Below are 114,057 nucleotides of genomic sequence, written 5' to 3' on the forward strand. Positions count from 1 at the left end.
AGGCCACGCTCATGATCACGACCTTCATGGTCCCGGCCACGATGATCCTCCTCGGCGCGGGCCTGATCCTGGGCTCGGGGACGGACTTCGGCACGCTCACGGGCGAGTAGAGGAGTGCGACTGCACATGAACAGAAGACGTCAACTACCGCCATCCAGAGACTCACTCGCCCTACTTCGCCGCAATACCTTTCGCACTTGCAATCAACTGTGGGACAGTCGTTGCCTGGTACTCCCGCCAGGCCGAGGTCCCCGAGCGCAAGGGAGGTGGAGATCGTGGACGCCATGACGTCCGGCACGACCGGCCGGCAGATCACCGCCACCCACCCGCGCGTCCCGCACGAGGAACGCGACGCCGCCCACCCTGGAGGGGAACACCATGACCAACTGGCTTCACACCGCCGCCGCCCACCTGCACACCCTCACCACCGCCCGCCGCAGGGACGAGGGTCAGACGGCGGTGGAGTACCTGGGGATCATCGCGGTGGTGGTGGCGATCGTGCTGGCGATCACGGGGACGGATATCGGCGAGACGATCTACAACGCAATCACGGACAAGATCGACGAGCTCATCGACTGACGCGTCACTTCGGCCGAATGGACGAAGGGCAGGCCTTCCCCATCTACATCACAGTGGTGGCAGGCCTGCTCTTTCTCGCGCTCGCATATCTGGCAGTCGGACAAGCTGCCACGAACCGAGGCGGGGTGCAAACAGCAGCCGACGCGGCCGCCCTCGCTGTAGCTCAGGAAACTCGCGACCAGCTCGCGGGAGAGTGGGTGGACAACATACGGGATCCGACCTCCTGGGAGCGCATTTTCGACGGTGTGGGAATGGCCCTCAACGACTCGTGCTGGCGTGCTGCTCAACTTGCGTCACGGAACGACGCCCATGTCGATGAATGTACGCCAGACGGTCCACTGGGGTACCGCGTCGAGGTCACGTCGGATGAGCCGGTCGGACAGTCGATCGTCCCCGGGACGGAGAATAAGTACGCGCACGCTTCTGCCTTCGCCGTCGTCGAACCCCGGTGTGACATCGAGCTTCCCGAAGGAGAGGGAAAGGCCGAATCAGTAGGCCTCACCTGCGGTGATCAAAAATGGGAACTCGATCTGGAGGATCTCCCAGAGTTGCCGAAGCCTCAAGATCTGTTTGACGTGCATTTGGCAGACAATTAGTCCGGAAGAGCGAGACGAGTGACGAAGGGAGCGGCGTGATGAGCACTCGACGGGCTGCGAAGATCCGCAGAGCCGTGACTGCGTTGACTGTAGCGTCCGGGTTGATGCTCGGCGTCGGCGGCTGCAGCGGTGGGGGCAGCGATGACGAGAAGCCTGAGGCATCGGTTTCCGCGACAGCGGAGGGTCAGCCGGATCCCAGCACACAAGAAGGGACCGATACGCCGTTGGCAGAACTGAAAGGTGAGGATGGGCTGCTGCTCTCCATCACATCCGCCGAACGTGACGAGGGGGGGTTCGTGACAGTGAGCGGAGAGATCAAGAACGATGGTGCCAAGGCGGCGCGCGTCCCGATTCAAACCAGAGGCGACGAAACAGAGATCATGCGCCATGGTGGATCACTAGGCGGTGCCACACTCGTGGACCCCGGAAAGAAGAAGCGCTATTACGTGCTGCGCGACACCGACGGCCGCCCGCTGACGACCACAGATATGCCGCGCATCAAGCCAGGAGCATCCATCCCTGTCTTCATGCAGTTCCCGGCGCCACCCACGGATACGAGCAAGGTCACGTTTCAACTTCCCACTTTCGCTTCCGGGCTCATTGAGATCTCTGGATGAGGCGAACAATGACCCGTATCCGTGTCACGGCGCTTCTCGCCACATCGGTCCTGATGGCTGCCAGCGTGGGCACGACCCAGTCCTACGCGGCTGATGATCCCCCGGGGACGGAGCCCTCCGCCTCCGCCCCCGTAAAGGTCGACCCCAACGACCCGGACCTGAAGCTGCCGGACGGCGCCACGCTCGCGCAGGCGAAGGTCCTGGACATCAAGTCGGTCGTCGAGGAACAGAGCGGTGACGAACGCCGCGAGGACACCAACACCAGCGTGACGCTCGCCCTCCAGGCCGAGGTCCTCTTCGGCAAGGACAGCTCGAAGCTCGGCGCCGAGGCGAAGTCCCGCATCAGGGGCATCGCCGAAGAGATCAAGAATCAGAACGCCACGAGAGTCCGCGTCTTCGGCTTCACCGACAACCTCGGCTCCTCCGCCCACGGCGACGTACTCTCCAAGCGCCGCGCCAACGCCGTGCACGACGTCCTGTCCCAGTCCCTCAACGACGCCGACATCACGTACGAGGTCCGCGGCTACGGCGAGCAGTACCCGATCGCCGACAACTCGACGGAAGCCGGCCGCAAGAAGAACCGCAGGGTGGAGGTCTCCTTCCCCCGCTCGGAGCCTTGACGCACATGAACAAACACCCGCGCTCACGCACCACCCCGGCGATCCTCGCGGCACTGACGGCGCTCACCACGGCCGCATGCAGCCCTGCCCACGAAACGACCGCGACAACTCCGGCACCGCCACCGTCCGCAGCCCACAGCACTGACGGCACCCCCGTCGACACCTGCACCGACGGCGACTGCGAGATCACGGTGACCACCCCCGTGACCATCGACTTCCCCGGCCCGGACGGCATCACGAGGGCAACGTTGTCGGTGACGGAAGTCGCCCCCAACAAGATCGAGTACGAGGTGACGTCGGGCAACAACCGCTCCGAAACCGGCGCGAACGGCCCCGGCCAAGGCTGTCTCACGTACCTCCGCGCACACGGCAGCGGAAACTCCTGCGGCGCCCTCGGCCCCGCCCGCCCGAGCCCGCAGCCCGGCGCCGTCGTGATCCAGGCGACGACCGGCACGGACGGCACGGCACTCCTCCACATCGTCCCGCCCCGAGAAAGCTGACGCCGACACGTCACGTCGCGGTGACGTCGATCAGAAGGCTCTTCCGCGCGGTCGCGAACAGGCGGGTCTGCTCGGCCAGGCGTTGCGCGGTCGCCGAAGTGTCGACCAGCAACTGGTACACGTAGCCCGCCCTCCCGGCGACGAAGACCTCCAGCCGCTTGCGGGGTTCGCTCTGCTTCACCCAGTGATAGTCGATCTCGATCCAGAGGGCGTCCCGGCCGTTCTGACGCGTCGTGTGGGTGGTGACCTCGAGGTCCGCCATGGACGACTCGGGCGAGTCCCGGTACCAGGCCAACTGACCCGCCGAGGCAGCCTGCGGAGTCGACCCGTACGACCTGTCCCGCTTGATGCTCAGGTCGTACTCGCCGTTCGGAGAACGCCAGGTGCTCTGCACCTCGCTGGCCGGCACCTCGCTCCATCCGCCCGGCCGGCCGAAGCAGGCGGTCAGAGCGGCCTCCTTGACCCGGTGCCAGTCCTCGGGCAGGGAGGGCGAGCACGACGAGGCGGACGCAGAAGCGGAAGCGGACGCAGCACCCGAACCCGAATCGGAACCGGAATCGGAAGCCGAACCCGAATCCGAACCCGAATCCGGGCCATTGGCAGCCCCGGACGCCGATGCCGACGCCGACACCGATACCGATGGGGACGCCGAAGCCGACGGGGCAGCGACCGATTCGGTGGTCGACGTCCCGTCGGCCGCGGCACCCCGGCCGAGCGGCGAAGAGCCCCCCACGAGTGGTACCCCGAAGACCGCCAGGAGCAGCCCCGCGACGGCCGTGATCGCCGAGACCACCGCCGCCACCTCCCCCATGCGCCGCGCCGGTGAGGCGCCGCCACTGGAACCGCTCAACTGCCCTACCACGCCTCTCCGCCACCGACCGGGCTCACCACTGTCCGGCACACCCGCGCCCTTGTCCTCGACCGAGCGCGCAGACTTTCTTGACGTTGGGCGCGCCCCGCACGAACTGACCGGTCGAGTGCTCCCGCGGCGCGGGACAGCGGCGGAGAATGGCGACAGAGGTGCGACTGCTGCGGGGGTGATGGGGCATGGAGCGGGGGACAGCGGTGGGGAGGACCGGGGCGGGGGCCTCGGTGTTCCTCTCCACGGACAGCGTCAGCGGACCCGAGGGGTTCGGCTGGTGGGGGGACATGGTGGGCAGGGCGGTGATGCCTGTGTCGTTGGCGAGTGAACACTCGCACGACTTCAAGGGCGAGGTGACCGCTCTGGAGCTCGTGGACACCGTGTTCTCGGCCTTCTCCTTCTCACCGATGTCGGCGCGACGGACACCGGAGCACATCCGCTCGTCCGACCCGGAGAACTACTTCCTCTTCCTCGTCCACGGCAGCCCCATCGGCCTGGAACAGCGCCGCAACAACGCCCTGCTCCGCGCGGGAGACGTGGCACTCTTCGACACGTCGCAGCCCCTGGCCTGCGAGTTCCAGGACCAGGGCCGCCACTCGCGGGTGAGCGTGCTGCGGTTGCCCCGAGCGGCGGTGCCGTTGCCCAGCCACAAAACGGACCGCCTGGTGGCCACCCCGCTGGCCGCCCGGACCGGCGTGGGCGCGCTGCTCACCTCCTACCTGGCGGGCCTGCGCGAGAACGCCGCGCACTGCGGTCCGGAGGAGCTGCGCCGCCTGGGAACCGTGGCCCTAGACCTCGCGGTCACCTTCCTCGCCGCACGACTCGACAGTGCTCCGACGCTGCCCGTCGAGAGCCGCCAACGGGTGCTCCTCGCCCGTATCAACGCCTTCATCGACCACAACCTGCACGAGCCGGACCTGGGCCCGGCGACGATAGCCGCACACCATCACATATCGGTACGCCTCCTGCACGCCCTCTTCGAGGAGGAGCCCGAAACGGTGAGCGCCACGATCCGTCGCCGCAGACTCGAACGCAGCCGGACGGACCTGGCCGATCCGCGCCTACGGCACCGCACGATCGGCGAGATCGCCGGCCGATGGGGCTTCCGTCACCCGGCCGCTTTCAGCCGCACCTTCCGCGCGGCGTACGGCATCACCCCCAGCGAAGCGCGCACTGCACCCCACGACAAACAAGCGTGCACTCCCCGCTGAGGACACGGACACCGACGCCCGGCACGGTGAATCGACGAAACGGCACCGTGCGGGGAGAGGGCCCAGGAGATGACACCGAACGGCATGGGGGAGCCCGAGGGCGGACGTCCCTGGGAGCGTTCACCGGCCCCGAGCGGACCACCGCCGGGAGGTTCCGGAGCCTTCGGACCGGCGCACGGCGACAGCTCGTGGCACAGGACGCGGAGCGTGCCCTCCCTCGTGGTCGTCGTCCTCGTCGTCCTCTGGACGGTCTTCGCCGTGCAGTGGAAGGAGAAGGACTGCACCTTCGTGCCGACCTCGTACCTGCTCGTGATCACGCACGGCACCCCGAGCGTCTTCGAGGGGTGCGGCGACTACCCCGTCGACGTCACGCACGACTAGAGCCTGTCTGACAAATGATCACCTGGCCGCTTCGCGGAGCCAGAGGATCAGGGAGGTCAGGATGACTCCTGCGCGGTAGCGGTCCGCGAGCTTGTGAAACCTGGTGGCGATTGCACGGAACTGCTTGAGGCGGGCGAAGCATCGTTCGACCACGTTGCGGTCGCGGTAGATCTCTGTGTCGAAGGCGGGTGGCCGGCCACCGCGGCGTCCCCGGCGTCGGCGGTTGGCTACCTGGTCACGGCGCTCGGGGATCGTGGCGGCGATGCCCCGATGCCGCAGCAGGTGACGGATGGCCCTGCTGGAATAGGCTTTGTCACCCAACACACGATCCGGTCTCGTGCGCGGCCGTCCTGTGCTCACCCGCGGGGTGCGGATGCCGTCAAGGACATCAGCGAACGCGGTGGCATCGTGGGCGTTTCCGGGGGTGAGCACAATCGACAGCGGCAGACCCCGGCCGTCGACGGCGAGGTGGATCTCGGTGGATAGCCCGCCGTGGGACCGGCCGAGGGCCTGGCGCCGCCTGCGAGTGGCCCGGATCATCCAGTTCGTCCCCGGCCGCGTCCCCCTTTTACGGGCGCCCGCGGCGTGCTGGTGGGCCCGGTTGACCGTGGAGTCAACGGCGACGGTCCACTGCACCCGGCCCACCGCGTCGTCACGGACCTGGACGTACTCCAGCAACTTCGCCCACGTGCCGTCGGCCTCCCAGCGGGCGAACCGCTCGTAGACGGTCTGCCACGGCCCGTACCGCTCCGGCAGGTCGCGCCGAGGAGCCCCGGTCCGCAGTCGCCACAGGACGCCGTTGACCACCTGCCGGTGATCACGCCACGGACGGCCGCGCCCGTCCAACTGCGGCAACAGGGGCTCAATTCGCTCCCACGCCGCATCTGCCAATTCACCTCGACCTGCCACAAGATCAATTATCAGACCGCCATAGAGTCCTGCCCGTGGCGAATCATCAGGACGAGACCAGGGCGGCCTACGACGGAGTCGTCGAGCTGTACGCATCGCTGTTCGCAAACCGGCTGGAGGAACAGCCATTCTCCCGGACCATGATCGGCACCTTCGCCGAGCTGGTGCGCGCTACGGGCAACCCGCGGGCAGCCGACGTCGGGTGTGGACCCGGACATCTGACAGCCATGCTGCACGAACTGGGCCTGGACGCCTTCGGACTAGACCTCGCCCCCGGCATGATCGACCACGCCCGGCAGGCCCATCCGACGCTGCGCTTCCAGGAGGCGCGGATGGAATCCCTGCCGATCGAGGACGCCTCGCTCGGCGGCGTGCTGGCCCATTACTCGATGATCCACACCCCTCCGGGAGAACTGCCGGAGCTGCTCGCCGAGCAGGCACGCGTCCTGGCGCCGGATGGTCTGCTCCTGGTCTCCTTCTTCGGGACCGACGGACAGGAACCGGTCCAGTTCGACCACAAGGTGGCGCCTGCCTACAGCTGGCCGACGGATCGCCTCGCTGAACTACTGGCCGATGCCGGGCTCGTTCCCTTCGCCCGGCTGCTCCACGATCCGGCCTCCGAGCGGGGCTTCCTCGACGCCCATCTGTTGGCCCGCCGCGCGTAGGTCCTGCCCGGAAATACCTGCCGGACTGCCAGCGCAACTCGGGACTGCCAACTCGGCAGAGGTTCGCTGATCTAACGCGAATTGTCAGACAGGCTCTAGTCCCGCCGACCGGTTCCGCCGACCGGGTCTGCCGGGCCCTGAAGGATCTCCACCCGCGCCCCCACACGTACTCCCCACGCGTGCATCGCCCCGGCCTCCGCCTCCAGGACATGCCGCGCACGCATCCGGGGCAGCCCCAGCCTGCCCGGCCGCATGGTGCGCACGGCGATGACGGTGAGCCGCCGGTCGAGGTACGCCACGTCGATGGCCATCCGCATCCGGAACGTGTGCACGCTGCTCGCAGGTGTCAGCAGCATCGCCCCGTCAACGGAGTCGCGGCCCAACAACCCCTTGGTCCGGGCGCGATAGGAACGCGCGACCTCCACCGGAACGCGAACGCTCCCGCCGCCGGCCCGCCCCTCCACGACCAGCACCCCTGCCCCGTCCGGCCAGCGCCGCCGCCCCATACCGGTACCTCCTCGACCTGGTTGGTCCCCCGGCCCCGCCTGCCCTGCCGAATGTATCCATCGGGAACGGACTGCATGGCGCGATCAACTGCGCCGCCCCCTCCTCCCGTTCACCACCGCCGGTGCGTTGCGCAACTGTTACGGCCCAAGAAGTCACACGTCCCACTGACTTCGCCCCACGCGACACGGCAGGGAGACCGGCGTCACCCTGGTGCCGCTCGACCCGGGTGGATAGCGTTACTTCGCTCGAGAGAAGCCTCGTCCCACCCAGGAGCTGACCGTGAATCGCCGCCGCCCCACCTTGCTCGCAGCGCTCACGCTGACCGCCGCTGCGGCCCTGACGCTGTCCGCGTGCGGAAGCGACGACAGTTCCGGCAAGGGAGCGGACGAGATCGCTGGGGCGGACACGGGTAGTTCCACCCCGTCGGCGTCACCGACCGCGACCGACTCGGCGGAGCCCGACCGGCCGAAGATCGACCTGCCTGCGGACCTCTCCTACACCTTCGACTGGCCCAAGACGGGTGACAAGGACAAGGACGCGGTCCTTGCCGACAGCGAGCAGTCCATCAAGGCCGTGGATCTGGCGATCGTCAACCAGGATCCGCTCGACAAGGCGTACCTCTACTACTACGAGGGCGAGGCCGCTGCCGGTACGCAGGAGTTCATCCAGGCCTACGTCAAGGAGAATGCACGAGTGACGGGGGCATACCGCTTCTACGACGCGGTGGTCAACATTCGTGGCAATGACAGTGCCTCGCTCGTGTACTGCGAAGACCAGGGCAAAGCGTATGACATGTACCTCAAGCCCAAGAAGATCAACAAAACGCCGGTGACCAAGAACAGCTACGTGCTGTATAACACCCAGTTGACCAAGAACGACAAGGGTGTCTGGGCTGTACAGAAGATGCTGTCCCAGAGGGGGAGTGACAAGTGCCAGCCCTGAATTCAGCCGCTCGTGTCCTCGCCGCATCAGTCGTGACCGCCGCTGTCTTCACCGGCGCGACAGCTCCCGCAGTCGCCGACAACGAAATCGGCGGGGGCGCGCAGTCGCCGAGTACGGGTGCCCACGGTGGCTCCGACGGGAAGGGGACCGTCTCGGCGACCGCTGGCGCAGTCGTCTACGACCGGTCCAAGAACGGCTCTGGAGCATCCGTCGGCCCCGTGGCCACTGCGACGAACTGGACGCCGCCCGCTTGCTACTACGCCCCCAGGTACACCCCGGAGCAGCTCAAGAAGGCCAAGGAGCCCGTCTGGGAAGCCGAGTCGACGGGCTATCAGTGGGATGCCCAGCAGCGCGACAAGTACGTGAACGGGCACCCGTACAAGGACTTCAACAAGGAGAAGGCCGGCAAGGGCTACTTCTGGGACTCCTACGTTACGCCCGGACGGGAGGGCGACCCGGGAGCGCTCGACTGTAACGAGGACGCCTTTTGGGTGGACACCGGTGATGACCCGCCGGCGGACATCCCACAGGCGATCACACCGGAGGTCCTCGCACAACTCGCCTATGCGGAGATCCGTGTTCCCACCACGGAGGTGGAGCTGAGGCCCGCGGGGGCGACGAAGGTGAACCTGCCGACGTGGGCGTGGCTCGACGCAACGGACTTCAAGCTTGTGTCGGTGACGGCTTCGGTGCCTCTACTGGGAGTCGAGGCGACTACCACGGCGGAGCCGGTGTCGGTGAAGATCGACCCGGGTACGGCGGACGCCCAGACCTTCCCGGCGTCGGGGGTCTGCGAGGCCGTGAACGGCACGATCGGTGAGCCCTACGCGAGAGGCAAGGCCGAGAAGACGCCGCCGTGTGGCGTCAAGTATCTGCGTGCGTCCGGCAACGGGTCGTACCAGCTCAAGGCGACGGTCACCTGGAAGATCCACTGGACCGGCACCGGTGTCGCCGGGGAGCAACCGCTGCCTGACGGTGACTTCGGAGGAGAGCAGGGCGTCGTCGTCCAGGAGATCCAGGCCGTCAACCGCTGAGCGGTCCTGCCAGTCGTCAGAGCGGCAGCGGTCGTCGGGGCGTCACGAAGAACGGATGCCGTCGTTCCTCTCATCGGTGCAGTGGACCGGTGAGAGGGGACGGGCGGGTGGCGGAGCGGCTTGCCGTGGACGGTGACGAACTCGGACGGTTCATGAAGTCGCTGAAGGAGTCGTCGACTTCGCTCAGGGGCGTTCGGAAGGCGTTGTCGGACGCGACGATCGTCGGGCTGGGCACGGACGATCTCGACTCGGCGTGCGAAGCCTTTCAGGACGACTGGAAGTACGGCTCCGAGGAGATCGGCAAGCAGACGGAGGACCTTGCCGACATCATCGGCAAGAGCAAGGACAGTTACCTCGAGGTCGACAAGGCGCTCGAGGCGGCGCTGCGGGAGTCGCGCGAGGCGGCCAAGGGCGGCGGCGAGAAGTGACCGTCCCAGCCGGCCAGGACACGTACGGTGCTGCCCTCGATCCGCAGTCGCGGTCGGACCTGGGCAAACCGCAGGGACTGAAGTCCGCGCCGTCCATTCCGAACCCGGAGTATCCGCACCTGGGCTTCAATCCGGTACCGGGGGACACGGAGACCGTGCGGGGGCTGGAGAAGAAGCTCAGCGGTTGCGCGAAGGTGCTGCAGGAGGCGTACGACCTCGTCACCAAACTGCTCGACGGCAGCTACTGGAAGGGTGACGCGGCCGTCGCGTTCCGCGAGCAGTTGGACGGCGGGCCGTTGCCGCTGAACCTGAAGAACGCGGCGCACTCGATTCGCAAGGCGGCCCGGCAACTGGATCGCTGGGAGGGCGAACTCGACGACTTCCAGCGGCGGGCCAGGAAGCTGGAGGGCGAGGCGAAGGACGCCCAGGCCGCGGTGGATCGGGCGCAGGGACGTGCGGACGCGGCGGGCCATGATCCCGGTCTGAAGAAGGACGGGGCTGAGGGTGACGCCGCGGAGAAGGCCCTCACGCGCGCGAACGGTGACCTCGACGATGCCCAGGCCGAGCTGAAGAAGATCATCGGCAAGGCGGAGAGGCTGGCCGAGGAGCATGAGGAGAAGGCGGGGTACCGGGCGCGGAAGATCCGGGACGCCACAAAGAAGTTGGTGCCGCATGAACCGGGTTGGTTCGACGAGGCACTCGACTGGCTGGGCGACAATCTGCCGGACATTCTGAGTTTCGTGGCGGGGCTGATCGGGGTTGCGGCGCTTCTTCTGTCGGGGCCGCTGGGGTGGAGCGTTGCGACGGTTGCCGCCTTGATGCTCACGGCTTCCGGGCTGAGCATCGTCGCGGTTGGCCTCCGGCTCGCGGACTCGGAGGTGCGTGCTTCTTTGTGGGACGGAATGACGAAGGGGGAGTTCGATGCCGATTTCTGGAGTAACGCCGTCTCGGTGGGAGCTGACGCGGCGGGTGCTCTGCCGGGTGTCGCGGCGGTGGCCAAGGGTACCTTCGCAGCTACGCGAACCGTTCGTCGCAGCGGACAAGTGCTGGATTTCTGGCAGCGAGCCGGAACCTATGGCTCCAAGGTTCTCGACGAGGCCGGGGCAATCGCGAACCTGGAGAATTCGATGGTCGCCCGTGCAGTGCGAGGGTTCAGTGACCCTGGTAGAGCGGCCAACGTCGTTGCCGGCACTTCGGGCATGGTCGGTGTTGGTACTGGAGGGTTCGGTTTGTACAACAAGGTCGTGGACGCGGAAGACGACGGAATCAAGGACGGCGCTGTTGCTGGCGTCGACGGCTCACGCCTCATTCTCGACGGCGGGGGCCTGGTAGAGATTGCACGATACGTGTTCTGTCGTTGAGCAGGAGGAAAGACTCGTGGACCCTGACGTCTGCACGACTGCATGGGATCACCGGCCCACCCGCCGAGCTTGGCTCCGTCACATGGCGATGAATGTTGTCGGGTTCTTTGGCTGGGTGGGCGGATGGGTGCTATTGCTGGGTGTCTCGGTGTACTCGGCCGACTGGCTGGTCTGGGTGTTTCTCCCATACTTTGTCTATGGCCCCTACCGTGCACTGACGCAGCTGCGTTACTTTCCGGCAGCTGTGTCGATGCTACGAATTTTACGTACCCATCGTTGGCAAGTTGTGCAACGGGCTCCTCATGGACTGACTGATAGGCCAGGGGTATCCAGTGAGCACTACGGCTGGTTTGAGTTGCCAGATTACTCTCGTCCAGGGCAGTCGCTGCCGCTGGTTTTTACCCGACACCTGCGCCTGAACTGGTGGTGTCGGCGTATGGCTCCTCGCGCCAAGCCACACCTGAAATCTCAGATTGAGGAAGTTTGGTTCGCGGGGGATGTTCGCCTGGCTGGAGTCATTGCCGCGCCCGCAAGGAGGGGAAGGGTACCTCGGCGTATGCACGTCATCGAACAGCGGATGAATCCCCAGGATGGTGAGCGGCTCCGCGGCTTGGGTTCCAGTCCTGATAGCAGTGCGCATGAAGCTCGTCCGGCTGATCACTCCATTTCCTCTGAGACGTGTAGGAAGCTGCTATGAGTACACCGCGCATCTACGTGGATGATGCTGTGACCGACGAGCAATCGGAACTGTGGTTCGCTGAGCCCTCCGGCTTTATTCCGCTGCCCCTCACTTCCCTGCTAGCCAAACCCGGCTCTCCAGAGGCCGAAGCGATGTGCGAGGCCGTTGCCCCGTTGCTCGAAGCGGCGCCCAGCGCATGGGTGCGCCAGCAGTTCGTCGCGCAACTCGCCCTGGGGCAGCAGATGCTCGGGGCCCTGTGCGGGTTCGGCACAGTCCACTGCTCCCTCGGCCTGCACCGTGACGACGTCGGCGGCGGTGGACAGCCCCTGCTCTCCCTCTTCACCATCACCTGGCAGGACACCCCCGTGGCTTCCCGGGCCGCGACCGCTGCTCGTGCCGTTACCGCCCCGGACGGGCACCGGCGGGTCGCGTACCTCGAGTTGCCCTGCGGTCCTGCCACCGTCAGTGAGACCCTGCGTCCGCCGATGACGGGCAGCCCGCTTCCCCGGCTTCCCCTGCTTCAGGTCCACGCCCACCTCCCCCACCCCGACTGCAAGCGGCTGGCCGTGTTGACGGTCAGCAGTACCGCGGCCACGCGCAGGGCGGAGTACCGGGCGGTGCTGGAGGGGATCGCCGACACCGTTCGCTTCACGGATCCGCTGGGGGCGCTGTCCTAATGTCCTAATGGTGTTGTCCGGGGGGCGCGGCCGAAGGTAGGAAGGGCGGATGACTGGACTCGGTGCCGTACTCCGTCCTCAGCTCGCCCCCGAGCGACTGCGTGCCGTGGCACGCGTTGCCGACGAGACGGGACTGGAGGAGCTGTGGCTGTGGGAGGACTGTTTCCGCGAGGGCGGGATCTCCTCGGCCGCCGCTGTCCTCGCGTGGACCGAGCGGGTGCGGGTCGGGGTCGGGCTGTTGCCCGTGCCGTTGCGGAACGTGGCCCTCACCGCGATGGAGGCCGCCACGCTGCACCGGATGTTCCCCGGCCGTGCCGTCCTCGGCGTGGGGCACGGGGTGCAGGACTGGATGGGGCAGGTCGGGGCGCGGGTCGAGTCGCCCCTCACTCTGCTGCGGGAGCACCTCCTCGCGCTGCGGGCGTTGTTGCGAGGGGAGAGGGTGACCGTGGAGGGGCGTTACGTCCGGCTCGACGACGTCGGCCTGGACTGGCCGCCGGAACAGGGGGCCGAGGTCTTCGCCGGTGCCACCGGGCCCCGGTCGCTGCGGCTGGCCGGTGAGGCCGCCGACGGGACCGTGCTCACCGCGAACACCCCGCCCGACGGAGTGCGCCGTGCCCGGCGTCTCGTCGACGAAGGACGGGAGGCCGGCGGACGCGGGGACGACGGGCACCGGGTCGTCGTGTATCTGCTCGCCGCCACGGGGAGCGATGCCCGTGAGCGGGTGCGCGCCGAGCTGGTCGCCGAGGGCGTCGGGGACGTGCCGGGGCTTGGGGTCGCGGGGGACGCGGAGGCCGTCGCCGACGCCGTACGGAGGCTGGCCGAGGCCGGGGCGGACACCGTGGTCCTGCAGCCGAACCGGGGACGAGCCCGACCCGGAGGGGTTCGTGCGGTTCGCCGCGGAGCGGGTCCGGCCCCTCGTGGAGGCACGGGCGTGACCGGCCCCCGTTCCTTCGACGAGCTCGTGGCCGAGGGGGCCTCCGTTCCCACCGAGGGGTGGGACTTCTCCTGGTTCGAGGGGCGGGCCACCGAGGCCCGGCCGTCCTGGGGGTACGCGCGGTCCCTGGCCGAGCGGCTGGCCGGGTCCGCCACCGCCGTACTGGACGTGCAGACCGGGGGAGGGGAGGTGCTGGACTTCGCCCTCCGGGCCGCCGGTCCGGACCGGGCCCCGCTCGTCGTCGCCACCGAGGGATGGGCGCCCAACGTCGCCGAGGCCACCCGGCTGCTGCGTCCGCGGGGCGTTCCGGTGGTCGCCTCGGCCGACGACGCGCCCCTGCCCTTCGCGGACGGCGCCTTCGACCTGGTCGTGAGCCGGCATCCCGTCGAGCCGCACTGGGACGAGATCGCCCGCGTGCTCGCGCCCGGCGGTGCCTACTTCGCCCAGCACGTCGGGCCCGCCAGCGTCTTCGAACTCATCGAGTACTTCCTCGGGCCGCTGCCGGAGGCGACGCGCCGGCACCGTGATCCCGAGCGCGAGCGTGCCGACGCCGAGGCGGCCGGGCTGGAGGTCGTGGAGCTGCGGTCGGAGCGGCTGCGGATGGAGTTCTTCGACGTCGGGGCCGTCGTCCACTTCCTGCGCAAGGTGGTGTGGATGGTCCCCGGGTTCACCGTCGAGGCGTACCGCGACCGGCTGCGCGACCTGCACGAGCGCATCCGGGCCGACGGCCCCTTCGTCGCCCACAGCTCCCGTCATCTCTTCGAGGCGCGCAAGCGCTGAGGCTCTTGCCGGCGGCCCCGGCGGCCCCGGCGGCCCCGGCGGCCCCGGTGGTCCCGGTGGTCCGGGTGCTTCCGGTGGTCCCAGCGGCCCCGGTCGCCCCGGCGCCCCGGCGTCCACGGCATCCGGCGTCACCGTGTCCGTGCCTCACGGCGTGGAATGTCCGGGCGTAAGCGCCGCGCCGTCGCACCTGTCGGCGTGCGCGGTCGCAGGGTGCCGTCACCGCCGTCGGCTCTCACAGGGTTTCCACATCGTTATTCACCGGTGTTCTTTTCGGGTCGAACCCGGGCCGCCCGGTCGCGTAGGTTCGGACCAGGCAATTCGCGTGAGCAAAGCTACGCGCGTGGCACCGCGCAGTGGAGGGGGCTGCGCGGTGCCGGGCACGTCCGGTCGGCCGGGTTGCCGGTGCCGCTCGGCCGGTCGGGATTCGGGACGGAATGGGGGCTTCCGTGGTGATCCGGGCGTCGCCGGGTAACTGCGGAGAGTAATTGTGGCACGCCGATGCACGCAGCATCACTTACGAAGGGTTATGGTGGAAACCCCCCCTCGGGCCGGTCCGTATCCCCCCCCCACGGACCGGCCCGTTTTTCGTTCCTTCCAGTGGTGTCGGCGAGGTCCCTCTGGTGTCGGCGAGGCCCCTCGCCGCTGCGCCCGTCCGTTCCCTCCGTGCCGGCGCCCGCGAGTGGTACCGCCGTCATGAGGAGTTCACCGGTGCGCCGCCCCGTGTCGTGGCATGGCGGCGCTTGTTCGAGGGCATAACCCAAGCAGGTCGACGCCCGAACCACGGGTGTCGTATCTCAGCGGGCGGCACGGAGCCGTCCGCCCGGGAGGCCCTTTGCACCAGCCCCACCGTGCGGTCACGGCACGGAAGACGCGGCGGAGGGCCGGTCCGCGGCCCGCGCCAGTGCAGGGCGGCCCTCACGGTCTGCGCGACAGGCCCCGGACCGGTCGGCTCGGCCGGACCGGCCGGCTCGTTCCCGCCCTCCCGGCCCCGTTCCACTCCGTCGCTCCCCGACCTCTTCCGAGGGGGTACGTCCTTCCGTGGTGACCAGCACAAAGCGCCACAAGCCCGACAGGCGCACCTACGTTCTCGACACCAGCGTCCTGCTGGCCGACCCGAACGCCCTGAGCCGCTTCGACGAGCACGAGGTCGTGCTCCCCATCGTCGTGGTGACGGAGTTGGAGGCCAAACGGCACCATCCCGAGCTCGGCTACTTCGCCCGGCAGGCCCTGCGCCTGCTCGACGAGTTCCGGGTGCGGCACGGTCGCCTCGACGCCCCCCTCCCGATCGGGGACCTGGGCGGCACCGTCCGCGTCGAGCTCAACCACTCGGACCCCAGCGTGCTGCCCACCGGCTACCGCCTGGGGGACAACGACTCCCGCATCCTCGCGGTCGCCCGGAACCTGCAGGCCGAGGGGTTCGACGTCACCGTCGTGTCGAAGGACCTGCCGCTCAGGATCAAGGCGTCCTCCGTGGGTCTCCTCGCCGAGGAGTACCGGGCCGAGCTGGCCATCACGGACGCCTCCGGCTGGACCGGGATGTCCGAACTCACCCTGTCGGGCGAGCAGGTGGACATCCTCTTCGAGGAGGGCCGGATCCACGTCCCCGAGGCCGCCGAGCTGCCCGTGCACACCGGGCTGACCATCCAGTCCGAGCGCGGCAAGGCCCTCGGCCGGGTCGCGCCCGACGGCGGTGTCCGGCTGGTGCGCGGCGACCGGGAGGCGTTCGGCATCAAGGGCCGCAGCGCCGAGCAGCGGATCGCGCTCGACCTGCTCCTCGACCCGGACGTCGGGATCGTGTCGATGGGCGGCCGGGCCGGCACCGGCAAGTCGGCGCTCGCGCTGTGCGCCGGGCTGGAGGCCGTGCTCGAACGCCGGCAGCACCAGAAGGTGATGGTCTTCCGTCCGCTGTACGCGGTGGGCGGGCAGGAGCTCGGCTATCTGCCCGGCTCCGAGGCCGAGAAGATGAGCCCCTGGGCGCAGGCGGTCTTCGACACGCTGTCGGCCGTCACCAGCCGGGAGGTCATCGAGGAGGTGACCGCGCGCGGGATGCTGGAGGTGCTGCCGCTCACCCACATCCGGGGGCGCTCGCTGCACGACGCGTTCGTCATCGTCGACGAGGCCCAGTCGCTCGAGCGCAACGTCCTGCTGACCGTGCTGTCCCGGATCGGGGCCGACTCGCGGGTCGTCCTCACCCATGACGTGGCCCAACGGGACAACCTGCGGGTCGGCCGGTACGACGGAGTGGTGGCCGTCGTCGAGAAGCTGAAGGGGCATCCGCTCTTCGCGCACGTCACCCTGACGCGCTCCGAGCGGTCCCAGATCGCCGCGCTCGTGACCGAAATGCTGGAGGACGGGCACATCTGATCCGTCTGTCACCCGTCCGGGCCGTTTGACGCCCGTACGGGAACTCCGACCCGGTCAGGGCCGGTTACCCGTCAGTTCGGCGCCGTCCGGAAGGCCCAGAGCCTAGCCGGGCGGCGCCTTGGTGTGTGCGGATTTCCGTGAATCCCCTGGGCCAAACGAGATGTGAGCTTTCACACGCAACACAGAATTGCCTCACCCCGCCGGGTTACGGCAGAGTCTCATTCCTGTCAGGCCCCGCATACGACACAGCCGTGCCCCCAGCGGTACGGCGCCCCAGAAGCACCAGAGCCAACTCCATAGTCGAGTCGTATGCCGCCCGAGCACCACGCGGCGCTCCCCGCAAGGGGAGTTGTCCACCGGGCCCGCGCCTCCCGTGACCCGTAGTTGGGGAGGCCAGTGCCAGGGGCACGATTGCGTCCGCGAGGGTCACCGATGCGGGCGATGCTGGAAGGAAACCGTGTGAGCCGGATCTCGGTCCGGGGATTCGCAGTGGCCTCGGCCACGGCGGTCACCGCCGTCGGAAGCGTCGTCGGAGTTGCCTCGGGCAGCGTCGCGCAGAACAACGACGACGCGGAGGCGACGGCAGCAGGCACGACGCTGCTCGCCGACATCCCCATGGGTGAGCAGGCGCAGGTACAGACCGCGTCCCTGACGCATCAGGCCGACGTGCAGGCCATCGCCGCGGACGCGAGCGCCAAGAAGGACGCCGAGGAGGCGGCCCGCAAGGCAGCCGCCCAGACCGCCGTGGCCAAGCAGGAGAAGGCCAGGAAGGCGGCCGAGGACGCCAAGGAGCGCGAGGCGGAGAAGAAGGCCGCCGCCAGCCGCGACGCCCAGCGCGACGCCACCACCTTCGCCGTCCAGAGCTCCTACAGCACCAGCCAGATCCAGGCGATGGCCCGCCAGATGGTGCCCAGCGGCCAGTTCCAGTGCTTCAGCAACATCGTGAACCACGAGTCGAGCTGGAACTACCAGGCGGTCAACCCCTCCTCCGGCGCCTACGGCCTCTTCCAGGCGCTCCCGGCGGGCAAGTACGCCTCGGCGGGCGCCGACTGGCGGACCAACCCGGCCACCCAGATCAAGTGGGGCCTCAGCTACATGGACAACCGCTACGGCAGCCCGTGCGACGCCTGGGCCTTCTGGCAGGCCAACCACTGGTACTGAGCCCCGCCACCCGGACCCCCGGTCCGCGCTCAACCTCGCGCAGCCCCTCGCCGTCCTACGGTGAGGGGCTTTCGCGCTCCCGCCATGTACGGTCGGACCGGAACGACTCCGGGGGGAGTGGTGGGGAAAGACGGGGGAAGAGGACGGATCATGTCACGAGTGCCAGGGTGGCTCGGCCGGCTCGGCGCCGGACTGACGCACATGAGCGAGCGGTTGGAGCAGCGCCGGCAGGAGGCGCGGCGGCACGACGCCGACGACGGGCCGGGGCCGGTGGCCGGCCACGTGCCGCGCTCCGGGGACGACCTGGCCGAGGACGCCGCCGAGGAGCACTTCGCCGAGCACCACACGGTCGTCGTCGACAACCGCCCCGATCCGGCGCAGGCCGTGCCCTGGGGCGTGCGGGTGGCCGCGGAGGCCGGGTGGCGGCTGCTGGTGCTCGCGGGCACGTTGTGGGTGCTGATGCGCATCATCAGCGCCGTACAGCTGGTGGTGCTGGCGTTCGTGGCCGCGCTGCTGATCACGGCGCTGCTGCAGCCGGCCGTGTCCTGGCTGCGCCGGCACGGGGTGCCCCGGGGGCCGGCCACCGCCCTGACGGCGATCCTGGGCTTCGTGGTGATGGGCCTGATCGGCTGGTTCGTCACCTGGCAGGTCATGGAGAACATCGACAACCTCTCCGACCAGGTCCAGAACGGCATCGACGAACTGCGCAACTGGCTGCTGAACAGCCCCTTCCACGTCACCGACAAGCAGATCAACGAGATCGCCAAGAGCCTGCGCGAGGCGGTCGGCGCCAACACCGACCAGATAACCTCGGCGGGACTCGAGGGCGTCACGGTCGTGGTCGAGGCGCTCACCGGCATCCTGCTCGCCGCCTTCTCGACGCTCTTCCTGCTCTACGACGGCAGGCGCATCTGGCAGTGGACGCTGAAGCTGGTGCCCGCGGCCGCCCGCCCGGGTGTGGCCGGGGCCGGCCCGCGCGCCTGGCGGACGCTGACCGCCTATGTGCGCGGCACGGTGATCGTCGCGCTGATCGACGCCATCTTCATCGGCCTCGGCATCTACTTCCTCGACGTGCCGATGGCCGTCCCGCTGGCCGTGTTCATCTTCCTGTTCGCCTTCATCCCGCTCGTCGGCGCCGTGGTCTCGGGCGCGCTCGCGGTCGTCGTGGCGCTGGTGACGCAGGGCGTGTTCGCCGCGGTCATGACGCTGGTCGTGGTGCTGGCGGTGCAGCAGATCGAGGGGCACATCCTGCAGCCGTTCATCCTCGGGAGGGCGGTGCGGGTCCATCCGCTGGCGGTGGTGCTGTCGGTGGCCGCCGGCGGCATGGTGGCCGGCATCGGCGGCGCCGTGGTCGCCGTGCCCCTGGTGGCGGTGACCAACACCGTCGTGGGCTACTTGCGGGCGTACTCCCGTGAGGCCGCCCTGCGGCAGCAACCCAGGCCTCACGGGGCCACGTCGAGCGACGCCGCCCCGGCGATCGACCGGGCGCCGGGTTCGCCTCAGACCAAGGGCCCCCAGGAGCCGCCGGAGGCCGGTCCGCCGTCGGACGCCTCCCCGGCGTAGCGCGGCGACGACCCCCTCCGGCACCGGTATGAGAACGGGCCCCGCCTGCACCGGTATGAGAACGGGCCCCGCCCACCTCTCGGTGGGCGGGGCCCGTGCCGTGCGTGCCCCTGCGGGGCGGGACTACTCGGCGGCCAGGACCGCCTCGGCGTCCAGCGTGACGCCGACGGCCTCGACCACGGCGGCGATCTTGAACGCCTCCTGGATCGTCTCGCGGTCCACGCCGGCCTTGCGGAGCACCTGCTCGTGCGAGTCCAGGCACATGCCGCAGCCGTTGATGGCGGACACCGCGAAGGACCACAGCTCGAAGTCGACCTTGTCGACGCCCGGGTTGCCGATGACGTTCATCCGCAGACCGGCGCGCAGGGTGCCGTACTCGTGGTCCGACAGCAGGTGCCGGGTGCGGTAGAAGACGTTGTTCATCGCCATGACGGCCGCGGCCGACTTGGCGGCCGCGTACGCCTCCGGCGACAGGTTCGCCTTCGCCTCCGGCTCCAGCTCGCGCAGCACGATGGGGGAGCGCGAGGCGATGGCGGTCGCCAGCACGGTGCCCCAGAGCTGCTGCGCCGGGAGGTCGGAATTGCCGATGACCGAGCCGAGGTTGAGCTTCAGGTCCTTGGCGTAGTCCGGTATGGCGGACTTCAGGGAGTCGAGGGACATGTCAGTTCACTCCCCCGACAGCAGCGCGACCGGGTCCAGGGTCTCGTCGCCCTTGCTCCAGTTGCACGGGCAGAGCTCGTCGGTCTGCAGGGCGTCGAGGACCCGCAGGACCTCCTTGGGGTTACGGCCGACGGAGCCGGCGGTGACCATCGTGAACTGGATCTCGTTGTTCTGGTCCACGATGAAGACGGCGCGCTGCGCGAAGCCGTCCTCGCCCTCGATGCCGAGGTCCCGCATCAGCTCGTGCTTGGAGTCGGCCATCATCGGGAACGGCAGGTCGGTCAGGTCCGGGTGGTCCTTGCGCCAGGCGTGGTGGACGAACTCGGAGTCGCCGGAGAAGCCGAGGATCTGGGCGTCACGGTCGGCGAACTCGTCGTTCAGCTTGCCGAAGGCGGCGATCTCGGTCGGGCACACGAAGGTGAAGTCCTTGGGCCACGCGAAGACGACCTTCCACTGACCCTCGTAGGTCTTGTGGTTGATCTGCTGGAACTCCTTGCCCTTCTCCAGCGAGACGCAGGCGGTCAGATCGAACTCGGGGAACTTGTCACCGACAGTGAGCACGCGCTCTCCAAAAGTGCAGCGAGGAAACGCCCGTTTTGCAGGCGTATCCCACGGGTTGGACGTTCATGATGTTGGCACAGGGTGCATTGATTAGTGAAATAGCTACACTCGGTCGAGTTGATCGGAGGTGGCTATTAGTGCCGGGACGGAAGAGGCAGCCCAGCCTCGCCCAACTGCGGGCTTTCGACGCGGTCGCCGAACACCTGCACTTCCGCGACGCCGCCGCCGCGATCGGCATGAGCCAGCCGGCGCTCTCCGGGGCCGTCTCCGCCCTGGAGGAGGCACTGGGTGTCACCCTCCTGGAGCGTACGACGCGCAAGGTGCTGCTCTCGCCGGCCGGTGAACGGCTCGCGGTGCGGACCAAGGCGGTACTGGCGGAGGTCGGCGCGCTGCTGGAGGAGGCGGAGGCGGTACGGGCGCCCTTCACCGGCGCGCTGCGGCTCGGCGTCATCCCGACCGTCGCGCCGTACCTGCTGCCGACGGTGCTGCGTCTGGTCCACGACCGCTACCCCGACCTCGACCTCCAGGTCCACGAGGAGCAGACGGCGAGCCTGCTGGAGGGCCTGACGTCCGGCCGGCTCGACCTGCTGCTGCTCGCGGTGCCGCTCGGTGTCCCCGGCGTCACCGAACTCCCGCTCTTCGACGAGGACTTCGTCCTGGTCACCCCGCTCGACCACCGGCTCGGCGGCCGGGAGGGCATCGAGCGCTCGGTGCTGCGCGAGCTGAAGCTGCTGCTGCTCGACGAGGGACACTGCCTGCGCGACCAGGCGCTCGACATCTGCCGGGAGGCGGGCCGCGCGGGCGTCCCGGCCACGACCTCGGCCGCCGGACTGTCGACGCTGGTCCAACTGGTGGCGGGCGGCCTCGGGGTGACGCTGCTGCCCCGTACCGCCGTGCGCGTGGAGACCTCCCGGTCCAGCCAGCTCCTCACCGCGTCCTTCGCCGATCCCGCCCCCACCCGCCGGGTCGCCCTCGCCATGCGCACGCGCGCGGCGCGCTCGGCGGAGTACGAGGAACTGGCGGCGGCCCTGCGGGAGGCGATGGCGGACCTGCCGGTGCGGACGGTGCACGACTGAGGGACCGGACGACCGCCCGCGCGGTCCTCCGGTCCCTCGGTCGTGCGTCGGCGCGGGGCCTACTCCGTGCGCAGGCCCTCCGGACGCATCAGCCGCAGCAGCGGCGGCAGGCTGCACAGCGTCACCACCAGGACGACCGCCGCACCGATGCCGGTCATGGACAGCACGCCCGTCCAGTCGACGCGCACCGGAGTGCCCGTCATCTTCAGCAGCACCGTGCCCAGGGTCAGGCCCACGATCATGGACAGCAGCAGGCCGAGCACGATGGGAATCGCCGTCTGCCACAGCACCGACAGGCTCAGCGTGCGGCGCCGGGTGCCGAAGGCCACCAGGGCCGAGAGCAGCTTCTTGCGTTCGCGCAACTGCTCGAGCTGCGAGACCAGCAGACTGGCGCCGATCAGCGCCAGCACACACGCCGCCCCCACGAACAGGCCGGTGCGGATGGCGTCGAAGCGGTTGGTGCGCTCGGTCTCCGCCCAGGTCACGGTGTCCGCCAGGCGATCGATGCCCGAGGCGGTGTTCCGGACCAGGTCCTGCACGTCCGGCACGGACTGGTCCAGCTTGAGGTAGGCGTGGCCGTCCAGCGTCGGCCCGAGCGCGGCCGGCAATGCCCCCGGCGTGATCAGGAAGCCGCCCCGGTCGGTCCCGGCCACCAGCCCCGCACGCGCCTTCGCCGTCTTGATGCCCTGCGGAACCGTCCACGGGACCGCCCGGCGCTTCGGGCCGCCCTCGTAGGTCGGGTCCGAGTACAGCTTCCGGCCGGGGGCGGCCAGCTTCGTCATGTCCTCACCGGTGTCCCACTCGGCACCGTGGACGGCGAAGACGTCCCCGTCCGCGCACGAGGGCAGCGTGGAGATCTCCCGCAGCGACGCGCAGTCGCCGACGGTGATCATCGTGCCGTGCTCCGGGTCGTGGGGGCGGTCGCCCAGGTAGCCCTCGGAGTAGGCGTAGACCGCCTTCACGCCCTTGGTGTCGCGGAACTTCTCGGCCGCCGGGGTCATCGGGACCCCGCTCGACAGTTGCGCCTCCATCTGGGCCCGCGACACGTCCTGCCCGGTGGACCTGGTGTAGTCGCTGTCCACGCCGGCGAACAGCATCTGCAGCGCGATCGCCCCCGCGACGGCCACCGCGATGCCGTTGACCATGCGGGCCGCCGTACCGCTGCTCAGCTGAAGCCTGCGCACGGCCAGTTGCCAGGCCACGCCGCCGGAGCCGAGGCGGGCGACGACGCTTTCGACGATCCACGGCAGCAGCGCGGTCACGCCCACGAGGAGCAGCACCACACCGCCGGTCACCAGGTACTGGTTGAAGTCGCCGTTGTCCCGGCCGTTGCCGATCATCGGGTACAGCATCGCCAGTCCGGCCAGCGGCAGCAGCAGCCGCCACCACAGCCGGCGCCGTGCCGGGCGGCCGGCCCGCACCACGCCGAGCGGCTCGATGACCACCCCGCGCAGCGCGAGCAGCGTCACCAGTACGGCCGCCGCCGGCACCGCCACCGCCACCAGCAGGGCGAGCAGCGGGGAGGGGTTGAGGTAGCTGGGGAACACGCTGATGCGGAACACCTCGGCGTTACCTGCGAGTTGCCGCCCGATCATGAAGAACGCGGCGCCGAAGACCAGCCCGAGGCCCGCGCCGGCCAGGGCCTCACCGGCGGCGATGCGCCGGGTCATGCGGCTGTCGGAGCCCACCAGGCGCAGCGCCGCGAGCCGCCGGTCCCGCCGCTCGCCGCCGAACCGCACGGCGGCGGCGATGAACACCGCGACCGGCATCAGCAGCACCACGAAGACGACGAGGATCAGCAGGAGCAGCACCGGGTCGGACCGCTCCCCACCCGGCTTGGGGTCGCCGAACCGGTCGATGCGCTCGACCCGGCCCGGGTTGATCTGCTCGGCGAGCCCTTCCGCGCCGCGGTAGTAGGCGAGTTCGGCCGACCCGATCAGCCCCTCCTCCGCGATCGTGCCGACGATCCGGTCCGGCAGCCGCTCGCGCAGCAGCGCGCCGGAGTCCGACTCCAGGAGTTCCTTCAGGGCGGGGGAGACCACCATCTCGCCCACCGCGGGGAACTTCTCCAGCCCCGGAGGCAGCGGGGCGCGCGGGCCCTCGGGCTCCAGGGCCCGGCCCCGCAGGTCGTCGTCGCGGAAGTAGTCGTCGACCCTGGCGACCACGAGTGTGTCGTTCGCCTTCGGCATGGGGTCGGAGGCGTAGGTGAGGTCGGAACGCGCCGCCTCCCGTTCGTGCCGGACGGTGAGCGCGCTCGGGATCGCGGTGGTCAGCAGCAGCAGGGCCACCCCGAGCCCGACGCCGACGGCCGTCAGTACGGCCCGGGTCCAGCCCTCCCGGCCTCCGGTGAAGGCGAAGCGGACGCCCAGCATCAGGTCCGCGGCCCACTGGCGCACGCTCATACGGCCCGCTCCATGTCCCGGGACTTGCCGTCGCGGACGACGATCTCGCGGTCGGAGTAGGCGGCCACGCGGGCTTCGTGGGTGACGAGGACGACGGCGGCGTTCGTGGAGCGGGCGGCGTCGGTGAGGAGTTCCATGACGCGTTCGCCGTTGAGGGAGTCGAGCGCGCCGGTGGGTTCGTCGGCGAAGAGGACGCGGGGGCTGGTGACGAGGGAGCGGGCCACTGCGACGCGCTGGCCCTGGCCGCCGGAGACCTCGCCGGGGCGCTTCTTGCGGAGGTCGTCGACCTCCAGGCGTTCCATCCAGGTCAGTGCGGCGCGTTCGGCCTCCTTGCGGGAGGTGCCGTTCAGGCGCAGGGGCAGGGCGACGTTCTCGACGCAGGTCAGCTCCGGTACGAGCTGGCCGAACTGGAAGACGAACCCGAAGTCGGAGCGGCGCAGTGCGCTGCGCTGGGCGTCGGACATGGCCGACAGTTCGCGTCCGTTGTAGGTGATGGTGCCGGAGTCGGGGGTGACGATGCCGGCCAGGCAGTGCAGGAGGGTGGACTTGCCGGAGCCGGAGGGTCCCATGACGGCGACGACCTCGCCGGGGTGGATGGAGAACTCGGCGCCGTCCAGGGCGAGGGTGGGACCGTAGGCCTTGCGGAGCGCCTGGGCGGAGAGCAGGGAACCTGCGGGGACAGTCATGGGGCTACCGCCTCACGGAGCTTGTCGAGGCGCGCGGCGGTCAGTTCCAGCCAGCGCAGGTCGGCCTCGAGGTGGAAAAGGGCGTGGTCGCAGATGAGCTGGTCCGCCAGGTCGCCCTTGCGCTTGCGGTCGGTCAGGATGCGCATGCTGCGCAGGTGTTCGGAGCGCTGGGTGTCGAGGACGTCGCCGGCGTCGCGGTGGGTGAGGAGCGCGAGGACGACCTTGGTGTAGAGGGTCGACTGGAGGTAGGGCTCCGGCTTCTCGGGTGTGGCGAGCCACCGCTGTACGTCGGTGATTCCCTCGTCGGTGATCGCGTACCGCTTGCGTTCGGGGCCGCCGCCGGTCTCGATGCCGTCGACCACGACGAGGCCGTTCTTCAGCAGGCGGGACATGGTCGAGTAGACCTGGCCGTAGTGCAGCGGCCGGTCGTGACCGAACTTCTCGTCGAAGGCGCGCTTGAGGTCGTAACCGTGGCGCGGCCCGGACTCCAGGAGCCCCAGGAGGGTGTGACCGATGGACATGCGGAGCACTCTACACACGGTGTATACGCCGCATGTATACGCCCTGTGCAGAGACCGTGGCGGCGGGTGCGGACGGCTTGTTCCGGCGCAGGTCAGAGGGTGTGTGTCACGGTTCCGCTACGACGGGGACCGCACTCGGGTCCTTGCGGTCAGGGCGGTGGCGCGGATCCCGGGCCGCCGCTCCTGGGCGGGCGGCCGCGGCGCGGCATGGGCCCGGTGTCGCCGGGCAGCCGGCCGGCCTCCGCCAGCGCCCTGCGGAGCAGGAACTCGATCTGGGCGTTGGCCGAGCGCAGTTCGTCGCCCGCCCAGCGGGCCAGTGCCTCGTACACCTGCGGGTCGAGCCGCAGCAGCACCTGCTTGCGCTGCTGCGGCCGTCGCCTCGGCGCCGGGCCCTCGGACGGCGCGGAACCCTCGGGCGAGGGCGTCACTGGTAGAGCGTCCCCGTGTTCAGGACCGGCTGGGCGGCGCGGTCCCCGCAGAGCACGACCATCAGGTTGGACACCATCGCCGCCTTGCGCTCGTCGTCCATCTCCACGATGCCCTGCTCGCTGATCCGGGCGAGCGCCGCCTCGACCATGCCGACCGCGCCGTCCACGATCTGCCGCCGTGCGGCGACCACCGCGCCGGCCTGCTGCCGCTGGAGCATGGCCGAGGCGATCTCGGGGGCGTACGCGAGGTGGGTGAAGCGGGACTCGATGATCTGCACGCCGGCCGCCTCCACGCGCGCGTGCAGCTCGACGGCGAGCTTCTCGGTGATCTCCTCGGCGTTGCCGCGCAGCGAGAGGCCGTCCTCGTCGTGGGCGTCGTAGGGGTACTCGATGGCGATGTGCCGCACGGCCGCCTCGGTCTGGGTGGAGACGAACTCGACGTAGTCGTCCACCTCGAAGGTGGCCTGCGCGGTGTCCTCCACCCGCCACACCACGACCGCGGCCAGCTCGATGGGGTTGCCGTAGGCGTCGTTCACCTTGAGGACGGCCGTCTCGTGGTTGCGCACCCGGGTGGAGATCTTGGTGCGGGAGGTGAAGGGATTGACCCAGCGCAGGCCGTCCTGCCGGATCGTGCCCCGGTACCGACCGAAGAGCTGGACCACGCGGGCCTCGCCCGGCGCCACCATGTTGAGCCCGCACATCGCGAGGAAGGCCGCCAGGGCGACCACGATGCCTCCGACGATCAGCACGGCCTTCCCGCCGGCCGAGTCGACCGCCGTGGCGGCGACGACGAGGCCGGCGCCGACGAGCAGCCCGACCAGCCCGAGGAGCAGGGCGAACCCGCCGCCGATGCTGTGCGCCTGGGTCTCGCGGACCCGTGGCGCCGGCATCTGGGGCACATCGGCGGTGACCTGCGGGGCATCGTGCGTGGACATGGGTGGTCCCCCGTTCTCTCTCTGCTTACTAAGTGATATCACTTTACCCCCCGATCACAACCCTGAACCCCTCTCGTACGTCGGTTCCTGTGGAGCGGGTGCTGATTCTCACGTCCGTACAAGGCTGGATCGGTTGCCCTTTGTCATATCTCCCGGTGTTAGCTTTCTGAGCTGACCTGAGCGACGAACCTGTGTGACGCGTGAGCGAAACGTGCCCACAGATGACCGAAGCGGAGCGGATCGGACCCATGGGGCGAGCGGAAGAGAGAAGAGCGCGACAGCGCGGTGGACGCCGCGCGGCGCCGAAACGCCGCCGTTCGTCGGGCGCCGGCGGGGCCGCGGGCGGCAAGAGCCGCATACGCCGGCTGTTCACCTGGAAGAAGATCGTCGGCACCTTCTTCGGCCTCTGCCTGCTGGGCATGGGCGCCTTCATCGTGCTGTACATGATGATCGACATCCCCGAGGGCAACCCCGAGGCCGAGCTGCAGAGCAACGTCTACAAGTACAGCGACGGCAGCATCATGGCGCGCACCGGCGACCGCAACCGCGAGATCGTCGACCTCGCCAAGATCCCCAAGGACGTCCAGCGCACCTTCGTCGCCGCCGAGAACAAGACGTTCTACAAGGACGCCGGCGTCGACCTCAAGGGCACCGCGCGCGGCGTGCTCAACACCCTGTCCGGCAAGGGCGCGCAGGGCGGTTCGACGATCACCCAGCAGTACGTCAAGAACTACTACCTGACCCAGGACCAGACGGTCTCGCGCAAGCTGAAGGAACTGGTCATCTCCCTGAAGCTGGACCGGGAGAAGTCCAAGGACTACATCCTCGCCGGCTACATCAACACCAGCTACTACGGTCGCGGCGCCTACGGCATCCAGGCCGCCGCCCAGGCCTACTACCGCGTCGACGCCGAGGACCTGACCGTCGAGCAGGGCGCCTACCTGGCCGCTCTCCTCCAGGCGCCGAACCAGTACGACTGGGCGATCGCCAGCCCGACCGGCAAGAAGCTCGTCCAGGAGCGCTGGAACTACGTCCTGGACAACATGGTCGAGCAGAAGTGGCTGAACGCGGGCGACCGGCAGGGCATGAAGTTCCCGGAGCCCAAGGAGCCCAAGGCCGCCGCCGGGATGGAGGGCCAGACCGGCTACCTGGTGGAGGCCGCCAACTACTCGCTCAAGAAGCAGCTCGTCGCCCAGGGTGCCGCCGAGGACATGGAGCAGGCCAAGGCCCTGGTGGACCTCGGCGGCTACACCGTCACGCTCAACATCGACAAGAAGAAGCAGGCCGCGCTGGAGAAGTCGGTCAAGGATCAGCTCACCAGCAAGCTGGACCCCGACAAGCGCAAGGTCGACGCCGACGTCCAGGCCGGAGCCGTCTCCGTCGACCCGAAGACGGGTTCCGTCGTGGCGATGTACGGCGGCGTGAACTACCTGAAGCACTACACCAACAACGCCACCCGCGACGACTACCAGCCCGCCTCCACCTTCAAGCCGGTGATCCTCGCCGCCGCCGTGGACCACGACGCCGAGACCCAGGACGGCGTGCCGATCACGGCCAACACCCTCTACGACGGCGACAGCGAGCGCCCCGTGATGGACGGCGACAAGGAGGTCGGCTTCGCCCCGCCCAACGAGGACGACCACGACTACGGCGAGATCGACGTCCAGGAGGCGATGAACAAGTCCGTCAACTCCGTCTTCGCGCAGATGGGCGTCGACGTGGGGATGACCGAGGTCATGAAGGTCGCGGCCGACCTCGGCATGGACACCGAGGGCGAACAGGCCGTGCCCGCCCAGACCCTCGGCAGTATGGGCGCCAGCCCGCTGGAGATGGCCGGCGTCTACGCCACCTTCGACAACCACGGCAAGAAGGTCACCCCGGCCATCGTGAAGGCGGTCGAGCACAAGGACCGCACGATCGAGATGCCCGACCCGATCGGCGAGCAGGTCATCAGCCGGGAGGCCGCCGACACGGTCACCTCCGTCCTCACCGGCGTGGTCGACGACGGTACGGCCAAGACGTCCGTGCGCGAGAACCCGCTGCGCGACGGCCAGCAGGTGGCCGGCAAGACCGGTACGTCCGACAACAACAAGTCGGCCTGGTTCACCGGCTTCACCCCGGGGCTGGTCACCTCCGTCGGCCTCTTCGGCGAGGACGACAAGCCGCCGCACCCGCAGGTCCCGATGTACCGGGCGGCCGGCGTCGACTACCGCGTCAACGGCGGTGGGCCCCCGGCGGAGATCTGGGCCGCGTACACCTTCGGCGTCATGGACGAGGTCACCAAGTTCGACCTGAAGACCAAGCAGGGCGCCGCGGTCAAGCCCAGCACGTCGCCGTCCAGCTCCGGTTCGCCGAGCCAGTCGCCGTCCCATGAGGCGTCGACCGAGGCGCCGCCGCCCTCGAAGGACCCGTCGACCGAGGCGCCGCCCGTGTCCGACGACCCGTCGACCGAGTCGCCGCCCGAGTCGCCGACGCAGTCGCCGTCGAACAGCGCGTCCAGCGGTGAGACACCGCCGGACGGCGGCGGGGGCTCCACCGAGTCGGGCGGCCCGGACTTCCCCGGCGGGGACTGGGTGCCGTAGACCGGCGGCAGTCGCGAGGGCGCACGAAGGGGCGCCCGGTGCTCACCGGGCGCCCCTTCGCGTGCCGCCGTTCGCCGGCCGCGGCCCCTCAGCCGCGGTTCAGCTCGAACCACACCACCTTGCCGGTGCTCAGCCGCGTCGCGCCCCAGCGCCGGGCCAGCCGGTTCACCAGGTACAGGCCGCGCCCGCCCTCGTCGGTCGCCCGCGCCTGCCGCAGCCGGGGCAGCTGCGGCACGTCGTCGCCGACCTCGCAGCGCAGCACGTCCGTGCGCAGCAGCCGCAGGGTGACCGGCTTGGAGGCGTAGCGCACCGCGTTGGTCACGACCTCGCTGACGAGCAGCTCCACGGCGTCCGTGAGGTCCTCCATGCCCCAGCGGGCCAGCGCACGCCGGGCCAGGCGGCGGGCCTTGCCGGGGGCCGCGTCCTCCGGCTCCAGGAACCAGTACGACACGTCGCTGGGCGCGATGCCGTCGAAGCGGGCTGCGAGCAGGGCGATGTCGTCGTCCCGGTCGCCCGGGCCGAGCATGTCCAGCACCTCGTCGCACAGGGCTTCCAGGGGCGGCGGATGGTCGGGGCCGGTGAGCTGCGCGGTCGCCGCCAAACGCTCCCGCAGTTGCTCTATGCCGGTCCACACGTCCCGCAGCCGGGACTCGACCAGGCCGTCCGTGTACAGGAGCAGGGTCGCGCCGGCCGGGGCGTCCAGCTCCACGGCCTCGAAGTCCACGCCGCCCACGCCGATCGGGGCGCCGGCCGGGACCCGCAGCACCTCGGCGTGGCCGCCCAGGTGCAGCAGGACGGGCGGCGGGTGGCCGGCGTTGGCGACGGTGATGCGGTGCGAGACCGGGTCGTAGACCGCGTACAGGCAGGTGGCCATGCGGTCGGTGCCCAGGCGCTGGGCCTGCTCGTCCAGGTGGTGCAGCACCTCCTGCGGCGGCAGGTCGAGCCCGGCCAGGGTCTGCGCCGTGGTCCGCAGCTGGCCCATGATGGCCGCCGACGTCATGGAGTGGCCCATCACGTCGCCGACGACCAGTGCGACCCGGCTGCCCGGCAGCGGGATGGCGTCGTACCAGTCGCCGCCCACCCGGGCGGTCTCGGCGGCCGGCAGGTAGCGGGAGGCCAGGCGTACGCCGGTGCAGCGCGGCAGGTTCTCCGGGAGCATCGTGCGCTGCAGCTCGTCGGCGATGTACGCCTCCCGCCCGTACAGCACCGCTTTGTCGATGCCCAGCGCGCTGTGCGTGGCGAGCTGGGCGGCCACCAGGAGGTCGTCGGCCTCGAAGGCGACGCGCTCCGGGCCGCGCAGGAACAGCGCGGCACCGATCACCCGGCGCCGCCCGCGCAGCGGCGCGAGGATCGCCCTGCGCCCGTCGGGCAGGGCCAGGTCCTGCTCCTCGCCCAGCAGTTCGGGCAGCGCCGCGCGGGCCGACCGGGTGTCCGTGAAGACCGGGCGCACCCCGCGCAGCACTTCGGCGAGCGCGCTGCCCGGCCGCACCTCGCACAGTTCGGCGCCGAGCGTCTCCAGCTCCGAGGGTTCCGGCTGGACCGCCGGCGTGAAGCCGCCCTCGGTGTCCCGCTCGGCCGGTATGCGGTCGGTGCGCCGCAGCCGCAGCACCAGGGGACCGGTGGGGCGCTCGTCGCCGACCGGCAAGGGCTCGCGCAGATAGACGAGGATGGCGTCCGCGAACGTCGGCACGGTGGCCCGGCACAGCCCCATCACGATCTCGTCCAGGTCCATGCCCCGGGCGATCCGCCGGGTCGCGGCGCCCACGAACCGCAGCCGGTCCCCGTCCCGACGCATCGGCGTGGGCTGCCCGGGCGCGGTGAGCTGTCCCGTACGCCGGTCCGGCTCAGCCCCGCGCCGGGGCGCGGCACCGTCCTGCCGCCCGCCGTCCGGCACCGCGTCGCCCGGGACCACGCGGCCCGAGGCGACGTCGCCCGAGGTCACGCCTTTGGAGGCCATGTCGCCGGAGGCGGTGCCGGCCGACGGTACGGCGTCCGGACGCACGTCGGCCGGTTGCGCGGCGCCCGCCTGCCCGCCGTCGGGCTGGGCCGGGACGCCCTCGGCAACGGGGCGCGGACGGTGTGCGTCGGCCTCGGCGGCCTGCTCGGCGCCCGGCTGCGCGTGCTCGAAGGTCCCCGCGGGGTCCGTGCCGGGCGGCGTCTCACCGCCGCGCCCCTGGACCGGTAACGCCGACCCGGAGGAGTCCGGCGGCACGGGGGTATGCAGGAGCGCCCCGCGGGGGTCCGTGGGGTCGGCGCCCGTCGAGGGGCGGTCGAAGGATGTCGGGTGCTCCGTCACGCGTGTCGAATCCATCCGTCCGGGACTGCGCGCGGCGCGTGCAGTTCGTCCCGCAGGAATCCCGATACCCGCAATCCGTGTCCAAGGAACGGGATTCCCGCGTGGTCAGAGGCAGTTCCTGTGCCGCCGGCGGACCGTCTGCGGCCCGTCTCCGTGTTGCCCTCGTACCCCTCGCTCACGTCCTGCCGCCCCTCGGTGACGATCGGTCAAGCACAGTGCGCGCTCCGCCGGTTGCCGCTGCCGCGCTCGTTGCGGAGGACGATCCTACGTTTCTTGCCGGGGGGCACATCAAGGGTCTCACGAGGAGACGTGCGCGGGCGTGCGATCCCAGTCCCCCGGCAGGGAGGGCACCGGCCATGCCGGATCGGGCCGCCAGTCCTCCCAGCCGTCGGCGAACGGCGTCCCCCAGGCCCGGATCTCCGCGACCGCGGCCCGGCCCGCCCGCCGCACCCGCTCGGCCTGCGCCGGGCCCATCAGCCCGTCCCGCCGGGCCTGCGCGAACTCGTCCTCGTCGCGCCAGTGCCAGGTGCGGTCCGGGTGGACCGAGATGTCCAGGAAGTGGTCCTGGGAGTCGACCCCGCCCTCCCAACGGGCCAGCGGCTCCTCCAGGTTGACGTACCAGTTCTTGAACCGCCAGCCCGGGTCCCAGAACAGCCACACCGACCAGGCCTCGCCGGGCCGCGCCAGCTTCAGCACCCCGGTGCCGAACCACCGGTCGCGCTGCACGGTGCGCGGCTTGGTGTAGCGCGAGGCCAGCGGTTCCAGGTGCACGGGCGTGCCGTCCGCGAGGACCGGCTTCACGCACTCCGTGCCGGGCGCCAGCCACACGGCGAGCAGGTCGGCGTCGTCCCGCACGACGGTGACGGGGCGGGCGATGTGCACGTGCGGGCCGCCGTTCTCCCGGTACCGCCACAGGATGTGACGGCCGGGTGCCCAGTAGTCCACCGGGTCCGCCGGGCCGTCCGCCCCCGGTCCCGTCGCCGCCGCACTCACCGCTTCACCGTCTGCCATGGACAGATATTAGGTGCCGTGGCCCATCGACGCGCCGAGGACCGCGGGGTGTGCGCCGGCGCACGCCCCCGGTCGCCGGGCTCCCTCACGGACGGGTCATCCGCAGCACGTCGAGCGCCTCGTCCAGTTGTTCCCGCGTGAGGTCGCCGCGCTCGACGTACCCGCCCTCCAGCACGACCTGACGGATCGTCCTCCGCTCGGCCAGCGCCTTCTTGGCGACCTTCGCGGCCTCCTCGTACCCGATGTACTTGTTGAGCGGGGTGACGACGGAGGGGGACGACTCCGCGTACTCCCGCGCCCGTTCCCGGTGCGCGACGATCCCGTCCACGGTCCGGTCGGCGAGCAGCCGGGAGACGTTGGCCAGCAGCCGCACCGACTCCAGGACGTTCTTGGCGATGACCGGCAGCATGACGTTCAGCTCGAAGTTGCCGGCCGCCCCGGCGGCGGCGACCGTGGCGTCGTTGCCGGTGACCTGGGCGGCGACCATGAGGACGGCCTCGGGGATCACCGGGTTGACCTTGCCGGGCATGATGGAGGAGCCCGGCTGGAGGTCGGGGAGCGCGATCTCCGCGAGCCCGGTGCGGGGCCCGGACGCCATCCAGCGCAGGTCGTTGGCGATCTTCGTCAGCCCGACTCCGATGGTCCGCAGCTGCCCGCTGGTCTCGACGACGCCGTCCCGTGCGCCCTGCGCCTCGAAGTGGTCGCGCGCCTCGGTCAGCGGCAGCCCCGTCGCGCGGGCCACCTCCTCGATGACGGCCGCGGAGAAGCCGGGCGGGGTGTTGATGCCGGTGCCCACGGCCGTGCCGCCCAGCGGCAGCTCGGCGAGGCGCGGCAGGGACGCCCGGAGCCGCTCGATGCCGTACCGCACCTGGGCCGCGTACCCGCCGAACTCCTGGCCCAGGGTGACGGGCGTGGCGTCCATCAGGTGCGTGCGCCCGGACTTCACCACGTCGGCGAACTCCTCCGCCTTGCGCTCCAGGGCGCCGGCGAGGTGGTCGAGGGCCGGGATCAGGTCGCGGGTGACGGCGGCGGTCGCGGCGATGTGGATCGAGGAGGGGAAGACGTCGTTGGAGGACTGGGAGGCGTTGACGTGGTCGTTGGGATGCACGTCGCGGCCGAGCCGCTCACCGGCCAGGGTGGCGATGACCTCGTTCGTGTTCATGTTGGACGAGGTCCCCGAACCCGTCTGGAACACGTCCACGGGGAAGTGCTCGTCCCACTTCCCCTCGGCGACCTCCGCGGCCGCCTCCTGGATCGCGCCCGCGAGATCCTCGTCGAGCACCCCCAGCTCGGCGTTGACCTTCGCGGCCGCGGCCTTGATCCGCGCGAGCGCCTCGATGTGCGCGCGCTCGATCCGCTGCCCGGAGACGGGGAAGTTCTCGACGGCGCGCTGCGTCTGCGCGCGCCACTTCGCGTGGACGGGGACGCGGACCTCGCCCATGGAGTCGTGCTCGATGCGGTAGTCGCTCATACCGGGTACAGCGTGCGGGGCGGGGCGGATGTTCCTGGGGTCCCCCCGACCGGGTGCGGGGAGGGGCGGCGGGTCGAAGAGACTCCCCACCGCCCCGGACGGCCTAGGCCAGCCCCGGCCCCCGCACCGGAATCGTCGTGAACGTCGGCGCCGGCGCCGGGTCCTGGAAGAAGTCGTTGCCCTTGTCGTCCACCACGATGAACGCCGGGAAGTCCTCGACCTCGATCTTCCAGACCGCCTCCATGCCGAGCTCCTCGTACTCGACGACCTCGACCTTCTTGATGCAGTCCTGCGCCAGCCGCGCCGCCGGCCCGCCGATCGACCCCAGGTAGAAGCCGCCGTGCGCATCGCACGCGTCCGTGACCTGCTTGCTGCGGTTCCCCTTGGCCAGCATCACCTTGGAGCCCCCCGCCGCCTGGAACTGCTCCACGTAGGAGTCCATGCGCCCCGCGGTGGTCGGACCGAAGGACCCGGAGGCGTACCCCTCCGGCGTCTTCGCGGGGCCGGCGTAGTACACCGGGTGGTCCTTCAGGTACTGCGGCATCTCCTCGCCCGCGTCCAGCCGCTCCTTGATCTTGGCGTGCGCGATGTCGCGGGCCACGACCAGCGGGCCGGTCAGCGACAGCCGGGTCTTGACCGGGTGCTTGGTCAGCTCGGCCAGGATGTCGTCCATCGGACGGTTGAGGTCGATCCTGACGACGTCCCCCTCCGACTCGAGGTGCTCGTCCGTCGTCTCCGGCAGGAACCGCGCCGGGTCGGTCTCGAGCTGCTCCAGGAAGACGCCCTCGGCGGTGATCTTCGCGACGGCCTGCCGGTCGGCGGAGCAGGACACGGCGATGGCGACCGGGCAGGACGCCCCGTGCCGGGGCAGCCGCACCACACGCACGTCGTGGCAGAAGTACTTGCCGCCGAACTGCGCGCCGATGCCGATCTTCTGGGTCAGCTCGAAGACCTTCTCCTCCAGCTCCTTGTCCCGGAAGCCGTGCCCGAGCTCCGAACCCTCGGCCGGGATCTCGTCCAGGTAGTGCGCGGAGGCGTACTTCGCGGTCTTCAGCGCGTACTCGGCCGACGTGCCGCCGACCACGATCGCCAGGTGGTACGGCGGGCACGCGGCCGTGCCCAGCGAACGGATCTTCTCCTCCAGGAACTTCATCATGGAGGACTCGTTCAGGACGGCCTTCGTCTCCTGGTACAGGAACGACTTGTTGGCCGAGCCGCCGCCCTTGGCCATGAACAGGAACTTGTAGGCGCCGCCGTCGGTCGCGTACAGCTCGATCTGGGCCGGGAGGTTGGAGCCGGTGTTCTTCTCCTCCCACATGGTCAGCGGGGCCATCTGCGAGTAGCGCAGGTTCAGGTTCTTGTAGGCGTCGTAGATGCCCCGGCTCAGGGCCTCCTCGTCGCCGCCCGCGGTGAGCACGTTCTGGCCGCGCTTGCCCATGACGATCGCCGTACCGGTGTCCTGGCACATCGGCAGCACGCCCGCCGCCGCGATGTTCGCGTTCTTCAGCAGGTCGAGGGCGACGAACTTGTCGTTGCCGGACGCCTCCGGGTCGTCGATGATGCGGCGCAGCTGCGCCAGGTGGGCCGGGCGCAGGTAGTGCTGGATGTCGTGGATGGCCTCCTCGGCCAGCTTGCGCAGCGCCTCCGGCTCCACCTTGAGGAACGTCCGCCCGTCGGCCTCGAAGGTGGAGACGCCCTCGGCGGTCACCAGCCGGTACGGAGTGGTGTCCTCGCCCTGGGGGAGCAGATCGGTGTACGCGAACTCAGGCATCTCGCCCATTCCTCACTAGACATCACGCGCGGCTGGACTTCGCTGGATCTCCGGCGGAGCTCCCAGCAACGACGGCTGGCCTCCATTGGCAGCGCCCACCAGCGTAAAACCTGCCCGCGGCGCCGGGCTTGTGAGGTAAGGCTCAGTTGGCCGGACCCTGGGCGACGACGACGTCGTCCACAGGGGCTGGTCGCGATCTATCGCGTTTCGGTACGCTACGGCCGTGGACCTTCACAAGCACGCCCCCGCCGCCCCGCGCACCTCCGAGCTGCGCGCCTCGGACGCCGACCGCGACCGCGTGGCCGACATGCTGCGCGAAGCCCTCGCCGAGGGGCGCCTCACCGCCGACGAGCACGCCGAGCGCGTCGAGGGCGTGCTGGCCGCCAAGACCGTCGGTGAGCTGGACCTCTTCGTGCGGGACCTGCCCGCCGCCCACCGGGCCGGGGGCGCGCCCGCCCCGGCCCCGCACGCCCCCACCGCCGGCGCCATCCCGGCGGAGCCCGACGAGAACGTGGTGGCGGTCTTCAGCAGCGCCGTCCGCAAGGGCCGCTGGCGGGCCAACCGCCGCATCCACGCCTACGCGGTCTTCGGCAGCGTCGAGATAGACCTCAGCGAGGCGGTCTTCGAGTACCAGCAGGTCGTCATCAAGGCGTTCTCCGTCTTCGGCAGCGTCGAGGTCCGTGTCCCGGAGAACGTGTCGGTGCGGGGCGCGGGAGGCAGCGTCCTCGGCAGTTTCGAGGTCCACACCCTCGACTCCGACGAGGCCGAGGCGCCCGTGGTCTACGTGGACGGCTGGGCCGTGCTCGGCAGCGTCGAGGCGCGTCCCAAGCGCGGGAAGATCGTCGCGGACATCCTCGACCGGGTGCACCGCCGGGTCGAGAAGGGCGTGCGCAAGCATCTGTAGCGCGGCCCCGGCGGCGGTGGGGAACCCAGTGCATAGGCGCGCGTACAACGGGTAAGCCTTGACGCATCGTCTCTCGCTAGCGAAGCCGTCGTCAGGAGTAGACCCGTGCTGCAACCGCCGCATTCGTCCCTGCAGGTAGCTGCCGTTCCGGCCCAGCGGGGGCCCGTGCGGGACAGGGACCAAGACGCTCCCTGGCACACCGAGGCGGTGTGCCGGCGCGACGAGGCCGGACTGTTCTTCGCCCCCTCCAAGGAACCGACCGCCGCCCGGCTCTCCCGCGAAGAGGCCGCCAAGCGCGTCTGCGCGCGCTGTCCGGTCATGGTCGAGTGCCGCGAGCACGCCCTCCTGCAACCCGAGCCCTACGGCGTCTGGGGCGGCCTCACCGCCGCCGAACGCCGTGTGGTCCTCGCCCGGCGCCGCCGCCGCGAGATGGAACTCAAGAACCCCGCCCGCACGACGGGCCGCATAGCCGCGGCCGGTTAGGGCCCGGGCAAGCGGAAGGGCACCCTCTCCGCACAGAGGGTGCCCCTTTCACGCCGGGGACGACTCACGACTTGCCCACGGCACTTCCCGACGCCGGGCACTGCCGCCAACCGAGGGGCGCGGGGACTGCGCGACAAGCCACGGCGTACGCCGCACCCGCCCCTGGCAGGCACCCCCGACTCAATGGGCACCGCGCACGTCCGACGGAGTCACTTCGCCCGGTCGAAATCGATCGCGCTGTACGCCCGCAGCTTGCTCAGCCGGTGCTCGGAGTCGATCCGGCGCACCGTCCCCGACTTGGACCGCATCACGATCGAGTCGGTCGTCGCCGTCTCCGACCGGTACCGCACCCCGCGCAGCAGCTCGCCGTCGGTGATGCCGGTGGCGACGAAGAAGACGTTGTCCCCGGAGACCAGGTCGTCGGTGGTGAGAACCCGGTCCAGGTCGTGGCCCGCGGCCACGGCACGCTGCCGCTCCTCGTCGTCCTTGGGCCACAGCTTGCCCTGGATCGTGCCGCCCAGGCACTTCACGGCACAGGCCGAGATGATGCCCTCCGGCGTGCCCCCGATGCCCAGCAGCAGGTCGATGCCGGTGCCCTCGCGCAGGGCCAGGATGGAGCCGGCCACGTCGCCGTCGGAGATCAGCTTGATCCGGGCACCGGTCTCCCGGACCTCCTTGATCAGGCCCTGGTGCCGCGGCCGGTCGAGGATGACGACGGTGACGTCCTCGGGCGTGCGGCGCTTGGCCTTGGCGATCCGGCGGATGTTCACGGCCACGGGCGCGTTGATGTCGACGAAGTCGGCGGCCTCCGGGCCGGTGACCAGCTTGTCCATGTAGAAGACCGCCGACGGGTCGAACATGGAGCCGCGCTCGGCGGCGGCCAGCACCGCGATCGCGTTGGTCATGCCGTTGGCGGTCAGCGTGGTGCCGTCGATGGGGTCGACCGCGATGTCGACCTCCGCACCGGTGCCGTCGCCGACCCGCTCCCCGTTGAAGAGCATCGGGGCCTCGTCCTTCTCGCCCTCGCCGATGACGACGACGCCGTTCATCGAGACGGTGTGGACGAGGGTGCGCATCGCGCGCACCGCGGCACCGTCGGCGCCGTTCTTGTCACCGCGTCCGACCCAGCGGCCGGCGGCCATGGCCGCGGCCTCGGTGACCCGGACCAGCTCCATGGCGAGGTTGCGGTCGGGGGCCTCCGAGGGGACGTCCAGCTCGGACGGGAGATGATGCTCGGTCATCGGAACGCACCTTTCTGATACGACGACGGCCGGATGAGGGTGTGCTCACGACTCTATCGTCAGTCCGACAGAATGAGCAGGGGACCCCACGTATGAGCACATGGGGGACCTGCGACGATAGGGAACGTGGCAGGTACGAAAGGCAAGCAGAAGACGGCCCGGGACATGGTCCTCTCCCTGGGGGTCATCGTTCTCGCGGGACTGGTCATGTGGCTCTTCATCCCGCACGACGACGGCGGACCCGACATCAAGCGGGTGGACTACACGGTCGAGCTGACCACCGCGCGCCGCGCCGCGCCGTACCCGGTGGCGGCGCCCGAGGGGCTGGCCAAGGAGTGGAAGCCGACCTCCGTCCGCTACCGCGGCGCCGAGGACAACACCTGGCACCTGGGCTACCACGCCCCCGACGGGGAGTACGTGGCGGTCGAGCAGTCGACGGGCAAGCCGTCCGAGTTCATCGAGCAGGCCAGTCAGGGCGGGAGCAGGACCGGGACCACCGAGGAGATCGGCGGCCGGACGTGGACCCGTTACACGGGCGGACGCTACGAGGCGCTGGTGCTGCAGGACACCGACGGCGTGAAGGGCGCGACGACGGTCGTGGCCGGCACGGGGTCGTTCGAGCAGCTGGGCCAGATGGCGGCGGCGCTGAAGCTGGCCTGACCCGGCCGCCCCGGCTGCGCGGCACCCGTACGCTGCCGCCGAGCGGCCGCGCACACGACGAAGCCCCCGGTGCACCGGGGGCTTCGTGACGCTCGTCGGTCTCAGACCGTGGTGACGACCTGCTCGTAGGCCAGGCGCGGGGAGCGCGGGAACCAGGCGTCCGGGCCCGGGCGGCCGATGTTGACGACCATCAGCGGGGTGTGGTCGTCGTCCAGGAACTCCTTGCGCACGCCCTCGAAGTCGAGGCCGGTCATCGGCCCGGCGGCCAGGCCGGCGGCGCGGACGCCGACGATGAAGTACGCGGCCTGCAGGGCGGCGTTCAGCGACGCGGCGCCCTCGCGCACCGGGCGCTCGCTGAAGAAGGCGTCCTTGATCTGCGGAGCGTGCGGCATGAGCTGCGGCAGCTCCTCGTGGAACTCGTTGTCCGCCGACAGGATCGCGACCAGCGGGGCGGTGGCCGTCTTGGGCTGGTTGCCCTCCGCCATGTGCTTGACCAGGCGCTCGCGGGCCTCGGCGGAGCGGACCAGCGTGATGCGCAGCGGCGACTGGTTGAAGGCGGTCGGGCCGTACTTGACCAGGTCGTAGATCGCCTGCACCTGCTCGTCGGTCACCGGCTCGTCGGTGAAGGTGTTCGCGGTGCGGGCCTCGCGGAACAGCAGGTCCTGGGCGGCGGGGTCAAGAACGAGAGACATACCTGATCTTCCTTGCGGGTGCGTCGGCTCCGCGTGACGTGGGGCGGAGCCGTTGACGGGGACGACCTTACGGCAAAGAAGTTCAAGCTTCAACCAAAGTCGGGGTGCGGTGATCCGCTTCACACGATCACCGCACAGGTGGTGCGGATCACAGCCGTCCGGCGCTCATTTCTCCGCCCGGCGACGGTCTCATCCGCCAGTACACGTCGTCCGCCCTTGGGGAGAACACCGACATGACCAGCAGCACCGTGAAAGGCCCGGCCTCCTACTTCCCGTCCATCGAGAAGAAGTACGGCCGTCCGGTCGCGGAGTGGAAGGACCTCGTCCGCTCCTCGCCGCTCACCCGGCACATGGAGCTGGTCGCCTGGCTCAAGACCGAGCACGGCCTGGGCCACGGGCACGCCAACGCACTCGTCGCCCACACCCTGGCCGAGGACACGGCGAAGGAGAACTGAACGAGGCCCCAAGGCGGGGCGGCCAACGACTCCTGTCAGGTCACGGCCGGCCCGCGGGGCCTCACAGCCGGGATCTCAGCACGTCGACCTCGCACCCCGGCGCGAACGGGTCGAAGCCCTGCCCGATCAGCGGGCGCACCGCCAGCAGGCTCCGCCCGATCGCCGGCGTCGCCGGGTTTCGCACGTGCGGCGACGCGGCTCACCGGGCTCGCGGCCCCGCGGCCCCGAGCACGTCACCGGCGCCGCTGGCCAGGCCGGGCCCGGCGCCTTCGTCAGGGCTCCCGGGACGGCTCGCCCTCGCCCTCGTCCTCCGGGCCCGCCTCCTCGGCCAGCGCAGCGTCCAGGCGGGCCCGGGCGCCGTCGAGCCGGCGGCGGCAGACCTTCGCCAGCTCCTCGCCCCGCTCCCACAGGGCGAGGGACTCCTCCAGCGTCGTACCGCCGGCCTCCAGTCGCCGGACGACCTCGATCAGCTCGTCCCGCGCCTGCTCGTACCCGAGCGCCTCGGACATCGCCGTCGTCTGCTCCACCTCGCTGGTCATCCACCCACCCTATGCGTCGACTCGTACGGAGAAATCGCCCTCGGACACACGTGCGCGCAGGGTTTCGCCCGGCTCCACCTCGCCGGGGTCGCGCACCGCGTGGCCGTCGGCCCGCTGCAGCACCGCGTACCCGCGCTTGAGGGTCGCGGCGGGGGAGAGGGCCACCACGCGCGCGTGCGTGTGCGTCAGCTCGGAGTCGGCCCGGTCGAGGTGGTGGCGCAGCGCACGGCGGCCCCGCTCCAGCAGGGCCGTCACCTGCTCGGCCCGCTCCTCGATCATCCGGTGCGGGTCCTGTATCGACGGCCGGGCCAGCGCGTGCGCCAGCCCCCGCTCCTCACGGTCGACGAACGCCGCCACGCACCGCCGGGCGCGGTCGCGCAGCAGCCGTACCCGCTCGTACTCCTCGCCGACGTCCGGCACCACCTTCTTGGCGGCGTCGGTCGGCGTGGAGGCGCGCAGGTCGGCGACCAGGTCGAGCAGCGGGCTGTCCGGTTCGTGGCCGATCGCCGAGACGACCGGCGTACGGCAGGCGGCGACCGCCCGCACCAGTTGCTCGTCGGAGAACGGCAGCAGGTCCTCCACGCTGCCGCCGCCGCGCGCGACGACGATCACGTCCACGTCGTCCAGCGCGTCCAGCTCCTTCACCGCCTGCACCACCTGCGGCACCGCGTGCACGCCCTGCACCGGGACGTTGCGCACCTCGAAGCGGACGGCGGGCCAGCGGTGCCGGGCGTTCTCCAGGACGTCCCGCTCGGCCGCCGACGCCCGCCCGCACACCAGGCCGATCAACTGCGGCAGGAACGGCAGCGCCTTCTTGCGCTCGGCCGCGAACAGCCCCTCGCGCGCGAGGGCCTTCTTCAGCTGCTCCAGACGGGCCAGCAGCTCCCCGACGCCCACCGGCTTGATCTCGGCGGCCCGCAGCGACAACTGCCCGCGCGGCGCGTACCACTCCGGCTTGGCGTGCACCACCACCCGCGCACCCTCGCCCACCACGTCCGCCACGGCGTCGAACACCTGCCGGTAGCAGGTCACGCTCACGGAGACGTCGTACGACGGGTCGCGCAGCGTCAGGAACACCACACCGGCGCCCGGCCGCCGCGAGAGCTGCGTGATCTGCCCCTCGACCCACACCGCGCCGAGCCGGTCGATCCAGCCCCCGATCAGCCGGGACACCTCGCCCACGGGCAACGGGCTTTCGGGGGTCGAGTTGACAGCCATGCGCCCGAGCGTAACGGCCGGGTCCGACAATCCGGCCCGCCCGGCCCGCCCGGCCCGCGCCCCTGGCCCCAGGGGCCGACGTCACCGCGGCCCGCGGTCCCGCGGGGTCGCGCTCCCGGCCCCGGATCCGCCGCGCCTTCCCGCGCGGTGGGGGTGTCCCCGCGCGGTGTCCGCGTTTCCCGGACGTCGCCGGGCTTCGTTCCCGCGCGGTGCGCCCGTTCCCGCGTGGTGTCCGCGTTCCGTGCGCCCCGGCGTCACACGCCCGCCGCCTCCGTGCCCCTGCGCCCCCGCCACTGCACCGCCAGTACCACCAGCCCCACCGCCAGCCAGATCGCGCCGACCACCTGTGCGGCTGCCGACGCCTCCACGATGACCGCGATCGTGATCGCCGCGCCCAGCACCGGCACCAGCAGGTGCCGCCACCAGCTCACCGCGCCCCCGCCGCGCCGGACCACGAACCAGCCCACCACGCTCGCGTGCAGCAGCGTGAACGCGGTCAGCGCGCCGACGTCGACCACCGAGACCAGGTGGTCGAGACCGTCGCTGCGGCGGGCCGCCCACACCGCCGCCGCCATCGTGATCACGGCCGACACCAGCAACGCCACGCGCGGCACCCCGGAGTCCGTCCGCGACAGCACCCCCGGCAGCCGCCGGTCGCGGCCCATCGCGAACAGCAGCCGCCCGGCCGCCGCCTGCCCGGCCAGCGCCGCGAACGCCGCGCCGATCGCCTTGCTCACCGCCACCAGGTCGTGCAGCCACGTGCCCACCGAGGTGTCCACGGCGTCGTAGAACGCGGCCCCCTGCCGCTCCGGCTGCGCCGCCAGGGTCGCCGACGACACCGGCTCGAGCAGCGCCACCAGGTACGTCTGCGCCACGAACAGCACACCGGCCAGCGCCAGACAGAACAGCAGCGCCCGCGCGACCTTCGCCGAACCGCCCGTGACCTCCTCCGCGAACGTGGCGATCGCGTCGAAGCCCAGGTACGACAGCACCGCCACCGACACCGCGCCGACCACCGCCGACAGCGCGAACGACCCCTGGCTTCCGTCCCCGGACAGCGGCGACAGCCAGTCGCGCGCGGTCCCGTCCTGCACCAGCACCACGATCGCCGCGGCCACGAAGACGATCAGGACGACGATCTCCATGGCGAGCACCAGAAAGCCCACCCGCGCGGCCGTCCGCACCCCCCACAGGTTCAGCAGCGTCGTCACGACGACCGCGATCGCCGTCCACACCCACCGCGACACCTCGGGGACCAGCGCCTCCATCGCGATGCCCGAGAAGAGGTACGCCACCGCCGGGATCAGGACGTAGTCCAGCATCGCCATCCAGCCGGCGATGAAACCGGCCCCGGTGCCGAGTCCCGCGCGCGCGTAGGCGAACACCGACCCCGCCTGGGGGACCACCCGCACCATCTGCGCGTAGCTGAACGCGGTGAACGCCATCGCGACCGTGGCGATGACGTAGACGAGGGCCACCGCACCGTGCGACTTGGCGTCCAGCGTGCCGAAGACGCCGACCGGCGCCATGGGCGCGATGAACAGCAGCCCGTAGACGACCAGGTCCCTGAAGCCCAGACTGCGTTCGAGCTGCTGCTGCGCACCGGCCCCGCGGGCCGTCGTACCGTTCTGCGACATCGTTCCTCCGCCGGCGCCTCGGACTCCGTCTCCAGACGTTCCCGCCAGTCTCCCCGGCCACGCCGTACCCACGCGATCTTTGACCCGCCGAACGCGGCCTTACGATGGGTGCCATGACTGCTTCGCCTGGCCGCCGTGTCCTGCTCGCCGCCCCCCGTGGTTACTGCGCGGGTGTGGACCGCGCCGTGATCGCCGTCGAGAAAGCCCTGGAGCAGTACGGGGCTCCGGTGTACGTCCGCCACGAGATCGTCCACAACAAGTACGTCGTGCAGACCCTGGAGAAGAAGGGCGCCATCTTCGTCGAGCGGACGGAGGAGGTCCCCCCGGGGAACATCGTGATGTTCTCCGCGCACGGCGTGGCCCCCGTCGTCCACGAGGAGGCCGAGCGCGGCAGGCTCGCCACCATCGACGCCACCTGCCCGCTCGTCACCAAGGTCCACAAGGAAGCCGTCCGCTTCGCGAACGACGACTACGACATCCTGCTGATCGGCCACGAGGGCCACGAGGAGGTCATCGGCACCTCCGGCGAGGCGCCCGACCACATCCAGCTCGTCGACGGCCCGGACGACGTGGCCAAGGTGGAGGTCCGCGACCCGTCGAAGGTCGTCTGGCTCTCGCAGACCACCCTGTCCGTCGACGAGACCATGGAGACCGTCGACGCGCTCAAGGACAAGTTCCCCCAGCTCGTCTCCCCGCCGAGCGACGACATCTGCTACGCCACGCAGAACCGCCAGCTCGCGGTCAAGCAGATGGGCGCCGAGGCCGAGCTGGTGATCGTCGTCGGCTCCCGCAACTCCTCCAACTCCAAGCGTCTCGTCGAGGTCGCCAAGCAGGCCGGCTCCCGCGAGGCGTACCTGGTGGACTTCGCGGACGAGATCGACGCGTCCTGGCTGGAGGGCGTCACCACGGTCGGCGTCACCTCCGGTGCCTCGGTCCCCGACGTCCTGGTCGAGGAGGTCCTGGAGTGGCTCTCGCAGCGCGGCTTCGAGGACGTGGAGATCGTCAAGGCCGCCGAGGAGTCGATCACCTTCTCCCTGCCCAAGGAGCTGCGCCGCGACCTGCGCGAGGAGGCGGCGTCCCTGGTGGCGGAGCGCGGCGGTTCGGGTACGGCGGGAGCCTGACCGGCCGGACCACCGCCCGGGTGACTGTCAGTCGTCCGTCGTAACGTAGGGCCATGCAGATCTTCGGCGTGGACATCGGCGGATCCGGGATCAAGGGCGCCCCTGTGGACCTCGACAGGGGCGACCTGGCCCAGGAGCGCTGCAAGGTGCTGACCCCGCACCCGGCGACCCCGGACGGCGTGGCCGACGGTGTCCGGCAGGTCGTCGAGCACTTCGGCTGGACCGGCCGGGTCGGCCTCACCTTCCCGGGCGTCGTGACCGGCGGTGCCACGGTGCGCACCGCGGCCAACGTCGACAAGAGCTGGGTCGACACCGACGCCCGCGCCCTGTTCAGCGAGCGGCTGGGCGGGCTGGAGGTGACGGTGGTCAACGACGCGGACGCGGCGGGCGTCGCCGAGATGCACTTCGGGGCCGGCCGCGGCCGCAAGGGCACGGTCGTCCTGCTCACCTTCGGCACGGGCATCGGCAGCGCCGTCTTCACCGACGGGGTCCTCGTCCCCAACACGGAGCTGGGCCACCTGGAGCTGGACGGGCACGACGCGGAGAAGCGCGCCTCCAGCAAGGTCAAGGACGACCACGACATGTCGTGGGAGCACTGGGCCCGCCGCGTCCAGAAATACCTCGCGCACGTCGAGATGCTCTTCTCGCCCGAGCTGTTCGTCATCGGCGGCGGGGTCAGCCGCAAGGCCCACAAGTTCCTGCCCCGCATCGAGGGCATCCAGGCGGAGATCGTCCCCGCTCAGCTCCAGAACAACGCGGGGATCGTGGGCGCGGCGATGCACGCGGCCGGCTGAGTGGCGCCGGCGCGGGCGCGGGTGCGGGTGCGGGGGCCGGTCACGGCCGGGCCGGGGGCCGGTTGCGTGCCGCCGCCCGTCGCCGCACCAGCCGGATCCGGCGGACGATCACGACCGACCCGGCGATCAGCGTCCCGCCGTACAGCCAGCCGACCCCGGTGGCCAGCGCGGTCACCATCCCCATCAGCCGCCCGCTGAGACCGTCCCCGCTCTCGGCCACGGGCACCAGCCCCACGGCGTAGGCGATCGGCGCCACCACGGGCGCGGTCAGCAGGTCGCCCCGGCGCACCCAGAGCGCGGTGAGCAGGCTCACCGGTACGAAGAGCACGCCGTACACGGTCACGGACGCGCCGAACAGGAGCTGGTCGAGGAACCCCAGCAGGGTCATCACGGCCGCGCAGAACAGGCCGCTGCCCAGCCCCGTCAGCCGGGGGTTGGGCATCCCGCGCAGGGCGCGCACCACCCGGGCCACCGGCGAACCCGGCGGGCCGGGAGCCGGCCGGACCGGTGCCGGCCGCTGTCGCACCGGCCGCCCGACCCGCCCCGCCGGGGGCCGTGCGGCGGCGGCACCGCCACGTCCCTGGGCGGGCAGCGGCGCCCGGTTCCGTCGCGGTCCGTACTGCGCAGGTCGCGTCCTGTATTGCTCCACTGGACCAACTTAGGTCGGTTTATGTGCCGAATAGCCCGACAGACACGCCGTCGGGCGCGCCTTGGCCAAGCGTTCGACTCCGCGGGGGCCCGCCACGGCTCACCCCGTAGACTGGTGGATCGGCCCTGCCCGGCCTGCCCCATCCCATCCACCGCTCCGCATCTCACGTACGGGAAGTCGCAACGTGTCGCTCACGATCGGAATCGTCGGTCTGCCGAATGTCGGCAAGTCGACCCTGTTCAACGCCCTGACCAAGAACGACGTGCTCGCGGCCAACTACCCGTTCGCCACGATCGAGCCCAACGTCGGCGTCGTGGGCGTCCCCGACCCCCGCCTGACGAAGCTGGCCGAGATCTTCTCCTCCGAGAAGGTCCTCCCGGCCACGGTCGACTTCGTCGACATCGCGGGCATCGTGCGCGGCGCGAGCGAGGGCGAGGGCCTGGGCAACAAGTTCCTGGCCAACATCCGCGAGTCCGACGCGATCTGCCAGGTCATCCGCGCCTTCAAGGACGAGAACGTCGTGCACGTCGACGGCAAGGTCTCGCCGAAGGACGACATCGAGACGATCAACACCGAGCTGATCCTCGCCGACCTCCAGACCATCGAGAAGGTCCTCCCGCGCCTCCAGAAGGAGTCGCGCATCAAGAAGGACGTCGCTCCCAAGGTCAAGGCGGTCGAGGAGGCCAAGGAGATCCTGGAGAAGGGCGACACCCTCTTCTCCCGGGGCATCCTCCAGGGCACCGAGCGCGCGGAACTCCTCCACGACCTCCACCTCCTGACGACGAAGCCCTTCCTCTACGTCTTCAACGTCGACGAGGACGAGCTGACCGACGACGACTTCAAGAACGAGCAGCGCGCCCTGGTCGCCCCCGCCGAGGCGATCTTCCTCAACGCCAAGCTGGAGGCCGACCTCGCCGAGCTGGACGAGGACGAGGCCCTCGAACTCCTCCAGTCCGTCGGCCAGGACGAACCCGGCCTCGCCACCCTCGCCCACGTCGGCTTCCGCACCCTCGGCCTGCAGACCTACCTGACGGCCGGCCCCAAGGAATCCCGCGCCTGGACCATCAAGAAGGGCGCCACCGCCCCCGAGGCCGCCGGTGTCATCCACACCGACTTCCAGAAGGGCTTCATCAAGGCCGAGGTCATCTCCTTCGACGACCTGGTCGCCACGGGCTCGGTCGCCGAGGCCCGCGCGAAGGGCAAGGCGCGCATGGAGGGCAAGGACTACGTGATGCAGGACGGGGACGTGGTGGAGTTCCGGTTCAACGTGTAACCGGTTCATCGCTTTTCGTCAGGCTTCGTCAAGCGCTCAAGCAGCAGGGGTCGGCTCGTGCGGGCCGGCCCCTTGCTGCGTCCCGCGTTGGGGTCTGATCTTCGTCCGCATCTGCTCTGCCCGTCAGGCGGGACCCCTTCGCGGGGATGGGTAAGCCTGAGCCGCTGAAGTACCACTTGCCGACGTTGCTGAGTTCAGGATCTCGTGGACCCGCGTAGGTTCGGAGGTCTCCTTCTCCCGGGCCTTGATCTGCTCGCACACGGATCGCACTGCGTCGGCCTTTCCTGAGCGGTGCCCCGCGTCAGCGACACAGTTCCTCGACCAGGCGGCAGAGCCGGTCACTGTCGAGGGGGACACGGTGGGCGAGGAGGTTGCGGGCTTCGCGCAGGATGCGCAGCCGGCGACGCTCGGCGGGTCTGAGGGTGATCGCGCCATCACAGTGCGCGCCCCACATCGCCCCCAGCTCCATCATGGCGACGGCGGAGTCGGCTGGTTCCGGAGCCGCGCCGGGTTCGAGGCGCGGGCCGTAGTCCTGTGCGAGTCGGGCCAGGGGAAGCCGGGCACGCAGCCGGACGGTGGTGGTGAACTGGTCTCGGGCGTCGTCCAGCAGCGGCAGCAGCACATGGTTCTGTGCCAGCCATACGCGGGCTGCCACCGCCTGCTCATGCACGAGGTCGTAACCGGGGTGGCGGCGTAGTCTGCCGTCCCAGCTGTCGACGGTGCCGGCATTCCATGCGGCAAGCAGCCTCTCGTCGGGGTGGCGGCCCGGATGCCGGGTGCCCTCGGCTCGCTGCGGCGGGATGGCCGCCGGTTCGGGTAAATCCGCGATCACGTCGTGGAGCGCCGACGTCAGACTCTCGGGACGTCCGTCGTCCCAGCGACGGGCCAGGGCCGCGGCGATGACGAGGAACGGGCCGCACACTTCGGTGATCGTGGCCTGGACGACCGCTTCGTGCAGATGACCGCGCTCCGTTGGGGAAGCCAGCGGTGGACGCGCCAGCGCGACGACCGTGGCGGTGTCCAGGCGGCCGGTGGCGCCCCACCACCAGTGCACCGCGATGTCCTCCCGGGGCAGTTGATCGGCCAAGCCCGTCGGAAAGTCCTCGGTGGAAGCGATGACGAGGGTCCTGGGGCGCCGGTCCGGGGGGAGGCCTGCCTCCTTGGCTGTTGCCACCAACCGACGCAGCAGATGGGCGGCGGCGGACGGCACCGGCTCACGCCAGGCCCGTACGACCACCGGACGGGTCTCGGGGGTGCCGCTGCCGCGGCCGGTGAGCCGGGCCAGTACATCGCCGGTCGGGTCCAAGCCGACGGATTCCGTGCCACTTCCGGAGCCCAGTTCCTTGGCGAGTCGCTCCAGCAGGCCCGCCAGAGCCTCAGCCGGGGTGAGAGGTGTCGGCGGCTCCGGCTCCAGGCGCGCAGGACCCTGCGCAGTGGGCAGGTCCGGCAACCCGTCGTCGAAGTCGGGCACAGGGGCCAGGCCCGTCCACCGGCCGCCGAGGGGCCTGGCCGACGGCAGGGGGAGTGCGGAGACCGGTGCAGGGGATTCGTCCGAGGGCAGCAGCAGGAAGTCGGCGAGTTCGTGCAGCACATCGTCGAGCAGCCGGTCGGCTCGGTTGCCGGCATCCTTGAGCATGCTCCGGGGAAGCAGCCACAGGCAGCTCCGGCCACTGTGCAGATCATCCAGCAGACGAGCGAGCCAGACCCTGATGCCCGGTAGGGAAGCACCGTTGGCGGTGGCTTCGCCGATCACGATTGCTTCCCCACCGTGGTGAGCGCGCGGAAAGTGACGAGGTCCAGCGCGTATCCGTCCTCGCCGTCGTCCAGTACGCCGTGGTCGGCGAGCCGGTCGGTGAACGAGCGGACCTCGGTCAGGTCGAGGCCGGTCACGGCAGCGATGTCGCCGTGGTTGCACCCCTCGCCGGGCTCGACGTACCGCACCCACTCAGCCAGCAGACCTCGCATGTCAGGGGTGAGTTCGGCCCGGTCGAGATGGTTGCGGGCGACCACTTCCTGGGCGTACTGGACCTGGATCGCCTCCACGGCCTCCTCCAGGGTGAACCCGCCTCGGGTGGCGTAGTCCACCGTGCGCTCCACAAGGCTGGGCCAGCCGCCGGTGGCCTCTATCAGCCGGCGCCGCTTGTCCGGGGTGTCGAATGGGCACTCGGGCCAGGCCCGCAGACTGTCGGCGTTCCACCGTTCCGGCCGCAGCACCTGGGTGACCCGCTCGTCCTTGAGAGCGGCCCGCGCCAGCGGATCGACCAGGACGATCCCTGCGCGTGGCGGTGCCGCCTTGCCGCGGACCGCGTGTTGATGCAACCGGTCCAGGGTCTGGTCGAGCGTCTCCAGTCCGCAGTAGCGCAGATCGGCCAAGATCACGCTGGGGTCCTTGCTCCGTGTGTCCTGCGTGAGCACGTCCACCAGCGTTCCCGGGGCGGCGGTGTGCACGGTGAGGCCACGCGCGTCGGCGTACGAACGGACTGCCGGTTCCATCAGCTCCGGGCCGTGGGCCTTCGTCAAACAGACCAGGGTCAGGCCCGGACTGGTCGCCTCGTACAACTGCTGCTCGGTGAGCGGACTGTACCGGTTTGCGCCGGACCGCTCGACCGATCCGAGAAGCCTGCGGGAGAATCTCGGGTTGTAGTCGTAGGGCAGGCTGAACTCCGTCTGGCGCAACTCCAGTTCGAGGTCCTCGTGGGTACCGAGCATGTGCACCACGTTGGGGCTGCGCACGGCGTAGTGCCGACGGTCGGCCTGCTGGATCAGCAGGCCGAGACCCACCATCTCCTCCAGGTAGATCCTCACGTCACTGGCGGTCAGTCGGCTGAAGCCCTCCGGCCAGTTCCGCTTGGCCTCGTGGAGCAGTTCGTCGGCGTCGTAGCCGCGCTGGAAACCGTCGGCCTGGCTGCGGAGCGCGATCACCAGAGCGAGTACCCGGTACCGGTCCTCCAAGTTGATGGTGAGCCGCAGCCGCTCCGCGATGTGCCGGTGCACCTCCAGCGAACCCGTCACGGCCCGTACGTCGTCCTCGGTGACCGTGACCGGCCACTGCGCCGAACCGAGCGGCTTCTCCCGCAGCGCGGTGACCAGGCGCTCGCAGAAGATCTGCACCAGGCACGCCTGATAGTTGGTCGCCGCCAGCACCCGCCAGACAAGTTCCGGGCGTTCGAAGCGGTAACCAAAGGCCGCCATCGGTTCGACCACCAGGCGCTGCGCATCGGCCGGCTTCAGCGGGCCGATCAGCTCCTCTCCGCCGTGCGCCAGGGGCACGTTGGACAGCCGGCTGAACCGCTGCACCTGATGCAGACCGGCGAAGACCACTTTGAAGCGCCGGTCGGTGCTGTCCATCAACCCCTTGAGACGCGCCACGTTGGCGAAGGTGCCCTCGCCGCCGCTGCCACGCACCGCTTTGGAATCTGCGGTCAGGAAGGCGTCCGCCTCGTCGGCAAGGACCAGTATCCGCCGCTCGCGGTGCTCCTCGAGCCAGCGGCGCACGTGCTCCAGCAGTTCGCCGGGAGGCACAGCCGTGGACACCTTCGGCCCCAGCACCCCCACGCGCTTGAACTCCGAGGCCAGTACGGGCCAGATCCGGTCGGCGGGTTCCGCCTCGCCTACCCCGCGCGCCTTCAGGTCCAGGTAGACGGCCTTGTGGTCGGGAGTCGAAGGGAAGTCGGCCTCCACCTTCCGCAGCAGCGCAGATTTGCCCAACTGGCGTCCGCCATAGAGGAAAAGAGCACCCAGCCGGTCCTTCACCGCCGCGATCTCCCGGACCCGGCCATAGAAGACCTCCGGGGGCACGAGCCCGGCTACGAACGGCGTGTACGGGTTGAAGCCGGTCCAGGGCAGCGTCACGCGCTGCAGGGCCCGGAACGACCGTGGCGAGCGCGCCGCCACCCATCCGAAGACGGCAGGGTCCACCACCAAGGCCTGTTGTGCGGAAGTCCGGGCCCGCAGCGCCATCGCCCTGCGTCCGGCAAGGCCCAGCGGGTAGAGATAGAGGATGATGCAGGACCCGGAGTCGCTGCGGTCGAGCAGTTCCAGGGGACTGCGCCCACGCTGCTCGTCCGACACCAACAGGATCGTGTACGTGGTTGCGGCAGAGCCGAGTTCGGCGACGTAACCCGGCGCGCTCTCGCTCGCCCGGAGTTTCGCGGTCAGCCGGAGGGTGCCGCGAAGCCGGCGGCTGTCGTCGCGGGTCGGTGGCCTGTCCCCCTCCAGCCCGAGCAGACGCAGCACCGTCGGTACATGTTTCTGCCACTCCGCACCGCGGGTGGACGGTTTACTGAGCGCGTCCCAGGAGCTGAGTCCGGCCAGCGCTGCCTCGGTCAGCGGCTGCCCGTCCGCGTAGTGCTCGGCCCATGACACCGCAGAAAAGCCCTGCTGGCCCGCCTTGACCGGTGTGACGGATTCCAGACCTGCCACGAACCGCTCAAGGTCCTCGCTACGCTCCGTGCCGCTCCACTGTGGCAGGGTGTCGCCCTTGCGTAGCAGCGCCAGACATTCCTCAGCCGTGACCGTGTCGCCGGCCTCCAGCAGGGCGGAAAGCCGCTTGTGATCCGCCTCGGTGAGCGTCAGTGCATCCAACTGCGCGCGCAGCCGCTGTACATACGCCTGTACCCGGTCCCGCAGCTCCTCCTCAAGCCGGCCGATAGCCTCCACCGTGGGACGGAAGGCACCGTCCGGCGTCGGCCGCTCCAACTGCTCGAGCTTCCCCACCAGTTCTCGTTCGGTTACGGGGTCGAGGCTTTGGGTGCGCAGCTCCGCGAGCAGCCCGGCGGCGATCCGGTGGGTCTCGGCCCGCACATTCGCCCAGTGGGCCCACTGCGCGTCACGACGGATCCGCCAGTCCGAGGGCAGTGCCTCGGAGCCGGGGGCAGCCGCGGGCACAAACCCCTGCTCCAGGGCCTCGGCCAGGGCGTCCGCAAGGTGCAGGTCCCCCCGCTCGGCGTAGGTCTCCGCCACGGCGGCCACATCCACCGGCTCCAAGAGGGACAGCACCGCCTGGGTAAAGCCCCGAGCCTGTGGATCGGGCGCCCCCTCGGGCGTCCGGGGCAGGTCCGCGGCGGCCAGCAGGGCCTCGGTGGCGGGTACGAAACCGGTGCCTGGGGCCGTGTGCTCCTGGTCGTCGACGAGGCCGGGCACCTGCCGGGACACCGGCGGGCGGCCCTCCCCGCTCAGCCAGTGCCGCAGACACAACAGCGCTGCTCCCTCGATGCCCGGCAGGGGAGGCGAGTTCCGTACTTGGGCGAGTGCGTGGCCCAGCGCGGTGATGGTGTCGCTGCGCTCTTCGATGCCGGGCGCGGCGAGCGCACGGGCCTGGGAAAGAAGTGTGACGACCTGCTCGATTCGGCTGAGCAGGGAGCGCTTGGCCTTGGCCTCGATGGGTTCCTTGGCCTGCTTGGGGGTGCGGATCGCCGCGTCGGCCTCCTCGATGACGCGCTCGGCGGAGTCCCGCTTGCGGAAGGTTTCCCAGACGTCCTCCAGCACGGACGCGTCCGCCCGGCCGGAGGCCCAGTCCCGGACCGCTTCGAGTGCACGTCCCAGCGGCTGCTCCGGGCGCATCAGCAGGTTCTGCACCTGGGTCGCGCGCTGCAGACCTATCTTGCGCTTCGGCAGGTCCACCCGGAGCCGCTCGGCTTCCTCGGCCAGCCCGGAACGTGTCAGGGTGGGGCCGGTCTCCATGCCGGGGTGCAGCGTGGTGGGGTCTACCCGCTGGTAGTGGCGGAGTACGTCGACGGCACACTCCAGTAGCTGCTTCCATGGGCCCGAGAGGGAGGAGCAGGGGTCCGTCTGCAGCAGCAGGTCGTTGGGCCAGCCCACGACCAGCCCGGCCCGGACGGAGGCGACGGCTGCCATGACGAGTGCCGGACGGTCGCTCTGCACGCTCTCCAGGTCGGGGACGTACCGGGTCATCACTGGTGTCGCGTCCTCCGGCGTGGCGCAGGAGAAGGCGGCGTCCGCGAACGCCAGGCATTCCGCGCGGTGCGCGGGCTCGGTGGATGCCACGGTCAGCCAGTAGGCCTCCTGGAAGCGTTCCGCGCTGACGAACTGTTCGACAGGAGAGGCGGTGGCACCAGCTGCGGTTCCGGGCTCGACGAGGGGCCCGTGCCAGGGCAGCGCGGGCTCCTCGGATGCCTCGGATCTCGCGGGCTGCTCAGGTTGTGCGGGTGAGGCGGTGGTGGATTCGTCTTTCAGGGCTTGCGGCTCCCCGCCGTGGATGGCAAGCGGGGGGTGCGCGGCTTCGGCAGGCACTTCCGTTTCCGTGGCCGCCACGGTCTGCGGGCCGTCCGCGTGCCATGCGACGTCGCCGGGCTCGGCAGGATCCGTGGCGCATGGGGGCTCCACAGCTTCCGCGGGCTCGACGGCTTCCGTGGCGTTGACGGTCACAGCGGTATCCGTCGATCCGACGGTGTCCGCAGCGGCGTCGGACAGTGCCGTTTCACGGTCGTCCGTGGCCGGCGGGTCCTTCTCGGCCTCGGCCGCTCTGAGTTCCGCAGTCTCTGTCGTGGGGTCGCTGCCGCTGTCCGCGCGCTGAGGCGTCGCTACCTCCGGGCTCTCAAGGCCGGGGCGGGTGACTTTGGTCAGCTCGACGATCTCCGCCTCAAGGGCCCGCAGCGTCGCCCGCAGGGAGTCCAGGTAGGCGCCACCGCCGCTCCCCTCGACTTGGCCCAGCAACGGCAGCAGCGCCTGTCGCTGCTCGTGCAGCACGGCGAGTTGTCTGGCGCGGGCAGCTTCCCGCTCCTGTTCCTTCTGAAGGGCGTCAACAATCGCCTGGAGTTCGTCGAAACCGTCTTCGACGGCCCAGTCGTGCCCCGTCTCCCGGCACAGGCGAGCCACAGCCTCACGCTCACGCGTCCACGCGGCAGTCTCCTCCTCCAGCGCCACGGGCAGGGAAAGCCCACGCGAGACCCGGTCCGCTGCGAGACTCAGCCCATCCGTGAACCGCGCAGCATGGGCCCGCAGCGCTTCCACGGCCGTGGCGAGGTCGGCAGGAGGGCTCGCATTCCCGGTCGTGTCCACGACCGGGGGAGCCGCTGTACCGGGGGCGGTCTCCGTCGCCCTGGCCTGCTCGTCCGACACAGCATCTCCCGAGTGGTCCGGCCGCTGCCGCGGTACGGCGTTCAGGGCATCGTCGTGCTCGGCGATGTCCTCGCCGGAGTCATGGCCGTGGTCCTCCGCCTCCGTGCTCCAACTGGTGGCCGCTCGGTCTGCGGTGACGAGCAGCTGGTCCCAGTACTGCTCGGCCAGTCTCTGCCGTGGGGTGCCGTCCTCCAACAGCATGGAGTGCAGGGTCAGCCGGGCAAGTACCGGAGGCAGAGCCTCGGTCATCGCCTTGAGAGCGTCGATGTCGGGCTGGGAAGGATCGACCGGAGGTCCCTCGGCGTGCTGGGACGAGAGGTGGTCTGCGAAGTCGGCGGCTGCGTCGGCGATTCGCTTCAAGTCGCGTGTATGTGCCCGACTCAGCCATGCTCGGGCCGAAAGTAACTCGCGACGGCCAACACGCGGATGTGGGCCACGGAGGGGGATCTTCGCCCAGAAGGGCAAGGGCCCCGGTATCAGGATCAGTTCACGAAGCTGCACATCGTCAAGCCTGGTCAGCCAGGCTCTCAGGTCCCCACCCTCTCTTGCCATGACGGGATCCTGCCAGACAGATCCTTGAGGGCCAAGTACCCGTCGGAAAGGGCGCATCCACGAGCATATCGATGCACGCTCAAGCCACCCTCAGAGCTCGCGGGAAGGACTGTGCCGAACGTTCCGCTTCAACGTCTGTGACGTCCGCGAAAGGCCGTCCGACCTGTGCGGGAGCGGGTTGGGGGCCTCTTTCCTCCACCGGCCCGTGGCTCGGTCCGCCGCCGGCCGACCCCGCGGTCGCCGTCAGGCTCCCGTCGGCACGGATTCGTCTGCGCGGACGGCGTTTCCGTGGCGGAGGTACGGGCTCGTGAGGGCGGGGAGGATGGCGAGGACGGCCAGGGCCGCGAGGCCGATGCCGAGGACGACCGGGGCGCGGAGACCGTGCTGGGGGACGAGGGCCGAGCCGGCGGCTGAGCCGATCATGACCCCGAGGGTGATGAAAGAACCGTGCACGGTGTTCACCAGCGGCGCGGTGCTCCCGGCGCGCTGTACACGCACCGCCATGGCGGGGTTCATGGTGACGCCGACCAGGCCGATGCCCACCATGAACGCGAGCGCCAGCGGCGGTACGTCCGCGAAGAGGGCGAACCCGGTGAGGAAGAGGACGTTCAGGCCCGTGCCGAGCAGCAGGGTGGAGACGGTCCGCCGGTCCGCGAGCCGTCCCACGACGATGTTGCCGGTCAGGGTCGCGGCGCCGTAGACGAGCAGGAGCACGGGCACGACGCCCGGGGAGAACCCGGTGACCTCGGTGAGGATCGGGGTGAGGAAGCTGAACACCGAGAACGTCGCGCCGATGATGAAGGTGCTGGAGACGAGCGCGAGCAGGAACTGCGGCCGGCGCAGCACCGCGAGGTCGGAGCCGGTCCCCGAGCGGGACTGCAGGTCGGTGGGGGCCGGGGGGTTGCGCACGCCGCGGAGGGTCAGGGCGGCGGCCGCCACGGTGATCAGGGAGATCGCCCAGAACGCGGACCGCCAGCCGAAGCGGTCGCCGACGAACGTCGCCAGGGGCAGCCCGAGCAGGGTGCCGAGCATGAGACCGTTCATCACGACCGCGACGGCCCGGCCGCGCGCCCGCTCGTCGACCAGGCGGACGCCCAACGAGACCGCGATGCCGAAGAACGCCTGTGACGCGGCCCCGCCGACGACGCGGGCGGTCACCATCATCGGGTAGCCGGTGGCCAGCGCCGCGACGAGATTGCCGACCAGGAAGAGGGCGAAGACCAGCATGAGCGCGGTCTTCGGCGCCACGCGCAACAGGGCGACGGTGAGGACCGGGCCGCCCACGGCCATCGCTGCCGCGAAGACGGTCACCAGGTAGCCGATCTGCTCGATTCCGGTGCCGAGACCCTCGGCGAGCTGGGGCATGAGACCGGCGACGGTGAACTCGCTGGTCACCATCGCGAAGACGCCGGTGGCCAGGATGTACACGGCTGGGGGTACGGGCCGGGACGGGGTCGGAGAGATCATGACTCCTGGTTTCTGTGATGGAGAATCCAAAACGACGGCATGCGCACGACGGCATGCGCACGACGCCATGCGCACGACGCCATGCGAAAGGCGTCAGGCGGAGGGCGGCAGGGGGGAGTGGCGTGTCGGAGGTGGCATGCGGGAGCGGGCGGGGCGTTCGCAGGCCGAGCGGTCAGCGCAGGAGGGCGCGCAGTCCGGACAGGGCGATGTACCGGAGGGTTTCGGGGGCGATGCCGGTCTGTGCGGTGACGCGCAAGCCCGAGATGACGGTCGTGACGAGCATGGCTCCGTCGTCCGGCGTCATCGAGTCGGCGAGCGAGCCGTCGGCCTGGCCCGCGCGGATGGCCTCCGCGAGGAGGGCGGTCCGCTCCCGCAGGTCCCTGTCGAGGACGCGCGCGACACGCTCGTCCCGCTGGCGCAGGTCGGGGTTCATGAAGCTCTGTACGACCATGCAGCCGGCCGCGTGGCCGTGCCGGGCGGCGTCCTGCTCCTCGCCGACGACCACGTCGACCAGGGCGCGCAGCCGCTCGGCACCGCACCGTGTCTCGTCGGCGAGGATGGCCGTCTGGCGTGCGCGGATCGTTGTGACGTAGTGCTCCAGGGCGCGGACGAACAGGTCGTCCTTCGACGTGAAGGCGTTGTAGAGGCTGCTGCGCCGCAGTCCCGCCGCCTCGCAGAGCTGCTCGGTGGAGGTGTCCGCGAACCCGTGCACCCGGAACTCGCGGGCGGCGGCGTCGAGTACGGCGGTCTCATCGAACGTACGGGGTCTGCCCATGCGGAGCAGCGTAGCCCGAATTTTGGACTACGTCATCCAGAATGGTCTGCGCCCGGCGCACGCGGAGCCGGAGGGACGGCGCCCTGCCCAGGTGCCGTCCCTCGCGGTCAGCGCCCCGTCGCCCCGTCGATCAGCTCGCGCAGGATGTCCGCGTGGCCCGCGTGGCGGCCGGTTTCCTCGAGCATGTGGGTGAGGGCCCAGCGGACGCTGGGCGCGGGGCGGCCCCCGTGCCGGTGGGGCCGGGGGAGTGGGGCGGCGAGGTCGGTGCAGCGGTCGAGGACGCGGTTCGCGCGCTCGACCGCGTCCCGGTAGCGGGCGACGACCTCGGTCACGTCGTCCTCGGGCGCGGCCCGGAACGTCGCGGGCCAGTTCCGTACCTCCTCCCCGAGGAAGAGCGCGCGCTCGACGTGGGTCAGGTGGTGGAGGAGCCCGAGCAGGTTGGTGCCGGACGGCACCGCGGCCGTGCGGACCCGTGGTTCCGGGGCGCCCTCGACCTTGCCGGCGATCGAGGTCCGCAGGTAGTCGAGGAATCCGCGCAGGGTGGCGGCCTCGCCGTCCCCGGTGCGGGGCGGCGGGGTGTCCCGGCGGTGGGTGCGGGGGGTGCGGGGGGTGGCCGACATGGTGACCTCCTGGTGGGAGCCGCGCCGTCAGTCCGCGCGGCGGACGAGCAGGACGTGGTCGACGACCTCGGCGGTGCGCCCGCCCGGGCCGGTGGCGGTCCGGCGCGGGGCCTCGGCCCGTTCGACCCGCCACGTCACCGGGTCCAGGGCGAGTTCCGCCGCGACGTCCCCGGGGGCCGGGAACCGCGCGTCGGGGTCCTGGTCCCACGACCACGGCGCCGTCGAGCCGTGGTCGACGACCAGCAGCCGCCCGCCCGGGCGCAGCGCCCGCGCGGCCCCGCGCAGGACCGACGCGCGGTCCAGGCCGAAGGGCGTGTGGAGGTAGTGCGCGCAGACCAGGTCGAACCGGCCCTCGGGGAAGGAGGCGTGCAGGTCGTGCCGTACGGCGTCCACCCGGCCGTCGAGGCCGTGCACGTGGGCGTGCTCCGCGAGCCGTTCGACCGCCACGCCGGAGACGTCCACGGCCGTGACCCGCCAGCCCCGCCGGGCGAGCCACAGCGCGTCGCCGCCGCTGCCGCACCCCAGGTCCAGCGCGTCGCCGGGAGACAGGCCGGTGACCGTCTCGACGAGACGGACGTTCGGCCGCGGGGCGTCGGACGCCGGGCGGGCGGCGTACACGCCGTCCCAGAACGTGACCGCGTCGGTGGCGCTCATCGGAACTCCTTCCGTCGGGCTCGGCCGGTCGGCCGGCCGTGAGCAGGGGATGCCGTCAGTCTGGGCAGCGGACGACCGAACCGGCACGGAATCTTGCCGTTGTGGCAAGGTGGCCCGATGGACGCCGCAACGGACGACGTACTCGACGCCGTGGGCCCGCGCCTGCGCGCGCTGCGCCGGGAGCGCGGCATCACCCTCGCCCACCTCTCGGCCGCGACCGGCGTGTCGGAGAGCACGCTGTCCCGGCTGGAGAGCGGACGGCGCAGGGCGACCCTGGAGCTGCTGCTGCCGCTCGCCCGGATCTACGACGTCCCCCTGGACGACCTCGTCGGCGCCCCGCGCACGGGGGACCCCCGCATCCACCTGAAGCCGGTCAAGCGGTTCGGGATGGTCTTCGTGCCGCTCTCCCGGCGGCCGGGCGGCACCCAGGCGTTCAAGATGATCATCCCGAGCCGTCCCGCGCCCCTCGAACCGACCCCGCAGACCCACGAGGGCTCCGAGTGGTTGTACGTGCTCGGCGGACGGCTGCGGCTGCTGGTCGGCGAGCGCGACCTGACGCTGTCGCCGGGTGAGGCGGCCGAGTTCGACACGTCCCTGCCGCACTGGCTGGGCAGCGCCGACGGCGGCGCGGTGGAACTGCTCGTCCTGTTCGGGCTGCAGGGGGTGCGGGCCCATGTGCACAGCCGCTGAAGGCCGTTCGGCGGAGTCGGGAGGGGGCACGGTGGGCGATGGGACGCGCTGAGCGGGAGACGGTCGCCCGCGGCAAGCGGCTCCAGGAGGCGGCGCGCGCCCTGGCCGGTGACCACGAGCGGGCCGTCGGGGCCGTCCGGGCGGCACTGGAGCCGCTGCACCGGGCCGCGGCCCGGGAGGCCCTCGACGCCATCCCCGTGACGCGGCTGCAGGAGGCCACCGGGGGGCAGTTGCGCCTGGGGGCCGTCGAGCGCGCCGGCTTCGGCACCGTCGCCGCCGTACTCGACGCCGGGGCCTACCGCCTGCGGCAGATACCCGGGGTCGGACAGCGCACCGTCGACCAGATCCTGTCCGCCGCACGGCAGTTGGCCGAGGCGGCCGGGGAGACGGTCGCCGTCCACCTGGACGTGGACCGGCCCGAGCCCGGTACGACCGCGCTGGTCTCGGCCCTCCACGTACTGGTGCAGGCGGGCCCGGAGGCGCGGCGCTCGGTCGACGAGGCCACCGCCCTGACGGGCCGGCTCGAACCGCTGCTGGCCGACGCCCGTCCGGCCGCCCGGCGGAGCGGACTGCTGCTGGCCGGACGGGCGCGGAGGGCGCGGGCGCGTGAGGCGGTCGCGGCGATCGGGACGCTCCTCGACGAGGCGGAGCGGGCCGGTGCCCCCGAGCGGTTCGCCCAGGCGTCGGTGGACCTGCTGCGCGGAGCGGCGGGCGACCTCGCGGCCTGGACCGACTTCGAAGTGCGCTCCGCCGAGTACTACGCACTGCTCGGCGAGATCGTCACGCGTGCCCCCGACACCGCGGCCGCCCAGGGCTTCCTGCCCGACGACCTCGCCGAGCGGGTGCGGGAACAGCACCTGGACGACACCCACCGCCGGGTGTCGCTGCGCGGGTACCAGGCGTTCGGGGCACGGTTCGCCCTCGCGCGGCGCCGGGTGATCCTGGGCGACGAGATGGGCCTGGGCAAGACCGTCCAGGCCATCGCGGCCCTGGCCCACCTGGCCGCGGGCGGCCGCACCCACTTCCTGGTGGTGTGCCCGGCGAGCGTCCTGGTCAACTGGACGCGCGAGGTCGCCTCCCGCAGCACGCTGCGGGTCCTGCCGCTGCACGGTCCGGACCGGCACGACGCCTTCGCCGACTGGCGGGAGCGGGGCGGGGTCGCGGTGACCACCTACGGCCTGCTGCGGCATCTCCCGGCCCCGGAGGCGGACCGACTCGGGATGCTGGTGGTCGACGAGGCGCACGCCGTGAAGAACCCGCAGACCCTGCGGGCGCGCGCGGTCGGCCAGTGGGCCGCCCGGTGCGAGCACGTCCTGTTCATGACGGGTACGCCGATGGAGAACCGGGTCGCCGAGTTCCGCAACCTGGTCCGGATGCTCGACCCGGAGGTGGCGGACCGGCTGGGGGACGGCGCCGGGCCGGTCGACCCGGTGGCCTTCCGCCAGGCGGTCGCCCGGGTCTACCTGCGCCGCAACCAGAAGGACGTCCTGACCGAACTGCCCAGCCTCCAGCACACGGACGAGTGGGAGGAGCCGAGCGCCGAGGACGAGCGGGCCTACCGCGCGGCCGTGGCCGACGGCAACTTCATGGCCATGCGCAGGGCCGCGTACGCGCGTCCGGAGGCGTCCGCCAAACTCGGCCGCCTGCGCGAGATCGTGCGGGAGGCCGGGGAGAACGGGCACAAGGTCGTCGTCTTCACCGCCTTCCGGGACGTGCTGAGCACGGTCGAGGACGCGCTGCGCACCGAGGAACCCGGCCCGCGGGCGCCGTACGGCCCGGTCTTCGGGCCGCTGAACGGCAGCGTGCCGCCCGCCAGGCGCCAGCAGGTCGCCGACGCCTTCACGGCCGTGTCCGGACCGGCGGTGCTGCTCGCGCAGATCCAGGTGGCGGGGATCGGCCTCAACCTCCAGGCGGCCTCCGTGGTGGTCCTGTGCGAGCCCCAGATCAAGCCGACCGTCGAGCACCAGGCCGTCGCCCGGGCCCACCGCATGGGCCAGGTCCGGCCGGTCCGGGTGCACCGGCTGCTGACCACCGGCGGGGTCGACGAGCGGCTGGTGCGGATGCTGGACAGGAAGGCCCGGCTCTTCGACGCCTACGCCCGGCGCAGCGTGCTGGCCGAGGCGACGCCGGACGCCGTGGACGTCCTGGACCCCGACCTGGCCCGCCAGGTCGTCGAGGAGGAACAGGCCCGGCTCGGACTGGGCGACGGACGGCCCGCGCAGCCGTCCTGAAGACGCGTCACGTCGGAACGGCCCGCGCAGCCGTCCTGAAGGCGTGTCACGTCCGAGCGGCCCGCGCAGCCGTCCTGAAGGCGTGTCACGTCCGAGCGGCCCGCGCAGCTGTCCTGAAGGCGTGTCACGTGCGGGCGGCCCGGCCCTCCGACCACCCGCGCACCGGCGACCGCCCGCCCGTCCTCCGCGTCGGCCGGTGCCTTCGGCCGCTGGTCCCGCCTGCGCCGCCTACGGCGGGAACGCGCACGCCGCCGGCGTCCGGTCCACCTGGCTCCGTACGACCAGCGGCCTCCGGAGCGCCGTCACGCGCGGGAGGCGGGCGAGCGGAGCGGGCGTGGGGCACCGGGCACGAGGGAGCGCAGCCGACGGCGCGGGGCGAGCCCCCGCCGTGGCCGGGCACGCCGCGGCCGGAACCGCGCCGATCGGCGCGGCGACGAACCCGGCGTGCGCCGCCGCGACCCGCGCGTCGCCTCCCCGCCGGGCCGCGCTTACGATGCGCGGGGCCGCGCACGCCGCCGCACCACCTCGTGAACAGGAGCAAGGCACTCGTGTCGATACCGCCGCCGCCGGGACCCCAAGGGCCCTACCCCCAGGGCCCGTACGCTCCGCCGCCGTGGGGCCACCCCTACGGGCCGCACCCCCGGCAGGCCCCCGTCAACGGGCTCGCCGTCGCCGCCTTCGTGCTCGGTGTCCTGTGCTGCGTGCCGGCGGTCGGGCTCGTGCTCGGGCTGATCGCGCTGGCCCGGATCCGCAAGCGGGGCGAGCGGGGCAAGGGATTCGCGGTGGCCGGAAGTGTGCTGTCCTCCGTGGGACTGGTCCTGTGGGTGCTGGTGTTCTCGACCGGCGCCGCCGCCGACTTCTGGGACGGCTTCCGGGACGCCGCCCGCAGCGGCACCGCCTTCGCCCTCGAGAAGGGCCAGTGCTTCAACACACCCGGGGGCTCCCTCCAGGGCGTGACGTACGACGTCGACGAGGTGCCCTGCGAACAGCGGCACGACGGCGAGGTGTTCGCCGTGTTCGACCTGCCGGACCGCGGCCCGTACCCGGGGGACCGCGAGGTCACCTCGACGGCCGACGAGCGCTGCTACGGGCTCGTGGACGAGTACGCCATGGACACCTGGGCGCTGCCGACCGACGTCGACGTGTACTACCTGACGCCGACCTCGGGCAGTTGGCGGGCGGGTGACCGGGAGATCACCTGCCTGTTCGGCAGCACGGACGAGGGGACCGGCCTGAAGGGTTCGCTGCGCAACGACGCATCGACGCTCGACGCGCACCAGGTCGCCTACCTGGAGGCCGCGCGAGTCGTGGACGACGCCTTGGAGTCGACGCCGGAGAGCGAGTACTTCGAGGACGACCCGGCCGGGTACCGGGCCTGGGCGGGCCGGGTGGAGAAGGCGCTGGGCGAGCAGATCGGGATGCTGGGCGCGCACTCCTGGCCGTCCGCGGCCGAGCGGCCCGTCACCAAGCTGGTCGCGGACCTCGAAGCGGCACGCAAGGAGTTCGCCGCGGCCGGGACGACTCCCGCCGCGGACCCGTTCTACGAGCACCTCGACGAGGGCTACGCGCTCGTCGACGGCGACACCACCGTCACCGCCCGCGAGTCCCTCGGCCTCGACACCACGCCGCCGGAGTACGAGGAGCCCGGCGGCGGCGGAGGAGACAGCCCCGGCAAGGAGGTGTGACGGCGCCCATAGCGGGGAGAAAGTGCCTGCGTAAAGCCCTCGGGCGGGGCAAGTCATCACTTCGAGTGATTCTCTGGCCTTTGCTTGCCCGGGACAACCCGCGGTTGCCACGCTGTTGCTGTCTGTACAATCTGATGGGAGCGGCCAGTGACATTCGGTGAGCAGCCGGCGTATCTGCGCGTGGCGGGTGATCTCCGCAAGAAGATCGCCGACGGCCTGCTGCCGCCCCACACCCGCCTTCCGTCCCAGGCGCGGATCCGCGAGGAGTACGGCGTCTCGGACACCGTCGCCCTGGAGGCCCGCAAGGTGCTGATGGCCGAGGGCCTGGTCGAGGGCCGCTCCGGCTCCGGCACCTATGTGCGCGAGCGGCCCGTCCCGAAGCGCGTCGCCCGGTCCGGGTACCGCCCGGCCGGGGGCGCCACGCCCTTCCGGCAGGAGCAGGCCGACGCCGACGTGCGCGGCACCTGGGAGTCGCGCAGCGAGCAGGCCGAGGCGAGCGGCGCCGTGGCCGAGCGGCTCGGGATCAAGCCCGGCGACCGCGTGATGTGCACCCGGTACGTCTTCCGGGAGGCCGGTGAGGCCGTCATGCTCTCCACCTCCTGGGAGCCGCTTGACCTGACCGGGCGCACACCGGTGATGCTGCCCGAGGAGGGGCCGCTCGGCGGCATGGGCGTCGTCGAGCGCATGGCCGCCATCGACGTCGTCGTGGACAACGTCACCGAGGAGGTCGGCGCCCGCCCCGGCCTCGCCGAGGAACTGCTCGCCCTGGGAGGCGTGCCGGGACACGTGGTGCTGGTCATCCAGCGCACGTTCTACGCCTCCGGGCGCGCGGTGGAGACGGCCGACGTGGTCGTCCCCGCCGACCGGTACCGGGTGGCGTACCACCTGCCGGTCAGGTAGCCGCCAAGGAGCGCACCGGCGCGGGGAGTTCACGCCACTCCGCGGTGTGAGATGGCGCACGCCCGTCGTGCGCCTCCCGCGCTCCGTTCCTCCTCCCGCACCCCTGCTCGCCCGTCCGCGGCCCCCGGCGGCACCCTCCGCCCGGCGCCGGAATCCGGCCGTTCCCGCAGGTCCCCTCCCCGGCTCCCCGTCATGCCTGTGACCGGAGGCAACGGTGTGCGCGGACGGCGCGTTCCGCAACGCGCGCCCCCTGCGTTCTGGCTGGTTGCGTACCTCTTTGTGCAAAGCCGTGTTCGCTCCGTGAAGGTAGGGCGTAGGCTCGGGCATATGCGGATTGCGGTTTCCCGGACGGGCGGGGCGCGGCGAGTGCCGCGGGCGACGGGAACGTGAGGCGGAGGGGCGCGATGAACGACGGCACGGTCACTCTTCCCTGGCTGGTCTTCCGGCAGGACGACAACGGCAATCGCTACCGCGTGGGCAGGTACGCGACCCGGGCCGAGGCCCAGGAGATCGCGGACACCCTCGACGGTCGCGGCCATCAGCGGCTCTACTGGGTCGAGAGGCTCGGCGCGAAGGACGCGGGCACGGCCACGGGCGCGGCGGACTGACCGACGCCGCCACCGGGCGGGCCGGACCGGCCGGGTGCGAGGCCGTAGGCTCCGGCGCATGACGGAACGGATCGTGGTGGGCGCCGCCCTGATCGACGGCGGACGCCTGCTCGCCGCACGCCGCAGCGCGCCCGCCGAACTCGCCGGGCGGTGGGAGCTGCCCGGCGGCAAGGTCGAGGCCGGCGAGGCGCCCGAGGCGGCGCTCGTGCGCGAGCTGCGCGAGGAACTCGGGGTGGCGGCCGGGACCGGTGAGCGTGTCCCGGGGCAGTGGCCGCTGCGGGCGCCGTACGTCCTCCAGGTGTGGACCGCCCGCCTGCTCCCCGGCTCCGCCGCCCCCGAACCCCTTGAGGATCATGACGCCCTGCGCTGGCTGACCCCCGCCCAGGTCTGGGACGTGCCCTGGCTCGAGCAGGACGTACCGGCCGTCGAGCGCGTGCTCGCCCAGGTCTGGCCCGAGGTGCGCGCCGCGCGGCCCGAATGAGCGGTACCCGGACCGGTACCGACCCCGGATAAAGGGGTATGGGCCCATTAACCCCCCGAAAAGGGGCACGCGTGGGAGTTGTCGTCCGGGGAAGTGATCGGCGTGAGCGGCATCGAGGGCGACTACGTCGAGTGGGTCTTCCCCGCGGCGCCGGACGCCGTGCGGACCGCCCGCTCCCGGGTCCGCCGCACGCTGGACGACTGGCGGCTCGACAGTGTCGGGGACATCGCCGTGCTGCTCGTCAGCGAGCTGGTCACCAACGCCCTGCGGCATGCCGCGGGACCCATCGGAGTCCGCCTGGTGCGCGAAGCCGCGGCGGCCGACGGAGCCGCCGGGGTCCTGCTGGTGGAGGTGTCCGACCCGCTGCCCGATCCGCCCCGTGAGCGCGTAGCCGGCCCCGACGACGAGGCCGGCCGGGGCCTGCAACTGCTGGCCGCCGTCGCGCGTGGCTGGGGCACCCGGCCGGGCGGGACGGGAAAGACCGTGTGGTTCGAACTCGCCCTGCCGGCCGATGTGCCGACCGACGTGCCGGCTTCGTGACGCTCCGTCGCCGCAGACCGGGAAAGTGTCCGGAATGTACCGACATCGACCCTTGTCCCGGCCGTCAACCGGTTCGGGCCGGTGGCAGTTGTGGAACTGCGTGATTCGATGCCGTGTCCGCTGGTTAGAAGACTGGAAGTGTTGTCACGGTCCGGACCGAAAACCATCGGGACCGTGCTGTGATCGTGAACACCGTGTCGTGCGGCGCCGTAGTGCTGGATACTGCGGGCAGCCGCCTCCGGTGACCGGTGCCGGACGCGGTGAGCTGGAGGGGACGGTTCGCGTGAGCGAGATACCAGCGAGGGCCGAGGAGCCCACGGAGCCCACCGAGTCCGGGGGCCCGGCGCAGGGCGCGCCGCTCGGTGACGCGGTGTGGCAGAGCAGCCCGCCCGGCTCCATCTACGACTACATCAAGGTCGCCTCCTTCTCCATCGGGCCCGACGGGCTCGTCGACCAGTGGAGCCTGCGCGCCGAGCAACTGCTCGGCATCCGTGCGGAGGACGCCGTCGGCGCCGATCCCATCGAGACCTTCATCGACCCCGACCTGCGCGAGCGCGGCCAGCGCAAGATGACCGAGATCCTCGACGGCCGGGAGTGGACCGGCGTGGTCCCCTTCCGGACGCCGGACGGCACCACCGGGTCCGGGGAGCGCGCGAACGGACGCCGCGGGCAGCGCGGGCTGGCCGAGGTGTACGTCATGCCGACGCGCACCGAGGACGGGCAGAAGGCCGCCGTCTGCATCGTCGTCGACGTCCGCGTCCTGCGCAGCATCGAGACCGATCTCGCCGCCTCGCAGGCCATTTTCGGCCAGTCACCCTTCGGCTTCCTGCTGATCGACCCCGACCTGCGGGTGCGCCGCGCCAACCAGCGCTTCGCCTCGATCTTCGGCGGCAACCCCGACGACCACCGCGGCAAGGGCGTCCACGACTACCTGCCGCGCGGCGAGGCCGACCGGGTCACCGCGACCCTGCGCCGGGTCCTGGAGACCGGCGACTCGATCACGGACATGCACGTCACGGGCTTCGTGCCGGGCTCGCAGGAACGCCGCCACTGGTCCGTCAACCTCTACCGCGTGCACAGCGGTTCCGGCCGGCCCATCGGCGTGGCCTGGCTCGGCACCGACATCACCGCCCGCCGCCGGGCCGCCCGCGAGGCCGCCGCCGCCCGGCGCAACCTCGCCCTGCTCAACGAGGCCGGCGCCCGCATCGGCAACTCCCTCGACCTGGAGACCACCGCCCGCGAACTCCTCGACGTCGTCGTCCCCGGCTTCTGCGACCTGGCCACCGTCGACCTCTACCAAGGACTGCTCGCCGGCGACGAGACCCCGCCCGGCCTCGCCGACGGCAGCGCGGAACTGCGCCGCGTAGCCTTCTCCAGCGCCGTCTCCGAAGCCCCCTTCCGCGGCGCCGGCCAGCGGGTCGAGCTCGGGGCCGTCCACCACTTCCCGTTCAACTCCCCCTGCGCGGACGCCCTGCGCACCGCCCGGCCGCGCACCGTCCCCGCCGAGGACGGCGGCCTCGTGCAGTCCACGATCGCCGTGCCGATGGTCGCCCACGACACGGTCGTCGGACTCGTCCAGTTCGCCCGCACCAAGGGCAGCGAGCCGTTCGGCGACCGCGACCGCGACCTCGCCGTGGAACTGGCCGCGCGCGCCGCCGTCTGCATCGACAACGCCCGCCTCTACCGGCGCGAACACGAACGCGCGCTGATCCTGCAGCGCTCCCTGCTCCCGCCCGGCGATCCGGAGGCGTCCGGGCTCGACATCGCCTGCCGCTACCTGCCCGGCAACGCGGCCACCGGCCGGGCCAGCGAGGTCGGCGGCGACTGGTTCGACGTCATCGAACTCCCCGGCCACCGCACCGCGCTGGTCGTCGGCGACGTCATGGGCCGCGGCCTGCGCGCCGCCGTCGCGATGGGGGAACTGCGCACCGCCGTGCGCACCCTGGCCCAGCTCGACCTCGAACCGGCCGAGGTGCTCGGCCAACTGGACGAGATCGCCCGCGGCCTCGGAGCCCCGGGAGGCGTCCAGCAGGCCACCCGCGCGGCCCGCCGTCCCCGGGAGGCCGACCTGTCCGAGGTGTACCTGGCGACCTGCGTGTACGCCGTCTACGACGCGGTGACCCGGCGCTGCACCTTCGCCAACGCGGGCCACCTGCCACCCGTCCTGGTCGAGCCCGGCGAGTCCGCGCTGATGCTGGACGTACCGCCCGGCCTGCCGCTCGGCGTCGGCGGGGAGCCCTTCGAGGAGGTGGAGGTCGAACTGCCCGAGGGCGCCCTGCTCGCCCTCTACACCGACGGGCTGGTCGAGAGCCGCGACCACCCCCTCGACGAGGGCCTGCGGGCCTTCGTGGGCGCCCTCACCGACCCCGCGCAGCCCCTGGAGGACGTCTGCGACCAGGTCCTCCACACCCTCGACAGCCACCACGGCGAGGACGACATCGCCCTGCTCATGGCCCGTGTCCAGGGACTGCCCAGCGACTCGGTCGGCGACTGGACCCTGCCGCGCGAACCGCGCAGCGTCGGCCGGGCCCGCGAGTACGCCCGCGCCCAGTTGCTCGCCTGGGACATGGAACCGCTGGTCGACACCACGGAACTGCTCGTCAGCGAACTCGTCACCAACGCGCTGCGCTACGGCGAGGGCGAGATCAGACTCCGCCTGCTCCTCGACCGCACCCTGGTCTGCGAGGTCTGGGACTCCGGCCTGGTCCAGCCCCGCCGGCGCCGCGCCCGCGACACGGACGAGGGCGGCCGCGGCCTGCAACTGGTCGGCCTGCTCAGCGCCGCCTGGGGCTCACGCCGTACGCCGCACGGCAAGACGGTCTGGTTCGAGCTGCCCCTGCCGGGCGCCGACACCCAGCTCACCGACCCGGCGGAGGCCCTGCTGAGCCTGTTCTGACCCGGCCCGGAGTCGTCCGGTTCCGGGCCCGCCGGGTACGGCGGACGTGGCCGTACCCGGCCAGCAGCAGGGCCGCCCCGGCCGTGACCAGGGGCGGCACCAGATCGGCGGAGACCGTCACCGCACACTCCCGACCGCAACCGGAACACCGGTTCGAGGCGTCCCCGGTGGCAACACGCTCGGAGCGTAGGCGCGCATTCCGGCTACCGCGACCGGGGCGGGACGACAGGGAGGGGACACCGTGGCGGACACGGACCGGAGAGACACCGGACCGGAAGACGCACCGGGAACCGATCCGGAAGCCGGACCGGGAACCGATCCGGAAGACCCACCGGGAACCGATCCGGCAGCCGGGCCGGAAGCTGGACCGAAGGCCGCCGACGGTGCTCGGCCCCGGTGGAAGAAGCGGCTCCGCCGCATCGCCCTCGCCGTCCTCCTCATCCTCCTCGTCCCTCTCCTCACCGCCGAAGCGGCCCTTCGCGTCACCTACATGGGTGACCCCGCCGACGGCACGCACACCCGCGACCGCGACGCGATGTGGCTCGGCCACGCCTGGGTCGACGGCCGCAAGACGGACGCGGACCTCACGGCGCTGGCCCGGGAGCTGAGGACCACCGGCATCCGCGACCTGTACGTCCACACCGGCCCGATGGAGCACGACGGCACGCTGCCCGAGTCCCTCTACCCGAACGCCCGCCGGTTCGTGGAGGGGGTGCACCGGGAGCTGCCCGGCGTCCGTGTCCAGGCATTCCTCGGCGACGTCCTCGCCACCGAGAGCCCCGACGGCATGCGCCTGGAGAAGGCGTCGACCCGCGCCGCCGTCGTCGGCTCGGCCCGCCAGGTCCTGGACGCCGGCTACGACGGCGTCCACCTCGACCTGGAACCGCTGCACTCGGGCGACCGGGACTACCTCTCCCTCCTGGACGACGTCCGCGCCGTCACCCGCGCCCGCGACGCGCGGCTCTCCGTCGCCGCCCACCAGATCGACCCGCTGCCGGGCTTCCACTCCTTCTGGGGCACGGTCGCCGGACACCCCAAGTGGTGGTCCCAGGAGTTCTTCGGCCAGGTCGCCCGCCGCGTCGACCAGATCGCCGTCATGTCGTACGACACCATGCAGCCCCTGGAGAGCCTGTACGGCGGCTACGTCGCCCAGCAGACCTCGCTGGCCCTGGAGGCGACCCCGCCGACGACCCACCTCCTGATGGGCCTGCCCTTCTACCACGAGAACCGTTTCGGCCACTGGAACCACGCGGAGACCGTCGACGCCGCCGTCCGCGGCGTCCGGCTCGGCCTGTCCCGCACGGACGCCGGCCGGGAGCGGTTCGGCGTCGCGGCGTACATCGACTTCGCGGCGACGGAGGAGGACTGGGCGTCGTACCGGGACGGCTGGGTCCGCTAGCGGTCCCGGGACCGGCGCCCGATCTTCGACCCCAGCCACACCAGCGGGTCGTACTTGCGGTCGGCGGCCCGTTCCTTCAGCGGGATCAGCGCGTTGTCCGTGATCCGGATGCCCTCGGGGCAGACCTCCGTGCAGCACTTGGTGATGTTGCAGTAGCCGAGCCCGTGGTCGTCCTGGGCGGCGCGGGACCGGTCGAGGCCGGTGTCGGCGGCGGCGTCCAGCGGGTGCATGTCCAGTTCGGCGACGCGCATCAGGAAGCGCGGGCCCGCGAAGGCGGGCTTGTTCTCCTCGTGGTCGCGGACCACGTGGCAGGTGTCCTGGCACAGGAAGCACTCGATGCACTTGCGGAACTCCTGCGAGCGGTCCACGTCCTCCTGCATCATCCGGTACTCGCCCGGCCCGAGATCGGCGGGCGGCACGAAGGCCGGGACCTCGCGGGCCTTGGTGTAGTTGAACCCGACGTCCGTCACCAGGTCCCGGATCACCGGGAAGGCCCGCAGCGGCGTGACCGTGATCGTCTCCTCCCGGGAGAACACCGACATGCGGGTCATGCACAGCAGCCGCGGCCGCCCGTTGACCTCCGCCGAGCACGAACCGCACTTGCCGGCCTTGCAGTTCCAGCGCACCGCGAGGTCGGGGGCCCGGGTGGCCTGGAGGCGGTGGACGATGTCGAGGACCACCTCGCCGTCGTGCACCTCGACCGTGAAGTCGTGCAGGCCGCCGCCCGCCACGTCACCGCGCCACACCTTGAACCGGGCCTCGTAGCCGCTCATTCGGACAGGCCCTCCAGCTCCTCGTCGGCGAGGTACTTCACCAGCTCCTCCTTCTCGAAGAGGGCGAGCAGGTCGGGCCGGATCGGCTCGGTGGTCTGCCGCTCCAGGGCGATCCGGCCGCGCTCGGGGTCCGCCGCGGCGAGGTCGTCCGCCGGGCCGGCCAGGGAGCAGACCAGGTTGACCGGGCGCCAGCGCCGGTCCATCGACGGGTGGTCCTCGCGGGTGTGCCCGCCGCGCGACTCGGTGCGCTCCAGCGCGGCCCGTGCCACGCACTCGCTGACCAGCAGCATGTTGCGCAGGTCCAGGGCGAGGTGCCAGCCCGGGTTGAACTGCCGGTGCCCCTCCACCCCGGCCCGGCGGGCCCGCACCCGCAGCTCCGCCAGCTTCTCCAGGGCCTGCTTCATCTCCGCCTCGCGGCGGATGATGCCCACCAGGTCGTTCATCGTCTGCTGGAGTTCCTGGTGCAGGGTGTACGGGTTCTCCGGCGGGCCGGCGCCGGGCTCGTGCGCCTCGGCGGAGAAGGGGCGCAGCGCCTCCGCGGCGGCGGCGTCGACCTGCGCGTCGTCCACCCGGGCACGCGTGCCCTCGTCCGTCCGGCCCGCCGCGTACTCGGCCGCGTACCGGCCCGCCCGGCGCCCGAACACCAGCAGGTCGGACAGCGAGTTGCCGCCCAGCCGGTTGGAGCCGTGCATGCCGCCCGCCACCTCACCGGCCGCGAACAGACCCGGCACCCCGCGGGCGGCGGCGGTGTCGGAGTCGACGGCGATGCCGCCCATCACGTAGTGGCAGGTCGGCCCGACCTCCATCGCCTCCGCCGTGATGTCCACGTCCGCCAGCTCCTTGAACTGGTGGTACATCGAGGGCAGCCGGCGCCGGATCACGTCGGCGGGCATCCGGGTCGACACGTCCAGGAAGACCCCGCCGTGCGGCGAGCCCCGGCCCTCCTTCACCTCGGCGTTGATCGCGCGGGCGACCTCGTCGCGGGGCAGCAGCTCGGGCGGGCGCCGGTTGTGGTCCGGGTCGTCGTACCAGCGGTCGGCCTCCGCCTCGGACTCGGCGTACTTCTCCTTGAAGACGTCCGGGACATAGTCGAACATGAACCGTCTGCCCTCGGAGTTGCGCAGCACCCCGCCGTCGCCGCGCACCGACTCGGTGACGAGGATGCCCTTCACCGACGGCGGCCAGACCATGCCCGTCGGGTGGAACTGCACGAACTCCATGTTGAGCAGCGGCGCCCCGGCCAGCAGGGCCAGCGCGTGGCCGTCGCCCGTGTACTCCCACGAGTTCGACGTCACCTTGAACGACTTGCCGATGCCGCCGGTCGCGATCACCACCGAGGGCGCCCGGAGGACGAGGAAGCGGCCGCTCTCGCGTTCGTAGCCGAACACCCCCGAGACCTTGCGGCCCTCCTTGAGCACGCGGGTGACCGTGCACTCCTGGAAGACCTTCAGCCGGGACTCGTGGTCCCCGGTCTCGCGGAAGTCCTCCTGCTGGAGCGAGACGATCTTCTGCTGGAGGGTGCGGATCAGCTCAAGACCCGTACGGTCGCCGACGTGGGCGAGGCGCGGGTACTCGTGGCCGCCGAAGTTGCGCTGCGAGATCCGGCCGTCCCGCGTACGGTCGAACAGCGCGCCCCAGGTCTCCAGTTCCCACACCCGCTGCGGGGCCTCCTGGGCGTGCAGCTCGGCCATCCGCCACTGGTTGAGGAACTTGCCGCCGCGCAGCGTGTCGCGGAAGTGGACCTGCCAGTTGTCGCCGGAGTTGACGTTGCCCATGGAGGCGGCGATGCCGCCCTCGGCCATCACGGTGTGCGCCTTGCCGAACAGCGACTTGCAGATCACGGCCGTACGGGCGCCCCGCTCGCGGGCCTCGACGGCGGCGCGCAGTCCGGCGCCGCCCGCGCCCACCACGACGACGTCCCATTCCTGCCGGTCGGCCACGGACATCAGAACAACCTCGGATCGTCGAAGACACCGGACGCGACGAGATACACGTAGAAGTCGGCGAGCGCCACGCTCACCAGCGACGCCCAGGCGAGCTGCATGTGCCGGGCGTTGAGCCGGCCGGCCCACTGCCACAGCCGGTAGCGCACGGGATGCCGGGAGAAGTGCCTGAGCTTGCCGCCGACGATGTGCCGGCAGGAGTGGCAGGAGAGGGTGTACGCCCAGATCAGCGCGATGTTGGCCAGGAACACCAGGGTGCCTAGGCCCATGTGGCCCCACGCGTAGTGCTCGTCGCGGAAGGCGAGCACGGTGTCGTAGGTGAGGATGCCCGCGACCAGGAGCGCCGCGTAGAAGAAGTACCGGTGGACGTTCTGCAGGATCAGCGGGAAGCGGGTCTCGCCGGTGTACCTCTTGTGCGGCTCGGCCACCGCGCAGGCCGGCGGGGAGGCCCAGAAGCCCCGGTAGTAGGCCTTGCGGTAGTAGTAGCAGGTCAGGCGGAAGCCCAGCGGGAAGACCAGAATCAGGATCGCGGGGGAGATGCCCCACCAGGCCCCGAACAGACCCCAGTTGGGCCCCGAGCGCATCGGCTCGCAGCTCTCCGCCAGACAGGGGGAGTAGAAGGGCGAGACGTAGGGGGCCGCGTAGTAGTCGGAGCCCGCGAAGGCCCGCCAGGTCGAGTAGACGACGAAGGCCAGCAGGCCCGCCGCGGTGGCGGTCGGCGCCAGCCACCAGCGGTCGGTGCGCAGGTGCCGGGCGCGGATGGCGGCACGCGTCGGGGTGTGGACGCCGCCGCCCGGGGGACGGTCATCGGTGGCTGGAGGTTCGGTACCAGTGGCCACTGGGCGACTCCGGTCGGTCGGGTCGGGTGGAGGGCCGGTCGCTCGTCCCGGAGCGGGCCCTAGGGGGCGCGGCGGTCGCGGGCGCCGAGCCCCTCGTCGTCCGAGTCCGTCCACAGCGAGCCGTCGTACGGCGTGTCGGGGATCGGTACGAGGTCCGGGCGCTTGGGCGCGTCCGGTGCGGCAACCGCGGCCCGCAGCAGCGCGAGGCTCTCGCGCAGGTGGTCGGCGTCGGTGCGGACCCGGCGTACCTCCAGGCCGCCGCCCAGCCGCTGTTCCAGCCGGGTCACCGTCCGGGACAGCTCGTCGAGGCTGCGCTGCACGGAGGACAGATCGTCGTGCACGGACAAGACGTGACCTCGCTTCTGTCGGACACGGCGGCACAGCCGCCGGGCCGGGCTCGGGGGGCCAAGCTCTCGCGCCTGAGAGTGTCGCGCGTCACACCGGCCGCTGGGAAGGGACGTGCAGCGATTGGCCGGGGCGCGCCGGCGCGCCGCGCGCCGGTGGCGTTGGGCCGCGCGGGTGAGCTTGCGGACCGCCGTCGCCGTGTCTCCCGGCGTCGCCGAACTGTTTCCCCTTCAGTGGCCGCATCCCCGTCCGGATACAAATGATCAACTTGAATACCGCAAATCCGGCAAACGCGGCCTTCCGGAGGTAGCAGAGATGTCCCACGTCGGCGTCGGCCCGCGCGCGGTCGCGCGTTCGGCCGCCTTCCTCACCGCGGGCGTCCTCGCGGTTCCCGCGCTGGCCGGCTGCACCTCCGAGGAACCGTCGAGCAAGCCGCTCGCCGCACAGGACGTCGCCTCCGCGGCCCGCGCCTCCGTCTCCGACGGCGGCACCCTGCGCTGGGCCGTGGACTCCGTGCCGGACACGCTGAACACCTTCCAGTCCGACGCCGACGCCACCACGACCCGCGTCGCCCAGGCCGTGCTGCCCTCGATGTACCGGATGGACGAGAAGGGCGGCCCGGCGCGCAACCCCGACTACCTGGAGTCGGCCGAGGTCGTCGACACCGAGCCCAAGCAGGTCGTCGTCTACAAGCTGAACCAGCAGGCCGTCTGGAGCGACGGCCGGGAGATCGGCGCCGCGGACTTCGCCGCCCAGTGGCGCGCGCTGTCCGGCAAGGACAGCGCATACTGGACCGCCCGCAACGCCGGCTACGACCGCATCGAGAAGATCGAGCGCGGCGCCAACGACCTCGAGGTCAAGGTCACCTTCAGCCGGCCCTACGCGGACTGGAAGGCCCTCTTCTCGCCCCTGTACCCGAAGGACGTCATGGGCACCCCGGACGCCTTCAACGACGGCGCGCGCCGCACCCTCAAGGTCACCGCGGGACCCTTCGCGGTCAAGAAGGTCGACGCCGGGGCCGACCAGGTCGTCCTCACCGGCAACCCCCGCTGGTGGGGCAGCCCGGCGAAGCTGGAGAAGATCGTGCTGCGCGCCGTGCCCCGCGACAAGCGGGTGTCCGAACTGGCCGCCGGCAAGCTCGACCTCGCGGAGATCGACCCGGAGACCGCCGACGAGGTCACCCTGGCCGCCGCGCCCCGGGACCCGGCCACCGGCACCCCGCTCATGGGCCCGCAGGGCTCCCCGGCCGCGGGCGCGCAGGGCAGGTCCGCCGCCGAGGCACTGCGCTCCTGGGCCGTCGCCAACGGCTCCGACGAGGAGGCCGCCGAGGAGGAGGTGCTCGCCCGCGAGGAGCGGCGCGAGGCCGAGGCGAAGGCCCAGCGCCGACGGCAGGCGCTGAGCGGCTACGAGGTCCGCAAGTCGCTGGAGCCCGCCTACACCCAGCTCGCCCTCAACGGCTCCGACGGCCCCCTCGCCGACGAGCGGGTCCGCAGGGCCGTCGCCCGCGCCCTGGACCGCCAGAAGCTGGCCAGGACGGTCCTGAAGCCGCTCGGCCTGCCCGCCGAGCCCGTGGGCAGCCACCTCGCCCTGTCCGGCCAGCCCGCCTATGCCGACGGCAGCGGGGCGCTGGGTGAACCCAACGCCAAGGAGGCCCGGGCCCTGCTCGCGGACGCCGGGTGGGTGCCGGGCGGCCCGGTGAAGGAGAAGGACGGGGCGGAGAAGGCGGCCGGCGCCGAGAAGGCGGAGGACGAGGGCGAGGGCAAGGACAAGGCCAAGGAGAAGTCCGAGGGCGACGACGACGGCACGTACATCGTCGGCGAGGACGACAAGGGCGGCGACGGCGAGGGCGGCGACGACAAGGGCGACGACGGCAAGAACAAGGACGGCGACGGCGGCGACGAGGAGAGCGGCGAGAAGCACAGCAGCGGCAAGAACACCGCGCAGGGCGGCGCCCCCGGCGCCTACGCCCCCAAGGGCACCGCGGCCCCGGCCGGCTCCGTGGCGGCCCCGCTCGCCAAGGACGGCAAGGCGCTCACCCTGCGCTTCGTGCTCCCCTCGGGCCCCGGCTCCGAGACCCTGCGCACCGTGGCCGACCGCATCACGGGCATGCTGAAGAAGATCGGCATCGGCACCAGGATCAGCAAGGTGTCCGACGAGAGCTACTTCAAGGACCACATCGCCGCCGGCGAGTACGACCTGGCGCTCTACTCCTGGCCCGCCTCCGCCTTCCCCGCCACCGACGCCCGCCCCATCTACGCCAAGCCCGTCCCGGCCGCCGACGGTTCCCTGAACGTCGCCCAGAACTACACCCGGGTCGGCACCGACCAGGTCGACCAGCTCTTCGACCGGGCCATGACCACCCTGGACCAGAAGGAGGCGCGGGACCTGCTGCGCAAGGCCGACTCGCGGATCTGGGCGGCGGCCGGCTCCATCCCGCTCTACCAGCGCCCCCAGCTCACGGTGGCCCGCAAGAACCTCGCCAACGCGGGTGCCTTCGGCTTCGGGACGCCGGTCTACGAGGACATGGGCTTCCTGAAGAAGGGCGCCCAGGGCTCCCGGCCCTCGGCCCCGGCGGCCTCCTCGCCCACGTCCTCGCCCGCCTCCTGACCCTCCCGGCAAGCCGCAGCCCCCAACGCCCCGTACCATTGGGTGAGGCCGTGGCATGTACCGCCCGGCAGGCCCGAGTGACACGGACGTCCGCGAGGGTCGTCATCACACCCTCCGGGAGTACGCCTCATATGACCGCGTCCACCACGCGTCACGACATCCGCAACGTCGCCATCGTTGCCCACGTCGACCACGGCAAGACCACGATCGTCGACGGAATGCTCAAGCAGGCCGGCGCCTTCGCCGCGCACCAGCTCGACTCCGTCGACGACCGGATGATGGACTCGAACGACCTGGAGCGTGAGAAGGGCATCACGATCCTCGCCAAGAACACCGCGGTGAAGTACCACCCGAAGGACGGCGGGGACCCGATCACGATCAACATCATCGACACCCCCGGCCACGCCGACTTCGGCGGCGAGGTCGAGCGCGGTCTGTCGATGGTCGACGGTGTCGTGCTGCTCGTGGACGCCTCCGAGGGCCCGCTGCCGCAGACCCGCTTCGTGCTGCGCAAGGCGCTCCAGCAGCGGCTGCCGATCATCCTCTGCATCAACAAGACGGACCGTCCCGACGCCCGGATCGACGAGGTCGTCAACGAGACGTACGACCTCTTCCTCGACCTGGACGCCGACGAGGAGCAGATCGAGTTTCCGATCGTCTACGCCTGCGGCCGCGACGGCGTCGCCTCCCTCACCAAGCCCGAGGACGGCACGGTCCCGACCGACTCCACCAGCCTGGAGCCGTTCTTCTCCACGATCCTGGACTACATCCCGGCGCCGACCTACGACGCCGACGCCCCGCTCCAGGCGCACGTGACCAACCTGGACGCCGACAACTTCCTCGGCCGCATCGCGCTGCTGCGCGTGCACCAGGGCGAGCTGAAGAAGGGCCAGACCGTCGCCTGGATGAAGCGCGACGGCTCCGTGCAGAACGTGCGGATCTCCGAGCTGATGATGACCGAGGCGCTCACCCGCAAGCCCGCCGAGAAGGCCGGCCCCGGTGACATCTGCGCGGTCGCCGGCATCCCGGAGATCATGATCGGCGAGACCCTGGCCGACCAGGAGAACCCGGTCCCGCTGCCGCTGATCACGGTGGACGAGCCCGCGATCTCCATGACCATCGGCACCAACACCTCCCCGCTGGTCGGCCGCGGCGCCACCGGCAAGGGCGCCGACAACAAGGCGGCCGTCAAGGACCGCAAGGTCACCGCCCGCCAGGTCAAGGACCGCCTCGACCGCGAGCTGATCGGCAACGTCTCGCTCCGCGTCCTGGACACCGACCGCCCCGACGCCTGGGAGGTGCAGGGCCGCGGCGAGCTGGCGCTGGCCATCCTGGTCGAGCAGATGCGCCGCGAGGGCTACGAGCTGACCGTCGGCAAGCCGCAGGTCGTCACCAAGGAGGTCGAGGGCAAGACGTACGAGCCCGTCGAGCGCATGACGATCGACGTGCCCGAGGAGCACATGGGCGCGGTCACGCAGCTCATGGGCGTGCGCAAGGGCCGGATGGACAACATGTCCAACCACGGCTCGGGCTGGGTCCGCATGGAGTTCGTGGTCCCCTCCCGCGGCCTGATCGGATTCCGGACGGAGTTCCTGACCCAGACCCGCGGCACCGGCATCGCCCACTCCATCCACGAGGGCCACGAGCCCTGGTTCGGCACCTTGACGACCCGCAACAACGGTTCGCTGGTCGCCGACCGCTCCGGTGCCGTCACGGCGTTCGCGATGACGAACCTCCAGGAGCGCGGCGTGCTCTTCACGGAGCCCGGCACCGAGGTGTACGAGGGCATGATCGTCGGCGAGAACTCCCGCGCCGACGACATGGACGTCAACATCACCAAGGAGAAGAAGCTCACCAACATGCGGTCGTCCACGGCCGACGTGACCGAGTCGATCGTGCCGCCGCGCAAGCTCTCGCTGGAGCAGTCCCTGGAGTTCTGCCGCGACGACGAGTGCGTCGAGGTGACCCCGGAGGCCGTGCGCATCCGCAAGGTGAACCTGGACGCCCGTGAGCGCGCCCGCGCCGCGAGCCGCGCCAAGCACGGCTGACCGGCCCGACGGGGCCGCACGACGAACGGCACCGCCCACCACGCGAGTCGTGGTGGCCGGTGCCGTTCGTCGTGGTGTCGGTGCGGGCCGACGGGGGCGTAGGGAAAACCCTAGACTTCCGGGCAAGGCGACGCGCGGCGGCCGGGGCCGCACTAACCTGCGCGGGAACACTCCGCCCGAGACGCCGCCGGGGCGTCCCGCCGGGGCCGGCCGACGTGTGCGACACAGGCACCGGGCACGGAACAGCCCATCGGGGCAGCTTGCACCCGGCACACGGTACGCGCAATCAATTTCTTTCGGGCAGGCGTCCGTTATACGGACAGTCACCTCCGTTAGATGTGTAACAAGTCCGTTTCGCAGCGATCTCGCACCAAACCCTTTGTCCGGATTTTGAAAGATCTGGCCCCTATCTGTGATCGAACCGAGACCTCGAACCTGTGGTTCGTTCCCCTGAACATGGCAGATAGTTAGGCGCGTAGAGCTCGGACGAACGGGTCACGCGCTGACGGCGCCGACTTACGAGCGTGGGGGCACCTGACGATCTCCGGCACCGACGACGGGCGGTGGGCGGTGAGATGACATGTGCTCCTCTTTGCGGTGAACCAATGGACTCATGAGGAGGAACCCATGCGCGGTGCCAAGAGCGCCAAGTGGGTCGCGGGTGCGATAGTCGTCGCGCTGGCTGCTACTGCCTGTGGTGGCAGCGACGGTGACAGCGAGGGGAAGAGCAAGGGATCCGGTCCTGCCGGGTACGTCTCGATCGACGTCGGCGAGCCGCAGAAGCCGCTCATCCCGGCCGACACCAACGAGTCCAACGGCTCGTACGTCATCCAGTCCCTGTTCACGCAGCTTCTGGACTTCGATGGCAAGGGCGAGATCGTCTACACGAACGCCGAGTCGGTCACCACCCAGGACTCGAAGACGTGGACGGTCAAGCTCAAGAAGGGCTGGAAGTTCCACAACGGCGAAGACGTCACCTCCAAGTCGTACATCGACGCCTGGAACTGGTACGCCAACATCAAGAACAACCAGCAGAACTCCTTCTGGTTCCAGGACATCAAGGGCTACGACGACGTCCACCCGGAGAAGGGCGACCCCAAGGCCGAGGCCATGTCCGGCCTGAAGGCCGTGGACGACCACACCTTCACCATCGATCTGAAGTACAAGATGCCGTACTTCAACTACAAGCTGGGCTACGCGACGTGGGCCCCGCTGCCCAAGGTCTTCTACGACGACCCGAAGGCGTTCGGCCAGAAGCCCGTCGGCAATGGTCCCTACAAGTTCGAGAAGTGGGACCACAAGAAGCTCATCCAGGTCAAGGCCTGGGACGAGTACCAGGGCCCGAACAAGGCGAAGAACAAGGGCGTCCAGTTCAAGGCCTACACGACGCTCGAGGCCGCCTACAAGGACGTCGTCTCCGGCAACCTGGACATGATCCGCCAGGTCGGCCCGACGGACCTGCCGAAGTACAAGCAGGACCTGGGCGACGGCGCCATCGAGCAGCCGTACGCGGCCATCCAGACGCTGACCCCCGCGTTCTACTCCAAGACCTTCAAGGACATCGACCCGAAGGTCCTCCAGGGTCTGTCGATGGCGATCGACCGCGACACGATCACCAAGACGGTCCTGAACAACACCCGCACGCCGGCCAAGGGCTTCACTCCGCCCGGCGTCAAGGGCTACCAGGACCTGGACACCGACGTGTTCACGTACGACCCGGCCAAGGCCAAGAAGCTCATCAAGGAGGGTGGCGGCGTTCCGGGCAACAAGTTCACCATCCAGTACAACACCGACGGTGGGCACAAGGAGTGGGTGACCGCGGTCTGCGAGTCCATCCGCAACGCCACCGGCGTCAACTGCGTCGGCGACCCCAAGCCGGACTTCGCCACGGACCTCGAGGCCCGTGACAACGACCAGGTGAAGGGCATGTACCGCGGTGGCTGGGTCGCCGACTACCCGGTGAACGCCAACTTCATGAAGGAGCTCTACCACACCACCGCCGAGGCCAACAACGGTCGCTTCTCCAACAAGGAGATCGACAACCTGATGAACAAGGCCGACCAGGCCAACTCCCTCGACGAGTCGGTGAAGGCCTTCCAGGACGTCGAGAAGAAGCTGGTCGAGCACATGCCGGCGATCCCGCTCTGGTACTACCGGATCAACGGCGGCCACGGCAAGAACGTCGACAACGTGAACGTCGACTTCCACGGTGACCTCGAAGTGTGGGCCGTCACCACCAAGTAAGAGGAGCCTCAGGGCTCTTCCCACTCGGCCGTAAGTCCGCCGCTGCCCTCGGGCAGCGGTGGGAGGTGTGTGGGGCCGTCCTCGTCATCCAGAGGCGGCCCCCTCGCCTGCGTTAACCCCTCACGGAGGCACCTATGGGGCGCTATGTCGCACGACGACTGCTCCAGATGATCCCGGTCTTCATCGGGTCAACCTTGATCATCTTTTGTATGATGTACGCCCTGCCCGGCGACCCCGTCCGGGCGATGATGGGGGATCAGGCGTACGACCCGTCCGTGGTTGCGAGCATCAAGAAGGACCTCGGTCTGGACCAGCCGCTGCTGCAGCAGTACGTGCACTACATGACCGGACTGCTCCACGGTGACTTCGGCACCCAGATCGCCAGTCAGAGGCCCATCAGCGATGTCATCGCCGACGCCTTCCCGGTGACGATCCGGCTGACCGTCTTCGCTTTCACCTTCGTCACGCTCGTGGGCATCGGCCTCGGCGTCATCGCGGGCCTGCGCCCCGACACGCTGCGGGACCGAGGACTGCTGACGCTGACACTGGTCCTGGTCTCGATGCCGTCCTTCGTGCTGGGCTTCCTGCTGCAGTACCTGCTCGCGTTCAAGTGGTCGGTCACCACGCCGACCGTGACCGACTCGACGAACTTCAGCCAGCTCGCGCTTCCCGCCATCGTGCTGGGGTCGCTGTCGCTCGCCTATGTCGCCCGACTGACCCGTACGTCGATCGCGGAGAACCTCCGTTCCGACTACATGCGCACCGCCATCGCCAAGGGACTGCCGCGTCGCCGAGTCATCGGCGTCCACCTGCTGCGCAACTCGCTGATCCCCGTGGTCACCTTCCTCGGCATCGAGCTCGGCAGCCTGATGACCGGCGCCATCGTGACCGAGGGCATCTTCAACGTGCGGGGTATCGGTGTCGAGATCTACGAGGCGCTCACCCGGCGTGAGGGCGCCACGGTCGTGGGCATCGCCTCGCTGATGGTGCTCATCTACCTCGCTGCCAGCTTGATCGTCGACCTGCTTTACGCGGTCCTGGACCCGAGGATCCGGTATGCCTGACAAGACCATCGCGGCAAAGGTCGACGCCCTGCCCGGCGACACCGCGAGCACCGCGGGCGTCGTCGTGACCGACTCCGGCCCGGCTCCCGAGAAGGCACGCAGTCTGTGGTCCGACGCCTGGCACGACCTGCGTCGCAATCCGCTGTTCCTGGTCTCGGCCGTGCTCATCGTGTTCCTGCTGGTGATGGCGATCTGGCCGGGCCTGTTCACCGGCACCTCGCCGACCCACGCCGACCTGGCCAAGCACTACCTGGGCAAGCCGAACTGGGGACACGTCTTCGCCGGGGACTGGCTCGGTTACGACGTCCAGGGCCGCTCGATCTACGCCCGTGTCGTCTACGGTGCCCGCGCATCGATCACCGTCGGTGTGGGTGTGACCGTCGCCGTCACCGTCATCGGCACGATCATCGGCATGGTCGCCGGCTACTTCGGCGGGTGGACCGACACCCTGCTTTCGCGAGTGACCGACATCTTCCTCGGCATCCCGTTCCTGCTCGGCGCCCTGGTGATCCTCAACTCCTTCGACGACCGCACCGTCTGGGTCGTCATCATGGCCCTCGCCTTCCTCGGCTGGACCCAGATCGCCCGTGTCGCCCGCGGTGCCGTGATCACCATCAAGCAGTCGGACTACGTGGTGGCCGCCAAGGCGCTCGGTGCCTCGACGTCCCGGATCATGTTCCGGCACATCCTGCCCAACGCGGTCGCGCCGATCATCGTCGTGGCGACCATCGCGCTCGGCGGCTACATCGCGGCCGAAGCCACCCTGTCCTTCCTGGGCGTGGGGCTCGGCGACTCGGCCGTGTCCTGGGGCGGCGACGTGGCGCGCGGACGGGAGCAGCTGCGTATCGCCCCCCACACCCTGATCATTCCGTCGGTGATGGTCTCGATCACGGTGCTTTCGTTCCTGATGTTCGGCGATGCAGTACGCAACGCCCTCGACCCCAAGCTGCGCTGAGGGAGGCGTACGTGACCATCATCGATGAAACGGCCGAGAGCCCCGGGCCGCAGGAAACGGGCCGTCCACTGCTGGAGGTCCGCGACCTGCACGTGGAGTTCAGCACCCGCGACGGTGTCGCCAAGGCCGTCAACGGCGTCAACTACTCCGTCGCTGCGGGCGAGACGCTCGCCGTGCTCGGCGAATCCGGCTCCGGCAAGTCCGTCACCGCGCAGGCGATCATGGGCATCCTCGACATGCCGCCCGGCCGCATCCCCAAGGGAGAGATTTTCTTCCGCGGGCAGGACATGCTGAAGATGTCCGGTGAGGAGCGTCGGAAGATCCGCGGCAACCGGATCGCGATGATCTTCCAGGACGCCCTGTCCTCGCTGAACCCGGTGCTCTCCGTGGGCTACCAGCTCGGTGAGATGTTCCGCGTCCACCAGGGCATGTCCAAGAAGGATGCCAAGGCCAAGTCGATCGAGCTGATGGACCGGGTGAAGATCCCGGCCGCCGCGGCCCGGGTCAACGACTACCCGCACCAGTTCTCGGGCGGTATGCGCCAGCGCATCATGATCGCGATGGCGCTCGCCCTGGAGCCGGACCTGATCATCGCCGACGAGCCCACCACGGCCCTCGACGTGACCGTCCAGGCCCAGGTCATGGACCTGCTCGCGGAGCTCCAGCGTGAGTACCACATGGGTCTGATCCTGATCACCCACGACCTCGGCGTCGTTGCCGACGTCGCGGACAAGATCGCGGTGATGTACGCGGGGCGGATCGTGGAGACCGCGCCCGTGCACGAGTTGTACAAGCGGCCCGCGCACCCCTACACCAAGGGGCTGCTCGACTCGATCCCGCGCCTGGACCAGAAGGGCCAGGAGCTGTACGCGATCAAGGGGTTGCCGCCCAACCTGACGCGCATTCCGTCGGGCTGCGCCTTCAACCCGCGGTGTCCGCAGGCACAGGACGTCTGCCGTACGGACATCCCGCTGCTGTTCCCCGTCACCGAGCGGGACGGCGGCGAGCTGGTCGGCCGCGGCAGCGCGTGCCACTTCTGGAAGGAGACGATCCATGGCTGAGCTGAAGAAGACGGACGAGTCCATGGACGCCACCCCCAACGTCACCGAGGTCCAGACGGTCGACGCCGCGACGGAGGAGGAAGCGGTGGCGGCGGTCGAGGCGCCCGTCGACCGCGGTGAGCCGATCCTCCAGGTGCGCAACCTGGTGAAGCACTTCCCGCTGACCTCAGGCATCCTGTTCAAGCGTCAGGTCGGTGCGGTCAAGGCCGTCGACGGGATCTCCTTCGACCTCTACCAGGGCGAGACGCTCGGCATCGTGGGCGAGTCCGGCTGCGGCAAGTCCACGGTCGCCAAGCTCCTGATGCTGCTGGAGAAGGCGACCGCGGGCGAGGTCTTCTACAAGGGCCAGGACATCACCAAGCTGTCCGGCCGTGCGCTGAAGGCGGTCCGGCGGAACATCCAGATGGTGTTCCAGGACCCGTACACCTCGCTCAACCCCCGTATGACGGTGGGCGACATCATCGGGGAGACCTTCGAGATCCACCCGGAGGTGGCGCCGAAGGGCGACCGGCGCCGCAAGGTCCAGGAGCTCCTGGACGTGGTCGGTCTCAACCCCGAGTACATCAACCGCTACCCGCACCAGTTCTCGGGCGGTCAGCGCCAGCGCATCGGCATCGCCCGCGGCCTGGCCCTCAACCCCGAGATCATCATCTGCGACGAACCGGTCTCCGCCCTGGACGTGTCCGTCCAGGCGCAGGTCATCAACCTGATGGGGAAGCTGCAGGACGAGTTCAACCTGTCCTACCTCTTCATCGCGCACGACCTGTCGATCGTCCGGCACATCTCGGACCGCGTGGGCGTGATGTACCTCGGCAAGATGGCCGAGATCGGCACGGACACGCAGATCTACGACCACCCGACGCACCCCTACACCCAGGCGCTGCTGTCGGCTGTCCCGGTCCCCGACCCGGACTCCCGCGACGGCCGTGAGCGGATCATCCTCACCGGCGACGTGCCGTCCCCGGCCAATCCCCCCTCGGGCTGCCGCTTCCGCACGCGTTGCTGGAAGGCTCAGGACAAGTGCGCCCAAGAGGTCCCGCTGCTGGCGGTGCCCGAGCGCTTCAAGGCCGCGAACACTCCCGCGGCGCACGAAACGGCCTGCCATTTCGCCGAGGAGAAGAACGTCGTCCACGCGGCCTGACCGCACAGGACGGCGCGAGCCGGTTCCGGGTACCCCGCGAGGGTACTGGGAGCCGGCTCTTCCGGTTTCGGCTCCTGGCCGCACTGGTTCAGGCCGGGCGACGAGGAGCGGCGGCGGAGGCCGACGACCGCTGCCGGCCGAGCTTGTCCAGCACGCGGCCGCGCAGGAGCTCGTACTCCTCGCGGAGCCTTCGTATCTCGGGCGGGCGGGGGACGACGACGCCTCCTACGACGTGCTCCTGAGGCCCGAACTGCTCGCGGGTGAGATCGATCTCGACGCCCATGCCCAAGCGGTTCCACCAGTGGTAGTCCACCCGCTCTCCGTCGACGTGGACCTCTCCCCGGATCAGCTCGCCTCCCAGCAGGTCGTTGAGCACCATGGCGGTCACGCCGCACTGGTCCCTGGCCGGGTTGTCCCGGGTCCAGCGCGACCGGTACTCGGGAGTGCACGTCTCGGCACTCCAACTGCTGCGGACGGCTTGCTCGATGTCGGTGAGAAGCAGCGTTGTCATGCCGGTGATCCTGCCAGGGGGCACTGACACAGGGCCTCGGGCCCTGAGAAGGGCGGAAAAGCTCCGGAAAGGTAATGGACAGGCATCCGGTCGACGATGGGGCCCGGCCCTGACCGAGCCGAGTACCTGCGACGACCACCACGCCGTTCATGGCTGAGAGGAACGTGCCATGATTGTTCCTATACTCATAATATCGATCGTTGTTTCATGTTTCAGTGCCTTCCTGGCGCTGAGCGTGGCGCTCCGTGTGAAGAAGACGCTCGATCCCCTCATCGAGGAGGGGGTGTTCAAACAGCGGTCCGACGCCGAGGAGTCCATGGACGTGCCCCTGGGCACAGTGCTGCCGACGGTCGGGGACATCGTGGACCACGAGGGGCGGACCGTCGTCGTGCCCGCCCGGGAGGACGGACCGTGGGTTCTCACCTTCCAGTCGACCGAGTGCGCAGAGTGCAAGACGCAGCTTCCCGTGTACCGCGCGTTCCTGGAGGAGCACCGGATCCCTCGGGAACGGGTCCTCTCGGTGGTCTCCGGAGCGAGGCAGAAGCTTGACGCCTACGTGTCCGGCGTCGGGGACCTGGCCACCATCGTTCACTCCGACGACGCGAAGTCACTCGCCGAGAGCATCGGCGTGCGGGCCTGGCCCACGTACCTGATCATTTCGCCCGAGGGCACGGTCATCTACTCGACTGACTACGCCGGGGCGCTCCCCGAGCTGGACCTGACGCCCGCGACCGGCGAGGTGACGGTGTGATCGCGCTGGCACTGGCGGGTCTCGTCGTGGCGTGCTGCGGATGCGCCGTGGCGCTGGCGCTGGCTCTGCGGGTGAAGCAGATCACCTCCGGGGTGGAGGTCCGTGCTCCCCGCGGCACGGACGTGGAGATCGGTGCGGCCGTTCCCGGCTTCCACGGTCTGACGGACCTCGACGGCCTTCCGTGGGAGAGGCCGCCGGCCGGGGGAGAACCATGGCTCTTGGCGTTCCTCTCGCCGGAGTGCCCCGGATGCAGTGAGCAGCTTCCCCGTTACATCCGCCATCTGCGGCATCACGGCATTCCCGCGGAGCGAGCTGTTTCGGTGATGGTCGGAGACGAGGTGAACCGCGACTCGTTGTCGACGGACTTGTTGCGATCAACCCAGGTCGTCCGAGCTTCTGCGACTTCCGCCCTGGTCATGGGCCTGAACATCTCGTCGTGGCCGACGTATCTCATTGTGGACGGTGAGGGAAAGGTCGCCTACGCGACACAGAGTGTGTCCCGGCTGGTCCATATCGATCCGCGTCTGCCCGAACACGCCGTGGCCACGCTCGCCATTCCGTGAGAAAACGGCGCCCGGAAGGAGCGCGTGCAGGGGTGTGGACCCGCCCCGCCCATTCCGGGGGCGGGGCGGACCCACACCCCTGCACGCGTGGTGCCGTGGGCCCGCCGTGCAGCGGCCATGCATCCACCATGCACACCACGGACAAGAATGAACCCGCCTCCACTTCTCAGGAAACGGCGGGTACTTCAATGAGAATCCAGTTGCTCGGCTGCGTGGAAGTCCGCACAAGCGACGACGAATTGGTCGAAATGCCGGAAGGCGCCCGTCGTCTGCTGGCATCCCTCTCCTGGAACCCGAACGACATGGTGTCGGACGACATCATGATCGACCGCATATGGGACTCCGTCCTGCCGCAGAGCCCGCGGCAGACGCTCTATACACACGCCGCCAGACTCCGCAAGGCGCTTCGTGAGGCCGGCGACGGAGACACCTCCATCACCGTCGACCGCAGGCGCGGGGGATACCTGCTGTCCTGCGACGAGTCCGCCATCGACCTGTTCCGCTTCCGTCAGGCGTCCCAGCGCGCGAAGAGTCACGGCCGGGCCGGCGAGGCGGACGAGGCGCTGGCGTTCTTCGACGAGGCCCTGCTGCTGTGGCGCGGTACACCCCTCTCCGGATTGCGTTCCCGTTGGGCGACGTCCGTACGGGCCGCGCTCGCCCACGAGTACCGTGCGGCGCTCACGGGCCTTGTCAACGTGGGCCTGAGCAAGGAGACGTACGACGATTACCTGTCCGTTCTGCACAGGTTCTGCGCCGACCATCCCCTGGACGAGGGGATCGCCGGACTGCTGATGATCACGTTGCACCGGAGCGGGCGCCAGGAGGAGGCGCTCAACTGCTTCCGGACGATACGTCAGCAGATGATCGACAGGCTGGGGGACGAGCCGGGCCACGAGCTCCGGACCCTGCACGCCCAGATACTGAAGCGCGAGCCGGTCCTCCTGACCTCACATGTCGCTCAGGTGCGCTGAAGCGCCGAGGAAAGCACATCACCGGACGGGGCTCTGGTAGCTCGCTGCCTGCGTGGTGAAGAGACGGGCGTACACGCCGGTCGTGGACATGAGGTCCTCATGACTGCCCCGCTCGGTGATGCGCCCGTTCACAAGAACCACGATGTGGTCGGCTTCCCTGACGGCACCCAGTCGATGTGAGATCAGCAGACTCGTACGTCCCTTGCGGTATATCGCCAGCGACTGATGGATCTCGTTCTCGGCTTCCGGGTCGAGGCCGGACGAAGGTTCGTCGAGTATCAGGAAATCCCTGTCGTCCCTCAGCAGAGCACGTGCCAGGGCCAGGCGCTGCCACTGGCCGCCCGAAAGCACAACCCCGGTCTCGGCGTTGTTCTTGTCCAGTTCGCTGAAGAACATGCGGGACAGGAGGGTTTCGTAGCCGTGCGGGAGGGACTGCAGTTTCTCGTGTGCTCCGGCACGGACGGCGGCGTGACGGACCTTGGACGTATCGGCCATCGCTGTCAGGTCACCCAGGCCGATGTTCTCCCGCACCGTCAGGTCGTATTCCATGTAGTCCTGGAACACCGCGCCCATCCGCGCCCGGAGCTGCTCCGGATCCATGGTGCGGATGTCCACGCCGTCCCAGAGGACCTGACCACGGGTCGGGTCGTAGAAGCGGCAGAGCAGTTTGATCAGGGTGCTCTTCCCTGCCCCATTGAGCCCCACGAGTGCCGTGGTCTGTCCGGCCCTGATCTCGAAGCTGACGCCGCGCAGTACCCAGTCCTGGTCCTCCCCGTAGCGGAACCACACATCACGGAGCTCGATCGACTCCGTCAGCGCGGGCACGGCCTTCGGCCTGGGCGGGACCCGCAGATCGGCCTCGGACTCCAGGACGTACAGCAGGTGCTGGAACATCAGCATGATCTCGTGCACGGTCGCGGCCCGGGCCGCGAACTCCGTCAGAGAGCCCTGGACGGAGGAGATGGCCGAGATCAGCATCGTCACGTCGCCGATGGAGATGTGCCCCTGATACGCGGCCCAGACCGCCCAGACCAGCCCCGCCCCGGAGACGATCGAGGCGGTCAGGCCGAGGCTCACCTGGATCCGCAGCGTCCTGCGGTCCACCAGGTCCTTGGCGGCGTTGATACTGCGCCGGTCGGCCAGCATGCGTTCCCGGAAGTACGGTCCCAGACCGAAGAGACGGATCTCCTTCGCGGCCTCGACGCTGGACAGGAGCTGATCGAAGAAGAACTCCCGGCGTTCGCTCGGGCTCACTTCCCACACAAGGCTGACACGAGAGGCGGCGAGCGAAAGCTCGGCGATGAGGACGGCGGAGCCGAACAGCAGCACGAAGAGGGCGAGCACAGGAGCCACGCTCAGCAATGACCCCATGAATCCGAAGACCGTCAGGAGTGCGCGTGTCATCCCCAGAAGGCTCTCAAGCAGCCCGACGGCCCCACCGCTGCCGGCCTGCTTGGCGAGCCGCAGCCGGTCCAGGAAGGCCGGGTCCTCGAAACGTGCCAAACCCGTCATGCGTTCCATGGCGCGGAACACGTCGGCCTGCGACTTCAACCCGACCGCCCTCGCGAGACGGGCGCTGGCGAAGGTGCTGAAGTGAGGCAGCACCCCCGTCAGAACTCCCGAGGCCACCATTCCGCCTGCCGGCAGGACGAGGGAGGACATCGGGCTTCCCGAGGTGATGTGGTCCACAAGCCCCTTCGTGGACCACGCCATCGCCACCGGCACGATCCCGGCGGTCAGAGCTCCCGCCATGTACAACGTGGTCAGCCATGGTGCTGTGCCGAAGACCAGGACCAGCGCCTTCTTCGCCGTCGCGGCCGTTCCATTCAGTTTGATCAGCCCGTCCGGGCCACGATTTCGCAAGACCTTGCGCCCTTCCACGACCATGGGCAGTGCGCAAGCACTCTGGCGCAGGGGCATCTCGCAAATCGCTCTGTGATCTGTCTGAGGACACGGGGGCCGTGACCGCGACAGATCGCCGAAAGGTCGAAGACGGCACAGGGGGAGAGGCTGGGCCGGAGCGGCCATTCCGGTGGCTCCCCCTCGCAGCCGAAGGGCAAGCCGTGCTGAAGGACCTCCCAGCCGTGGCGACGACCGTCGCGCTCGTCGCCGCCGTGACCGTCTGTGCCGCGGTGGTTCTTGTGGTGGTGCTCCGCCGCACCTTCGTGGTCGTCACCGTGACCGGGCTGAGCATGCTGCCGACCTATCGGCCGGGGGACCGTGTCATAGTCCGGCGCGGGCGCGTGCCGGCCAACGGTGGGGAAGTGGTCGTCGAGATGCCGCGCATCGAGGACCGGACGTGGCGGTCCGCGGCTGCGGGACTGGGAGCGCCGGGGGCCGACGTGACCCGGCGTTCGTGGCTGATCAAGCGGGTCGCGGGGGTTCCGGGAGACGTCTGCTCCCCTCTTAGCGGCGAGTCGGTGGAAGTTCCCCCGGGGCATCTCTTCCTGCTGGGTGACAACGCCGACCTGAGCTTCGACTCCCGGCAGATGGGGCCGTTCCGGAGCGATCGCGTCCTTGGCTCCGTGTGGTTCCGGCTTTAGAAATCTCGGAGGAGAAATGAGCTTCCTGCTCATCTTTTGCAAGCTCTCGCTGGCCGCCATGTTCGTCTGCTCGTCCGTCACCAAGCTGCGTGACATGGACGCCTTGAGACGGCACATCGGGACGACGGCCCGGCTGCCGCTGCTTTCTCCCCGGTTCCTGGCCTGGTCGACCGTGGTGGCCGAGGTGGTGGCAGCTCTCGGGCTCGTGCTGACCGAGCGTTTCGGCTTCGTGGCCGCCGCCGGAGTGCTGGCCGGTTTCACCGCCTACCTTGTGCACGTCCTGCGGTCGGGCCGTTCGATCTCCTGTGGATGCACCGGTGCTTCGGGTGCGGATGTCTCGGGGATCCATCTGGTCCGGAACGGAATCGCGCTGGCCCTGTGCCTCGCCGGTCTGGTGGTGCCACACGTCCCCCTGCAGGGGCACCTGGTGGAGTACGCGGTGATGGCAGGACCGTCCTTCATCGTCGGCGGCGGGCTGCTGTACCTGGCTGAACTCCGGGAACTGCTGTCCTTGGGCTTCGCCGACCCCGGCGTGCGTGGCCAGAGGCCCTGACCCCTGTCGCCTCGTTGGGGCGCCTGGGCGGCCCACCCTGCCGACCCTCTCCGCCGGCGGGACCGAGCCGGCCTGCGAGGCCACCCGGCGGACGGAGGCCTGCTCGGCCCAGTCGATCACCTGATGCACGGCGCCCCGGCTTGCCCCAGGGCCGCATGACCGGCGCCTCCCGTCGCGCCGGGGTCAGGCGTCCCGGGGCAGGCTGTCCATGAGACGTGAGATTCGTCGGGCGAGTATGCCGCCCTTGGACGCGCCGGTGAGTCGTGCCGCGTCGCTCACGGCCGACCTCGCACCGGCGAAGTCCCCGATCGCGCACCTGGCCTCGGCTTCCGACAACCGCAGCCGAGCGGAGAGGAAGGGGGCTCCTCGTTCCACGAGGAATCCGGCTTCTCGGATGTGCTGAAGCGTGGCACCGGGGTTGCCCCGCGCCAGTTCCCAGTCGGCCCTTTCCAGCAGGAGAGTGGCCCGGCTGATGGTCTCACGGGTACGGTCCACTATCTTCCCGGCGGACACGAGGTTCGTCTCGGCCTCGTCCAGACGTTCGCGTGTTCTGGCGGCCGCCGCGAGACCGAGCAGACAGGCGACTTGGCAGTTCTCGTTCTGAACGGCCTCTGCCTTCTTCAGAGCGTCTCTGAAGTATGTCTCGGCCATGGACGTGTCTCCGGCGTCGAGGTGTACCAGGCCGAGTGTTTCGAGGGTTATCGCCCTAGCGTATTCGGAGTCCACGACATCGGCGACTTCCAGAGCCTCCGACAGAACGTTCTCCGCCTCCTCGAAAAGCCCCATCCTCTGGCGGACCAGCCCCTGATTGACCAGGATGATCGAGCGGAAATGCTGATTCTCGCGAGCGAGTGGAAGCGCTTTGGACAGGGCTGTCTCGGCTTCGTCGAGTTCACCGAGAGCCAGGTGCGCGGACGCAGTGTTGTTCAGTGCCGCCACTTGGTCGGAGACGCGGCCGTTGACCATGAACAGCGCGGTTGCCTGTTTGTAGTGGAGGAGCGCCTTCCGCGGATCCCCCTGCTGCTTCGTGGCCACTCCCATGCCCTGCAGCGCCACCGCCTCGCCCTGCATCCAGTCCACCTTCCGCGCGAGCTCCCGGGCCTGGGAGTACTCGACGAACGAGCGTTCCAGATCGGTGGCCCGCCAGTAAGCCGAACCCAGCGTCAGGCCCATGCATGCCGCGCCGAGGACGTCGTCATTACGGAGGGCGGAATCACGGGCCAGGCTCGCTATCCTTATGACCTCGGTCATGGGGCGGCGTAGCTGTAGCAGATCGTGTAGCGAGGAAATGATCTGCCATGTGGGGTATTCCTTGTCCGACTGTGCCGCGTGGCTCACGACGGCGGCTATGTGTGGCCATTCCTTGTCGAACCAGGAGATTGCTTCTGCTCGGTGCTCGAAGGCTGGCGGTACCGACCCGGCCGTCGCCGGGGGCAGATCGACTCGTGAGGCTCCGAAGCCACAGGACACGGAGGCGTTGCAGGAGCCGTGAAGATAGTGGTCCAAAACCCTGTGCGAGGCTGCCAGGATCTGCTCACCGCCATCGACTTCCTCGCACAGTTCCGTTGCGAACTCGCGGACCAGATCGTGCCAGGTGTAAACCCTGTCGGTGCACTCCTGTATCAAGTGGAGACGGCTCGCCTCCATGAGTCCTTTCTCGACTTCACGTTCGTCCGCGCATGCTCCTGCCGCGAGTGCGGCCAATGAGATTTTCGATCCCGGAAACACTCCGATGGTTCGGAAAATGGCCTGGCTTTCCGACTGGAGTGTCCTGTAGGACAGATCCAAGGCGTGCCGGATCGCCAGGTCGTTGTCGCCGGCCACTCGCAGCTGGACGAGGCGGCCCTGGCGCTCCAGATCGCTGACGTAGCGGGCCACGGACATGGTGGGGCGCTGGTTGATGGCGGACGCGGCGATCGCTACCGCAAGCGGGAGCCTCTCGCACATCGAGATGAGTCGGCCGACCGCCTCCGGCTCGGCGGCCACACGCTCTTCTCCGACGACGCGTCGAAGATAGGCATGGCAGTCGGCATCCCGCATGGTGCCGCATCGGACCTGATGGGCACCGAACATGACGCTCAGGCCGTTCATCTGGTCGCGGCTCGTCAGCAGGACCAGGACCTCGTCGCCGGCCGGCAGCAGATCCCTTACCTGCGACGTGCTCGAGGCGTTGTCCAGGAGCAGGATGAGCTTGCGATCCGCACAGAGCGTGCGCAAGAGGGCAGATTGCGCGATCGCTGACGTCGGGATCTCGTCCGGCTCACAGCCGAGGGCCTGAAGGAGGATGGGGAGAGATTCATCGGTTCCCATCGGAGCAGAGCGGTCGAATCCGCGGAGGTCGAGAAATATCTGACCGTCGGGGAACTCGTGTGCGATGCTCCTGGCCCAGGCAATGGCCAGGGTCGTCTTCCCGGCTCCGGCTTCACCCGATATCACTATCAGGCGCTCGCCCTGCCTGAACGCAGCCTGAAGCGCCCCGACTTCCTCGGCGCGTCCACTGAAGTGGTGGGTGACGTGCGGCAGTTGACGTGGGACAACGTCTTTGCGCGCGCGGGCATCGGCGTCTTCTGTGCTTCCGGAGAGCAACGCAGTGTGCAACGCGGACAGTTCGCTGGACGGTTCTATTCCCAGTTCCTCCACGAGACGTCGGCGCAGGAGACGGAAGACCTCCAGGCCGTCCACCGTCCGCCCGACGTTGTGCAGCGCCTTCATGAGGAGGGCATGAGGCTTCTCGCGCAGAGGAAATTCGGTGGTGAGGCGAGTCAACTCCGGGATGGCAAGCTCGGATTGACCGCAGAAGATCCATGCTTCCATCTGTGTCTCCGCCGCCGACGAGTAGAGCTCGTACAACTGGTGGAGGTCGGGACGGGACCGCAGGTCCGGCAGGGGGTCGCCCCGCCACAGCTTGATCGCCGCGTCGAGTGTGTGCTGTGCCTTCTCCCATTCCCCCTGGGTGGAGGCGGCGATTCCCTCTCGGGCGATCCGGGTGAACTCGATGTAGTCCACCGACGTATCCGGTATCTTGAAAAGATATCCGCTGTCCGCGGTGCGCAGTATTTCCGTGGCATGCGGCCCTATCGCCTGTCGGATCTCCGCGACGAGTGAGCGTAGCCGGGCTGCGGCGCTCGCCGGCGGATGGTCGCCCCACACCATCCGGGACAGATGGGCTTGGGACACCGCACGGTTCGCGTTGAAGATCAGCGCTGAGCAAACCGCGCGTTGAAGGCGAGCCATTGGTACGGCTTCGCCGTCGATGACGAACTCGAAGGGCCCCAGGAGACGGGCCCGTAGAACCGGGGGGCGCATCCTGACAGTGTAGTGAGCGCCCGACCGCCACCTTGGTGGTGCGTCCACGGCCGGAGGTGCCCGTGTGCCCGTCGCGTGCGGCGTGCCCCGGCCGAGGGCGGCCCGGAGGCACGTCAGGATGAAAGTGGTTCAGTGGCCGCAGGTGCGAAGGAAGCGGCTCATACGCCGTAGAGTGGGTCCGTGCCGCCTCCACCACAGGAATCCCCACAACGACTGCATGCACGCCAGTACGGCGATAGTCGCCATACTGTCCATCATGACGAGAGGATTTCCGCCCACAGCCCCCTCCGCTGCCCGGAAAAACAGCGGTACGCTTACGGAAAGCAGGACGTGGGCACCTGCCGAAATGCACAGGACGGAACCGATCGCGCAGACAATCGCATAGATCCTGACAGATCTGCGCTCAGTGGTCCCCAGTGATCTGCTCGGGTCGACGAGGTTTTTGTGCCGAAGTACATGCTTTCGCGCCAGATGGGTGAGGTACTTCGTCGAGTCGAAGTACAGGTTCCGGCATCGGGACAGATCCTGTATGACGAAGTACAGATCAGTCCGCATGAATACAAGCAGTTGATTGAAGATCGACAGCATCAGCAGGACCGCGGCTATTCGGAACACCGGGACCGAAGGTTCGAACCCCACCCCGATACCGATCAGGCAGAGCCCGTAGATCATGCCGTCCGAAGCCATGCCCGCCAGATATACAGTCAGTCGTTCCCGTCTTCCGCGGAGCCATATTCCAGTGACTTCTGTCTGTACGACAAGGAATTGTAGCCGTGTTCCCAGATATACCCTTCCTGGCACGTCGAATGCCCGGGCGGTAGCCAAATGGGAGAGTTCGTGCAGAGATATCAGAACGGACGAGACGAGAATCTGTAGGGCGATGTTCAGGGTTCCATAAGGGGACCACAGGAGATCAGGGGCGGAGGGCACGTCGCCGCCCGACAGGAATATCGCCAAAAAGCCGAAGAAAGGTGTGAGAAGCGCCAGGAATTGCAGAGCCGGGTTGAGTACGAACTGCACATGGTGCGGTTTGACCCAGGGTAGGGAAGCAGGCAGTCGGCTGGCAGTCGGTATTTCTACGTCCGAGATTTCCGAGACGAATCCGATGTCTACCATTCGGGTGACGAAGTCCGAGATGTCGAGACGCTTTCCGGTGGCCCTGAAAAGCTCGTGCCTGGTTTCTTCGACAGTCCTGCCCGACTGAAGGAGGCGCAGTGCGTCCGCGCCGGCCTCGGGCAGGCATATGACACGTCGAACCGCCTGGACCCCAACGATCCACTCATCCCCTTCCCGGCGGAATTCAAGCGGATGGAAACGCACCCGTCTTGCATCCGCGCCAGTGGTCACGAGCCGCACACCGTGCAGTCGGGGCGAGAAGGATGGCGGACGTAGACAAGATGGTCGGGCGCTATCAGGTTCACGCCTCGCACGAACCCTGGGGCCTGCCGCGTGGTCCCGGTGACGATGCCGATGATCTCGTTGGCGAGGAGGGCTCCCGCGAGGGCCGCGGAGGGGGACATGACGCCGCTGTTCCCCAGGGGAGGGTGCCACTCGTCCTTGAGTTTCGCGGACTCACCCGCACCGAGACACTCGTAGCAGGGCCCCCCGGGACCGAACACTCCCACTGTGGACAGGGGGCCGCTGTAACCTGCGCACACCCACCGGGTGCCGCTCTCGGCGCACGTCGCGTTGACCATCCTGGTGATGGCATCATTCTTCGGCTCGTCGGCACACAACGCCAAGATGTCACAGTCGCCGACGACTTCTCTGATTTTTTCGGGTGAGTCCACCCGCTCGGGAGAGTAAGTGAAAGTGCCGGCGGAATTGACGTGCGCCAGGCGTCGCGCTGCCGTTTTCGCTTTGGGGGTGCCCAGGTCTCGTTCGTCGAACAGGACCTGGCGAGTGAGGTTCGACTCCTCGACCGTGTCGGGATCGATCAGGTGCAGATTCCCGACGCCGGCGGCGGCCAGTGCCCATGCAGCATGGCAACCGACGCCGCCCACGCCCAGAACCGCGATGCGGGAATCCATGAGGGCACACTGAGCTGTCGCCTCGTGAGCTCCTGGTCGCAGATCTATGTGACGGAAGTACGCGAGGTTCCGCATGTAACGCTTCATCTCGTGCGGTGATCTTCGACGGAAGGCATGTCCGTCCCCGGAACGCCCCGCTGCATCCTCGACGTACCCTGATTCGCACAGAAGGGAAATTACAGTGTCCGCTCCCGTGGGCCCGAGGTCAGGATATTTGGAGGAGAGCGAATCCCTTATGGCCTCGATGGGGGTGGATCCGTTCATCTGCGTGAGAGCTTCCCACGCCCATCCCCGCGGGTCCCGGATCTGAGCCGCCACGCCGTATACGCCACCGCCGATATGTATCGATCCGTCGTCGAATCGGTGCGGTGTGTGCTCGGGCTTGACCCGAGGCAGACGCATCGGAGGCTTCATCCGGCCGGCTCCCATCCTGTAACTTCCCGAAACCCTCTAGCGCGCCACAGCCTTGCTGTCGATGGTTTCGATCGCGTCGAGAAGGCGTATTTCGATCACCTGCTCTTCGCCTTCCTTGGTGTCGATGACCTGCTCGTCGTAGGTTTGCTCGTCCATGTTCACGGTCTGCTCCGTTTCCAGCTGGTTCATGAAATGAAGAGGGGCCGAGGAGATATCCTTCCGCGGCCCCTTTCCGATGACTCGACCTGTGAGAGTGCCTCGGTTGGGCAGAGACAGCTCACGGGTGTCCGGCTAGATTCCGCCGCAGCGCTTCCCGCCCACCACGCCGAGCGCGCAGTTGGGGTACGGCACGGCCGGGTCGCAGTAGTAGGAACAGGTGGGCGAGTACTGGCACCTGATGCGGAAGGCGCCCTGGCACTTGTAGCACGGGTCGGGCGCACAGGCCGCTGCCGCACTGGTCTGGGGCAGAACAGCCCCGGCCAGCTTCTCCAGAAGTCCTCGCACGGTAAAAACCCCTCTCGTAACCGTCGGGTCCGCAAGTGAAGGCGTTCGTTCGATTGAATCCGCCTTCCTGCGCAGCCAGTTAAGATCTCGGGCCTGTCTGATCTATTTCTGCTGTCTTTCCCACCAGGAAGCGCCACGGTCGAGATCCGTTTCCGCACGCTGTTGTCCGGCCGTTGCTGAAGCGGACCGTGTACCGCGGAAAGCCGAGCCACAGCTCCGTGAGGGCTGTCCGACGGCCTGCCACTGCTCATGTACCTCGCGCACCCGTCCGGAGGACACCCGCAACCCGTATGGACCGGACGGGTGTGCGCCACCGAGTGGACCCGCTGACGCTGGACCGGAACGGACCAGCGGACGAGGCAGGGCACGAGGAGGCACTCCATGCGCGGAGTCACGCACGCCACATGGGCCGCTTGCGCGGCGGCGGTGGTCCTCGCGGCGACGGGCTGCGGCGGTGGGGGCGGGGACGGCGGCAGCGGGGGGAGCGGCGGAGTACTCAGCTCCTCCTGGGGAGACCCGCAGAACCCGCTGGAGCCGGCCAACACCAACGAGGTGCAGGGCGGCAAGGTCCTCGACATGATCTTCCGGGGGCTGAAGAAGTACGACCCGGAGACCGGCGAGGCCAAGAACATGCTCGCCGAGAAGATCGACACCTCCGACTCGCAGAACTTCACCGTCACCGTCAAGGACGGCTGGACCTTCAGCAACGGCGAGAAGGTGACGGCCCAGTCCTTCGTGGACGCCTGGAACTACGGCGCCAGCCTGAAGAACAACCAGCGCAACGCCTACTTCTTCGCGTACATCGACGGCTACGACAAGGTGCACCCGGACAGCGGCTCGCAGAGCTCCGACACGCTCTCCGGGCTGAAGGTGACCGGCCCGCGCACCTTCACCATCAAGCTCAACCAGAAGTTCTCCAGCTTCCCCGACACCCTCGGCTACAACGCCTTCGCACCGCTGCCCAAGGCGTTCTTCGACGACCACGCCGGCTGGCTGAAGAAGCCGGTCGGCAACGGCCCGTACGAGGTCGACAACTACACCCGCGGCTCCCAGATGTCCCTGCGCAAGTGGGACGGCTACCCCGGACCGGACAAGGCGCAGAACGGCGGTGTGGACCTCAAGGTCTACACGGACAACAACACCGCCTACACCGACCTGATCGCGGGCAACCTCGACCTCGTCGACGACGTCCCCGCCTCCCAGCTCAAGAACGTCAAGAACGACCTCGGCGACCGGTACATCAACACCCCCGCCGGCATCATCCAGACCCTGGCCTTCCCGTTCTACGACAACGACTGGAACAAGCCCGGCTCCGAGAAGGTCCGCACGGGCCTGTCCATGGCCATCGACCGCAAGCAGATCACCGACACGATCTTCCAGCAGACCCGCACCCCGGCCACCGACTGGACCTCGCCGGTCCTCGGCAAGGACGGCGGCTACAAGCCGGGTCTGTGCGGCAGTGCCTGCGACTACAACCCCGACGAGGCCAAGAAGCTGGTCAAGGAGGGCGGCGGGCTGCCCGGCGGCCAGGTCAAGATCACGTACAACGCCGACACCGGCTCCCACAAACAGTGGGTCGACGCGGTCTGCAACTCCATCAACAACGCCCTGGGCAACGACCGCGCCTGCGCCGGCAACCCGGTCGGCACCTTCGCCGACTTCCGCAACCAGATCACCGGCAAGAAGATGAGCGGCCCCTTCCGCGCCGGCTGGCAGATGGACTACCCCCTCATCCAGAACTTCCTCCAGCCGCTCTACTACACCAACGCCTCCTCCAACGACGGCAAGTGGTCCAACAAGCAGTTCGACGGGCTCGTCGACAAGGCCAACGGACAGTCCGACACCAGCCAGGCCGTCAAGACCTTCCAGCAGGCCGAGGAGGTCGTCCGCGACAACATGGCCGCCATCCCGCTCTGGTACCAGAACGGCAGCGCCGGCTACTCCGACCGGCTCTCCCACGTGAAGCTCAACCCGTTCAGCGTCCCGGTGTACAACGAGATCAAGGTCGGCTGAGGGGGCGGGCTCCATGGGACGCTACGTCGTCCGGCGGCTGCTCCAGATGATCCCGGTCTTCATCGGGGCCACGCTGCTGATCTTCCTGATGGTCAACGTGATGGGCGACCCCATCGCGGGACTGTGCGGCGACCGCGAGTGCGACCCCGCGACGGCGGCGCAACTGCGGCACGAGTTCGGCCTCGACCAGCCCGTGTGGCGGCAGTACGCCACCTACATGGGCAACGTCTTCACCGGCGACTTCGGCACCGCCTTCAACGGCCAGCCGGTCACCGAACTGATGGGCACGGCGTTCCCGGTCACCATCCGGCTGACCATCGTGGCGATCATCTTCGAGATCGTCGTGGGGATCGTCCTCGGCGTCGTCACCGGGCTGCGCCGCGGCCGCCCGGTCGACACCGGGGTGCTGCTCCTGACCCTCGTCGTCATCTCCGTCCCCACCTTCGTCACCGGCCTGCTGCTGCAACTGCTGCTCGGCGTCAAGTGGGGCTGGATCGACCCCGCCGTCTCCTCCGAGGCGCGCTTCGGCGAGCTGATCGTCCCCGGACTGGTCCTCGCCTCGGTGTCGCTGGCGTACGTCACCCGGCTGACCCGCACCTCCATCGCGGAGAACCGGCGCTCCGACTACGTCCGCACCGCCATCGCCAAGGGCCTGCCCCGGCACCGGGTCATCACCCGGCACCTGCTGCGCAACTCACTCATCCCCGTCGTCACCTTCATCGGCACCGACATCGGCGCCCTGATGGGCGGCGCCATCGTCACCGAGCGGATCTTCAACATCCACGGCGTCGGCTACCAGCTCTACCAGGGCATCCTGCGCCAGAACACCCAGACCGTCGTCGGCTTCGTCACCATCCTGGTCCTCGTCTTCCTCCTCGCCAACCTCGTCGTCGACCTCCTGTACGCCGTACTCGACCCGAGGATCCGCTATGCCTGAGCAGGAGCCCTACGAACCCGAACGCGCCATCGCCGGCACCGGCATGGGCGGCACGATGGACCTCGGCACCAGCGAGGCGGTCACGCTGGAGCAGCCGCCGGGACCGGACGGGGCGGACCCGCGCGAGAAACCGCGCAGCCTGTGGTCCGACGCCTGGCACGACCTGCGCCGCAACCCGGTCTTCATCATCTCGGCCCTGGTGATCCTCTTCCTGGTCGTCATCTCCCTCTGGCCCTCCCTGATCGCCTCCGGCAACCCCCTCAAGTGCGACCTGGCCAAGGCCCAGGAGGGCTCCCAGCCCGGTCACCCCTTCGGCTTCAACGGCCAGGGCTGCGACGTCTACACCCGTACCGTCTACGGCGCGCGCACCTCGGTCGCGGTCGGCATCCTCGCCACGCTCGGCGTCGCCGTCCTCGGCAGCGTCCTCGGCGGCCTCGCCGGGTTCTTCGGCGGCGGCGGGGACGCGGTCCTGTCCCGGATCACCGACATCTTCTTCGCGATCCCGGTCGTCCTGGGCGGACTCGTCCTGCTCTCCGTCATCACCAGCAACACCATCTGGCCCGTCATCGGCTTCATCGTCCTGCTCGGCTGGCCGCAGATCTCCCGCATCGCCCGCGGCTCCGTCATCACCGCCAAGCAGAACGACTACGTCCAGGCGGCACGGGCGCTGGGCGCCTCCAACTCCCGCCTCCTGCTGCGGCACATCGCCCCCAACGCCATCGCCCCCGTCATCGTCGTGGCGACCATCGCGCTCGGCACCTACATCTCCCTGGAGGCGACCCTGTCCTTCCTCGGCGTCGGCCTCAAGCCGCCCAGCGTCTCCTGGGGCATCGACATCTCCTCCGCCGCCCCCTACGTACGCAACGCCCCGCACGCCCTGCTCTGGCCCTCCGGAGCCCTCGCCCTCACCGTCCTCGCGTTCATCATGCTCGGCGACGCGGTGCGCGACGCCCTCGACCCGAAGCTGAGGTGAGCGACCGCATGCTGCTCGAAGTGCGCGACCTGCACGTGGAGTTCCACACCCGGGACGGTGTCGCCAAGGCCGTCAACGGCGTCAGCTACGGCGTGGACGCCGGCGAGACCCTCGCCGTCCTCGGCGAGTCCGGCTCCGGCAAGTCCGTCACCGCCCAGACGGTGATGGGCATCCTCGACGTCCCGCCGGGCCGGATCACCTCGGGGGAGATCCTCTTCGAGGGCCGGGACCTGCTGAAACTGAAGGAGGAGGAACGCCGGAAGGTCCGCGGCGCCGAGATGGCGATGATCTTCCAGGACGCGCTGTCGTCGCTCAACCCCGTCCTGACCGTCGGCGCCCAGCTCGCCGAGATGTTCACCGTGCACCGCGGCATGTCCCGCAAGGACGCCCAGGCCAAGGCCGTCGAGCTGATGGACCGTGTGCGCATCCCGGCCGCCCGGGAGCGGGTGAAGCAGTACCCGCACCAGTTCTCCGGCGGCATGCGCCAGCGCATCATGATCGCGATGGCGATGGCCCTGGAACCCAAGCTGATCATCGCCGACGAACCGACCACCGCCCTCGACGTCACCGTCCAGGCCCAGGTCATGGACCTGCTCGCGGAACTCCAGCGCGAGCTGAACATGGGCCTGATCCTCATCACCCACGACCTCGGCGTGGTCGCCGACGTCGCCGACAAGATCGCCGTCATGTACGCGGGGCGGATCGTGGAGACGGCGCCCGTCCACGACATCTACAAGGCCCCGGCCCACCCCTACACCCGCGGACTGCTGGACTCCATCCCCCGCCTCGACCAGAAGGGCCAGGAGCTCTACGCCATCAAGGGCCTGCCGCCCAACCTCACCCGCATCCCGCCCGGTTGCGCCTTCCACCCCCGCTGCCCGATGGCTCAGGACGTCTGCCGCACCGACGTGCCGCCGCTGTACGAGGTCACGGAGTCCGACGCCGAGCGGGGCAGCGCCTGCCACTTCTGGAGGGAGTGCCTGCATGGCTGAGCCGATCCTGGAGGTCCGGGGGCTGGTCAAGCACTACCCGCTGACCTCCGGCATCCTCTTCAAGAAGCAGGTCGGCGCGGTCAAGGCCGTCGACGGCGTGGACTTCGACCTGGCCCGCGGCGAAACCCTCGGCATCGTCGGCGAGTCCGGCTGCGGCAAGTCCACGGTCGCCAAGATGCTGGTCAACCTGGAGCGGCCGACGGCCGGCGAGATCCGCTACAAGGGCGAGGACATCACCCGCCTGTCGGGCCGCGCGCTGAAGACCGTACGGCGGAACATCCAGATGGTCTTCCAGGACCCCTACACCTCCCTCAACCCCCGCATGACGGTGGGCGACATCATCGGGGAGGCGTACGACATCCACCCGGAGGCGGCCCCGAAGGGCGACCGGCGGGGGCGGGTCCGGGACCTGCTGGACGTGGTCGGCCTGAACCCGGAGTACATCAACCGCTACCCGCACCAGTTCTCCGGCGGCCAGCGCCAGCGCATCGGCATCGCGCGGGGGCTGGCGCTGCGCCCGGAGATCATCGTCGCCGACGAGCCGGTCTCGGCCCTCGACGTCTCCGTGCAGGCCCAGGTGATCAACCTGATGGGCCGCCTCCAGAGCGAGTTCGACCTCTCCTACATCTTCATCGCCCACGACCTGTCGATCGTCCGGCACATCTCGGACCGGGTCGGCGTGATGTACCTGGGCCGCATCGTGGAGACCGGCCGCGACGCGGAGATCTACGACCACCCCACGCACCCCTACACCCAGGCGCTGCTGTCCGCCGTGCCGGTTCCCGACCCGGAGGCCCGGGAGCACCGCGAGCGGATCATCCTGGCCGGTGACGTGCCGTCCCCGACCAACATCCCCTCCGGGTGCCGCTTCCGCACCCGCTGCTGGAAGGCACGGGAGCGGTGCGCGCTGGAGGTGCCTGCCCTGGCCGTCCCCGCCGAGTTCCGCTCGGTCTCCGGACCCGCGGCCCACGACTCGGCCTGCCACTTCGCGGAGGAGATGCGGGTGGTGCCGCCGGAGGACGCCGGGCCGCCCGCGCCGCCCGCGCCCCCCGGTTCACGCGGCTCGCACGGTCCGCGGAGTGCGCGGGGGCCGCACGGCGCGCACCGGGAGGACGGCGGGGGCGCGTGACCGGGCGGGGGGCAGGGGCGGCGCGGCCGGGCGGGGGCAGGGGCGGCGTGGCCGGGTGCTACGCCGGTCCGGGCAACGACCGCTTGAGGAAGTCCACCTGGAGCAGCAGCAGGTTCTCGGCGACGGACTCCTGCGGGGTCATGTGCGTGACGCCGGACAGCGGCAGCACCTCGTGCGGACGGCCGGCCGCCAGCAGGGCCGAGGACAGGCGCAGCGAGTGGGCGACCACCACGTTGTCGTCCGCGAGACCGTGGACGACCATCATGGGCCGGTGCGGCTCGGCGGCGTCGACCAGTCCGGCGTCGTCGATCACCGAGTTGCGGCGGTAGACGTCGGGCTGCTCGCCGGGGTCGCCGAGGTAGCGCTCCTGGTAGTGGGTGTCGTAGAGCCGCAGGTCGGTGACGGGGGCGCCGACCACGGCGGCGTGGAAGACGTCCGGCCGGCGCAGCGCCGCGAGGGCGGCCAGGTAACCGCCGAAGCTCCACCCCCGCACGGCGACCCGGTTCAGGTCCAGCGGGAAGTCGGCCGCCAGGGCCTGCAGGGCGTCCACCTGGTCCTGGAGCACGACGGCGGCGACGTCGTCCTTGATGGACTTCTCCCAGGCGGGGGAGCGCCCGGGAGTGCCCCGCCCGTCGGCGACGACGACCGCGAACCCCTGGTCGGCGAACCACTGGGAGGTGAGGTGGGCGTTGTGCGCGGCCACGACGCGCTGGCCGTGCGGGCCACCGTAGGGGTCGAGGAGCACGGGGAGGGGGGTGTCACCGTGGTAGTCCGTTGGCATAAGCACGGCGCACGGGATGCGTCGTGCGCCCCCCTGGGTGAGCGTCACGCGCGGGGACAAACCGGGGTCTTCCGCATACGACCCGACGGTCGCCGCCGGCTTCCCGTCCCGCAGCACCCGGACCCGGGCCCCCGGCCGGTCGAGGGTGGCGGAGACGAGCACGGTCACGCCCCCCGCGCGCACCGCCGAGTGCACGCCGGGCTCCTGCGACAGGCGCTCCACGCCGAGTTCGTTCACCCGGTACACGTGCACCTCGCCGATCTCCGGCTCGGCCGCCTCCTCGCCCGCCGAGGCGGAGACCAGCACGTCGTCGGCGCCGACGTCCAGTACCGCCCGCAGATGCAACTGGGCTCCGGTCAGCGGGCGTTCACCGACCGCCAGGACCCGCGCGCCCCCCTCGTCGGCGATCCGCACGAGCTGTCCCGAGGGGCTCCAGCAGGGCACACCGGGGAAGAGTTCAAGCCAAGTTGGATCTTCGTCGGCGTGGACCATGCGGGTCGTCCCGGACTCGGTGTCCACCGCCAGGTAGAGCTGGCTGCGCTGGTCGCGCGCCTGTACGAGGAGCAGCGGCGCACCTGCCGCTGACCAGTGCACTCGCGCCAGGTACGGGTACCGCGCCCGGTCCCAGAAGACCTCCGTGCGCCCTCCGTCGAGACCGACGACGAACAGCCGTACGTCCGCGTTCGGGGTGCCGGCCGCCGGATACGGAACGTGTTGTGGATCACGTCCGGGGTGGGCCGGGTCGGAGATCCACCAGCGCTGCACCGGCGTGTCGTCCACGCGTGCCACCAGCAGCCGGTCCGACTCCGGGCTCCACCAGAAGCCGCGGCTGCGGGACATCTCCTCGGCCGCGACGAACTCGGCGAGCCCGTACGTGACGCCCTCCCCGTCCGCCTCGGCCAGCGCCCGGTCGCCCTCCCCCTCGGCGCCCACGACGCGCAGGGCGCCCCGGGCGACATAGGCGACGTGCCGGCCGTCGGGCGAGGGGCGGGGGTCGATCACCGGCCCGGCGGTGGGCAGTTCGCGTGCGGTGCCGGCGCGCAGCTCGGCCGCGAAGAGCCGCCTCGACAACGCGAAGGCGGCCAACTCGACCGCCGCGTCGGTGGCGTAGCCGACGATCCCGGCGCCGCCCTCGCGGCTGCGCTCACGCCGGGCCCGTTCCTCGGGCGACAGGCGTTCCAGGGCGCCGCCCAAGAGGGCGCGGGGGTCGGCGGCCACGCGCTCCCCGCCCGTCTCTACGTCGAGGACCCACAGCGAGTTGGCCCGGTCGGTACCCGTGCCGGAGCGCAGGAAGGCGACCCGGGAACCGTCGGGTGCCACGGTGAACGAACGCGGCGCGCCGAGCGTGAACCGCTGGGTGCGGGCGTGCCGTTTGGGGAAGGAGTCGGACTCGGTCGTCATGCCCTGACCATATTGGCCATGCGCCCCCTTGTGCGGCCGTGCGCCGAGAGATGCGCGCGCACGGATAGTTATGATCACTAGCGCATAGTGGGTATCAACCAGGTGCCCGCTGCGTGGATTTATCTGCCCCGAGCTTTGTCTGCGACCGACCCCCATGTCCCTGGGCCTATTGGAGGTGAGCCGCCGTGGCACTCTCGATTTCGGCGGTTGTGCTGCTGGCGATCATCGTCTTCCTGCTGGTCAGGAAATCGGGCCTGAAGGCGGGGCATGCGGTGGTCTGCATGCTCCTCGGCTTCTACCTGGCCTCGTCGACGATCGCCCCCACGATCAGCGAGCTGACGACCAACATCGCGGGGATGATCGGAAGCATCAAGTTCTGACGCCGGGCGCCGGCCCGGCTCCGCAGCGGCCGCGGGGTGGTGGCGGCGAAGGTCAGCCGGACGACGCCGACGGCTGCGGACCGCCCGGTGCTCCCGAGGGGGCCCCGCTCGGCGGCGGGCCGGACGGGGCACCCCCGGGCGGTGCGCCGGTCGGGGCCCCGCCGGACGGGGCGCCCTCGCCGCCACCGCCGGGAGCGTTGCCGCCGGTGGGCTCGGTGCGGGTGTCGATCGGGACGGTCAGCTTCGCCGTGTAGCCGGCCTTCACCGATCCGCTCACGGCCGCGAGCTGGTGGACGCCGCCGTCGTCGCCGAAGACGTTGTCGGTCTTGAGGGTCAGCTCGGCGAGGTTGGCGACGGAGGACTCGTACCCGTCGGTGGCGAAGACGGTTTCGCAGACGCTCCCCGGCAGCGCCATCTGGGACGTGGACAGCCGCTTGTCGTAGTCGGTGACGGAGTCGAGGCCGGGGTAGACCTCGAAGTGGACGTGGGGCCAGCGGCCCGGGTAGCAGGCGGGGAAGACGCTGACGAACCGCACCCGGCCGTCGTCGTCGGCGACCTGGACGCCGCGCAGGTAGTTCTCGTCCTCGATCCCGCTGGAGTAGAGGGAGTAGTTGCCGTCCCGGTCGCACTGCCAGGCGTAGACGGCCGCTCCGGCCAGTGGCCCGCCGCCGTCGGCGAGGTCCAGCAGGGTGAACTCGAAGGTGAGGGGGATGCCCGGGGCGGTCGTCGTCGAGTCGCCGAAGCTGGAGCGGATGTCCTGGCGGACGATGCCGTCCCGGTCCAGGACCTGGACCCCGTTGGTGCCGTCGGCCGGGTAGGGACCGTTGGTCTCGTCGGGGATCTCGGCCGGACCGGACGAGGACGAGGAGGCGGACGAGGAGGCGGAGGCCCTGTCCGAGGCGCCGCCGGCGGAACCCGAGCCGCACGCGGCGAGCGCCGCCATGCCGCCGACCCCGCCGAGGAGGGACAGGGCCCGCCTGCGGGAGACGAGTGTGCCGAGGTCGAACCTCAGCCCCTGGTCGACGACCTCCTCGTCGGGCCGGGGCAGTGGCCGCCCCTGGTAGGCGGGGCCGTCGGGGGTCTGGTGGGCTTTCGGCTCGCGCATCGAGCGCCTTCCGTCCGGAGGTGACAGGTCCACGGGGCCGCACCGGGCCCCGGGAGCGGGCGCCGGTGCCGACCCGCCGCCCAGCCTGGCAACGCCGCCCATGAGCCCGCTCGGCGCAGCTTGTGCGTCGGCTGTGAACGGCTGCTCCCGGGCCCGCCCCGCCGGGCCGGTCCACGGACGGTCGCCCGTGTGACGTGACCGGCCCCGCGGCCTCATAGGGTGGAGCCCATGACGGAACTCCCCGGCCGGCGTCTGCTGCTGGTGCACGCGCACCCGGACGACGAGTCGATCAACAACGGCGTCACCATGGCCCGGTACGCGGCCGAGGGCGCGCACGTGACGCTGGTGACCTGCACCCTCGGCGAGCGGGGCGAGGTCATTCCGCCCGGACTCGCCCACCTGTCCGGGGCCGCTCTGGGCGGGCACCGCAGGGGCGAGCTGGCGGACGCGATGCGCGCGCTCGGCGTCGACGACTTCCGGCTGCTCGGCGGGCCGGGACGCTTCGCCGACTCCGGGATGATGGGGCTGTCCGACAACGGCGACCCCGGCTGCCTGTGGCAGGCGGACGTCGACGCCGCCGCGGCCCTGCTCGTCGACGTCGTCCGCGAGGTGCGCCCCCAGGTGCTCGTCACCTACGACCCCGACGGCGGCTACGGCCACCCCGACCACATCCAGGCCCACCGCATCGCCATGCGCGCGGTGGAACTGGCGGCCGAGGCGGGGTGCCCCGTCGCCAAGGTCTACTGGAACCGCGTACCGCGCTCCCATGCGGAGGCCGCCTTCGCCCGGCTCCGGGACGAGCTGCCCGGCCTGCCGTTCGAGAAGGCGGCCGGCGTGCAGGACGTGCCGGGCGTCGTCGACGACGCGGTGATCACCACCGGCATCCACGGCGAGGGCACGCCGTACGCCGCCGCCAAGGCCGCCGCGATGCGCGCGCACGCCACCCAGATCACGGTCGCCGAACCGTACTTCGCCCTCTCCAACGACCTGGCCCAGCCCCTCCTCACCACCGAGTACTACGAACTGGTGCGCGGCGAGCGCGGCGACGTCGGCGCGGACGGGCGCGAGAGCGACCTGTTCGCCGGGATCACCACGGCCCCCGGGAGCGGGGTGACCTCGTGAGCAGCCGCAACGAGCCCACGGGCTCCGCACTCGCCCAGCCGCTGCGCCCGCCCTCGGTGGGACGGGCCCTCCTGTACGTGGGCCTCTTCGTGCTCGGTGCCGTGCTCGCGGTGGCGGGCGCGCTGGTGCAGCCGGCCTGGTTCCCGGGCGGGCTGCTGCTCGCCCTGGCCGCCGAGGCGGGACTCTGTCTCGGCGCGGGCCGTGCCGTGGGGCGCCGGGCGGGGGCCGCCGCGCCCGCCCTGGGCTGGGCGCTTGCCGCGGTGCTGCTCACCACCAGCCGTCCGGAGGGCGACTTCCTCTTCGCCGCCGGCATCGGCTCCTACCTCTTCCTGCTCGGCGGGATCGCCATCGCTGTGATCTGTGCCACCCTCGCGCCGGTGCGGCAACCGGACGGCGACCGAGTCCGACTTCGCAAGTGACGTACCGCTTCACCGTGCCGCGGGCGTGCGAGTCCCGTGTGGGTTTCCCCGGCGGTCACGGGATACGCGTGAGAAGTGGCCAGTATGGTGGTGCGCGCCGCCGAGCCGCCCGCTGAAGGCGTGACGGGCGGCGGAGCCAATCGGGAGAACCTGCCTTGAGTCGTGAAACTGACAGTTCGTCCTCCGGGCCCCACGGGCGCGGCGGAGCCGCCTACCCCTCGGGCACCCCGCCCTACGGGACACCCGCGGCTTCCGACGCCGGTGCGGACGCGGGCCGTTCGGCCACGCGACCGGAGGAGCGCAAGACCGAGACGACGCTGACGACCCGGATCCGGATCAACATCCCCGGGTCGCGGCCCATCCCGCCGGTCGTCGTGCGCAAGCCCGTCACGGACGGCGAGGAGGCCGCCGGGAGCGCGGAGGCGACGACGACGGGCGAGCGGCCCGCCCCGGCGCCGAGCGCCGCCGCACCCGCGAGCCCTCCCGAGGCTCCCGCGGAGCCGGCCCAGCCCGCCGAGGAGAAGCCGACCAGCGACTGGTTCGCGCCCCGCAAGTCGGGTCAGGGCAAGGGCACTCAGGGCGGCGGTTCCACCAACGGCGCCGGTCTGCCGGGCGGTTCCGCGGCGCCCGCCGCGGGCCAGGGCGCGGCTCCCGCGGGCGCGGGCGCTCCCGGCGCCGGTGCGCGACCGGGCGGCGGGAGTGGCCGTCCCGGTGGCGTGGTCGGCTCCATGAACGCACCCGGCGGTCCCCGGCCCGGATCCGCGGGCGGCGCCGCCCGCTCCGGTGCGACCGGGGGACCCGTGGCGCCCGGCCACGGTGGCGGCACCGGCTCCTTCGACGTGACCGAGGCGCTGGCGGCCGGCCCGCTGGGCAGCAACGGCAACGGCAGCAGCAACGGCAACGGCGCCCGGCCGGGCCCCGGCACCGGCGGTACGCCGGGCCACGCCGACCGGCCGGGCTTCGACCAGCCGGACTTCACGGGCCAGGGCCGCACCGACCAGGGCCCCGGCGCCCCCGGCGGCCAGCACAACGGCCTGAACGGGCAGTCCCCGTACGGCGTCGGCCCCCAGGGCCCGGCGGGCCCGACCAGCGGCCCGGCCACCGGCGACAGCCGGCTGACGCCGCCCCCGGTCGGAGACCTCGGCGGCCTCGGCCTGTCCGGTGGGCCCGGAGCGCCGGCCGGACAGAGCGCGTCCGCACCGAACGGCCTGCGCGGCCCCGGCGGACCGACGGGCGCCGGAGGACCCGGCCCGGGCCCCGACGCGAGCCGTCCCGGCCCCGGCGGCGGCCTCAGCGACGACACCGCGATCCTCACCCCGCAGCGCCCGGCGAGCCCCGGCACCGGCAACCCGGACAACGTCTCCGGCAACACCGTCACCAGCGGCATCCCCGTCGTACCGGGCGAGCGCTCCGATCCGTTCCGGGCCGCGCCCGGCGACGGACCGCTGCCGCACACGCCGCCCAAGCTGCCCGAGCCGGTCTCCACGCCCCCGGCCGGCTCCGCCGAGCCCGCCAGGAAGAAGGGGCGCAGGAAGCTCCCGCTGCTCGTCGGCGGCCTGGTCGTCGTCGCCGGTGTCGCCTACGGCGCCGGTCTGCTCATGAACCGCTCCGACGTGCCCAAGGGCACCACCGTGCTCGGCGTCGACATCGGCGGCGGCACCCGCGACGACGCGGTCGAGAAGCTGGACAAGGCCCTCGGCGCCCGCGCGGCCAAGCCGCTCAAGCTCACCGTGGGCGGCGACACCGTCTCCCTCAAGCCCGACCAGGCGGGTCTCCAGCTCGACACGCAGGCCACCGCCAGCGACGCGGCGACGAGCGACTACAACCCGGTGTCGGTGATCGGCTCGCTCTTCGGCCAGAAGCGGGTCGTCGAACCGGTCATGCCCGTCGACGAGGAGAAGCTGCACGCCGCTCTGGAGGGCGCCGCCGGTGGCGCCGGGTCGGCGACCGAGGGCACGATCAGGTTCGAGTCCGGCAGGGCCGTCCCCGTGTACGGCAAGGCCGGGCAGGGGATAGACGTCGCCAAGTCGACCGAGGCCGTGCAGAGCGCGTACCGCGCCCAGGTGGAGACGGGTACCGCCACCGCGGTGAGCGTGCCGACGACCACCAAGCAGCCCACGGTCTCCAAGGCCGAGGTCGACCGGATGATGAAGGAGTACGCCGAGCCGGCGATGTCGGCCCGCGTGACCGTGCAGACGGACGCGGCCCACTCCGTCCCGCTGAGCCCCGAGAAGTCGCTGTGGAAGTTCCTCAGGGTCACGGCCGTCGACGGCAAACTGGTCGACAAGCCCGACCTGAACGCCCTCAAGGAGCTCTACGGCCAGACTTTCGACGGCGTGCTCATCACCCGCGCCAACGGTGACAAGACGCCCGTCACGCCCCAGGACGTGTACGGCGCCATGCGCCAGGCCCTGAAGAGCAAGACCGACCGGGTGGCGGTCATCGACACCAACCCGAGCTGACGTCACGTCGCACCACGGCAGGGGCGCCCGGCACTCGCCGGGCGCCCCTGCCGTCGTACGGCGGCCGTACGGCGGTCGTACGGCCGCCCGCACACGGTGCCGCATGACATCTGTCATCCGGCACCCGGGACGGCCGGCACTGCCGCCCGCCCGCCGCGGCCACGATGTACTTCGGCCTCTCCCTGCTCGGCGGCCTGTGGATGCCGGCCACCACCTTCCCGCGGTGGCTGCAGGACGTCGCCGAGTGGCTGCCCACCCACGCGTACGCTGCCCTCGGGCGGACGATCGAACAGAGTCACGCCCCGCACGCACAGGACCTCGCCGTCCTCGCCGTCTCCTTCGTGCTCTTCACGGGCGGCGCGGCCTGGCTGTACCGGAAGGACACGCTGAAGGCGTGAACGGCGTCGGCATCGGGCAACGCCCGGAGAACCGCAGGCAGAAGACCGTCAAGGTCATGTGGACCGCCATCTGGCTGGCCTACCTGGGCGCCCCCGTCAACGACCTGCTGCACGGCGGTCACGCCGTGGGCGTCCAGGTCCTCGGCTGGCTCGGCCTGCTCGGCTTCGTGGTCTGGTACATGCTGCTGATCTTCCGCACCGGGCGCGGCGACCGGACCCGCCTCGTCCTCGGCTCCCTCGCCGTCCTCGCGGCCGAGTCCACGGTCCTCGCCCTCAGCCTGGGCCGCGAGTGGCTGGTCCTGTTCGTGTACGTCGCGATCGCCTCCGGCGCCGCCCTGCCGCCGCGGCTGGCCCGCTGGACGATCCCGGGCGCCTCGGCGCTGCTCACCGCGCTGGCGCTGGTGGTGCCGGGCGGGACCTCCTTCATCGCCGCACTGCTGCTCCCGGCGCTGCTGGGCGGCTTCGCGATGACCGGCGTGCGCGAACTGATCCGGACCACCATCGCGTTGCGCGAGGCCCGCGCCACCGTCGCCCAGCTCGCCGCCAACGAGGAACGGCTGCGCCTCGCCCGCGACCTGCACGACCTGCTCGGCCACTCGCTCTCCCTGATCACCCTGAAGAGCGAGCTGGCGGGCCGCATGCTCCCCGCCCACCCGGACAAGGCCGCCCAGCAGGTCGCCGACATCGAACAGGTCAGCCGCCAGGCCCTCGTCGACGTCCGCGAGGCCGTCACCGGCTACCGCCGCCCCCGCCTCGCCGCCGAACTCGCCGGCGCGAAGGTCGCGTTGACGGCGGCCGGTGTGGTCGCCGAACTCCCCGGCGAACCGGACCGGGCCGGTGTCCCCGAGGAGTCCGAGGCGGCCCTCGCCTGGGCCCTGCGCGAGGCGGTCACCAACGTCGTACGGCACAGCGGCGCCCGGCGCTGCGTGGTGGAGCTGCTGCGGCGCCAGACGCTGGACGGCGCGGTGCTGGAACTGTCGGTGGAGGACGACGGCTCCGGCGGCCCCACCCACGCGAACGCCCCCGGCAACGGCCTCACCGGGCTCGCCGAGCGGCTGGAGAAGGTGGGCGGCGGGCTGGAGACGGACGCGTCCCGCCGGGGATTCCGGCTGGTCGCCCGCGTCCCCGCCGACGGAGCCGCCGACGTAGGATCCGGGGCATGAGCCGCACGATCAAGGTCCTGCTGGCCGAGGACCAGGCGATGGTCCGCGAGGCACTGGCCGCCCTGCTCGGCCTGGAGGAGGACATCGAGGTCGTCGCCCAAGTGGCCCGCGGCGACGAGGTGCTGGACGCCGCCCGCGCCCACGGCGTGGACGTGGCCCTGCTGGACATCGAGATGCCCGGGGCGACCGGCATCGAGGCGGCGGCGCTGCTCCACCGCGAACTCCCGTCCGTGAAGCTGGTCGTCCTCACCACCTTCGGGCGCCCCGGCTACCTGCGCAGCGCCATGGAGTCCGGCGCCGACGCCTTCCTGGTCAAGGACGCCCCCGCCGCCCAACTCGCCGAAGCGGTACGCAAGGTGCTGGCGGGGGAGCGGGTCATCGACCCGACCCTGGCGGCGGCGGCCCTGGCCGAGGGCGCCAACCCCCTCACGGACCGCGAACGCGAGATCCTGCGCGCGGCAGCCGACGGCTCCACCAACGCCGAACTCGCCACCGCCCTCCACCTCTCCCAGGGCACGGTCCGCAACTACCTCTCCACGGCCATCCAGAAACTGGCGGTCAGGAACAGGACGGAGGCCGTACAGGTGGCCAGGAACAAGGGCTGGCTGTAACGCGCCGCTCTCGCCGGGGGCGGCCGCGATGCCGCCCGTGCGGCGCGGTCGAGCGCCCCCCGGCCCGCCCGAACCCGCACGCGCCGAACGCTCAGTTCAACATCGCCCGCGCCGCCCGGGCCTCCCCCCGCACCTCCTCCGCAACGGCCCGGTCCACGGCCCCCACCACCTCGGCATACGCCTCCAACTCCCCGGCCCCCGCCGAGAACTCCCCCCGCTGCACCAGCAACCGCGCCCGCTCGTACCGCAACCGCGCCGCGTGCGCCGGCAGCAGCAGCGCCAGCTCGATCGCCCACAGCCCCACCGCCGACTGCTCCGGCCGCCCCGCCGCCCACGCCCGGATGTTGTTCAGCACCCGCGACACCACCTCCAACGGCGCCGCAGGCTCCAGCATCGACTCCCGCAGCTCCGCCCCCGTCGCCCCGGCGACCAGTGTCTCCGCGTCCCGGCCGCTGAGCAGCCGCCCCCCGTCGAACGGATCGACGAGCACCCGCTCGGCCGCCGTGCCTCCGCCCTCCGTCCCGAACCCGACCACGAAGTGCCCCGGCAGCGCGACCCCGTAGACCGGCGCCCCCGCCCGCCGGGCCACCTCCAGCCACACCACCGACAGCATGATCGGCAGCCCGCGCCGGCGCCGCAGCACCTCGTGCAGCAACGACGACTCCAGCCGCTGGTAGTCCGCGGCCACCCCGTGGAACCCGTACCGCCCGCCGAGCAGGTCCCGCAGCGCCTCGGCCCACGCCCGCGGCGTACCCGGCCGGAACGGCAGCTCCCCGGCCAGCCGGTCCAGTTCCACCTGGGCGGCGTCCAGGGCGGGTTCGTCCAGCGCCCCGTCCGCCTCCGCGCCCACCAGCAGGCACAGCGTGGCCAGGTCGGGCCGCTCGGACCGCGCCTCTTCGGCGAACCGCCGCCGCACTTCGGCCGAACGGTCCGGCGACGGGGGCTGGGGAGGACGGGGATGGCGCATGGCGGGCCGGTGCCCTTTCACAGT

The 114,057-nt window shown here is 70.4% G+C and carries 100 protein-coding genes and 3 pseudogenes (1 of these 103 running past the window's edge); 62 read left to right on the top strand and 41 right to left on the bottom strand.

Annotated elements, in window-relative coordinates; all coding sequences use genetic code 11:
* The 6 genes from Sdi02f_RS09640 to Sdi02f_RS09665 all read left to right on the top strand — a co-directional run.
* On the top strand, positions 1-110 hold the 3' end of the coding sequence (locus Sdi02f_RS09640) for a DUF5936 domain-containing protein (RefSeq protein ID WP_108933084.1). Its footprint begins 793 nt before the window's first position; 110 of the gene's 903 nt are visible here — the last part of the coding sequence; its start codon lies beyond the left edge, outside the window; the stop codon is at positions 108-110.
* Positions 111-378: 268 nt separating this feature from the next.
* Positions 379-579 carry a hypothetical protein gene (locus Sdi02f_RS09645; protein WP_053666237.1) on the top strand — a complete coding sequence of 67 codons (201 nt, stop codon included), beginning with the start codon at positions 379-381 and terminating at the stop codon, positions 577-579.
* Positions 580-596: 17 nt separating this feature from the next.
* Positions 597-1,175: a pilus assembly protein TadG-related protein gene (locus tag Sdi02f_RS09650; RefSeq protein ID WP_063885168.1), complete on the top strand. Its 579-nt coding sequence runs from the start codon at positions 597-599 to the stop codon at positions 1,173-1,175.
* A 38-nt stretch (positions 1,176-1,213) separates the two neighbouring features.
* A complete protein-coding gene (locus Sdi02f_RS09655) occupies positions 1,214-1,792 on the top strand; it encodes a hypothetical protein (RefSeq protein WP_063885167.1) in 579 nt (192 codons plus the stop codon).
* Positions 1,793-1,845: 53 nt separating this feature from the next.
* On the top strand, positions 1,846-2,412 hold the full coding sequence (locus tag Sdi02f_RS09660; protein ID WP_420707399.1) for an OmpA family protein: 567 nt from the start codon (positions 1,846-1,848) through the stop codon (positions 2,410-2,412).
* A gap of 5 nt (positions 2,413-2,417) precedes the next feature.
* Positions 2,418-2,912, top strand: a complete 495-nt coding sequence (locus Sdi02f_RS09665) for a hypothetical protein (protein ID WP_108933085.1) — start codon at positions 2,418-2,420, stop codon at positions 2,910-2,912.
* A gap of 10 nt (positions 2,913-2,922) precedes the next feature.
* On the opposite strand, the gene Sdi02f_RS36340 is transcribed toward Sdi02f_RS09665, so the two are convergent.
* The gene (locus Sdi02f_RS36340) at positions 2,923-3,321 is read right to left on the bottom strand and encodes a hypothetical protein (RefSeq protein ID WP_245962167.1); all 399 of its coding nucleotides are present in this window, start codon (positions 3,319-3,321) and stop codon (positions 2,923-2,925) included.
* 638 nt (positions 3,322-3,959) lie between these two features.
* On the opposite strand from Sdi02f_RS36340, the gene Sdi02f_RS09675 reads away from it, so the two are divergent.
* Positions 3,960-4,985, top strand: coding sequence for an AraC-like ligand-binding domain-containing protein (locus tag Sdi02f_RS09675; RefSeq protein WP_108933087.1), 1,026 nt, complete (start codon positions 3,960-3,962; stop codon positions 4,983-4,985).
* 207 nt (positions 4,986-5,192) lie between these two features.
* Entirely contained in the window at positions 5,193-5,366 is a 174-nt protein-coding gene (locus Sdi02f_RS09680; RefSeq protein WP_051783330.1) for a hypothetical protein, read from the top strand.
* An 18-nt stretch (positions 5,367-5,384) separates the two neighbouring features.
* Here Sdi02f_RS09680 and Sdi02f_RS09685 read toward each other — a convergent pair whose 3' ends face one another.
* Positions 5,385-6,290 (bottom strand): IS5 family transposase, encoded by a 906-nt coding sequence (locus Sdi02f_RS09685; protein WP_108933276.1) that lies wholly within the window; start codon positions 6,288-6,290, stop codon positions 5,385-5,387.
* A 20-nt stretch (positions 6,291-6,310) separates the two neighbouring features.
* On the opposite strand from Sdi02f_RS09685, the gene Sdi02f_RS09690 reads away from it, so the two are divergent.
* Entirely contained in the window at positions 6,311-6,940 is a 630-nt protein-coding gene (locus Sdi02f_RS09690; RefSeq protein ID WP_030400823.1) for a class I SAM-dependent methyltransferase, read from the top strand.
* A gap of 95 nt (positions 6,941-7,035) precedes the next feature.
* Here Sdi02f_RS09690 and Sdi02f_RS09695 read toward each other — a convergent pair whose 3' ends face one another.
* On the bottom strand, positions 7,036-7,446 hold the full coding sequence (locus Sdi02f_RS09695) for a DUF192 domain-containing protein (RefSeq protein ID WP_108933088.1): 411 nt from the start codon (positions 7,444-7,446) through the stop codon (positions 7,036-7,038).
* A 280-nt stretch (positions 7,447-7,726) separates the two neighbouring features.
* Between Sdi02f_RS09695 and Sdi02f_RS09700 the strand changes: the two genes are divergently transcribed.
* The 10 genes and pseudogenes from Sdi02f_RS09700 (at position 7,727) to Sdi02f_RS09755 (ending at position 19,370) form a co-directional block, all read left to right on the top strand.
* Positions 7,727-8,389 carry a hypothetical protein gene (locus tag Sdi02f_RS09700; RefSeq protein WP_174843326.1) on the top strand — a complete coding sequence of 221 codons (663 nt, stop codon included), beginning with the start codon at positions 7,727-7,729 and terminating at the stop codon, positions 8,387-8,389.
* Between the two features lie 32 nt (positions 8,390-8,421).
* Positions 8,422-9,423, top strand: a complete 1,002-nt coding sequence (locus Sdi02f_RS09705) for a hypothetical protein (RefSeq protein WP_108933089.1) — start codon at positions 8,422-8,424, stop codon at positions 9,421-9,423.
* A 125-nt stretch (positions 9,424-9,548) separates the two neighbouring features.
* Entirely contained in the window at positions 9,549-9,851 is a 303-nt protein-coding gene (locus Sdi02f_RS09710) for a hypothetical protein (RefSeq protein WP_382183647.1), read from the top strand.
* On the top strand, positions 9,848-11,212 hold the full coding sequence (locus Sdi02f_RS09715) for a hypothetical protein (protein WP_108933090.1): 1,365 nt from the start codon (positions 9,848-9,850) through the stop codon (positions 11,210-11,212). The genes Sdi02f_RS09710 and Sdi02f_RS09715 overlap by 4 nt, the downstream gene beginning before the upstream one ends.
* Before the next feature lie 693 nt (positions 11,213-11,905).
* The gene (locus Sdi02f_RS09720; RefSeq protein WP_108933091.1) at positions 11,906-12,568 is read left to right on the top strand and encodes a hypothetical protein; all 663 of its coding nucleotides are present in this window, start codon (positions 11,906-11,908) and stop codon (positions 12,566-12,568) included.
* A gap of 49 nt (positions 12,569-12,617) precedes the next feature.
* Positions 12,618-13,503, top strand: a pseudogene (locus Sdi02f_RS09725) (LLM class flavin-dependent oxidoreductase).
* Positions 13,500-14,282 (top strand): class I SAM-dependent methyltransferase, encoded by a 783-nt coding sequence (locus Sdi02f_RS09730; RefSeq protein WP_108933092.1) that lies wholly within the window; start codon positions 13,500-13,502, stop codon positions 14,280-14,282. Before Sdi02f_RS09725 ends, Sdi02f_RS09730 begins: the two are co-directional and overlap by 4 nt.
* Before the next feature lie 1,038 nt (positions 14,283-15,320).
* Positions 15,321-16,646, top strand: a complete 1,326-nt coding sequence (gene phoH2 / locus Sdi02f_RS09745) for an RNA 5'-3' helicase PhoH2 (RefSeq protein WP_030400814.1) — start codon at positions 15,321-15,323, stop codon at positions 16,644-16,646.
* A gap of 459 nt (positions 16,647-17,105) precedes the next feature.
* Positions 17,106-17,807: an aggregation-promoting factor C-terminal-like domain-containing protein gene (locus tag Sdi02f_RS09750; protein ID WP_174843327.1), complete on the top strand. Its 702-nt coding sequence runs from the start codon at positions 17,106-17,108 to the stop codon at positions 17,805-17,807.
* A 150-nt stretch (positions 17,808-17,957) separates the two neighbouring features.
* Entirely contained in the window at positions 17,958-19,370 is a 1,413-nt protein-coding gene (locus Sdi02f_RS09755) for an AI-2E family transporter (RefSeq protein ID WP_108933093.1), read from the top strand.
* Positions 19,371-19,493: 123 nt separating this feature from the next.
* Here Sdi02f_RS09755 and Sdi02f_RS09760 read toward each other — a convergent pair whose 3' ends face one another.
* Together Sdi02f_RS09760 and Sdi02f_RS09765 are read right to left on the bottom strand one after the other, a co-directional pair.
* Positions 19,494-20,030, bottom strand: a complete 537-nt coding sequence (locus tag Sdi02f_RS09760) for an alkyl hydroperoxide reductase (protein ID WP_030400811.1) — start codon at positions 20,028-20,030, stop codon at positions 19,494-19,496.
* 6 nt (positions 20,031-20,036) lie between these two features.
* The gene (locus Sdi02f_RS09765; protein WP_030145756.1) at positions 20,037-20,591 is read right to left on the bottom strand and encodes a peroxiredoxin; all 555 of its coding nucleotides are present in this window, start codon (positions 20,589-20,591) and stop codon (positions 20,037-20,039) included.
* Between the two features lie 137 nt (positions 20,592-20,728).
* On the opposite strand from Sdi02f_RS09765, the gene Sdi02f_RS09770 reads away from it, so the two are divergent.
* Positions 20,729-21,667: a LysR substrate-binding domain-containing protein gene (locus Sdi02f_RS09770; RefSeq protein ID WP_030400810.1), complete on the top strand. Its 939-nt coding sequence runs from the start codon at positions 20,729-20,731 to the stop codon at positions 21,665-21,667.
* Positions 21,668-21,726: 59 nt separating this feature from the next.
* On the opposite strand, the gene Sdi02f_RS09775 is transcribed toward Sdi02f_RS09770, so the two are convergent.
* The 5 genes from Sdi02f_RS09775 to Sdi02f_RS09795 form a co-directional block, all read right to left on the bottom strand.
* Entirely contained in the window at positions 21,727-24,069 is a 2,343-nt protein-coding gene (locus Sdi02f_RS09775) for an ABC transporter permease (RefSeq protein ID WP_031184794.1), read from the bottom strand.
* Entirely contained in the window at positions 24,066-24,755 is a 690-nt protein-coding gene (locus Sdi02f_RS09780) for an ABC transporter ATP-binding protein (RefSeq protein ID WP_030400808.1), read from the bottom strand. Before Sdi02f_RS09780 ends, Sdi02f_RS09775 begins: the two co-directional genes overlap by 4 nt.
* Entirely contained in the window at positions 24,752-25,276 is a 525-nt protein-coding gene (locus Sdi02f_RS09785; RefSeq protein WP_030400807.1) for a PadR family transcriptional regulator, read from the bottom strand. Before Sdi02f_RS09785 ends, Sdi02f_RS09780 begins: the two co-directional genes overlap by 4 nt.
* Before the next feature lie 149 nt (positions 25,277-25,425).
* A complete protein-coding gene (locus tag Sdi02f_RS09790) occupies positions 25,426-25,704 on the bottom strand; it encodes a type II toxin-antitoxin system antitoxin (protein WP_051783325.1) in 279 nt (92 codons plus the stop codon).
* A complete protein-coding gene (locus Sdi02f_RS09795; protein ID WP_030400806.1) occupies positions 25,701-26,639 on the bottom strand; it encodes an SPFH domain-containing protein in 939 nt (312 codons plus the stop codon). Before Sdi02f_RS09795 ends, Sdi02f_RS09790 begins: the two co-directional genes overlap by 4 nt.
* A gap of 248 nt (positions 26,640-26,887) precedes the next feature.
* Here Sdi02f_RS09795 and Sdi02f_RS09800 point away from each other — a divergent pair, with 248 nt between their 5' ends.
* Entirely contained in the window at positions 26,888-29,221 is a 2,334-nt protein-coding gene (locus Sdi02f_RS09800; RefSeq protein WP_031184792.1) for a transglycosylase domain-containing protein, read from the top strand.
* An 88-nt stretch (positions 29,222-29,309) separates the two neighbouring features.
* Here Sdi02f_RS09800 and Sdi02f_RS09805 read toward each other — a convergent pair whose 3' ends face one another.
* The 4 genes from Sdi02f_RS09805 to Sdi02f_RS09820 all read right to left on the bottom strand — a co-directional run bounded on the left by Sdi02f_RS09805 (position 29,310) and on the right by Sdi02f_RS09820 (position 35,770).
* On the bottom strand, positions 29,310-31,517 hold the full coding sequence (locus tag Sdi02f_RS09805; protein WP_108933094.1) for a SpoIIE family protein phosphatase: 2,208 nt from the start codon (positions 31,515-31,517) through the stop codon (positions 29,310-29,312).
* A gap of 297 nt (positions 31,518-31,814) precedes the next feature.
* Positions 31,815-32,528, bottom strand: a complete 714-nt coding sequence (fomD, locus tag Sdi02f_RS09810) for a cytidylyl-2-hydroxypropylphosphonate hydrolase (protein ID WP_108933095.1) — start codon at positions 32,526-32,528, stop codon at positions 31,815-31,817.
* An 85-nt stretch (positions 32,529-32,613) separates the two neighbouring features.
* A complete protein-coding gene (locus Sdi02f_RS09815; RefSeq protein WP_031087829.1) occupies positions 32,614-33,999 on the bottom strand; it encodes a class II fumarate hydratase in 1,386 nt (461 codons plus the stop codon).
* A gap of 103 nt (positions 34,000-34,102) precedes the next feature.
* On the bottom strand, positions 34,103-35,770 hold the full coding sequence (locus tag Sdi02f_RS09820; RefSeq protein WP_030400801.1) for a fumarate hydratase: 1,668 nt from the start codon (positions 35,768-35,770) through the stop codon (positions 34,103-34,105).
* Positions 35,771-35,993: 223 nt separating this feature from the next.
* On the opposite strand from Sdi02f_RS09820, the gene Sdi02f_RS09825 reads away from it, so the two are divergent.
* Together Sdi02f_RS09825 and Sdi02f_RS09830 are read left to right on the top strand one after the other, a co-directional pair.
* Positions 35,994-36,674, top strand: coding sequence for a DUF1707 SHOCT-like domain-containing protein (locus Sdi02f_RS09825; RefSeq protein ID WP_108933096.1), 681 nt, complete (start codon positions 35,994-35,996; stop codon positions 36,672-36,674).
* Positions 36,675-36,779: 105 nt separating this feature from the next.
* Positions 36,780-37,157, top strand: coding sequence for a WhiB family transcriptional regulator (locus tag Sdi02f_RS09830; RefSeq protein ID WP_030400799.1), 378 nt, complete (start codon positions 36,780-36,782; stop codon positions 37,155-37,157).
* 209 nt (positions 37,158-37,366) lie between these two features.
* On the opposite strand, the gene glpX is transcribed toward Sdi02f_RS09830, so the two are convergent.
* Positions 37,367-38,398 (bottom strand): class II fructose-bisphosphatase, encoded by a 1,032-nt coding sequence (gene glpX / locus Sdi02f_RS09835; RefSeq protein WP_030400798.1) that lies wholly within the window; start codon positions 38,396-38,398, stop codon positions 37,367-37,369.
* Between the two features lie 126 nt (positions 38,399-38,524).
* Here glpX and Sdi02f_RS09840 point away from each other — a divergent pair, with 126 nt between their 5' ends.
* Positions 38,525-39,058: a DUF4245 domain-containing protein gene (locus Sdi02f_RS09840; protein WP_108933097.1), complete on the top strand. Its 534-nt coding sequence runs from the start codon at positions 38,525-38,527 to the stop codon at positions 39,056-39,058.
* A gap of 101 nt (positions 39,059-39,159) precedes the next feature.
* On the opposite strand, the gene Sdi02f_RS09845 is transcribed toward Sdi02f_RS09840, so the two are convergent.
* Positions 39,160-39,750 (bottom strand): malonic semialdehyde reductase, encoded by a 591-nt coding sequence (locus Sdi02f_RS09845; protein ID WP_030400796.1) that lies wholly within the window; start codon positions 39,748-39,750, stop codon positions 39,160-39,162.
* A 233-nt stretch (positions 39,751-39,983) separates the two neighbouring features.
* Between Sdi02f_RS09845 and Sdi02f_RS09850 the strand changes: the two genes are divergently transcribed.
* The gene (locus Sdi02f_RS09850; protein WP_030400795.1) at positions 39,984-40,205 is read left to right on the top strand and encodes a DUF4287 domain-containing protein; all 222 of its coding nucleotides are present in this window, start codon (positions 39,984-39,986) and stop codon (positions 40,203-40,205) included.
* 61 nt (positions 40,206-40,266) lie between these two features.
* Here the strand turns inward: Sdi02f_RS09850 and Sdi02f_RS09855 are convergent.
* The 4 genes and pseudogenes from Sdi02f_RS09855 to Sdi02f_RS09870 all read right to left on the bottom strand — a co-directional run.
* Positions 40,267-40,359: pseudogene (locus tag Sdi02f_RS09855) on the bottom strand (aminoglycoside phosphotransferase family protein); the annotation flags it as partial.
* A 118-nt stretch (positions 40,360-40,477) separates the two neighbouring features.
* The gene (locus Sdi02f_RS09860; protein ID WP_030400794.1) at positions 40,478-40,744 is read right to left on the bottom strand and encodes an exodeoxyribonuclease VII small subunit; all 267 of its coding nucleotides are present in this window, start codon (positions 40,742-40,744) and stop codon (positions 40,478-40,480) included.
* Between the two features lie 9 nt (positions 40,745-40,753).
* Positions 40,754-41,962: an exodeoxyribonuclease VII large subunit gene (gene xseA / locus Sdi02f_RS09865; protein ID WP_031087838.1), complete on the bottom strand. Its 1,209-nt coding sequence runs from the start codon at positions 41,960-41,962 to the stop codon at positions 40,754-40,756.
* 254 nt (positions 41,963-42,216) lie between these two features.
* Positions 42,217-43,599, bottom strand: a complete 1,383-nt coding sequence (locus tag Sdi02f_RS09870) for an APC family permease (RefSeq protein WP_108933098.1) — start codon at positions 43,597-43,599, stop codon at positions 42,217-42,219.
* A gap of 104 nt (positions 43,600-43,703) precedes the next feature.
* Between Sdi02f_RS09870 and Sdi02f_RS09875 the strand changes: the two genes are divergently transcribed.
* Both Sdi02f_RS09875 and ppgK read left to right on the top strand, forming a co-directional pair.
* Positions 43,704-44,720, top strand: a complete 1,017-nt coding sequence (locus Sdi02f_RS09875; protein WP_030400791.1) for a 4-hydroxy-3-methylbut-2-enyl diphosphate reductase — start codon at positions 43,704-43,706, stop codon at positions 44,718-44,720.
* 53 nt (positions 44,721-44,773) lie between these two features.
* Complete coding sequence (gene ppgK, locus Sdi02f_RS09880; protein ID WP_108933099.1) at positions 44,774-45,514, top strand: polyphosphate--glucose phosphotransferase; 741 nt, start codon at positions 44,774-44,776, stop codon at positions 45,512-45,514.
* A 40-nt stretch (positions 45,515-45,554) separates the two neighbouring features.
* On the opposite strand, the gene Sdi02f_RS09885 is transcribed toward ppgK, so the two are convergent.
* Positions 45,555-45,986: a DUF6542 domain-containing protein gene (locus Sdi02f_RS09885; RefSeq protein WP_370592266.1), complete on the bottom strand. Its 432-nt coding sequence runs from the start codon at positions 45,984-45,986 to the stop codon at positions 45,555-45,557.
* A 361-nt stretch (positions 45,987-46,347) separates the two neighbouring features.
* Here Sdi02f_RS09885 and ychF point away from each other — a divergent pair, with 361 nt between their 5' ends.
* Both ychF and Sdi02f_RS36835 read left to right on the top strand, forming a co-directional pair.
* Positions 46,348-47,436 carry a redox-regulated ATPase YchF gene (ychF, locus tag Sdi02f_RS09890; protein WP_030400788.1) on the top strand — a complete coding sequence of 363 codons (1,089 nt, stop codon included), beginning with the start codon at positions 46,348-46,350 and terminating at the stop codon, positions 47,434-47,436.
* 116 nt (positions 47,437-47,552) lie between these two features.
* Positions 47,553-47,654 (top strand): type II toxin-antitoxin system YoeB family toxin, encoded by a 102-nt coding sequence (locus tag Sdi02f_RS36835; RefSeq protein ID WP_108933278.1) that lies wholly within the window; start codon positions 47,553-47,555, stop codon positions 47,652-47,654.
* An 83-nt stretch (positions 47,655-47,737) separates the two neighbouring features.
* Here the strand turns inward: Sdi02f_RS36835 and Sdi02f_RS09900 are convergent, their stop codons facing one another.
* From Sdi02f_RS09900 to Sdi02f_RS09925, 6 genes are all read right to left on the bottom strand, one after another.
* Positions 47,738-49,189 (bottom strand): amino acid adenylation domain-containing protein, encoded by a 1,452-nt coding sequence (locus Sdi02f_RS09900; RefSeq protein ID WP_159107641.1) that lies wholly within the window; start codon positions 49,187-49,189, stop codon positions 47,738-47,740.
* Entirely contained in the window at positions 49,186-54,876 is a 5,691-nt protein-coding gene (locus Sdi02f_RS09905; RefSeq protein WP_108933101.1) for a hypothetical protein, read from the bottom strand. The genes Sdi02f_RS09900 and Sdi02f_RS09905 overlap by 4 nt, the downstream gene beginning before the upstream one ends.
* 435 nt (positions 54,877-55,311) lie before the next feature.
* A complete protein-coding gene (locus Sdi02f_RS09910; RefSeq protein ID WP_108933102.1) occupies positions 55,312-56,535 on the bottom strand; it encodes an MFS transporter in 1,224 nt (407 codons plus the stop codon).
* Positions 56,536-56,707: 172 nt separating this feature from the next.
* Positions 56,708-57,310 (bottom strand): TetR/AcrR family transcriptional regulator, encoded by a 603-nt coding sequence (locus Sdi02f_RS09915; protein ID WP_108933103.1) that lies wholly within the window; start codon positions 57,308-57,310, stop codon positions 56,708-56,710.
* A 107-nt stretch (positions 57,311-57,417) separates the two neighbouring features.
* Positions 57,418-57,930, bottom strand: a complete 513-nt coding sequence (locus Sdi02f_RS09920) for a mycothiol transferase (protein WP_053639203.1) — start codon at positions 57,928-57,930, stop codon at positions 57,418-57,420.
* Positions 57,931-57,957: 27 nt separating this feature from the next.
* A complete protein-coding gene (locus Sdi02f_RS09925; protein ID WP_108933104.1) occupies positions 57,958-58,584 on the bottom strand; it encodes a class I SAM-dependent methyltransferase in 627 nt (208 codons plus the stop codon).
* 117 nt (positions 58,585-58,701) lie between these two features.
* Between Sdi02f_RS09925 and Sdi02f_RS09930 the strand changes: the two genes are divergently transcribed.
* The 9 genes from Sdi02f_RS09930 to Sdi02f_RS09970 all read left to right on the top strand — a co-directional run bounded on the left by Sdi02f_RS09930 (position 58,702) and on the right by Sdi02f_RS09970 (position 70,014).
* On the top strand, positions 58,702-59,274 hold the full coding sequence (locus Sdi02f_RS09930; protein WP_030400785.1) for a helix-turn-helix domain-containing protein: 573 nt from the start codon (positions 58,702-58,704) through the stop codon (positions 59,272-59,274).
* Positions 59,275-59,312: 38 nt separating this feature from the next.
* Entirely contained in the window at positions 59,313-61,505 is a 2,193-nt protein-coding gene (locus tag Sdi02f_RS09935; protein ID WP_108933105.1) for a DEAD/DEAH box helicase, read from the top strand.
* A gap of 548 nt (positions 61,506-62,053) precedes the next feature.
* A complete protein-coding gene (locus Sdi02f_RS09940; RefSeq protein ID WP_055467397.1) occupies positions 62,054-63,190 on the top strand; it encodes a DUF4190 domain-containing protein in 1,137 nt (378 codons plus the stop codon).
* Between the two features lie 147 nt (positions 63,191-63,337).
* Positions 63,338-64,090 carry a GntR family transcriptional regulator gene (locus Sdi02f_RS09945; protein ID WP_030400782.1) on the top strand — a complete coding sequence of 251 codons (753 nt, stop codon included), beginning with the start codon at positions 63,338-63,340 and terminating at the stop codon, positions 64,088-64,090.
* Positions 64,091-64,494: 404 nt separating this feature from the next.
* Complete coding sequence (locus tag Sdi02f_RS09950) at positions 64,495-64,698, top strand: hypothetical protein (RefSeq protein ID WP_030400781.1); 204 nt, start codon at positions 64,495-64,497, stop codon at positions 64,696-64,698.
* Positions 64,699-64,756: 58 nt separating this feature from the next.
* Complete coding sequence (locus tag Sdi02f_RS09955) at positions 64,757-65,179, top strand: (deoxy)nucleoside triphosphate pyrophosphohydrolase (protein WP_030400780.1); 423 nt, start codon at positions 64,757-64,759, stop codon at positions 65,177-65,179.
* Between the two features lie 93 nt (positions 65,180-65,272).
* On the top strand, positions 65,273-65,719 hold the full coding sequence (locus Sdi02f_RS09960) for an ATP-binding protein (RefSeq protein ID WP_030400779.1): 447 nt from the start codon (positions 65,273-65,275) through the stop codon (positions 65,717-65,719).
* Positions 65,720-66,002: 283 nt separating this feature from the next.
* Positions 66,003-68,615, top strand: a complete 2,613-nt coding sequence (locus Sdi02f_RS09965; protein WP_031184789.1) for a SpoIIE family protein phosphatase — start codon at positions 66,003-66,005, stop codon at positions 68,613-68,615.
* A 241-nt stretch (positions 68,616-68,856) separates the two neighbouring features.
* Entirely contained in the window at positions 68,857-70,014 is a 1,158-nt protein-coding gene (locus Sdi02f_RS09970) for a glycoside hydrolase family 18 protein (RefSeq protein WP_108933106.1), read from the top strand.
* Here Sdi02f_RS09970 and Sdi02f_RS09975 read toward each other — a convergent pair.
* From Sdi02f_RS09975 to Sdi02f_RS09990, 4 genes are read right to left on the bottom strand one after another with little or no spacing between them, the layout of a single operon-like run.
* Positions 70,011-70,787, bottom strand: coding sequence for a succinate dehydrogenase/fumarate reductase iron-sulfur subunit (locus Sdi02f_RS09975; protein ID WP_031082522.1), 777 nt, complete (start codon positions 70,785-70,787; stop codon positions 70,011-70,013). The two genes, Sdi02f_RS09970 and Sdi02f_RS09975, sit on opposite strands and share 4 nt — an antisense overlap.
* A complete protein-coding gene (locus Sdi02f_RS09980; RefSeq protein ID WP_108933107.1) occupies positions 70,784-72,733 on the bottom strand; it encodes a fumarate reductase/succinate dehydrogenase flavoprotein subunit in 1,950 nt (649 codons plus the stop codon). The genes Sdi02f_RS09975 and Sdi02f_RS09980 overlap by 4 nt, the downstream gene beginning before the upstream one ends.
* Positions 72,733-73,569 (bottom strand): succinate dehydrogenase subunit SdhC, encoded by an 837-nt coding sequence (gene sdhC, locus Sdi02f_RS09985; RefSeq protein WP_108933108.1) that lies wholly within the window; start codon positions 73,567-73,569, stop codon positions 72,733-72,735. Before sdhC ends, Sdi02f_RS09980 begins: the two co-directional genes overlap by 1 nt.
* A gap of 59 nt (positions 73,570-73,628) precedes the next feature.
* On the bottom strand, positions 73,629-73,916 hold the full coding sequence (locus Sdi02f_RS09990; RefSeq protein ID WP_108933109.1) for an Rv0250c family protein: 288 nt from the start codon (positions 73,914-73,916) through the stop codon (positions 73,629-73,631).
* Between the two features lie 313 nt (positions 73,917-74,229).
* Between Sdi02f_RS09990 and Sdi02f_RS10000 the strand changes: the two genes are divergently transcribed.
* The 7 genes from Sdi02f_RS10000 (at position 74,230) to Sdi02f_RS10030 (ending at position 85,034) form a co-directional block, all read left to right on the top strand.
* Complete coding sequence (locus Sdi02f_RS10000) at positions 74,230-76,521, top strand: ABC transporter family substrate-binding protein (RefSeq protein ID WP_108933110.1); 2,292 nt, start codon at positions 74,230-74,232, stop codon at positions 76,519-76,521.
* A 131-nt stretch (positions 76,522-76,652) separates the two neighbouring features.
* Positions 76,653-78,569, top strand: a complete 1,917-nt coding sequence (typA, locus tag Sdi02f_RS10005) for a translational GTPase TypA (RefSeq protein WP_030400771.1) — start codon at positions 76,653-76,655, stop codon at positions 78,567-78,569.
* Between the two features lie 627 nt (positions 78,570-79,196).
* Positions 79,197-80,813: a peptide ABC transporter substrate-binding protein gene (locus Sdi02f_RS10010; protein WP_030400770.1), complete on the top strand. Its 1,617-nt coding sequence runs from the start codon at positions 79,197-79,199 to the stop codon at positions 80,811-80,813.
* 134 nt (positions 80,814-80,947) lie between these two features.
* The gene (locus Sdi02f_RS10015; RefSeq protein ID WP_030400769.1) at positions 80,948-81,877 is read left to right on the top strand and encodes an ABC transporter permease; all 930 of its coding nucleotides are present in this window, start codon (positions 80,948-80,950) and stop codon (positions 81,875-81,877) included.
* The gene (locus Sdi02f_RS10020) at positions 81,870-82,832 is read left to right on the top strand and encodes an ABC transporter permease (protein ID WP_030400768.1); all 963 of its coding nucleotides are present in this window, start codon (positions 81,870-81,872) and stop codon (positions 82,830-82,832) included. Before Sdi02f_RS10015 ends, Sdi02f_RS10020 begins: the two co-directional genes overlap by 8 nt.
* Before the next feature lie 11 nt (positions 82,833-82,843).
* On the top strand, positions 82,844-83,893 hold the full coding sequence (locus Sdi02f_RS10025; protein WP_030400767.1) for an ABC transporter ATP-binding protein: 1,050 nt from the start codon (positions 82,844-82,846) through the stop codon (positions 83,891-83,893).
* Positions 83,886-85,034 (top strand): ABC transporter ATP-binding protein, encoded by a 1,149-nt coding sequence (locus Sdi02f_RS10030; protein WP_030400766.1) that lies wholly within the window; start codon positions 83,886-83,888, stop codon positions 85,032-85,034. Before Sdi02f_RS10025 ends, Sdi02f_RS10030 begins: the two co-directional genes overlap by 8 nt.
* Positions 85,035-85,122: 88 nt before the next feature.
* Here Sdi02f_RS10030 and Sdi02f_RS10035 read toward each other — a convergent pair whose 3' ends face one another.
* Positions 85,123-85,545 (bottom strand): YunG family protein, encoded by a 423-nt coding sequence (locus Sdi02f_RS10035; protein WP_037824652.1) that lies wholly within the window; start codon positions 85,543-85,545, stop codon positions 85,123-85,125.
* A gap of 169 nt (positions 85,546-85,714) precedes the next feature.
* On the opposite strand from Sdi02f_RS10035, the gene Sdi02f_RS10040 reads away from it, so the two are divergent.
* The 3 genes from Sdi02f_RS10040 to Sdi02f_RS10050 all read left to right on the top strand — a co-directional run bounded on the left by Sdi02f_RS10040 (position 85,715) and on the right by Sdi02f_RS10050 (position 87,830).
* The gene (locus tag Sdi02f_RS10040; protein WP_108933111.1) at positions 85,715-86,296 is read left to right on the top strand and encodes a TlpA family protein disulfide reductase; all 582 of its coding nucleotides are present in this window, start codon (positions 85,715-85,717) and stop codon (positions 86,294-86,296) included.
* Positions 86,293-86,859, top strand: a complete 567-nt coding sequence (locus tag Sdi02f_RS10045) for a TlpA family protein disulfide reductase (protein ID WP_030400763.1) — start codon at positions 86,293-86,295, stop codon at positions 86,857-86,859. Before Sdi02f_RS10040 ends, Sdi02f_RS10045 begins: the two co-directional genes overlap by 4 nt.
* 128 nt (positions 86,860-86,987) lie before the next feature.
* A complete protein-coding gene (locus Sdi02f_RS10050; RefSeq protein WP_108933112.1) occupies positions 86,988-87,830 on the top strand; it encodes an AfsR/SARP family transcriptional regulator in 843 nt (280 codons plus the stop codon).
* Positions 87,831-87,848: 18 nt separating this feature from the next.
* On the opposite strand, the gene Sdi02f_RS10055 is transcribed toward Sdi02f_RS10050, so the two are convergent.
* Positions 87,849-89,717, bottom strand: coding sequence for an ABC transporter ATP-binding protein (locus Sdi02f_RS10055; protein ID WP_078869384.1), 1,869 nt, complete (start codon positions 89,715-89,717; stop codon positions 87,849-87,851).
* Between the two features lie 176 nt (positions 89,718-89,893).
* Between Sdi02f_RS10055 and Sdi02f_RS10060 the strand changes: the two genes are divergently transcribed.
* Positions 89,894-90,373, top strand: a complete 480-nt coding sequence (locus tag Sdi02f_RS10060; RefSeq protein ID WP_158716714.1) for a S26 family signal peptidase — start codon at positions 89,894-89,896, stop codon at positions 90,371-90,373.
* 16 nt (positions 90,374-90,389) lie between these two features.
* Positions 90,390-90,926 (top strand): MauE/DoxX family redox-associated membrane protein, encoded by a 537-nt coding sequence (locus Sdi02f_RS10065; RefSeq protein ID WP_051783319.1) that lies wholly within the window; start codon positions 90,390-90,392, stop codon positions 90,924-90,926.
* Positions 90,927-91,109: 183 nt separating this feature from the next.
* On the opposite strand, the gene Sdi02f_RS10070 is transcribed toward Sdi02f_RS10065, so the two are convergent.
* The 5 genes from Sdi02f_RS10070 to Sdi02f_RS35595 all read right to left on the bottom strand — a co-directional run bounded on the left by Sdi02f_RS10070 (position 91,110) and on the right by Sdi02f_RS35595 (position 97,180).
* Positions 91,110-94,232, bottom strand: a complete 3,123-nt coding sequence (locus Sdi02f_RS10070) for an AfsR/SARP family transcriptional regulator (protein WP_108933113.1) — start codon at positions 94,230-94,232, stop codon at positions 91,110-91,112.
* Positions 94,233-94,361: 129 nt separating this feature from the next.
* Positions 94,362-95,579, bottom strand: coding sequence for a hypothetical protein (locus Sdi02f_RS35585; protein WP_159107642.1), 1,218 nt, complete (start codon positions 95,577-95,579; stop codon positions 94,362-94,364).
* A complete protein-coding gene (locus Sdi02f_RS36345) occupies positions 95,576-96,691 on the bottom strand; it encodes a HesA/MoeB/ThiF family protein (protein ID WP_324610087.1) in 1,116 nt (371 codons plus the stop codon). The genes Sdi02f_RS35585 and Sdi02f_RS36345 overlap by 4 nt, the downstream gene beginning before the upstream one ends.
* Before the next feature lie 21 nt (positions 96,692-96,712).
* Positions 96,713-96,865 carry a hypothetical protein gene (locus Sdi02f_RS35590; RefSeq protein ID WP_159107643.1) on the bottom strand — a complete coding sequence of 51 codons (153 nt, stop codon included), beginning with the start codon at positions 96,863-96,865 and terminating at the stop codon, positions 96,713-96,715.
* A 102-nt stretch (positions 96,866-96,967) separates the two neighbouring features.
* The gene (locus Sdi02f_RS35595) at positions 96,968-97,180 is read right to left on the bottom strand and encodes a hypothetical protein (protein WP_158716712.1); all 213 of its coding nucleotides are present in this window, start codon (positions 97,178-97,180) and stop codon (positions 96,968-96,970) included.
* 381 nt (positions 97,181-97,561) lie between these two features.
* Here Sdi02f_RS35595 and Sdi02f_RS10085 point away from each other — a divergent pair, with 381 nt between their 5' ends.
* Genes Sdi02f_RS10085 through Sdi02f_RS10105 form a run of 5 tightly spaced genes read left to right on the top strand, consistent with a single transcriptional unit; the run spans position 97,562 to position 103,224 of the window.
* A complete protein-coding gene (locus Sdi02f_RS10085; protein ID WP_030400755.1) occupies positions 97,562-99,193 on the top strand; it encodes a peptide ABC transporter substrate-binding protein in 1,632 nt (543 codons plus the stop codon).
* A 13-nt stretch (positions 99,194-99,206) separates the two neighbouring features.
* Positions 99,207-100,130 carry an ABC transporter permease gene (locus tag Sdi02f_RS10090; RefSeq protein ID WP_030400754.1) on the top strand — a complete coding sequence of 308 codons (924 nt, stop codon included), beginning with the start codon at positions 99,207-99,209 and terminating at the stop codon, positions 100,128-100,130.
* Positions 100,123-101,103: an ABC transporter permease gene (locus Sdi02f_RS10095; protein ID WP_030400753.1), complete on the top strand. Its 981-nt coding sequence runs from the start codon at positions 100,123-100,125 to the stop codon at positions 101,101-101,103. The genes Sdi02f_RS10090 and Sdi02f_RS10095 overlap by 8 nt, the downstream gene beginning before the upstream one ends.
* Positions 101,104-101,111: 8 nt before the next feature.
* Positions 101,112-102,095, top strand: coding sequence for an ABC transporter ATP-binding protein (locus Sdi02f_RS10100; protein ID WP_030400752.1), 984 nt, complete (start codon positions 101,112-101,114; stop codon positions 102,093-102,095).
* The gene (locus Sdi02f_RS10105; protein WP_053639196.1) at positions 102,088-103,224 is read left to right on the top strand and encodes an ABC transporter ATP-binding protein; all 1,137 of its coding nucleotides are present in this window, start codon (positions 102,088-102,090) and stop codon (positions 103,222-103,224) included. Before Sdi02f_RS10100 ends, Sdi02f_RS10105 begins: the two co-directional genes overlap by 8 nt.
* Before the next feature lie 58 nt (positions 103,225-103,282).
* On the opposite strand, the gene Sdi02f_RS10110 is transcribed toward Sdi02f_RS10105, so the two are convergent.
* The gene (locus tag Sdi02f_RS10110) at positions 103,283-105,406 is read right to left on the bottom strand and encodes a S9 family peptidase (protein ID WP_108933115.1); all 2,124 of its coding nucleotides are present in this window, start codon (positions 105,404-105,406) and stop codon (positions 103,283-103,285) included.
* 185 nt (positions 105,407-105,591) lie between these two features.
* On the opposite strand from Sdi02f_RS10110, the gene Sdi02f_RS10115 reads away from it, so the two are divergent.
* Positions 105,592-105,786, top strand: coding sequence for a hypothetical protein (locus tag Sdi02f_RS10115; protein ID WP_030400749.1), 195 nt, complete (start codon positions 105,592-105,594; stop codon positions 105,784-105,786).
* Between the two features lie 52 nt (positions 105,787-105,838).
* Here the strand turns inward: Sdi02f_RS10115 and Sdi02f_RS10120 are convergent, their stop codons facing one another.
* Positions 105,839-106,891 (bottom strand): intradiol ring-cleavage dioxygenase, encoded by a 1,053-nt coding sequence (locus tag Sdi02f_RS10120; protein WP_108933116.1) that lies wholly within the window; start codon positions 106,889-106,891, stop codon positions 105,839-105,841.
* A 228-nt stretch (positions 106,892-107,119) separates the two neighbouring features.
* On the opposite strand from Sdi02f_RS10120, the gene mshB reads away from it, so the two are divergent.
* The 6 genes and pseudogenes from mshB to Sdi02f_RS10150 all read left to right on the top strand — a co-directional run bounded on the left by mshB (position 107,120) and on the right by Sdi02f_RS10150 (position 113,066).
* A complete protein-coding gene (gene mshB / locus Sdi02f_RS10125) occupies positions 107,120-108,013 on the top strand; it encodes an N-acetyl-1-D-myo-inositol-2-amino-2-deoxy-alpha-D-glucopyranoside deacetylase (protein WP_108933117.1) in 894 nt (297 codons plus the stop codon).
* Complete coding sequence (locus Sdi02f_RS10130) at positions 108,010-108,432, top strand: DUF6113 family protein (RefSeq protein ID WP_108933118.1); 423 nt, start codon at positions 108,010-108,012, stop codon at positions 108,430-108,432. The genes mshB and Sdi02f_RS10130 overlap by 4 nt, the downstream gene beginning before the upstream one ends.
* A gap of 155 nt (positions 108,433-108,587) precedes the next feature.
* Positions 108,588-110,894 (top strand): hypothetical protein, encoded by a 2,307-nt coding sequence (locus Sdi02f_RS10135; RefSeq protein ID WP_108933119.1) that lies wholly within the window; start codon positions 108,588-108,590, stop codon positions 110,892-110,894.
* Positions 110,895-111,058: 164 nt separating this feature from the next.
* Positions 111,059-111,292 (top strand): annotated as a pseudogene (locus Sdi02f_RS10140) (ABC transporter permease); the annotation flags it as partial.
* On the top strand, positions 111,289-112,455 hold the full coding sequence (locus Sdi02f_RS10145) for a sensor histidine kinase (protein ID WP_030400743.1): 1,167 nt from the start codon (positions 111,289-111,291) through the stop codon (positions 112,453-112,455). The pseudogene Sdi02f_RS10140 and the gene Sdi02f_RS10145, both read left to right, overlap by 4 nt.
* On the top strand, positions 112,452-113,066 hold the full coding sequence (locus Sdi02f_RS10150) for a response regulator transcription factor (protein WP_030400742.1): 615 nt from the start codon (positions 112,452-112,454) through the stop codon (positions 113,064-113,066). Before Sdi02f_RS10145 ends, Sdi02f_RS10150 begins: the two co-directional genes overlap by 4 nt.
* Positions 113,067-113,157: 91 nt before the next feature.
* On the opposite strand, the gene Sdi02f_RS10155 is transcribed toward Sdi02f_RS10150, so the two are convergent.
* Positions 113,158-114,033, bottom strand: coding sequence for a transglutaminase-like domain-containing protein (locus tag Sdi02f_RS10155; protein ID WP_030400741.1), 876 nt, complete (start codon positions 114,031-114,033; stop codon positions 113,158-113,160).
* Positions 114,034-114,057: the final 24 nt, after the last annotated feature.

This window comes from Streptomyces ardesiacus, assembly GCF_003112575.1.
Classification (GTDB): domain Bacteria; phylum Actinomycetota; class Actinomycetes; order Streptomycetales; family Streptomycetaceae; genus Streptomyces; species Streptomyces ardesiacus.

Excerpts from the sequence above, each read along its gene's own strand:
- Sdi02f_RS09645 (WP_053666237.1), top strand. The coding sequence starts at position 379 with ATGACCAACTGGCTTCACACCGCCGCCGCCCACCTGCACACCCTCACC.
- Sdi02f_RS09650 (WP_063885168.1), top strand. The coding sequence starts at position 597 with ATGGACGAAGGGCAGGCCTTCCCCATCTACATCACAGTGGTGGCAGGC.
- Sdi02f_RS09655 (WP_063885167.1), top strand. The coding sequence starts at position 1,214 with ATGAGCACTCGACGGGCTGCGAAGATCCGCAGAGCCGTGACTGCGTTG.
- Sdi02f_RS09660 (WP_420707399.1), top strand. The coding sequence starts at position 1,846 with ATGGCTGCCAGCGTGGGCACGACCCAGTCCTACGCGGCTGATGATCCC.
- Sdi02f_RS09665 (WP_108933085.1), top strand. The coding sequence starts at position 2,418 with ATGAACAAACACCCGCGCTCACGCACCACCCCGGCGATCCTCGCGGCA.
- Sdi02f_RS09675 (WP_108933087.1), top strand. The coding sequence starts at position 3,960 with ATGGAGCGGGGGACAGCGGTGGGGAGGACCGGGGCGGGGGCCTCGGTG.
- Sdi02f_RS09695 (WP_108933088.1), bottom strand. The coding sequence starts at position 7,446 with ATGGGGCGGCGGCGCTGGCCGGACGGGGCAGGGGTGCTGGTCGTGGAG.
- Sdi02f_RS09720 (WP_108933091.1), top strand. The coding sequence starts at position 11,906 with ATGAGTACACCGCGCATCTACGTGGATGATGCTGTGACCGACGAGCAA.
- Sdi02f_RS09755 (WP_108933093.1), top strand. The coding sequence starts at position 17,958 with ATGTCACGAGTGCCAGGGTGGCTCGGCCGGCTCGGCGCCGGACTGACG.
- Sdi02f_RS09760 (WP_030400811.1), bottom strand. The coding sequence starts at position 20,030 with ATGTCCCTCGACTCCCTGAAGTCCGCCATACCGGACTACGCCAAGGAC.
- Sdi02f_RS09775 (WP_031184794.1), bottom strand. The coding sequence starts at position 24,069 with ATGAGCGTGCGCCAGTGGGCCGCGGACCTGATGCTGGGCGTCCGCTTC.
- Sdi02f_RS09780 (WP_030400808.1), bottom strand. The coding sequence starts at position 24,755 with ATGACTGTCCCCGCAGGTTCCCTGCTCTCCGCCCAGGCGCTCCGCAAG.
- Sdi02f_RS09785 (WP_030400807.1), bottom strand. The coding sequence starts at position 25,276 with ATGTCCATCGGTCACACCCTCCTGGGGCTCCTGGAGTCCGGGCCGCGC.
- Sdi02f_RS09795 (WP_030400806.1), bottom strand. The coding sequence starts at position 26,639 with ATGTCCACGCACGATGCCCCGCAGGTCACCGCCGATGTGCCCCAGATG.
- Sdi02f_RS09800 (WP_031184792.1), top strand. The coding sequence starts at position 26,888 with ATGGGGCGAGCGGAAGAGAGAAGAGCGCGACAGCGCGGTGGACGCCGC.
- fomD (WP_108933095.1), bottom strand. The coding sequence starts at position 32,528 with ATGGCAGACGGTGAAGCGGTGAGTGCGGCGGCGACGGGACCGGGGGCG.
- Sdi02f_RS09815 (WP_031087829.1), bottom strand. The coding sequence starts at position 33,999 with ATGAGCGACTACCGCATCGAGCACGACTCCATGGGCGAGGTCCGCGTC.
- Sdi02f_RS09820 (WP_030400801.1), bottom strand. The coding sequence starts at position 35,770 with ATGCCTGAGTTCGCGTACACCGATCTGCTCCCCCAGGGCGAGGACACC.
- glpX (WP_030400798.1), bottom strand. The coding sequence starts at position 38,398 with ATGACCGAGCATCATCTCCCGTCCGAGCTGGACGTCCCCTCGGAGGCC.
- Sdi02f_RS09845 (WP_030400796.1), bottom strand. The coding sequence starts at position 39,750 with ATGTCTCTCGTTCTTGACCCCGCCGCCCAGGACCTGCTGTTCCGCGAG.
- Sdi02f_RS09850 (WP_030400795.1), top strand. The coding sequence starts at position 39,984 with ATGACCAGCAGCACCGTGAAAGGCCCGGCCTCCTACTTCCCGTCCATC.
- Sdi02f_RS09860 (WP_030400794.1), bottom strand. The coding sequence starts at position 40,744 with ATGACCAGCGAGGTGGAGCAGACGACGGCGATGTCCGAGGCGCTCGGG.
- xseA (WP_031087838.1), bottom strand. The coding sequence starts at position 41,962 with ATGGCTGTCAACTCGACCCCCGAAAGCCCGTTGCCCGTGGGCGAGGTG.
- Sdi02f_RS09870 (WP_108933098.1), bottom strand. The coding sequence starts at position 43,599 with ATGTCGCAGAACGGTACGACGGCCCGCGGGGCCGGTGCGCAGCAGCAG.
- Sdi02f_RS09875 (WP_030400791.1), top strand. The coding sequence starts at position 43,704 with ATGGGTGCCATGACTGCTTCGCCTGGCCGCCGTGTCCTGCTCGCCGCC.
- ppgK (WP_108933099.1), top strand. The coding sequence starts at position 44,774 with ATGCAGATCTTCGGCGTGGACATCGGCGGATCCGGGATCAAGGGCGCC.
- Sdi02f_RS09910 (WP_108933102.1), bottom strand. The coding sequence starts at position 56,535 with ATGATCTCTCCGACCCCGTCCCGGCCCGTACCCCCAGCCGTGTACATC.
- Sdi02f_RS09915 (WP_108933103.1), bottom strand. The coding sequence starts at position 57,310 with ATGGGCAGACCCCGTACGTTCGATGAGACCGCCGTACTCGACGCCGCC.
- Sdi02f_RS09920 (WP_053639203.1), bottom strand. The coding sequence starts at position 57,930 with ATGTCGGCCACCCCCCGCACCCCCCGCACCCACCGCCGGGACACCCCG.
- Sdi02f_RS09925 (WP_108933104.1), bottom strand. The coding sequence starts at position 58,584 with ATGAGCGCCACCGACGCGGTCACGTTCTGGGACGGCGTGTACGCCGCC.
- Sdi02f_RS09930 (WP_030400785.1), top strand. The coding sequence starts at position 58,702 with ATGGACGCCGCAACGGACGACGTACTCGACGCCGTGGGCCCGCGCCTG.
- Sdi02f_RS09935 (WP_108933105.1), top strand. The coding sequence starts at position 59,313 with ATGGGACGCGCTGAGCGGGAGACGGTCGCCCGCGGCAAGCGGCTCCAG.
- Sdi02f_RS09950 (WP_030400781.1), top strand. The coding sequence starts at position 64,495 with ATGAACGACGGCACGGTCACTCTTCCCTGGCTGGTCTTCCGGCAGGAC.
- Sdi02f_RS09955 (WP_030400780.1), top strand. The coding sequence starts at position 64,757 with ATGACGGAACGGATCGTGGTGGGCGCCGCCCTGATCGACGGCGGACGC.
- Sdi02f_RS09975 (WP_031082522.1), bottom strand. The coding sequence starts at position 70,787 with ATGAGCGGCTACGAGGCCCGGTTCAAGGTGTGGCGCGGTGACGTGGCG.
- Sdi02f_RS09980 (WP_108933107.1), bottom strand. The coding sequence starts at position 72,733 with ATGTCCGTGGCCGACCGGCAGGAATGGGACGTCGTCGTGGTGGGCGCG.
- Sdi02f_RS10000 (WP_108933110.1), top strand. The coding sequence starts at position 74,230 with ATGTCCCACGTCGGCGTCGGCCCGCGCGCGGTCGCGCGTTCGGCCGCC.
- typA (WP_030400771.1), top strand. The coding sequence starts at position 76,653 with ATGACCGCGTCCACCACGCGTCACGACATCCGCAACGTCGCCATCGTT.
- Sdi02f_RS10010 (WP_030400770.1), top strand. The coding sequence starts at position 79,197 with ATGCGCGGTGCCAAGAGCGCCAAGTGGGTCGCGGGTGCGATAGTCGTC.
- Sdi02f_RS10015 (WP_030400769.1), top strand. The coding sequence starts at position 80,948 with ATGGGGCGCTATGTCGCACGACGACTGCTCCAGATGATCCCGGTCTTC.
- Sdi02f_RS10020 (WP_030400768.1), top strand. The coding sequence starts at position 81,870 with ATGCCTGACAAGACCATCGCGGCAAAGGTCGACGCCCTGCCCGGCGAC.
- Sdi02f_RS10030 (WP_030400766.1), top strand. The coding sequence starts at position 83,886 with ATGGCTGAGCTGAAGAAGACGGACGAGTCCATGGACGCCACCCCCAAC.
- Sdi02f_RS10035 (WP_037824652.1), bottom strand. The coding sequence starts at position 85,545 with ATGACAACGCTGCTTCTCACCGACATCGAGCAAGCCGTCCGCAGCAGT.
- Sdi02f_RS10040 (WP_108933111.1), top strand. The coding sequence starts at position 85,715 with ATGATTGTTCCTATACTCATAATATCGATCGTTGTTTCATGTTTCAGT.
- Sdi02f_RS10050 (WP_108933112.1), top strand. The coding sequence starts at position 86,988 with ATGCACACCACGGACAAGAATGAACCCGCCTCCACTTCTCAGGAAACG.
- Sdi02f_RS10055 (WP_078869384.1), bottom strand. The coding sequence starts at position 89,717 with ATGGTCGTGGAAGGGCGCAAGGTCTTGCGAAATCGTGGCCCGGACGGG.
- Sdi02f_RS10065 (WP_051783319.1), top strand. The coding sequence starts at position 90,390 with ATGAGCTTCCTGCTCATCTTTTGCAAGCTCTCGCTGGCCGCCATGTTC.
- Sdi02f_RS10070 (WP_108933113.1), bottom strand. The coding sequence starts at position 94,232 with ATGCGCCCCCCGGTTCTACGGGCCCGTCTCCTGGGGCCCTTCGAGTTC.
- Sdi02f_RS36345 (WP_324610087.1), bottom strand. The coding sequence starts at position 96,691 with ATGGGAGCCGGCCGGATGAAGCCTCCGATGCGTCTGCCTCGGGTCAAG.
- Sdi02f_RS35590 (WP_159107643.1), bottom strand. The coding sequence starts at position 96,865 with ATGAACCAGCTGGAAACGGAGCAGACCGTGAACATGGACGAGCAAACC.
- Sdi02f_RS10085 (WP_030400755.1), top strand. The coding sequence starts at position 97,562 with ATGCGCGGAGTCACGCACGCCACATGGGCCGCTTGCGCGGCGGCGGTG.
- Sdi02f_RS10090 (WP_030400754.1), top strand. The coding sequence starts at position 99,207 with ATGGGACGCTACGTCGTCCGGCGGCTGCTCCAGATGATCCCGGTCTTC.
- Sdi02f_RS10095 (WP_030400753.1), top strand. The coding sequence starts at position 100,123 with ATGCCTGAGCAGGAGCCCTACGAACCCGAACGCGCCATCGCCGGCACC.
- Sdi02f_RS10100 (WP_030400752.1), top strand. The coding sequence starts at position 101,112 with ATGCTGCTCGAAGTGCGCGACCTGCACGTGGAGTTCCACACCCGGGAC.
- Sdi02f_RS10105 (WP_053639196.1), top strand. The coding sequence starts at position 102,088 with ATGGCTGAGCCGATCCTGGAGGTCCGGGGGCTGGTCAAGCACTACCCG.
- Sdi02f_RS10110 (WP_108933115.1), bottom strand. The coding sequence starts at position 105,406 with ATGACGACCGAGTCCGACTCCTTCCCCAAACGGCACGCCCGCACCCAG.
- Sdi02f_RS10120 (WP_108933116.1), bottom strand. The coding sequence starts at position 106,891 with ATGCGCGAGCCGAAAGCCCACCAGACCCCCGACGGCCCCGCCTACCAG.
- mshB (WP_108933117.1), top strand. The coding sequence starts at position 107,120 with ATGACGGAACTCCCCGGCCGGCGTCTGCTGCTGGTGCACGCGCACCCG.
- Sdi02f_RS10150 (WP_030400742.1), top strand. The coding sequence starts at position 112,452 with ATGAGCCGCACGATCAAGGTCCTGCTGGCCGAGGACCAGGCGATGGTC.
- Sdi02f_RS10155 (WP_030400741.1), bottom strand. The coding sequence starts at position 114,033 with ATGCGCCATCCCCGTCCTCCCCAGCCCCCGTCGCCGGACCGTTCGGCC.